This window comes from Prolixibacter sp. NT017 (assembly GCF_009617875.1).
Classification (GTDB): domain Bacteria; phylum Bacteroidota; class Bacteroidia; order Bacteroidales; family Prolixibacteraceae; genus Prolixibacter.
In genome coordinates this window covers 4959750-5075092 of record NZ_BLAV01000001.1, presented here as the reverse complement: position 1 = coordinate 5075092, position 115343 = coordinate 4959750, and the positions used below count along the sequence as shown (strand labels likewise).

Annotated in this window: 95 protein-coding genes and 3 tRNA genes (1 of these 98 only partly in view); 45 read left to right on the top strand and 53 right to left on the bottom strand. The window is 45.6% G+C overall.

Translation table 11 applies throughout. From position 1 onward, the window contains the following. Positions 1–77: 77 nt before the first annotated feature. On the top strand, positions 78–1616 hold the full coding sequence (locus tag GJU87_RS21040; protein ID WP_153641262.1) for a peptide MFS transporter: 1539 nt from the start codon (positions 78–80) through the stop codon (positions 1614–1616). Positions 1617–1735: 119 nt separating this feature from the next. Here GJU87_RS21040 and GJU87_RS21035 read toward each other — a convergent pair whose 3' ends face one another. From GJU87_RS21035 to GJU87_RS21010, 6 genes are all read right to left on the bottom strand, one after another. Further along, positions 1736–1918, bottom strand: a complete 183-nt coding sequence (locus GJU87_RS21035; RefSeq protein WP_153641261.1) for a hypothetical protein — start codon at positions 1916–1918, stop codon at positions 1736–1738. A 25-nt stretch (positions 1919–1943) separates the two neighbouring features. Further along, the gene (locus GJU87_RS21030; protein WP_153641260.1) at positions 1944–2087 is read right to left on the bottom strand and encodes a hypothetical protein; all 144 of its coding nucleotides are present in this window, start codon (positions 2085–2087) and stop codon (positions 1944–1946) included. 69 nt (positions 2088–2156) lie between these two features. Beyond that, complete coding sequence (locus GJU87_RS21025; RefSeq protein WP_153641259.1) at positions 2157–2495, bottom strand: hypothetical protein; 339 nt, start codon at positions 2493–2495, stop codon at positions 2157–2159. An 11-nt stretch (positions 2496–2506) separates the two neighbouring features. Continuing rightward, positions 2507–4675: a peptidase domain-containing ABC transporter gene (locus GJU87_RS21020; protein ID WP_153641258.1), complete on the bottom strand. Its 2169-nt coding sequence runs from the start codon at positions 4673–4675 to the stop codon at positions 2507–2509. A gap of 8 nt (positions 4676–4683) precedes the next feature. Beyond that, complete coding sequence (locus tag GJU87_RS21015; RefSeq protein WP_153641257.1) at positions 4684–5844, bottom strand: HlyD family secretion protein; 1161 nt, start codon at positions 5842–5844, stop codon at positions 4684–4686. A 1329-nt stretch (positions 5845–7173) separates the two neighbouring features. Beyond that, complete coding sequence (locus GJU87_RS21010) at positions 7174–7656, bottom strand: hypothetical protein (protein ID WP_153641256.1); 483 nt, start codon at positions 7654–7656, stop codon at positions 7174–7176. A 512-nt stretch (positions 7657–8168) separates the two neighbouring features. Between GJU87_RS21010 and GJU87_RS21005 the strand changes: the two genes are divergently transcribed. Further along, a complete protein-coding gene (locus GJU87_RS21005; RefSeq protein WP_153641255.1) occupies positions 8169–9014 on the top strand; it encodes an SEC-C metal-binding domain-containing protein in 846 nt (281 codons plus the stop codon). A 283-nt stretch (positions 9015–9297) separates the two neighbouring features. Here the strand turns inward: GJU87_RS21005 and GJU87_RS21000 are convergent, their stop codons facing one another. The 4 genes from GJU87_RS21000 to alaS all read right to left on the bottom strand — a co-directional run bounded on the left by GJU87_RS21000 (position 9298) and on the right by alaS (position 16945). Beyond that, complete coding sequence (locus GJU87_RS21000) at positions 9298–10179, bottom strand: SDR family oxidoreductase (RefSeq protein ID WP_153641254.1); 882 nt, start codon at positions 10177–10179, stop codon at positions 9298–9300. Between the two features lie 267 nt (positions 10180–10446). Continuing rightward, positions 10447–12228, bottom strand: coding sequence for a long-chain fatty acid--CoA ligase (locus GJU87_RS20995; protein ID WP_153641253.1), 1782 nt, complete (start codon positions 12226–12228; stop codon positions 10447–10449). A 28-nt stretch (positions 12229–12256) separates the two neighbouring features. Continuing rightward, positions 12257–14047 carry a long-chain fatty acid--CoA ligase gene (locus GJU87_RS20990; RefSeq protein WP_153641252.1) on the bottom strand — a complete coding sequence of 597 codons (1791 nt, stop codon included), beginning with the start codon at positions 14045–14047 and terminating at the stop codon, positions 12257–12259. 276 nt (positions 14048–14323) lie between these two features. Beyond that, entirely contained in the window at positions 14324–16945 is a 2622-nt protein-coding gene (gene alaS, locus GJU87_RS20985) for an alanine--tRNA ligase (protein WP_153641251.1), read from the bottom strand. Between the two features lie 179 nt (positions 16946–17124). Here alaS and GJU87_RS21705 point away from each other — a divergent pair, with 179 nt between their 5' ends. The 4 genes from GJU87_RS21705 to GJU87_RS20965 are packed head-to-tail and all read left to right on the top strand — an operon-like array spanning position 17125 to position 20422. Then, positions 17125–18096, top strand: coding sequence for a M23 family metallopeptidase (locus GJU87_RS21705; protein ID WP_153641250.1), 972 nt, complete (start codon positions 17125–17127; stop codon positions 18094–18096). A gap of 11 nt (positions 18097–18107) precedes the next feature. Continuing rightward, a complete protein-coding gene (locus GJU87_RS20975) occupies positions 18108–18443 on the top strand; it encodes a MerR family transcriptional regulator (RefSeq protein WP_106543126.1) in 336 nt (111 codons plus the stop codon). A gap of 49 nt (positions 18444–18492) precedes the next feature. Next, positions 18493–19593: a Nif3-like dinuclear metal center hexameric protein gene (locus GJU87_RS20970; RefSeq protein ID WP_153641249.1), complete on the top strand. Its 1101-nt coding sequence runs from the start codon at positions 18493–18495 to the stop codon at positions 19591–19593. 34 nt (positions 19594–19627) lie between these two features. Continuing rightward, positions 19628–20422 (top strand): zinc ribbon domain-containing protein, encoded by a 795-nt coding sequence (locus tag GJU87_RS20965; protein ID WP_153641248.1) that lies wholly within the window; start codon positions 19628–19630, stop codon positions 20420–20422. An 82-nt stretch (positions 20423–20504) separates the two neighbouring features. On the opposite strand, the gene GJU87_RS20960 is transcribed toward GJU87_RS20965, so the two are convergent. The 3 genes from GJU87_RS20960 to GJU87_RS20950 are packed head-to-tail and all read right to left on the bottom strand — an operon-like array spanning position 20505 to position 22402. Next, on the bottom strand, positions 20505–21359 hold the full coding sequence (locus GJU87_RS20960) for a YgcG family protein (RefSeq protein ID WP_228492070.1): 855 nt from the start codon (positions 21357–21359) through the stop codon (positions 20505–20507). Then, positions 21359–21796: a TPM domain-containing protein gene (locus GJU87_RS20955; protein WP_153641247.1), complete on the bottom strand. Its 438-nt coding sequence runs from the start codon at positions 21794–21796 to the stop codon at positions 21359–21361. The genes GJU87_RS20960 and GJU87_RS20955 overlap by 1 nt, the downstream gene beginning before the upstream one ends. Positions 21797–21808: 12 nt before the next feature. Further along, entirely contained in the window at positions 21809–22402 is a 594-nt protein-coding gene (locus tag GJU87_RS20950; RefSeq protein WP_153641246.1) for a LemA family protein, read from the bottom strand. 341 nt (positions 22403–22743) lie between these two features. On the opposite strand from GJU87_RS20950, the gene GJU87_RS20945 reads away from it, so the two are divergent. Continuing rightward, a complete protein-coding gene (locus tag GJU87_RS20945) occupies positions 22744–24750 on the top strand; it encodes a urocanate hydratase (protein WP_153641245.1) in 2007 nt (668 codons plus the stop codon). 58 nt (positions 24751–24808) lie between these two features. Here GJU87_RS20945 and GJU87_RS20940 read toward each other — a convergent pair whose 3' ends face one another. From GJU87_RS20940 to porU, 5 genes are all read right to left on the bottom strand, one after another. Then, the gene (locus GJU87_RS20940) at positions 24809–26980 is read right to left on the bottom strand and encodes a tetratricopeptide repeat protein (RefSeq protein ID WP_153641244.1); all 2172 of its coding nucleotides are present in this window, start codon (positions 26978–26980) and stop codon (positions 24809–24811) included. 193 nt (positions 26981–27173) lie between these two features. Continuing rightward, positions 27174–27482: a co-chaperone YbbN gene (locus GJU87_RS20935; protein WP_106543133.1), complete on the bottom strand. Its 309-nt coding sequence runs from the start codon at positions 27480–27482 to the stop codon at positions 27174–27176. A gap of 46 nt (positions 27483–27528) precedes the next feature. Beyond that, complete coding sequence (ispF, locus tag GJU87_RS20930; RefSeq protein WP_153641243.1) at positions 27529–28011, bottom strand: 2-C-methyl-D-erythritol 2,4-cyclodiphosphate synthase; 483 nt, start codon at positions 28009–28011, stop codon at positions 27529–27531. 6 nt (positions 28012–28017) lie between these two features. Continuing rightward, positions 28018–29205, bottom strand: coding sequence for a type IX secretion system outer membrane channel protein PorV (gene porV / locus GJU87_RS20925; protein WP_106543209.1), 1188 nt, complete (start codon positions 29203–29205; stop codon positions 28018–28020). 114 nt (positions 29206–29319) lie between these two features. Further along, positions 29320–32961, bottom strand: coding sequence for a type IX secretion system sortase PorU (gene porU / locus GJU87_RS20920; RefSeq protein WP_194831605.1), 3642 nt, complete (start codon positions 32959–32961; stop codon positions 29320–29322). Between the two features lie 352 nt (positions 32962–33313). Between porU and GJU87_RS20915 the strand changes: the two genes are divergently transcribed. Together GJU87_RS20915 and murF are read left to right on the top strand one after the other, a co-directional pair. Next, a complete protein-coding gene (locus tag GJU87_RS20915; RefSeq protein WP_153641241.1) occupies positions 33314–34768 on the top strand; it encodes an SUMF1/EgtB/PvdO family nonheme iron enzyme in 1455 nt (484 codons plus the stop codon). A gap of 63 nt (positions 34769–34831) precedes the next feature. Beyond that, on the top strand, positions 34832–36124 hold the full coding sequence (murF, locus tag GJU87_RS20910) for a UDP-N-acetylmuramoyl-tripeptide--D-alanyl-D-alanine ligase (protein ID WP_153641240.1): 1293 nt from the start codon (positions 34832–34834) through the stop codon (positions 36122–36124). A 54-nt stretch (positions 36125–36178) separates the two neighbouring features. Here the strand turns inward: murF and trxA are convergent, their stop codons facing one another. Continuing rightward, positions 36179–36538, bottom strand: a complete 360-nt coding sequence (gene trxA / locus GJU87_RS20905; RefSeq protein ID WP_106543137.1) for a thioredoxin — start codon at positions 36536–36538, stop codon at positions 36179–36181. A 150-nt stretch (positions 36539–36688) separates the two neighbouring features. Between trxA and GJU87_RS20900 the strand changes: the two genes are divergently transcribed. Further along, on the top strand, positions 36689–38122 hold the full coding sequence (locus tag GJU87_RS20900) for a CCA tRNA nucleotidyltransferase (protein ID WP_153641239.1): 1434 nt from the start codon (positions 36689–36691) through the stop codon (positions 38120–38122). 1 nt (position 38123) lies between these two features. Here GJU87_RS20900 and GJU87_RS20895 read toward each other — a convergent pair whose 3' ends face one another. From GJU87_RS20895 to GJU87_RS20880, 4 genes are all read right to left on the bottom strand, one after another. Continuing rightward, a complete protein-coding gene (locus tag GJU87_RS20895) occupies positions 38124–39146 on the bottom strand; it encodes an endonuclease/exonuclease/phosphatase family protein (RefSeq protein WP_153641238.1) in 1023 nt (340 codons plus the stop codon). A 6-nt stretch (positions 39147–39152) separates the two neighbouring features. After that, positions 39153–40598, bottom strand: a complete 1446-nt coding sequence (locus tag GJU87_RS20890; protein ID WP_153641237.1) for a hypothetical protein — start codon at positions 40596–40598, stop codon at positions 39153–39155. A gap of 93 nt (positions 40599–40691) precedes the next feature. Then, positions 40692–42140 carry a sodium:solute symporter gene (locus GJU87_RS20885; RefSeq protein WP_153641236.1) on the bottom strand — a complete coding sequence of 483 codons (1449 nt, stop codon included), beginning with the start codon at positions 42138–42140 and terminating at the stop codon, positions 40692–40694. A gap of 3 nt (positions 42141–42143) precedes the next feature. After that, positions 42144–43319, bottom strand: coding sequence for an exo-beta-N-acetylmuramidase NamZ domain-containing protein (locus GJU87_RS20880; protein WP_153641235.1), 1176 nt, complete (start codon positions 43317–43319; stop codon positions 42144–42146). A gap of 214 nt (positions 43320–43533) precedes the next feature. Between GJU87_RS20880 and GJU87_RS20875 the strand changes: the two genes are divergently transcribed. The 6 genes from GJU87_RS20875 (at position 43534) to GJU87_RS20850 (ending at position 48365) form a co-directional block, all read left to right on the top strand. Then, entirely contained in the window at positions 43534–46590 is a 3057-nt protein-coding gene (locus GJU87_RS20875; protein WP_153641234.1) for a glycoside hydrolase family 3 N-terminal domain-containing protein, read from the top strand. Between the two features lie 180 nt (positions 46591–46770). Next, complete coding sequence (locus GJU87_RS20870; RefSeq protein WP_106543144.1) at positions 46771–47025, top strand: DNA-binding protein; 255 nt, start codon at positions 46771–46773, stop codon at positions 47023–47025. An 89-nt stretch (positions 47026–47114) separates the two neighbouring features. After that, positions 47115–47909 carry a DUF1080 domain-containing protein gene (locus GJU87_RS20865; RefSeq protein WP_153641233.1) on the top strand — a complete coding sequence of 265 codons (795 nt, stop codon included), beginning with the start codon at positions 47115–47117 and terminating at the stop codon, positions 47907–47909. A 174-nt stretch (positions 47910–48083) separates the two neighbouring features. Next, positions 48084–48158: transfer RNA gene (locus tag GJU87_RS20860), tRNA-Val, on the top strand. Positions 48159–48186: 28 nt separating this feature from the next. Further along, a tRNA-Val gene (locus GJU87_RS20855) sits at positions 48187–48261 on the top strand. 29 nt (positions 48262–48290) lie between these two features. Continuing rightward, positions 48291–48365, top strand: a tRNA-Val gene (locus GJU87_RS20850). A gap of 57 nt (positions 48366–48422) precedes the next feature. Here the strand turns inward: GJU87_RS20850 and GJU87_RS20845 are convergent. Next, on the bottom strand, positions 48423–49721 hold the full coding sequence (locus GJU87_RS20845; RefSeq protein ID WP_153641232.1) for a folylpolyglutamate synthase/dihydrofolate synthase family protein: 1299 nt from the start codon (positions 49719–49721) through the stop codon (positions 48423–48425). 112 nt (positions 49722–49833) lie between these two features. Here GJU87_RS20845 and GJU87_RS20840 point away from each other — a divergent pair, with 112 nt between their 5' ends. The 11 genes from GJU87_RS20840 (at position 49834) to cls (ending at position 60356) form a co-directional block, all read left to right on the top strand. Continuing rightward, on the top strand, positions 49834–51156 hold the full coding sequence (locus tag GJU87_RS20840) for a PhoH family protein (protein ID WP_153641231.1): 1323 nt from the start codon (positions 49834–49836) through the stop codon (positions 51154–51156). 617 nt (positions 51157–51773) lie between these two features. Further along, positions 51774–53075, top strand: a complete 1302-nt coding sequence (gene mtaB, locus GJU87_RS20835; RefSeq protein ID WP_153641230.1) for a tRNA (N(6)-L-threonylcarbamoyladenosine(37)-C(2))-methylthiotransferase MtaB — start codon at positions 51774–51776, stop codon at positions 53073–53075. A 147-nt stretch (positions 53076–53222) separates the two neighbouring features. Beyond that, positions 53223–54017, top strand: a complete 795-nt coding sequence (locus GJU87_RS20830; protein ID WP_194831604.1) for an inositol monophosphatase family protein — start codon at positions 53223–53225, stop codon at positions 54015–54017. Between the two features lie 9 nt (positions 54018–54026). Next, on the top strand, positions 54027–54497 hold the full coding sequence (locus GJU87_RS20825; protein WP_153641228.1) for a hypothetical protein: 471 nt from the start codon (positions 54027–54029) through the stop codon (positions 54495–54497). 18 nt (positions 54498–54515) lie between these two features. Further along, on the top strand, positions 54516–55415 hold the full coding sequence (locus tag GJU87_RS20820; RefSeq protein WP_153641227.1) for a lysophospholipid acyltransferase family protein: 900 nt from the start codon (positions 54516–54518) through the stop codon (positions 55413–55415). After that, a complete protein-coding gene (locus GJU87_RS20815) occupies positions 55412–56437 on the top strand; it encodes a glycosyltransferase family 2 protein (protein ID WP_153641226.1) in 1026 nt (341 codons plus the stop codon). Before GJU87_RS20820 ends, GJU87_RS20815 begins: the two co-directional genes overlap by 4 nt. 121 nt (positions 56438–56558) lie before the next feature. Further along, positions 56559–56867, top strand: a complete 309-nt coding sequence (locus GJU87_RS20810) for a hypothetical protein (protein WP_153641225.1) — start codon at positions 56559–56561, stop codon at positions 56865–56867. Between the two features lie 19 nt (positions 56868–56886). Then, a complete protein-coding gene (locus tag GJU87_RS20805) occupies positions 56887–57339 on the top strand; it encodes a CPBP family intramembrane glutamic endopeptidase (protein WP_194831603.1) in 453 nt (150 codons plus the stop codon). Positions 57340–57536: 197 nt separating this feature from the next. Further along, positions 57537–58169, top strand: a complete 633-nt coding sequence (locus GJU87_RS20800; RefSeq protein ID WP_153641223.1) for an SIS domain-containing protein — start codon at positions 57537–57539, stop codon at positions 58167–58169. Between the two features lie 12 nt (positions 58170–58181). Continuing rightward, positions 58182–58724, top strand: coding sequence for an isochorismatase family protein (locus GJU87_RS20795; protein WP_153641222.1), 543 nt, complete (start codon positions 58182–58184; stop codon positions 58722–58724). A gap of 174 nt (positions 58725–58898) precedes the next feature. Then, entirely contained in the window at positions 58899–60356 is a 1458-nt protein-coding gene (gene cls, locus GJU87_RS20790) for a cardiolipin synthase (RefSeq protein WP_153641221.1), read from the top strand. Between the two features lie 11 nt (positions 60357–60367). Here the strand turns inward: cls and GJU87_RS20785 are convergent, their stop codons facing one another. Next, a complete protein-coding gene (locus GJU87_RS20785; protein WP_153641220.1) occupies positions 60368–61918 on the bottom strand; it encodes a glycosyltransferase family 39 protein in 1551 nt (516 codons plus the stop codon). A 489-nt stretch (positions 61919–62407) separates the two neighbouring features. Between GJU87_RS20785 and GJU87_RS20780 the strand changes: the two genes are divergently transcribed. Next, positions 62408–63019 carry a MarC family protein gene (locus GJU87_RS20780; RefSeq protein ID WP_153641219.1) on the top strand — a complete coding sequence of 204 codons (612 nt, stop codon included), beginning with the start codon at positions 62408–62410 and terminating at the stop codon, positions 63017–63019. 79 nt (positions 63020–63098) lie between these two features. Next, positions 63099–63590: a Dps family protein gene (locus GJU87_RS20775; RefSeq protein WP_228492069.1), complete on the top strand. Its 492-nt coding sequence runs from the start codon at positions 63099–63101 to the stop codon at positions 63588–63590. 71 nt (positions 63591–63661) lie between these two features. Here the strand turns inward: GJU87_RS20775 and lysA are convergent, their stop codons facing one another. The 7 genes from lysA to purE all read right to left on the bottom strand — a co-directional run bounded on the left by lysA (position 63662) and on the right by purE (position 71736). Then, complete coding sequence (lysA, locus tag GJU87_RS20770) at positions 63662–64822, bottom strand: diaminopimelate decarboxylase (protein WP_153641218.1); 1161 nt, start codon at positions 64820–64822, stop codon at positions 63662–63664. 6 nt (positions 64823–64828) lie between these two features. Continuing rightward, positions 64829–66145 (bottom strand): aspartate kinase, encoded by a 1317-nt coding sequence (locus tag GJU87_RS20765; RefSeq protein ID WP_153641217.1) that lies wholly within the window; start codon positions 66143–66145, stop codon positions 64829–64831. A 191-nt stretch (positions 66146–66336) separates the two neighbouring features. Continuing rightward, positions 66337–66975, bottom strand: coding sequence for an HAD family hydrolase (locus GJU87_RS20760; protein WP_153641216.1), 639 nt, complete (start codon positions 66973–66975; stop codon positions 66337–66339). Continuing rightward, positions 66976–68130 (bottom strand): 1-acyl-sn-glycerol-3-phosphate acyltransferase, encoded by a 1155-nt coding sequence (locus GJU87_RS20755; protein ID WP_153641215.1) that lies wholly within the window; start codon positions 68128–68130, stop codon positions 66976–66978. 105 nt (positions 68131–68235) lie between these two features. After that, positions 68236–70278: a helix-hairpin-helix domain-containing protein gene (locus GJU87_RS20750; RefSeq protein WP_153641214.1), complete on the bottom strand. Its 2043-nt coding sequence runs from the start codon at positions 70276–70278 to the stop codon at positions 68236–68238. Between the two features lie 3 nt (positions 70279–70281). After that, the gene (locus GJU87_RS20745; RefSeq protein WP_153641213.1) at positions 70282–71115 is read right to left on the bottom strand and encodes a hypothetical protein; all 834 of its coding nucleotides are present in this window, start codon (positions 71113–71115) and stop codon (positions 70282–70284) included. 114 nt (positions 71116–71229) lie between these two features. Beyond that, positions 71230–71736: a 5-(carboxyamino)imidazole ribonucleotide mutase gene (gene purE / locus GJU87_RS20740; protein WP_106543165.1), complete on the bottom strand. Its 507-nt coding sequence runs from the start codon at positions 71734–71736 to the stop codon at positions 71230–71232. 353 nt (positions 71737–72089) lie between these two features. Between purE and hpt the strand changes: the two genes are divergently transcribed. The 5 genes from hpt to GJU87_RS20715 all read left to right on the top strand — a co-directional run bounded on the left by hpt (position 72090) and on the right by GJU87_RS20715 (position 77027). Then, positions 72090–72632, top strand: coding sequence for a hypoxanthine phosphoribosyltransferase (gene hpt / locus GJU87_RS20735; RefSeq protein WP_153641212.1), 543 nt, complete (start codon positions 72090–72092; stop codon positions 72630–72632). A gap of 67 nt (positions 72633–72699) precedes the next feature. Next, a complete protein-coding gene (locus GJU87_RS20730) occupies positions 72700–73272 on the top strand; it encodes an adenylate kinase (RefSeq protein ID WP_153641211.1) in 573 nt (190 codons plus the stop codon). A 161-nt stretch (positions 73273–73433) separates the two neighbouring features. Then, positions 73434–74426 carry a GTPase ObgE gene (gene obgE / locus GJU87_RS20725; RefSeq protein ID WP_153641210.1) on the top strand — a complete coding sequence of 331 codons (993 nt, stop codon included), beginning with the start codon at positions 73434–73436 and terminating at the stop codon, positions 74424–74426. Positions 74427–74526: 100 nt separating this feature from the next. After that, complete coding sequence (locus GJU87_RS20720) at positions 74527–75216, top strand: phosphatase PAP2 family protein (protein WP_106543169.1); 690 nt, start codon at positions 74527–74529, stop codon at positions 75214–75216. Then, the gene (locus tag GJU87_RS20715; protein ID WP_153641209.1) at positions 75216–77027 is read left to right on the top strand and encodes a hypothetical protein; all 1812 of its coding nucleotides are present in this window, start codon (positions 75216–75218) and stop codon (positions 77025–77027) included. The genes GJU87_RS20720 and GJU87_RS20715 overlap by 1 nt, the downstream gene beginning before the upstream one ends. Positions 77028–77038: 11 nt before the next feature. Here the strand turns inward: GJU87_RS20715 and GJU87_RS20710 are convergent, their stop codons facing one another. From GJU87_RS20710 to GJU87_RS20695, 4 genes are all read right to left on the bottom strand, one after another. Beyond that, a complete protein-coding gene (locus GJU87_RS20710) occupies positions 77039–77398 on the bottom strand; it encodes a helix-turn-helix transcriptional regulator (protein WP_153641208.1) in 360 nt (119 codons plus the stop codon). Positions 77399–77781: 383 nt separating this feature from the next. After that, positions 77782–78267 carry a hypothetical protein gene (locus tag GJU87_RS20705; RefSeq protein WP_153641207.1) on the bottom strand — a complete coding sequence of 162 codons (486 nt, stop codon included), beginning with the start codon at positions 78265–78267 and terminating at the stop codon, positions 77782–77784. Between the two features lie 571 nt (positions 78268–78838). Continuing rightward, on the bottom strand, positions 78839–79693 hold the full coding sequence (locus GJU87_RS20700; protein WP_194831602.1) for a metallophosphoesterase: 855 nt from the start codon (positions 79691–79693) through the stop codon (positions 78839–78841). Positions 79694–80177: 484 nt separating this feature from the next. Beyond that, on the bottom strand, positions 80178–80504 hold the full coding sequence (locus GJU87_RS20695) for a TfoX/Sxy family protein (protein WP_153641205.1): 327 nt from the start codon (positions 80502–80504) through the stop codon (positions 80178–80180). Between the two features lie 506 nt (positions 80505–81010). Here GJU87_RS20695 and GJU87_RS20690 point away from each other — a divergent pair. The 4 genes from GJU87_RS20690 (at position 81011) to GJU87_RS20675 (ending at position 86776) form a co-directional block, all read left to right on the top strand. Continuing rightward, positions 81011–82855, top strand: coding sequence for a DNA topoisomerase IV subunit B (locus GJU87_RS20690; protein ID WP_153641204.1), 1845 nt, complete (start codon positions 81011–81013; stop codon positions 82853–82855). A gap of 51 nt (positions 82856–82906) precedes the next feature. Further along, on the top strand, positions 82907–85546 hold the full coding sequence (locus GJU87_RS20685) for a DNA gyrase/topoisomerase IV subunit A (RefSeq protein WP_153641203.1): 2640 nt from the start codon (positions 82907–82909) through the stop codon (positions 85544–85546). Positions 85547–85567: 21 nt separating this feature from the next. Further along, positions 85568–86074, top strand: a complete 507-nt coding sequence (locus tag GJU87_RS20680; protein ID WP_153641202.1) for a shikimate kinase — start codon at positions 85568–85570, stop codon at positions 86072–86074. Positions 86075–86320: 246 nt separating this feature from the next. Next, positions 86321–86776: a hypothetical protein gene (locus GJU87_RS20675; protein ID WP_153641201.1), complete on the top strand. Its 456-nt coding sequence runs from the start codon at positions 86321–86323 to the stop codon at positions 86774–86776. Between the two features lie 123 nt (positions 86777–86899). Here GJU87_RS20675 and GJU87_RS20670 read toward each other — a convergent pair whose 3' ends face one another. Then, the gene (locus tag GJU87_RS20670; protein WP_153641200.1) at positions 86900–88174 is read right to left on the bottom strand and encodes a uracil-xanthine permease family protein; all 1275 of its coding nucleotides are present in this window, start codon (positions 88172–88174) and stop codon (positions 86900–86902) included. A gap of 31 nt (positions 88175–88205) precedes the next feature. Next, a complete protein-coding gene (gene recJ / locus GJU87_RS20665) occupies positions 88206–89942 on the bottom strand; it encodes a single-stranded-DNA-specific exonuclease RecJ (protein WP_153641199.1) in 1737 nt (578 codons plus the stop codon). Positions 89943–90257: 315 nt separating this feature from the next. Between recJ and lysS the strand changes: the two genes are divergently transcribed. The 3 genes from lysS to GJU87_RS20650 are packed head-to-tail and all read left to right on the top strand — an operon-like array spanning position 90258 to position 94361. Then, positions 90258–91979, top strand: a complete 1722-nt coding sequence (gene lysS / locus GJU87_RS20660) for a lysine--tRNA ligase (RefSeq protein WP_153641198.1) — start codon at positions 90258–90260, stop codon at positions 91977–91979. A gap of 11 nt (positions 91980–91990) precedes the next feature. Then, positions 91991–92995 (top strand): NAD(P)H-dependent glycerol-3-phosphate dehydrogenase, encoded by a 1005-nt coding sequence (locus GJU87_RS20655; RefSeq protein WP_153641197.1) that lies wholly within the window; start codon positions 91991–91993, stop codon positions 92993–92995. Between the two features lie 22 nt (positions 92996–93017). After that, positions 93018–94361, top strand: coding sequence for a glucose-6-phosphate isomerase (locus GJU87_RS20650; RefSeq protein WP_153641196.1), 1344 nt, complete (start codon positions 93018–93020; stop codon positions 94359–94361). 867 nt (positions 94362–95228) lie between these two features. Here GJU87_RS20650 and GJU87_RS20645 read toward each other — a convergent pair. From GJU87_RS20645 to GJU87_RS20625, 5 genes are all read right to left on the bottom strand, one after another. Continuing rightward, complete coding sequence (locus tag GJU87_RS20645) at positions 95229–95804, bottom strand: superoxide dismutase family protein (protein WP_153641195.1); 576 nt, start codon at positions 95802–95804, stop codon at positions 95229–95231. Positions 95805–96277: 473 nt separating this feature from the next. Then, the gene (locus GJU87_RS20640) at positions 96278–96826 is read right to left on the bottom strand and encodes a DUF1697 domain-containing protein (protein ID WP_153641194.1); all 549 of its coding nucleotides are present in this window, start codon (positions 96824–96826) and stop codon (positions 96278–96280) included. A gap of 137 nt (positions 96827–96963) precedes the next feature. After that, positions 96964–97167 carry a hypothetical protein gene (locus GJU87_RS20635; protein ID WP_153641193.1) on the bottom strand — a complete coding sequence of 68 codons (204 nt, stop codon included), beginning with the start codon at positions 97165–97167 and terminating at the stop codon, positions 96964–96966. 35 nt (positions 97168–97202) lie between these two features. Beyond that, positions 97203–98225, bottom strand: a complete 1023-nt coding sequence (locus GJU87_RS20630) for a serine protease (protein WP_153641192.1) — start codon at positions 98223–98225, stop codon at positions 97203–97205. 434 nt (positions 98226–98659) lie between these two features. Then, on the bottom strand, positions 98660–99301 hold the full coding sequence (locus tag GJU87_RS20625) for a hypothetical protein (protein WP_153641191.1): 642 nt from the start codon (positions 99299–99301) through the stop codon (positions 98660–98662). 563 nt (positions 99302–99864) lie between these two features. On the opposite strand from GJU87_RS20625, the gene GJU87_RS20620 reads away from it, so the two are divergent. After that, entirely contained in the window at positions 99865–100821 is a 957-nt protein-coding gene (locus GJU87_RS20620) for a DMT family transporter (protein WP_153641190.1), read from the top strand. A 15-nt stretch (positions 100822–100836) separates the two neighbouring features. On the opposite strand, the gene GJU87_RS20615 is transcribed toward GJU87_RS20620, so the two are convergent. Together GJU87_RS20615 and GJU87_RS20610 are read right to left on the bottom strand one after the other, a co-directional pair. Next, the gene (locus GJU87_RS20615) at positions 100837–101739 is read right to left on the bottom strand and encodes a carbohydrate kinase (RefSeq protein ID WP_153641189.1); all 903 of its coding nucleotides are present in this window, start codon (positions 101737–101739) and stop codon (positions 100837–100839) included. Between the two features lie 107 nt (positions 101740–101846). Next, positions 101847–103196, bottom strand: a complete 1350-nt coding sequence (locus GJU87_RS20610) for a cyclic 2,3-diphosphoglycerate synthase (RefSeq protein WP_153641188.1) — start codon at positions 103194–103196, stop codon at positions 101847–101849. A gap of 162 nt (positions 103197–103358) precedes the next feature. Here GJU87_RS20610 and GJU87_RS20605 point away from each other — a divergent pair, with 162 nt between their 5' ends. After that, positions 103359–103970: an ACP phosphodiesterase gene (locus tag GJU87_RS20605; protein ID WP_153641187.1), complete on the top strand. Its 612-nt coding sequence runs from the start codon at positions 103359–103361 to the stop codon at positions 103968–103970. A 6-nt stretch (positions 103971–103976) separates the two neighbouring features. Here the strand turns inward: GJU87_RS20605 and GJU87_RS20600 are convergent, their stop codons facing one another. The 7 genes from GJU87_RS20600 to purH form a co-directional block, all read right to left on the bottom strand. Continuing rightward, positions 103977–105275 carry a KamA family radical SAM protein gene (locus GJU87_RS20600; protein ID WP_194831601.1) on the bottom strand — a complete coding sequence of 433 codons (1299 nt, stop codon included), beginning with the start codon at positions 105273–105275 and terminating at the stop codon, positions 103977–103979. Between the two features lie 181 nt (positions 105276–105456). Then, positions 105457–106881, bottom strand: a complete 1425-nt coding sequence (gene rodA / locus GJU87_RS20595; protein WP_153641186.1) for a rod shape-determining protein RodA — start codon at positions 106879–106881, stop codon at positions 105457–105459. Beyond that, positions 106878–108839 carry a penicillin-binding protein 2 gene (gene mrdA, locus GJU87_RS20590; protein WP_228492067.1) on the bottom strand — a complete coding sequence of 654 codons (1962 nt, stop codon included), beginning with the start codon at positions 108837–108839 and terminating at the stop codon, positions 106878–106880. The genes rodA and mrdA overlap by 4 nt, the downstream gene beginning before the upstream one ends. 21 nt (positions 108840–108860) lie before the next feature. Continuing rightward, positions 108861–109367, bottom strand: coding sequence for a rod shape-determining protein MreD (gene mreD / locus GJU87_RS20585; RefSeq protein WP_153641184.1), 507 nt, complete (start codon positions 109365–109367; stop codon positions 108861–108863). After that, positions 109357–110190: a rod shape-determining protein MreC gene (gene mreC, locus GJU87_RS20580; protein ID WP_153641183.1), complete on the bottom strand. Its 834-nt coding sequence runs from the start codon at positions 110188–110190 to the stop codon at positions 109357–109359. Before mreC ends, mreD begins: the two co-directional genes overlap by 11 nt. A gap of 55 nt (positions 110191–110245) precedes the next feature. After that, positions 110246–111268: a rod shape-determining protein gene (locus GJU87_RS20575; protein ID WP_106543198.1), complete on the bottom strand. Its 1023-nt coding sequence runs from the start codon at positions 111266–111268 to the stop codon at positions 110246–110248. Positions 111269–111306: 38 nt separating this feature from the next. Beyond that, on the bottom strand, positions 111307–112830 hold the full coding sequence (gene purH, locus GJU87_RS20570; protein ID WP_153641182.1) for a bifunctional phosphoribosylaminoimidazolecarboxamide formyltransferase/IMP cyclohydrolase: 1524 nt from the start codon (positions 112828–112830) through the stop codon (positions 111307–111309). Between the two features lie 158 nt (positions 112831–112988). Here purH and GJU87_RS20565 point away from each other — a divergent pair, with 158 nt between their 5' ends. Next, positions 112989–114239 (top strand): ABC transporter permease, encoded by a 1251-nt coding sequence (locus GJU87_RS20565; RefSeq protein ID WP_153641181.1) that lies wholly within the window; start codon positions 112989–112991, stop codon positions 114237–114239. Here the strand turns inward: GJU87_RS20565 and rsmA are convergent. After that, entirely contained in the window at positions 114236–115021 is a 786-nt protein-coding gene (rsmA, locus tag GJU87_RS20560) for a 16S rRNA (adenine(1518)-N(6)/adenine(1519)-N(6))-dimethyltransferase RsmA (RefSeq protein WP_153641180.1), read from the bottom strand. The two genes, GJU87_RS20565 and rsmA, sit on opposite strands and share 4 nt — an antisense overlap. Positions 115022–115183: 162 nt before the next feature. Here rsmA and GJU87_RS20555 point away from each other — a divergent pair, with 162 nt between their 5' ends. After that, positions 115184–115343, top strand: the 5' end (the start) of a protein-coding gene (locus GJU87_RS20555) for a lysylphosphatidylglycerol synthase transmembrane domain-containing protein (RefSeq protein ID WP_194831600.1). 827 nt of this gene lie beyond the right edge of the window; 160 of the gene's 987 nt are visible here — the first part of the coding sequence; its start codon is at positions 115184–115186; its stop codon lies off the right edge, out of view.

Genomic DNA, 115343 nt, shown 5'->3' with positions numbered 1-115343 from the left:
CTCCTTTATGGAAGAAAAAGTTAATTATATTTGTCCGATTGCTAATTTTCGAACTAATCTATCAAAATCATACGTTTATGTTAAAAGGACATCCGAAAGGACTTATTGCCGCTTCATTAGCTAACATGGGAGAGCGTTTCGGCTTTTACACAATGATGGCTATTCTTGTACTATTTTTACAAGCAAAATACGGTTTAAATGGTAAAGATGCAGGACTGATCTATTCTGTATTTTATGCCCTAATTTATATTCTTTCACTATTGGGAGGATTCATTGCTGACAGAATAAGAAATTACAAAGGAACCATACTATCCGGTATTGTGATTATGGCTGCAGGTTACGCCATGATTGCTTATCCTACTCCGACTCCTGTTCCAAACCGAACGTTCTACCTAATCATGACTTGTCTTGCATTATTTACTATCGCGTTTGGCAATGGCTTATTCAAAGGAAATCTACAAGCTCTAGTTGGCCAGATGTATGATAACCCAAAGTATCATGAGATGCGAGACTCCGGGTTCTCTTTGTTTTATATGTTCATCAATGTAGGCGCAGCATTTGCCCCGTTAATTGCAATTATGATTAGAAATGGGTGGTTAAATCTCCATCATTTTAAATATAATGCAGATTTGCCAGCCCTTTGTCATCAGCAATTAGATGGAACGATTACAAATGAAGCGATGCAGAGGTTTCAGATGTTGGCTGGCGAAGTTGGTGGACAGGTCAATGATTTAACGGCCTTTTCAAAAGAGTACCTGGACGTGTTTAACCGGGGATTCCATTATGCATTCGCATCTGCTATTGTTGCCATGCTCATTTCTTTGATCATTTACGTTGTAAATAAAAAGAAATTCCCTGCTGTACAGAAACATGAATTAAACGTTGCAGAATCGAACAACAATTCTGAAATGGTACAAATGGGTGCGAAAGAAATTAAACAACGCATGTATGCGCTTTTTGCTGTATTTGGAGTTGTTATTTTCTTTTGGTTTTCATTCCATCAAAATGGACTTACACTAACCTACTTTGCCAGAGACTACACGAACCTAAGCAATCTTTCCATCAATCTTGGATTCACTGTGATTGAAGGTGCTGAAATCTTCCAATCATTCAACCCTGTTTTCATCATTCTATTAACGCCAATAATATTGGGCATATTTGGTTGGTTACGAGCAAAAGGGAAAGAGCCCTCAACTCCTAGAAAAATTGCAATTGGAATGCTTGTAGCTGCTCTCGCTTATGTACTGATGACAGTAGGCTCACTAGGCTTGCCATTATTTAGTGATGTACAGAAAATGGGCGGCCTAAGTGACGCTCGACGAGTAACTCCAATGTTATTAATTGGCACATATTTAATTTTAACAGTTGCGGAGTTGTTTATTAGCCCGCTTGGAATCTCATTTGTATCAAAAGTATCACCTCCCAAATACCAGGGGATAATGCAAGGTGGATGGCTCGGTGCGACAGCATTGGGAAATCAACTACTTTTCATCGGTGCCGTTTTATATGAAAGCGTTCCGCTTTGGATGACCTGGAGTGTGTTCGTTGTTGCCTGTTTGATCTCAATGACGGCAATGCTGCTTATGCTGCGTTGGTTGGAGAGAGTTGCTAAATAAACACAAATGTACTAATAAACAGGGCTGTCTTGGTTAGTTTGCCCTTTATCAATTTATGACATAACGAAAATTCATTGTCAATAAAAAAGCCGTCTTTAAGGACGGCTTTTCTTTTTTCTTTATACAAAAAGCAGAATAATTCCGATCCACATTGCTGCTTTTCCAATTACTTTTTCAGCAGCATCTCCTGCTGCATGACCTGCATCATATGCTTCCTGAGCAGTTGTTCCTCCATTCACTTCTCTTACTTCTGCCATATTCAATTCCCTTAACTGATATGACTGGTGATTTTCATTTTTCATCTGTTATCTTTCTTCTAAATATTAATCAATCAAAAAGTCCTACAAAAAATCCAAACACAGCACTAGCAGCCAGAATGCCACCGTGTACTGCACCTGGAGTCTGCCACTCCTCGCCATATCCTACTCCCCCATCAATATTTTTCAATTCTTCAGACTTCAATTCTTTCATAACATAAAAGGTTTAATTACAATTCCTACTCTATACAGGCTTTTCGGATTCCGCCTGAGTTTTGTGCACTTAACTCATGAAGCAAGTTAGCCGTGTAGAGTGCACAAAAAAAGCACTGTAAAAATTTAGTTTCCGGAACCCACCTTCTACTTTACGAACATCCTCTCTCGACAACACTTTCACCGAATAATCCAGCTCCAGCTCGTGCCCGTTGCTGAAATAATAACTCCTTTTTATTTTTGAATAACCTACTTCAACACCCAATGACTTGATTTCATCAAGGTAGTTGAACAATTGCCTGCGACTGATCCGCAAGGAGCGGGCAAACTCTTCCGGTGCCCCTGTCCGTTCACGCTTGATCAATTGATTCATTCGCTTCAATCTTTCCATCTGTTCAAATGCTTTCATAGTATATGGTTTTATATTTTCAATTGTTCTACCTGAGGCATTTGCCGTTTCCACATGTGATAGTAATACCCCTGCTGTTCGTAAAGAGTCGTATGATTTCCTTTTTCGATGACCTGTCCCTCTCTCAATACAACAATTTCATCGGCATCCACCACCGTACTTAACCGGTGTGCAATCAAAATAACGGTCTTGCCTTCGCCTATTAACTCATGAATTGTTTCCTGCACGACTTGTTCCGACTCCGAATCGAGGTTGGAAGTAGCCTCATCCATGATCAGAATATGTGGCTGGCGATATAGTGCACGAGCAATCGCCAGTCGTTGCTTTTGTCCGCCTGACAAGGTCGCTCCGTTCTCTCCCAGGTAGGTTTGGAATCCGTTAGGTAACTTTTCAATAAAATCGATAATCCCTAATTGTTTACATACCTTTACCAGCCTCTCCATATCAGGAGCTACTTCGCCAACAGCAATATTCTCGACCACATTCCCGGCAAAAAGTTGAAGATTTTGCGGAACGATACCGACCCTATTCCGGAGGCTTTCGGAACTGGCGTAACGAATATTTATATCTCCTAAAAATATCTGTCCGCTGTTTAACGGATACAGTCCCTGAATTAAGGAAGCAATCGTGCTCTTCCCCGAACCACTCTCGCCAATGATGGCAGTTAACTGCCCCTGCCTTAATCTCAAGTTAAATTCCTCGAAAACATCAGTACGGGTACCATAGCTGAATGAGACATTCTGAAAAACAATATCGCCACGCATTTCTTCTGTTAGCTCAATGGCATTCTCCATCTCCTCGTCCCGTTCCAGATCCATAATCTCGAACAGACGGTCAGCCGCAATCCGGGCATTCTGTATTGTCTTGTTCATCCCAATCAAGGAACTTACCGGGCCGGTAAAATATCCGATAATAGCATAAAACGACATCAGTTCCCCCGGCGTAATGGTATGGTCAATTACCAGGTAACTGCCGGCCCATAACAGGACAATGGTAAAAGTACGGGTCAATAATTGTGACGCATTGCCCGTGAATATACTGTTCAAACCAGATTTGTACGTACTATCGAGTAACCGGATAAAACGGGTTTCCGTTTTCAGGTTGTTAAACTCTTCCAGGTTCAACTGCTTTATCGTCTTAACGGAATTGAGCGATTCAACCAGTTGTGTTTCCAGTTCCGCGGCGTTTTCCATGATTTTCCGCTCCCGCTTTTTGTTAAGCACATTGGTACCCCAGTAAACCAATGCATAAAGCGGAATAACAATGGCCATAATCAACGCCAGCTTCATACTGTATATGAACATCAGGGTAAAGGAAAAAACGATGATGAAGATATTCACCAACATGGAAATCATACTGTCGTTGATGAATGCCCGAATCTTCACCGCATCGTTGATACGTGAAATGATCTCGCCAGTCCGCATGGTGTCGAAAAAGCGTTGCGGAAGCTTTAACAAGTGTTTATAATACCCCAGGATTAAACGGGCATCGATCAACTGCCCGGTCTTTAGTACAAATACGGTTTGAATGGAACCGATGACAATTTGCAACAGTAGAATGATGACCATTCCCACACTCAACAGGTTGAGTAAATTTCGATTCCCATCCGGAAGAACAAAGTCGGTTATCTTCTGAATGTAAATGGATGTGGATAATCCTAAAACCGTGTAAACGATGGCTCCGATCAGCGCCTGGACCAAAACTTTCCGGTGCGGATGGAGTAAAAAACGAAAACGGGTGAAAACCGGAACCTTTTCATTCCGGGCCATAAATTCCTGGTTGGGTGACAAAAGGATAAGTACACCGGTCCACATTTCCCGGAATTCCTCATGTGATTTACGATGAATTTGCCCGTCTCCCGGATCCATATATTCTACATAATCCTTTGTGAATTTGTATATCACTACATAATGCTGGAGCACTTTTTTAACAATAACATGTGCTATAGCAGGCAAAGGCACTTCACTCAATGCTTCGACTTCACCTTTCACCCCCTTGGCCGAAAATCCCAGTTTCTCTGCCGCTTTAATTAACCCCCAGGCATTTGTTCCCTTTTTATCGGTTCCGGCCCATTGCCGGATTCGTGCAATAGGTATTTTCAGCTTATAATGAGACGAAACGGATGCCAGGCAGGCAGCGCCGCAGTCGGTAATATCGTGTTGTTTAATCTTCACACTCATATCTCTCTTCAGTTTTGGTTGTTAGCAGTAAGGATTTTAGGGTTCAACCAGTCATCGGCTTTGTCAAATAGCATGTCGTATAAACTCCGGCGAGTTACTTTAAAACGGGAGGTCAATGTCAGGCCATTTTTCAATTCTCCCCGGTAGCCGGATTTCAACGAAAGATATTCCTGATTCAACAGGCACCTTACTTTGAAATAAACAGCATTGTCTTTCTGATAAGGTTGGTTAGAGATATCGATGATTCGGCCATGAGCCAATCCCCACTGGTTGTAGTTGTATGCATCTACCTGAAAAGCAGCAACCATACCATTATTTAAATAGCCAATATCTTCGGGCCCTACATAACATTCCGCAATCAGACTATCGGTTGGTGTGATACTGGCAATGGTTTGATTGGTGAGAATAAAACTCCCGGTCTGAATCCCCTGGAAATTGGAAATATATCCGTTTGCCGGGGCAAGAACCACATAAAACCGTTTTTCAAAAGCCAGCTGATCGCGATTATTGGTGAGATTCTTTCTTTCAATTTTATATTGAAAAAGCTTTTGCTGCCAGTCAGCTTTCTTCTGACTGATATAGAAATCACGTTCTTTCAGGAGTTGATTCAACTCCAGCTCCTTTTTCTCGAACTCAGCGGCAGCTATCAATTCCTTTTTATACAGCAACTGCGTCCGCTGAAAATCTTTCCGGGTCGTTTCCAGTCTCAGCTCATATCCCATTAACTTCTGCCGGTATTCCAGGTAACTACTGCGCATCAGATCCGTCTGAAGTTGTGGCTTTTTGCTATGCAAGAGACCTTCAATATCTGTCATGTAACCGGAATACAATTTTATCTTGTCATCGATCACCTGTAACTGGTCGGAGATTTTTTCAGGCGCCAGCCGGAGTATGGTGTCCCCTACTGACACTTTCATATTCTCTCTAATATATACCTTCTCGATCTGCCCGGTTATGGGTGATTGTATGGTGGTAACTTCCTCGCGCGAACGAATCACGCCTCTCGATTGAACGGTTATATCCACCATAACAAAAGGAAGCAAAGCTAAACTGACCAGTACTATCCCGACCAGTAGAATATAAATTGCTTTTGAGTGCCTGGAAAACCGAAAATAATGGTTCTCCAGTGAGAATCGGATAATCTCCTTTGGAAAAATATTTTGTTTCATAGTAGGTTAATTCATTTCTGTCTTTGGTTACTATTGTGTCCCTTTCATCCATGCAAAGTTTTTCTAATACGAAATCACTTCCGGATTAATGGCTAGATATGATTACACCAATTATTTTGGGTGAAGGCAATTAATTTCTTGAACATCACCCATGGAACAAAAGAGTATAAGCAATTGGATACAAATCAAAAAGACTAGCGGATGTAAATCTTAGAATTGCTTAATCTCGTCCTGATAGGTTGTTACAATTAGGATCCATATCATAAGAATCGAGCGGAAAGAAGTTTCTTTTCCTGATCAAAATGGTCGGTTAGGACAGCAACCAACATCAACGAATCACTGTAATTGAATTTCCGGTTCATAATAAGTCAGTATTTTGAGGTTAAACGTCATTTTGCTATCGGAAAAAGAATCATGACTGACACACATCTAAACCGATGCGTTGAGCTGTCAGTCTGCTTCAAATCCCAAAGTTTTTCCCTTTCCCTTAAAATACACTTGCTATGTTAAAACAATCCCGGAGTGGAGAACTCCTCATATTCGTCTTGCTTCACGTGTTAATACATTTCCTCACAAAAAGGTAACCCCCTTTTTTCGAAAAGATCTTAACAATTATTCTCCCACACGAGCAATCATCACCCTATCCAATTGCTAATGAGGAATTTTTATTGCGATAACATTAATGTTACTTTTTAAGAATTGAAGTACAACCAACACCTCTTTTCCTAAAAACCCATCTACTACATTACTAATATCCAGACTGGGCATCACTTTGTCAATCCCTATTTAACGTAATCCATTAGGTCATTTAACCAAGCGATTAGCTTCACGAGCCAATATTTCCCAATCATTCTAAACATCTCACCCCGTCGGCGCTCCAACTTTCATCCACGCCGTTCTACAATACATCGTTGTGGTATCAAAATTACAGCGTCAGCATAATAAATTACATAGTCCACTATGTAATTTACAGCCCTATACACTCTATCTTACTCCTTCGCCCCACTATGGTACATAGCTGGCCATCAAAACTACCGCGTTGGCATAGTAAATTACTCCGCGTATGGGTGTAACTTATCGCTTCCACGCTCTAACTTATTCCTTTGCCGATCTAAATTACCCCGTTGCATAGGCTAAATTACTGCATCAGCGCTGTAAATTACTCCATGCATGGGCTGAACTAACCGCTTCGTCGTAGTCTACCCACCCCGTCGAAGGGGTACCCGAACGGGGTAAACAGGGTAATGTACCCCCTCCAAATTTGGAATTGTAGTTGCAACAAAAAACCTGTCAGGATTTGAAACCCTGACAGGTTAAAATGATCAGCTTTTATTCAGCTTCTTCCTCGCTTTCTTCCGGACTCGAATGCGTGAAATATTGCTTCAAGTCATCGTAGATAGGGATGGCGCTGGCCACCTTTTCCTGAGCATGATACCGCACCGAGCGGTAAAACATCAGGGCTGCCTGGTAGTTGTCGTGGTCGAGCAGAATCTTGATGTCGGTTAGCTTCCGCTGGATGTCGGCCATACTCATCAAAACCGATTCACTGAAAGTTCGGCTTTCATAATCGTTGGCAAATTCCGTTTCATCTAATTTGATCGGTGTGAATTGCGGAAATTGCGCCATGTAGGACTTCGCCTTGTTTATGACCAGTTTGTTGTGCTCAGCGACCGAACCGTACTTGCGGCGCTCTTCGTTAGACAATACTGGCGCTTTGGGGTTAATGATTGACAGAATAGCATCCAGTCCCTGGTTGATAGTATCCGCCTCCTCGGGCGAAAAAACCACCTTCAATAAGTCTTCACTAGGCATGTCGATTTGATTTTTAATTTAGTTATTATATTGCATGGACTTTCCATGTCTTTTTTTCCGGTCGATGTGCAGCACTTTTCTTTCCCCGCGAAGTTTGCTCGATTCTATCTGCTTGTTTTGTTAAATTAAATGATGTTAAGCAAAACGCCAAATTAGCATGCCTGCAAACCGCTCAAATTGAGCTCTAAAGAAAAATTGAAAGTGACGTTCACGGAAAAGATCGCATCATTCACGGAAGAATTTGAACCGTTCATCAAAAAATCGGACCATAAACATGTTATCCAGCAGAATTGCAACTTTCAATTTAACAGTCTGCCAACACTTTGTCGATAATTAGAAACCAACATAGGCTCTTTTGAAACATAAAGTATGGTTGGAAGTCGTTTTTAGTGAGCGGGAGAAAAGGTGACGGGATGAAATGGAGATAAGGTGAGAATATAGAGTTGCAAGAATGGCAAAACTGGCATACTCTGTTTATTCCTTTATCTTTGCCCCCATCAAACCATATCGACATGACAACCCAAGAGGCGCTGGCCATTCTGCATAAAACACAAGACGGAATTCCGTTCGAAGCACTGGATTTTCTGTACCATCAACCAACCGACAAAGAGCTGGAAGAGAAGATTATTTTCCACCTGGAACATGCCTACGACGAAGCGTTGATGCTGAAAAAGAATGGTCAGTTTTCCAATCTGCCCCTTTGGTATGCGATTCTGGCGGAAGCCCATGCCACCCCAAAAACGGCCGATGCGGTTGTCAAACTCTTCACGACACCCGATGCGCCCGACTGGGACATTTTGAACGAGCAGGGACTTTACCTGGTGGGATTACTGGCGGAAAAGTTCCCGGAAGTGATTGATACCTTCCTGGATGCCGTTGCGAAAGAGGTAAAAGAAGAACACGAAACGCCCTATCTTTTTCTGTACGAATGCCTGGCTTTCGCCGATAACACACATGCTGAGAAGGTTTCAGCTTTGCTGAAAAATAAGAAAACCAAATGGCGGGAACTGCTCGCCGTTCAGGCAGCTGAGGCCGGGATGACTGAATGTGAACCGGCCTTACAGGACTTCTACAAAGAGTACGAACAGCACACACAGACCGGAACCGAAGAGAACCGAATCCGGGTGGAAATAGCTTACGCGCTGGATGTATTGAAAAAAGGGGAAAAGCAACCAAACAGCTATTATCTGCAGCGCGGTGAGTGGAAAAACCATTACCGACAGCTGGCTCCTCTTTTCGAAACCGAGAAACCCATGCTGGCCGGTATTACCAGCAACGTGGGTCGAAACGATTTGTGTCCCTGCGGTTCAGGGAAAAAATACAAGCATTGCTGTATGAAGAAGATTCAGGGAAATTGAAATAGAAAAGCCAGAGGATATCTCAGAAAGAATTCCGGAGGAGTCATATATTGTTAGAGCTGCAAAACGAAAAACGCGATACGACTCCGGCCGGAGTCGCATGGATAAATCAAACGCCACCTTGCTAACAACATGTCATCCCTGCCGGGATGAAGAGAATTCTACCACGAGGTCTTAGAGTTATTTAAAAATATGCTGTAAACAACTTTTCCAAAGTTCGAAACTTTGGAAAAGTTGTAGCACAAAAAAGCCGGTTCACTGACCGGCTTCGATTTATCTGATTTTATTTCTTTTCCTGCTTTATCCACTTTTGCTTGTATTCGTTGGCAAAAGTTTTGAAATCAATGGGGTAACGACCCGTCAGCCGTTGAAAATCTTCGGTTACCAGATTCATCTTTCCATTTCGCGCGCCACTGTACAACAGGCTCATTACCTTCACAAATGACAGCGGCTTTTTCTCCCGAATTTTCTGCCGCATAAACATCAGCGTACTGGGGCGGGGATAACGAATTTCCCGGTCGAGAACCGAAGACAGAATTCCCACCAGTTCATAGTAAGTCATGGTTTGCGAGCCGGTAATCTCATACGTCATATTTTCGTGGCCCGGCTCGGTGAGCACCCGTCCCATCACTTCGGCCACGTCGCGCACATCGATGTAGTTGACCGGCGTATTTCCGGCGGGGATATACACCTTGTTATTTTCCAGAATCTCTCTTCGGTGAATGGTCGTGAGATTTTGCATAAAGAAGCAGGGCCGCACAAATGTGTAACTAACTCCCAGGTTCAGCAGGTAGTTCTCAATCTTGTAATGAGGAAGCAATTTATTCCGCTCCGCACCAATGACCGATAAGAAAACGATTTGCTTCACCCCGCGGCGGGCCGCTTCATCTAAAAACGGGTAAATATATTTCGACACATCCGAAAGTTGATGTGGCCTGACCAGCAAAATCTTTGTTACGCCCTCGAGTGCAGCTGCATAGGTCGAAGGTTCGTCAAACTCGAACGGGATGAAATGGCAATTCCCTGCCCCAATATCATGATGTGCACGTTCCTCATCCCGAACGGCAGCAAGCAATTCTACTCCGGGCAGATTTTTTTCGCCTAAATACTTCAGCGTTGCCAACCCTACATTCCCCGTGGCACCGGTTATTAAAATTTTCTCCATTGCATACTGGATTATTCGGTAAAGCAAGTACTATGAAAGCAACTCTCTTTAACCTGACAAAAGTAATGGATTAGCTGTAAAACCCGATCGTTAATAAAGATTGATTTTTACATAATCAGAAAAAAAGATGCTGTTTTTCTGAAAACTACCACTCCTATACTATTCAACTCCAACCGTCGCTAAAAGTTTTACACATACAGAAGGGAAGATCCGGATAATGAATCTTCCCTTCAGAATAAATGATAGGTTGGATTTAGTCACCGGCTACTACACCGGGTTATTGTAAATATCGTCAATCAACTTCTTGTACTTCTGCGCCACAAACTTACGTCGCAGCTTCAATGTTTGTGACAACTCGCCCGACTGTGGCGACCAGGCTTCACAAACCAACCGGAAACGTTTGATTTCCTCGTGCTGTCCCAAAACCTTATTGATTTCGCGAACCACTTTCCGGTATTGATTCATCACTTCCGGTGTCCGAACCAACTCTTTATTATCATGAAAGTGAATCTTCCGTTCGGCACACCAGTCGTGCAGAAAATCAAAATTAGGAGAAATCAGCGCACTGGCAAATTTCTGGTTTTCACCAATCACCATCATCTGCTCGATGAAGAGAGATTCCTTGAATTTATTCTCGATCATCTGCGGCGCGATGTATTTTCCGCCCGACAATTTAAAAATTTCCTTCTTTCGATCGGTAATTTTCAGATATTTTCCTTCAACTAATGTTCCCACATCGCCGGTATGGAACCATCCTTCGTCGTCAATCACCTCCCGGGTCATCTCCGGTTCTTTGTAATATCCCTGCATGACGTTCGGCCCTTTCACAAGGATTTCTCCGTCGTCGGCAATCCGAACTTCCACTCCCGGAAGAACCGGACCATTGGTGCCAATTTTCAGTTCGCCGGTAGCCGGGTTCGCTACCGCGATGACCGGTGAGGTTTCTGTTAAACCGTAACCTTCGAGCGTGCAGATTTTCGCTGCGCCAAATACACGGGCAATTCGTTCCTGCAAGGCTGCCCCGCCCGAAACAATGTAATGCACATTTCCGCCAAGTGCCGCTCTCCATTTCGAGAAAACCAGTTTGTCGGCAATAGCCAGCTTCAGACGATATCCCGGGCCAAATTTCACCTGGTAATCGAACCGTTCAGTCAGGCCAAGCGCCCAGAAAAATATTTTGCGTTTGATTCCGGTCAGTTGTTCCCCTTTTCCAATAATACCGTCGTAAATACGCTCCAGCAAACGAGGCACCGTGTTGAAGAGATGAGGCTTCACCTCTTTTACCGCCGGCATAATCTGAGCAATGCTTTCGACGTAATAAACTCCCATCCCTTTGTACTGGAAATGGTAGTTCATCGACCGCTCGTACACATGGCAAAGGGGTAAAAATGAAATGACCCGGTGCTGCTCTCCCAGTTCGTGATTCTGCGCATGCGCCTTAAAATTGGACACTAAATTTTTGTGCGACAGCATCACCCCTTTGGGTTTCCCGGTTGTACCCGAAGTATAAATGAGTGTTGCGATTTCATCCTCGCTCATGCTGTTTTTCAGCTCGCCGACTACTCCTCGGAAATGGCTCTCATTGGTTTCGCCCAGCGAATAAATTTCACTGATGTGCCGCGCTCCTTCCACTTCGTTAAACGAGAATATCTCTTCGATTGACTCCAGCTCATCAGCCAGTGGCTTCAATTTTTCATACATCTTCGCATCGGAGACAAACAGGAAACGGGCCCCGGAGTGAGCCAGAATATACCGGTACTCCTCTTCGCTGATGGTTGGGTAAATGGGAACATGCACGCCGCCAGACAACGACAGTCCCATGTCGAGAAAACTCCACTCGGGACGGTTACTGCTTACGGTTGCCACCTTGTCGCCTCGTCTCAGGCCCAAAGCCATTAAGCCGTAAGCAAGCAGGTAGGCATGACGGGCATATTCTTCTGTACTGTACTTTTTCCATTCGTTTCCCTCTTTCCGGCAAAGAGCATCTTCGCGCGGAAAATTCTTCAAACAGTGATCGAGGAGATCGAATGTACGTGTTACTGCACTCATTTATTGTAGTTCTGAAATCGTTATCGAATTATTGGCGGGCGTTGTGCGGATGACCGAATATTTCTTCCAGCTCAGCCTGGTATTTTTCAATCAACACATCCCTCTTCACTTTCAGCGTTTGCGACAACTCTCCTGTTGCCGGGGTCCACTCATCGGCCACCACTTTTATTTTTTTGATTTGCTCGTGAGGAGCTAAGGTTTGATTTATCAAAGTCACCTCTTTTTGAATCCGGTCAATCGTCGCCGGATTCTGTATCAGCTCTTCGTTATCACGATAGTTTATCTTGTGCTTAGCAGCCCAGAAATGCAGGTAATCGAAGGCTGGCGAAACCAATGCCGCCGCGAACTTCTCGTTCATCCCAACCACCAAGGCCTGCTCGATAAAACCGGAAGCTTTGAGTTTGTTCTCAATCACCTGCGGTGCAATATATTTTCCGGCCGAAAGCTTGAAAATTGATTTCTTCCGGTCAGTAATCTTCAGAAACTTGCCATCAATCAACGTCCCGATATCACCGGTGTGGAACCAACCATCTTTATCGACCACCTCTGCGGTATATTCCGGATCTTTGTAATAACCCAACATCACATTAGGGCCTTTACACAAAATCTCCCCATCTTCAGCAATCCGGCAATCTACACCTTCCAGAACAGGACCAACAGTACCTATCATCTTCTCTTCTTTTTCCCAGCCATTAACTGCAATCACCGGTCCGGTTTCGGTCAGTCCGTAACCTTCCTGGATGCTGATTCCCGTTGCCGAGAAAATTCTTCCCAATCGTTCCTGCATAGCCGCTCCGCCGGTAATAATGACCCGAATTTTCCCGCCAAGTGCTGCACGCCACTTGTCGAAAATCAGTTTGTGGGCCATCTTCAGTTTGAAACGGTAAAAGGGTCCGTAGTTCTTCGATGGATCGAATTTCTCACCGAGCCGGACCGCCCAGAAAAAGATCGATTTTTTGATGCCTGTCAAATCTTTCCCTTTGGCGATGATATTATCATATACCTTTTCCAGGAAACGAGGTACCGTAGTGAACGTATCGGCTTTCACCTCACGCAAATCATTTACCACCGTCCCCAGGTTTTGCGCATAATAAATGCTGACGCCTTTGTACTGGTAATGGTAATTGATCATGCGCTCGTAGATGTGGCAAAGCGGAAGAAAACTGATGGCTTTATCGTTCTCATCCACTTTATTCCTCGATGAAGTGGCAACAGCATTTGTCACCACACTCCGGTGAGCCAGCATAACGCCTTTGGCGGTTCCGGTCGTTCCGGAAGTATAAATAATGGAAAGTAAATCCTCCTCTGTAATGCCACTCTTAATGCGTTCAACCTCTTCTTTGTATTCGTCCTGATGCTTCTCTCCCAACACGCAGATTTCTGACAGGCTACGCTCACTGTCGATATCATCGATCGTGAAAAAGAATTCCACATTTTCAGATGCATCGGCTACTTTCTTCAGGCGGTTGTACATAGTACGGTTTCCGACCACCACAGCACGACAATCGGAATGAGCAAGCAGGTAAGTATATTCTTCTTCTGTCAGGTTCGGATAAAGGGCGACATGAACGGCTCCAACCTGCGCCATCCCCATATCCATGATATTCCATTCGGGACGACTATTGGAAACTGTGACAATTTTGTCGCCGGGTTTTATTCCCAAAGCCAACAAACCATAACTAAAATGATTGACCTTTTCGATGTATTGCCGGGTGCTGTATGTTTTCCACGTCCCATCCTGTTTGCCGGCAATGATTACCTCTTTATCAAAGTTGGCGGCCATCCGATCGAGCAGATCAAATGTTCTTGTCACTTTCATTATCCTTACTGGTTTAGTTCAATTTACAAAAGGCAGGTCTCTGCACCCGACAAAAATAGTATCTGCGCGGCTTTATCTCAGTATGAAATATGAGATTCTGCGGCATGCTCCAAATTTAAAACATATATAAATAACTAAAAGTACCTGTATTTAAGACGATAAGTGAGATACCGCTTCGGCTGAAATAATTTTCTTTTTCTTAAAACTTCCCCCCTTCATACAGAAAAAGCTGCCCGTAACAGGCAGCCTTTCATCTAATATCTTTACTAATCTTGCTTACTGATTCACCAAATTGGATGCTTCCTCCAATACAGTTGGAATTCCTGCAGGTTCTTTTCCGCCGGCCGTTGCGTAGAATGGCTGTCCGCCACCGCCGCCTTTCACATGCTTCGCCAAATCGCGAATTAGTTTGCCGGCGTTGAAACCACGTTCCTTCACCAAAGCATCGGAAATCATGATATGTAGATTGGCTTTACCATCAATCTCAGCCGCCAGTACGAGGAACAAATTGTCGATTTCCCCTTTCAGCTGGAAAGCCAAATCCTTCAGCATTGCCGAGTTGTTTACTTCCAGTTGACGGGCGATAAAGCTCACACCATTAATGTCTTGCACTTCCCGCAACAGGTCGCGCTTCATGATACCAACCGCTTCCTTCTCGAACGCTTCGATTTGCTTCGTCAGCTCGTTGTTGCGCTTCAGGAATTCGTCGACCGAAACTTTCAGATTCTTCGGATTATTCAGCATACCCGAAACTTCTTTCAGCACTTTGTGGTTTTGTACCATCATCTGTTCTGCACGGTCAGCCGTAATGGCTTCAATCCGTCGAACGCCTGCCGAAACGGAACCTTCAGAAACGATGGTAAACAAACCGATTTCACCGGTAGCCTCCACGTGAGTTCCTCCACATAGCTCGGTTGAATCGCCGAAACGAATGACACGAACCAAATCGCCATATTTTTCACCGAACAAGGCAATCGCTCCCATGTCCATCGCTTCCTGCATCGGCACAGCCCGGAACTCTTCGCGCTTTATGTTCATTCGAATCATATGGTTCACCTTACGCTGAATTTCATCCAACTCTTCTTCGGTTACCTTCTGAAAATGCGAAAAGTCAAAACGCAGGTAATCTTCATTCACCAATGAACCTTTCTGCTCCACATGCTCACCCAGCACTTCTCTCAGAACGTGGTCCAGCAAGTGTGTTGCCGAGTGGTTATTGGCTGTCAACTGCCGTTTGCGGCTATCGACATGCGCGACAAACGTTGCCGATGGATCGGCTGGCAACTCTTTCGCGTAATGAATGATGAGGTTATTTTCCTTCTGGGTATCCAGAATACTTATTTTCTTGCCGTCTGCTTCGATGTAGCCGGTATCGCCAACCTGACCACCCGATTCGGCGTAGAAAGGTGTGAAGTTGAAGACCAGTTGATACGATTCTTTATTCTTCACTTTCACCTTGCGATACCTCGTAATTTTCACCTTCGCCTCCAGATGCTCGTAACCGATGAACTCCTCTTCATCATCGGCCTGCAGTTGAATCCAGTCGCCGGTTTCCTGGTGAGTAGCATTCCGCGAACGATTCTTCTGAGCTTCCATCGCCTCGTTGAACTCCTTCCGGTTAACGACCAAATCGTTTTCGCGGAGAATCAACTCGGTCAGGTCGAGCGGGAAGCCAAAGGTATCGTACAATTCAAAAGCCAGCTTACCGCTAACTACTTTATATTCGTTCTTTTTAGTCTCTTCGACGATGTTGTCCAGCATGCGAATTCCGGTTTCCAACGTGCGTAGGAATGATTCTTCCTCTTCATGAATCACCTTGGTCACCAGCTCCTCTTGCTTCTTCAATTCCGGGAATGCTTCTCCCATATTCTGAATGAGAACCGGGACCAACTGGAAAATAAACGGCTTCCGGAAATTCAGGAAGGTGTAACCATAACGCACTGCACGGCGAAGAATCCGGCGGATAACGTAACCCGCTTTGTTATTCGATGGCAGCTGACCATCGGTGATGGAGAAAGCAATCGCACGCAAGTGGTCGGCCACTACACGCATGGCAATGTCCGTCTTATCGTCATCGCCATATTTTACACCGGCCAGGTTCCCCAACTCTTTAATAATCGGTTGGAAAACGTCGGTATCGTAATTCGACTGCTTGCCCTGCAATACCATACAAAGGCGTTCGAAGCCCATTCCGGTGTCGACATGCTTGGCGGGCAACTCTTCCAGTTTACCTGAAGCTTTCCGGTTATACTGAATGAACACCAGGTTCCAGATTTCAATCACCTGTGGATGATCTTTGTTGACCAGCAAACGTCCATCTTTCTTCGCACGTTCGTGCTCGTCACGCAAGTCAACATGAACCTCGGAGCAGGGGCCACACGGTCCGGTATCACCCATTTCCCAGAAGTTGTCCTTCTTGTTTCCATTCAGAATATGATCGTCCGGCAAGTACTGTTTCCAGTAACCACGTGCTTCTTCATCAGCTGCAACACCGTCTGTTTCATCGCCTTCAAATACGGTCGCATACAAACGTTCGGGAGAAATCCTGAATTCGCCAACGAGCAATTCCCATGCCCAGTTGACCGCTTCTTTTTTGAAGTAATCGCCAAAAGACCAGTTACCCAACATCTCAAACATTGTGTGGTGGTACGTATCGTGTCCCACCTCTTCCAGGTCGTTATGCTTACCCGAAACACGCAAACATTTCTGTGTATCCGCTACCCTCGGCGATTTTACCGGCGAATTCCCCAGGAAGATATCCTTGAACTGGTTCATCCCCGCATTGGTAAACATCAGCGTTGGATCATTTTTCACCACCATCGGTGCTGAGGACACAATCTGATGTTGTTTCGATGCAAAAAAGTCGAGAAATGTTTGACGTATCTCTTTTGAATTCATAATCAAGAAGCTTAATTCGAATAAATGTTAAAATTGGCCCGCTTCATCGGGTTTTCTCCTGCGAAACTCGAAAAAAATTTTAGATTTGCAACCGTTTGAAGGGTCTGTTTTATTGATCCTTGCAAATTTAGATTATTTCGTTAAATTTGTTAACACATATTGTAAAATAAAGGACCAGCATGGGTAAAACCAACTACAGATTTAACCCTGAAACGCTCAGTTACGACAAGATTGAACGAAATGTTAAGTCTCTTGTCAAGAGATTGCTTGGCTACCTTTCCACGAGTATAGTACTGGCGGTTATCATTTCGATGGTTTTTCTCCAGTTTTTTGATTCCCCCAAACTTCGTCGGGTAAAACGTGAGAACGAAAGGTTGCTCACGCAATATACCTTAATGAACAAGGATCTGGACAACATGAGTAAGGTATTGAAGGATATTCAGTACCGTGACGACAATATTTACCGGGTTATTTTTGAAGCTGAACCCATTCCGGCATCCGTTCGGAAGGCGGGCTTCGGTGGAATAAACCGTTATTCACAACTGGAAAGCATGGATAATGCTGATTTGGTTATCTCGACGGCTCGCAAGCTGGACGTTTTAACCAAGCAGATTTACATCCAGTCCAAATCGTACGATGATGTGATGAAGATGGCTCTGAACAAGGAAAAGATGTTAGCCAGCCTGCCATCCATCATGCCTGTTTCGAACAAAGATTTAAAACGAACCGCATCCGGATGGGGATACCGCATCCACCCGATATACAAAATTCGTAAGTTTCACTACGGAATGGATTTCTCTGCACCCACCGGGACAGAGGTATTCGCGACGGGTAGTGGCGTAGTCGAATGGATTCGCCGTTCCAAGATTGGTTTTGGAAACCACATCTTGATCAATCATGGTTATGGCTTCGAGACATTGTATGCTCACCTGAGCGCTTTCAACGTAAAACCGGGACAAAAAGTGAAGCGGGGAGATGTAATTGGTTTCGTGGGAAGCACCGGAACCTCAACGGCACCGCACCTTCACTACGAAGTACATAAGAATGGTAAAAAGGTGAACCCCCAGAACTACTACTTCCTCGATTTGTCGCCGCAGGAGTATGAAAAGATGATTGAAATTTCGTCCAACATGGGACAAAGCTTTGACTAAAAAACAACACTGTGCCATTTAAACAGCCCAAAGCGGAAAAACTATATTACTCGATTGGCGAGGTAGCCGAGATGTTCGATCTCCGGCCGTCAACCATTCGTTTCTGGGAGAAAGAATTCGATTCTCTCAAACCGCACAAAAACAAAAAGGGCAACCGTTTTTTTACCAAAGAAGATATCGACCACCTCGGTCTGATTTACCACCTGGTGAAGGAACGGGGAATGACACTTAAAGGTGCGCACAAAAAGATAAAAGAAAACCGGCAGGGAACTCAGGATACTTACGAAGTGGTGAAGAAACTGCAGGACATAAAGAACTTTTTACTGGAGATTAAAGAAGAGCTGTAACAGGTTCTTCTTTTTTTATCCTGATTACCCCGCCTAAAAAACCGCGAGCATGAAACTCAAGATACATGACATTACCAGCAAACTGGAAGCGTTGGCTCCCCCCTCATTTCAGGAATCGTACGACAATGCCGGCTTGATTGTCGGTCACCCAAACGATGAAGTGGACGCCGTTTTGCTGACATTGGATGTAACCGAAGAGGTGATTGACGAAGCCATCTCTAAGGGAGCCGGTTTAATAATCGCTCATCACCCCATCGTTTTCAAAGGACTAAAGCAGTTTAACAGGAAAAACTACGTAGAGCGTTGCGTGATCAAAGCCATCAAGAATGATGTGGCCATTTATGCCTCGCACACCAATCTCGACAGCGTTCCGGGCGGGGTAAACACCAAGATGTGTGAGAAACTGGGCTTACAGGATTGTCAAATCCTCTCACCGATGAAAGGACAGCTGTTGAAGCTGGTAACTTTCGTCCCTGTTGAGCATGCTGAAAACGTCCGCGAAGCCATTTTCGCTGCCGGCGCAGGTCACATTGGCAATTACGATCAGTGCAGCTTTAACCTTCCGGGAGAAGGTACTTTCCGCGGAAGCGAAAATACCAATCCATTCGTCGGCGAGCGCGGCAAGCAACATACTGAAAAAGAGGTCCGGGTGGAAACCGTTCTGCCCCGGTACCGGAAAAGTAAGGTTCTGCGGGCACTCCTGGAAAGTCATCCGTACGAAGAAGTGGCGTACGATTTTTATCCGTTGGAAAACGACTGGTTCGAAACCGGTATGGGAATGGTTGGCCATCTCCCGCAACCAATGGACGAAAAAGCCTTCCTGCTAAAGGTAAAAGAAACGTTCGCCTGTGGAGCTGTTCGCCATACCCGTCTACTCAACAAACCAGTTGAAAAAGTAGCCCTTTGCGGTGGTTCAGGCAGTTTTCTGTTGAACGATGCAAAAGCCTCTGCCGCCGATGTTTTTATCACCGGCGATTTCAAATACCACCAGTTTTTCGATGCCGAAGATAAACTGGTGATTGCCGATATTGGACACTATGAAAGCGAACAGTTTACTAAAGAGGTTTTTTATGAAATACTTACCAAAAATTTCCCTAACTTTGCCATTCGCTTATCGGAGGTGAAAACCAACCCGGTAAATTACCTGTAAATACTTAAGAAACACAATAAATAACAAACAGGATATGACGACAGAATTCAACAAGCCGGCTGGTGGGAATGAAGTTCCTGCAGAAGAGAAGCTGAGAATGCTTTATGAGCTTCAAACAGTTGTTTCCGAAATCGATAAAATCCACACGTTGCGGGGAGAGTTACCGCTGGAGGTTCAGGATTTGGAAGATGAAATCGCCGGTTTGAAAACCCGCATCGAGAAATACGACGATGAGGTAAAAAGCTTGAATACTGCGGTTACAAACAAGAAGGCCGAAATAAAAGAAAGCAAGTCGCTGATTGAAAAATACACCGAGCAGCAGAATAATGTACGCAACAACCGTGAGTACGATTCACTGTCGAAGGAAATTGAATTTCAGACACTGGAGATCGAGCTGGCTGAAAAGCGTATCAAAGAGTTTACCGCTGAAGCCAAGCAGAAGAAAGAGGAAATCGACAAAGCTCAGGTTGACCTGAAAGATCACGAAGAAGACCTGGTACGCAAGCGCAAAGAGCTGGAAGAAATTACTTCTGAAACTTCCGTTGAAGAGCAAAAGCTCATCGATAAATCGGAAGCAATTGAAACCAACATCGAAGACCGTCTGCTGACAGCTTTCAAACGTATCCGCAAAAATGCCCGCAACGGACTGGCTGTGGTAACGGTACAGCGTGATGCCTGTGGAGGTTGCTTCAACAAAATTCCGCCGCAGCGTCAACTGGACATTGCTTCACGCAAGAAAGTAATCGTTTGTGAATATTGTGGCCGTATCCTCGTTGACCAGGATATCATGACACCTCTTTCAGAAGAGACAGAAAGCAAGAGCAAGTAAGCAAAACAATTGCTACCACATAAAAAACCCGGTCCGGAAAAGGATCGGGTTTCTTTTTATATCATATCGTTCGTCTGTCTTGTTACCAGGTTCCACCGGCTCCACCGCCGCCGAAACTTCCGCCGCCAAAACCGCCAAAGTCGGAGAATCCTCCTCCTCCACCGCCGCCGAAGCTTCCGCCTCCGCCGGAGAAATCATCCCATGAACCCCGGTGGCTTCCGCCGAAAAGGTTCATCAGCAACAAAGCCTCAAGGAATGACGGTCCACGACCAACGGCGCCAAAGCGTCTGCGCCGGCGTCCAAAGATGAAGAACAGGATAATGAAGAAGATGACCACGCCAACACCTCCGGTTCCTCTACCTCTTTTACTTTGTTCGCGTGTAGCCTGAATATATTGGTCGGCCGTAAATTCCTTTTTGGTCAACCCCATCAATACATTGGTCGCCCGATCGATGCCAATAAAATAATCGCCTTTCTTGAACCAGGGAATCATCTCATTCTCGACAATGGTTTGTTTCGCCACCACATCGGGAACGACACCTTCCAGGCCGTAACCAACGGCAATGAATACTTTACCCACCGATTCGCTGGTTTTCGGTTTCACCAGAATCAGGATACCGTTATCACTTCCTTTCTGTCCGATTCCCCATTTTTGAGCCAACCGAACAGCATAATCGGCTTTGTCGTACCCATGCAAATTATTCACGGTTACAACAGCAATCTGCGTAGAGGTTTGCCGGGCAAATTCTGCCAGTTTTTCGTTGAGCATCATGGCTTTCTGCTGTGGCAATACATGGGCTAAATCGTTGACTAGTCTGGCTGGTTTTGGACGAGTCGGAAAATCACTGTTTTCTGCGAAAGCATTGACACTAACCATCAATGCCAGCAACAGCAACATCCCTTTCATCCGCATAGAAATATGTTTTATTTGCTTCATTATTTTCCGAATGAGATTTCGTCCGACAATTCGTTTACGTCATCCTCCTGATAAGGGAAATGTTCGCTGAGCTGGTGACCGGCCATCGAAATTCCTTCCGCGAGGCCAATGGCAAAATCACCTTCCTTGAAATACTCCAGCATTTTATTCTTGATCTCATCCCAGAAGTTTTCCGGGACAACCTTATTAATTCCGGCATCTCCCAGAATGGCAAATTTGCGGTTCCCCACAGCCAAGTAAAACAAAACGCCGTTCCGCTCTTTGGTTTTGTGCATATCCAGCACTTTGAAAACATGAGCAGCGCGGTCCAGCACTTCACCGGGGCACTTGTCATCGATGTGCACGCGGATTTCGCCACTGGTATTGTGCTCAGCTTCCTGAATGGCTTCTAAAATATTAGCCTGTTCTTCCTTGCTGAAAAACTCTTCAATTTTCATGAAACTCCTTTTTTAAAATTGGACTTTCGGCGCTTGATCGGCTCCTTTGTCAGCCTGGAAATAAGCTTTTTTCTCAAATCCCTGGAAATTAGCAATGATGCTTTGCGGGAATTTGCGAATGTAGGTATTGTAATCGCGGGCAACCTCGTTAAACCGGCGGCGTTCCACAGCAATCCGGTTTTCGGTTCCCTCCAGTTGTGCCTGCAACCCAAGGAAGTTCTGATCGGCCTTCAAATTGGGATACCGCTCAACGGTAACCATCAGTCGGCTCAGGGCAGAAGAAAGTCCCTGTTGCGCTTCCTGGAACTTTTGCAGCGAAGCCTGGTCGAGATTATCTGCATTCACACTGACCGATGTAGCCTTGGCACGCGCTTCAATTACCGAAGTAAGCGTCTCCTTTTCATGTTCGGCATATCCTTTTACGGTATTCACCAGGTTAGGAATCAGGTCAGCCCTGCGCTGGTAAACATTTTCAACTTGTGACCATTGAGACGAAACAGCTTCCTGTTTCTCTACCATCCGGTTATTGACACTTACTCCCCATTTAAAAACTCCAAAGAAGATGACGACAATAACAACCAGAACAATAATTCCAACTCTTTTCATGCGTATAATTTCTTATGTTTATCAATTACTACCGACAGGTGCCGGAATGACCACAAGTGAGCATCATTCAGGTTAAGAAGTTCTCTCATTCTGTGTGGATCAAATATTAGTTGAATAATTTCCTACAAGTTAACACAAAATCCAGTCCGTACTAATGGATGTCAGACGCAATCCACAAACAACATAATAATGAACACCTTCCGAGCAAACCAACACCTGCCGAATTGGCACACCTGAGAAAAAATAGCCCTCTAACGGGGCGTTTATTAAACATGCCCTTCCTCATTTTTTAATGTTCCCCCACATTGTAATTTTATTGTCAGAAAATTAAAACGAAAACTATGACCAACGATACGTTTGTGAAATCCATAACCGAAGGAATTCCGGATATCCTGCCGGAACCCAAAACGCACGATCCAAATATCAACCATGCTCCAAGACGGAAACAAATCTTAAACAACGAGGAAAAACAGCTGGCTCTTCGCAATGCATTGCGATATTTTCCACAAAAACATCATGAGGTACTGGCCCCGGAATTTGCGCAGGAGCTGGAAACCCACGGACGGATCTACATGCACCGTTTTCGTCCGGATATAAAAATGCATGCACATTCTATCAACGACTACCCTGCCAAATCGAAACAGGCTGCTGCCATCATGCTGATGATTCAGAATAACCTGGATAAAGCTGTGGCACAACATCCGCACGAGTTGATCACCTACGGAGGAAACGGTGCCGTATTCCAAAACTGGGCACAGTACCGTCTGACGATGAAATATCTCTCGGAAATGACGGATGAACAAACGCTGGTGCTCTATTCCGGTCACCCGATGGGCTTATTCCCATCACACAAAGAAGCACCGAGAGTCGTTGTGACAAACGGAATGGTCATTCCTAACTATTCGTCGAAAGATGATTACGAGCGAATGAATGCGCTTGGCGTTACCCAATACGGACAGATGACAGCTGGTTCGTTCATGTACATTGGTCCGCAGGGAATTGTCCACGGAACGACGATTACCTTAATGAATGCGGCCCGCATTCATTCCGAAGGAGGAATTGCCGGCAAAATATTTATATCGTCCGGGCTGGGCGGTATGTCGGGAGCACAACCCAAAGCTGCCGTTATTGCCGGATGCGTTGGTGTTGTCGCCGAAATCAATCCCAAAGCGGTACAGGTGCGGCACGAACAAGGCTGGGTCGACGAAGTATATACTGACCTAGATGATTTGATTCCCCGCATGCTTCAGGCCAGCCGTAACAAGGAGGCTGTCTCCATCGCTTACCAGGGAAACGTTGTTGATTTATGGGAACGCCTGGCCAAAGATGGAGTTCCGGTTGAACTAGGCTCCGACCAGACTTCTCTGCACAATCCATACGCCGGAGGTTATTATCCGGTAGGAATGACACTGGAAGAGTCAAACAAAATGATGGCCGAAAATCCGGACAAATTCAAGGATGAAGTTCAAAATACACTGCGCCGTCATGTGGCAGCCATCAATCAAATGACTGCCAACGGAATGTATTTCTGGGACTACGGGAATGCCTTCCTGCTGGAAGCTTCACGTGCCGGAGCCGATGTGATGCAAGGCAACGGGCGTTTCCGCTATCCGTCCTACGTGGAAGACATCATGGGCCCGCTTTTCTTCGACTATGGATTTGGTCCCTTCCGGTGGATTTGCACTTCCGGTAAACCAGAAGATTTGGAAAAATCGGATGCCATTGCTGCCAAAGTACTGGAGCGTCTTTCTGCGGAAGCGCCAAAAGAAATCAAATCGCAGATGGAAGACAACCTTCATTGGATTCGCGAAGCAGGGGAGAACAAGCTGGTAGTCGGTTCGCAGGCGCGTATTCTTTACGCCGACTGTGATGGCCGCACACAAATCGCAGCCGCCTTTAACGAGGCCATCCGTAACGGTGAAATTTCCACTCCGATTGTGCTGGGCCGCGATCATCACGATGTGTCGGGAACAGATTCACCTTTCCGCGAAACATCAAATATTTATGACGGTTCCAGCTTTACAGCTGACATGGCCGTTCAAAATGTCATCGGCGATGCATTCCGCGGTGCAACCTGGGTTTCATTGCACAATGGCGGTGGCGTTGGTTGGGGCGAAGTAATTAATGGTGGATTCGGTATGTTACTCGATGGTTCGGAAGAGTGCGATCGCAGGCTAACTCAGATGCTTCACTGGGATGTGAATAACGGAATTTCGCGCCGTTCGTGGGCCCGAAATGAGCCGGCTATTTTTGCTATTAAACGCGCCATGGAGCAAAATCCCAACCTGAAAGTAACACTGCCCAATGTTGCTGACGACAACCTTATCGAAAAGCAATTCAAAAAATAAATAAGAGTAACAGGAATTTTGAAAGAGAGCTGTCCGGATGAATGTTCGGGCAGTTTTTTTATCCGATTGAGGGATTTCCGCGGCCCGGTTTACCGTTTTCCGGGGTTATTTCCACTGAGGAACTATTGACGCCGGTAGCTACAACCAATGTAAATGAGAAGGTAGTACCACGTCCTAAATCGGATTCTACGCTGATTTCGCCGCCATTCTTCTCGACAAATTCTTTACAGAGAATCAATCCAAGGCCGGAACCTTTTTCACTGTTGGTACCATAAGTAGTGAAGAACTCACGCGAATCAAAAATACGGGAGATATTTTCGGCCGGAATACCCACACCATTATCTTTAATGGAGACGCGATAGTTGTTTCCCGCACGATGCCCGAATATGGTGATTTTCCCTTTTTCAGGAGTAAACTTAACGGCGTTCGACAACAAATTCCGGATGACCATATTGATCATGTTCCGGTCACAGTAGACCATACAGTCTTCGGTCAGTTGGGAAGTCAGCTCGATATTCTTCTTATCCGCAAAGAAACGCTGTTGTTCGAGATTAGAATCAACCAGTCGACGAATAGAATTGGCATCCTTGAAGATTTTCAAGCCGCGCTGGCTTTTCGCCCAGGAAAGAAGATTTTCGAGTAACTCGTAAGTATTCTCCGAAAGCCGGTACAATTCCTCTTTGATTTGCTCCTGCTCTTCCGGCGGAAAAACATCGGGTTCTTTGATCAGCTGATGGAGCATACTTTTCGATGCCCCAATCGACCCGCGAAGGTCGTGCCCAATAATTGACAACAGTTTATCCTTCGTGACATTAAGCTTCTCCAGCTCATCCTTTTGCTGCATAATTTGTTCGTTACTTAATTCAAGTAACAAGTTGGATTTCCGTTTAGTAGTATACAACGTTGCAACTAACGCCGAGAAAACTGCCAGAACCAAGATGATTCCAAGCATGATATTGAAACGTATGCGCTTTCGCCCCAACTCCAAATCCTTAATGGCATTATCGCGGGTGAGAATCTCAATCTCGCTCTGTTTCTGATCCAGTTCGTAACGGCTCTGTATCTCCGTTATTAACTTGGCTTTGCTCTCATTGAAAGCCGAATCTCGAATCGTTGAATAGGTATTGTAGAGTTCAAAAGCACGACGATAATCTCCGGACAATGCAACCAGCCGTGACAGTGCCGCATAATTTTTCTCCAATAGGTCAATAATATGCAGCTTCTGGGCGTAATCGATACTTTGTTGAAAATCAGCTCTGGCCTGGTCTGCTTGATTTCGGGCATCGGCAATCAATCCCATATTATAATAAACATGTGCCAAACCTTCCACGTAATTCATGCTCTCGAATTTGGCTTTCGCTTCCAGTATTTTTTGCTCACCTTCATCAATCCGGTTGAGCTTAATCAAAGCCTCGCCCATTCCTAGAATACCGATACTTTCAAATTGCTTATTATCAAGCATTATACCAATACCATAACACTGCCGGTAATAATCAATCGCCTTCTCGTAATCACCCCGATCCTTGTAAATCTCACCAATGTTGTTCAATGGAATGGCCTCGTTGGAGAGTTGGTTTAAGTCGCGATACACGTCCAGCGCTTCATTGTAGTACTTGAGAGCTTTATCCAGATTTCCCCAATCGTGGTATGCAACTGCAATGTTGTTCTTGATCCGCGCGACCTGCTCTTTTGTCCCCTTGGTTTCAAAGATTTTCAGAGCCTTCATGAACAGCTCCATCCCCTTTACATAATTTCCGGAAGTGGAATACAAACCAGCGAGGTTTGAGTCGATTGTTGCGATTTCCAAATCGTCTTTAGGCGATTTCAAATACGTTAGAGCCTCGTCATACGTATCCATCGCCTTCTTAAAATCGCCAATTTTGTTGTAGTAGGAGCCGAGTGAATTGAGGGAGTTCGTAATTAGTTTTTTATCGTTCAGGTCCTTTCCAATCATCAACCCTTGCTTCAAAAGCGGCAGACATGCTTCGAATTCTCCTTTCAGAAAGTAATTACTTCCCATTGCCACATAAGCAGTACCTTCCTCTTTCCGGTCCTTTCGTTTAATGGCCAGTTGAAGAGCTTGTTCTGCGTAATCCTGGGCTTTCTTGGAGTCAATATAGAGGTAGGCAAAAGAAATTTTGTTGAGCAGCTCTGCTTTGTTTTTCTCCGAAACGGAAGAAAGCTTTTGCACAAGACTGTCAACTTCTTCGACACTGGGTTTGGCGCTCAAAATTAGGGGTATACAGACCAATCCCAATAATAGGGTTATATAAACTAACTTACCTCTGGGCACGGTTGGTTAAGCGGGTTTTAAAATTGGTATCACAACTTTGGGTTTAGATAAACAAATTAAAAAAAATTACTGAGATAAAAAAACATTAATTAAAATATGAACCACAATACGAAACGATATTTACCGGTTATTAATCCTCAAAGAACCGGTAAATTCTGGCCATATCACCTTTTAGTTCATCGAGAGAAAAAGCACGAACTTTTCTGAAAGTTTCTTTTCCCTCGGCAAAGAAGACTACTGTCGGAACGGTGAAAACTGAAAAAGCCGCAGCTAATTCAGGTTCCTGATCCAAACTCACTACCCGAAAAGCTACTTTCGGGAACTCACTCTGTACCATGGCTTCAACTTTCGGCCTTAGTACATGACAAACCGAACAGTTGGGGCCGGTAAAATACAATAATACCAGTGCTTCGGTTTCTACCAATTCTTCAAAATGCATAAGATCGTAATAATGCTAAACGGAAACACCCTTGTTCCCGTGTTTATTAAATTTGTTTTTGTAACAACACAACAGCCTGCACCGAGATGCTTTCTTCGCGTCCCTCAGGTCCAAGACCTTCCGTGGTTGTCGCTTTCACAGCGACATTGTCTTCATCGATTCCAAGCACTTCCGCAATTTTCTTTTCCATCGAAGGAATGAAAGGCATCAACTTCGGTTTTTGTGCGGCAATAGTCGAATCGATATTGACAATCTGGTATCCTTTTTCCCTGACCAACCGGTAGGCTTCCGCCATCAGCACTTTGCTGTCAGCATTCTTATACTTTTCCGATGTATCGGGAAAATGAAAACCAATATCACGCAAACGGGCGGCTCCTAACATGGCATCGCTAATGGCGTGTAACAAAACGTCGCCATCAGAGTGAGCCACTGTTCCTTTGTGATGAGGAATCCGCACTCCGCCAAGCCACAGCTCCTCTCCTTCAGCTAGCCGATGAACATCGTAGCCGAGTCCAACACGATAATCCATAAACAACTACCGTTGAGTTTTTTGGAACGCATCCAAATCAAATGACAATGTGAAACGTAACGTATTTTGTAACGGATTGTTTCGTTCAGTCGGAAGAAGGTAAGAGAAATCCAAGGCAAACACATTCATTTTCAATCCTGCACCTGCCGTGAAATATTTTCGGTTACCTTTATTCTGGTTCTCGTAAAAATACCCGGCGCGCAAAGCAAACTGCTTATTGTACCAGTATTCTGCTCCCAGCGATACCATGACCTCCTGCAACTCTTCTTTAAAACCTCCGGGTGCATCACCAAATGAGGAAAATACAGCACTGATAACGGATTTATCCGAACCATACCCCGGTGTAACGATAATTGTTCCGTTTCCGGAATCAGTTGCCGAAACCGTATCGGCAGGAGTCGGAACCAGCAACTTATTGATATCAGCTGTCAGCGTCAATGAGTTGTACTCATCCAGATCCATAGAGAAAGCGGTACCTAAACGAAGATTGGCCGGAAGAAACTCTTTCGTCTCCCCCTGATCATATGAAATCTTCGACCCGACGTTGGAAATATCGATACCTGCAGAAATTTCTCTTCTCTGACGACTGTCTTTCCAGGCTGTGTGGTAATAAAACGACACATCCGTTGCAAATGCATTACCAGGAGAATAAGTTTCATCGCCCACTCCACCTGATAGGTCGGAACGGATGTACCTCAACACAACAGCACCCGACCAGTTATCGGAAAGCTTTCTTGAGTAACCGGCATCGAAAGCAAATTCATTTGGATTTTGGCTGCCCATAGGTTGTCCCTGAGCATCGGTGAGCTGAATGCTACCTAATGAGAAATACCGCAGTGAAGCACTAACAGTCTGCAAATTATCCAAACGATAGTAACCAGCCACATAAGCCAGGTTGATGTCGTCAGCCAAATCCCGTAACCATGGCGTATAAGAAACCCCGATTCCGAATGAGCTTTCCATGAATGCATACTGCGAAGCGTTCCAGTGCTGGGCATTTACATCCGGAGATGTAGCAACACCTGCATCCCCCATGGCACCATGCCTGGAATCGGGAGCAATTGTCAGAAAGGGTACGGCCGTTGTAATCGGATTTGCCTTAACATCCTGACCGGTTATGGTTTCCTGCGCTGATACTTTCGCTGTTTCCAGCAACGCGACAATAACAATTAGGCTAACAAGCAGTTTTCTCATAGAAAATGGTAAAGTAAAAACATTAATGTCCACAAAAATAAGCTTTTGTTTTCAAAATGCATTCCTATACTGGAACGCTTTTCATAATAAAAAATTATCTTAAAACTTATGTTTCTAATGCAAAATCAACATTTTTCCACTCCGGGAAGCTGAAAATCCTTCTGCAGAAGTAGCTGAAATCTGATAGATGTAGATCCCTTTAGGCAGGGAAATACCACGCGAAGAAGGATTCCATGTAATTGGATTACTAGCCAATCCGTCGGATAGAACCGATTTATCCATTCGGTCAACCAAACGTCCCTGCAAATCGTAAATAGAAACGGTAACATCAAACAAATCACCATATTGGTTATGTTCAAAAACGAAATGCGTTTCATTCTTCACCGGGTTCGGATAATTATATACGTGACTTATCTTTAATCCGGTGTTCACCTTAAATTCCACTTCCTTCTCCGACGAATTATTTAGAACATCCCAGGCCTTTATTTTCAAAGTATGAACACCATTTGACAAGTCGCTGAACTGGTAATTGACGGTTCCGCTGTTATATGAATTCAGGTCGGCCTGAAATAAGTCGTTGAGTACGATCAGGTTCTGCTCATCACCATCGAGCGTAGCAGTTAAGTCGTGTCCGATACCTGTTCCCGATGTGTTGATTCCCGTTTCATCCCCTAGCTTGACAATCAGCAACGGATTCTTTCCCGTTTCATCACCCGAACGGAATTGTTCATTATCGAGATAAACCTGGATATCGGGGCCGGCAGCGTCAGTTATCGTTCCGGTGGAAGCGCCACCTATATCAAACTGGTTGTAATATCCGTGACCGTCGATGGTTCCGTCGGTGGCATAATAGCGTATCATTCCTTTATCGATACGATAATTGATATCCTTTGGCACAACAAACGAAAAAGTAAAAGCGCCATCAGTCACTGAGACTTTCCCTTTGTATAACACGTTATTCTGAACAACATAATCGAAGGGTGTCTGTCCCGCATTGCCCAATGTCTGCTCGGTTGTTTGTTTATCATAAACTATCGGATATAGATCGCCGTTAAAGTTAGATAGCCGGTTTCCTTTTATGTCTCCCACCTGACCAGTTACTTTAATGACATCCAGCGCATGGATTGTATCGGTTAACTCACTTGCCGGCTGCCCATTTATCTCGGTAGTTGCAACATGATATTGCGGATAGGTAAGCCGTAACGCAGGATCACCGAGCAATGCAAACTTTCGCGAATTGATAGTTCCGCCATTATCGATTTTCGACAACCGGATAACATCTCCCATTCGCAGATTTTTCCCGTTTTGATCTTGCTCGAATACGTGATTGAAAAAGCTTTTATTGATTTGATAATTGGCTGAAGAATAAACCAGACGCGTGGTCGAGAACAATGCTACGCCACCACCATTCGGATTAAAGAGAACATGTTCTCCTGCCGACTGCTTATTTGTATAATCCCAGCGACTGAATTCACAGGTCGCGGTAACAAAAACCGGAAGTTTATCGTAATTGGTCCAGGCATCGATATCCGGTTTCATCAATACTTTTTCGTGAGCCAACCCCTCCTCATTCGCATGTCCCGTATAGTTCATAATTAAAACACCACGCTTGACGCGATCATTAATCGCAGCGGTAACTCCGGGGTAACGTTCGTCAGGTGTTGTTTCCTGAGGATATGCATCAAAATAGATCTTATCAGTGTAAAACGAAGGATAATCCGTGTTCACTTGATCGGCCAAACGCTCGGCATCGCGCATATGTAGATTTCCATTTTCATCATCAGCAATAAAACACAAAACGTTGCGCCATTCACCCAAACCTGCTGTCGATGCATAATGGAGGATCTTATCAACCGCCGCCGTTGCCTCAGCTTGCGAGATACAAGGAATCCGACCAACGCCTACGTCAACCGCACCATTATATTCTCCTTCACCATCATCGAGCAATCCAAAATAGTCATCCGACACAAACGACAAGGCAGGATTGATTGAATTTTCAGACTGCCAGGTGGGAATATAATCCGGATTTTCATCCGACACATCGTGTATATTATCATACGTCCCTTTTCCGAAAAGCAGCACATACTTCAAAGGAGTGCCGGAGCTTTTCCTGTAACACGCCCGGATAAAATTCCGGATGGCAGTAACATCTTTTATTCCGGCGGAAAACTCGTCGTAAATTTTTTCTACCGGAACAACCGAAACATTCATTCCATCCTGTTGCCGATGAAAGTTGGCCAGCTCATTGGCTTGCGACAGGAATACCTCCGGAGTAATGATAAGCATTTCGCCTGCGTCCATTCCATGTAAATCCTGATTGGCAACGTCTTCAACGAACTCAACTCCCGGATAATCAGCAGAAGGATTGAAAGCAACAAATTCGCGCAAACTATCGGTCGAAGTCAGAAAATTCAGATGACTTCCATCAAAGGTTGTTTGCATTGCTTTAGGAGTCAACGGGGAACTCACATCCCATACCTTGGTTTGAGAATCGGCTCCCGATAGGCTGAATTCGGCAGTACGATCTGCTTTTACCGAACGACTGTCCCGGAAAATCAGCTCACTTCCCGAAAGGACCAAATTCGCCCGCCCCTGCATACGGACGTAGTCCAGCCAGGTTTGGTCGGTTCCTCCCGCAGAAGATTGCACTGCCACATTCAACTGTGTAACGGTGCCATTGTATGTGAATTGTTTTTCCTGCAAATCAGCATAGTCAGCGCTTTCGTATGTCTGATAGGCACTAAATTGAAAATCGGCGAGCGTTGTGCCATTAACCTGTACGGATAAGGAAGACCCGTCCTTTGTCCTGGCTGCAGCAACCATTTGGAAAGAAACAGGCTCCGAAGCCACCCGGTTAGGGATGTCAAAACTCAGGCTTTGAGAAGCCGTTCCGGTCATGGCCGAACCAAACCACTCACGTCCCGATTCAATCAGGTTATTTTCTTCTTTTTCCGAGAAATCGTGAAAATCATATTGCGTAACGACAGTGTCGGCAGTTGTGCCAGCAACTGTTTCGCTTGGTATTTGAGGAGCAGCTTGCGTGTTTTCCGTTAGGTAAAAGAAAGAATAATCGGGGGCGAAAGAATTCAGCTGATGCTGATACAAGCCGGTGGATGCGTCGTAGGTCCATTTCACCGAGCCCGGTGCATAAAAAAACAGACAATCATCCCCGGCCGTGTTTTTTCCCGTGTAAAACGGAACCGGAACCAAATCATCGGGTGAGTCAGGCCGATTGACACGGTCCAGCATGTACGATAAATTTCCGTATATCTTCACATCGGCCGGCGTTTGAAATCCCATGGTTCTCAGAGCAGCATAAGTGATACTATGTATTCCCTGCCTCTTCGCTTTCACCTTTTTCCACGTACCCGAAGCCAATACCGAATGAGCTGCTGTACTTCCCGACAAACCGATTGCTTTTAATTCCGGCAAGGCCGAATATTTTACACGAAATTGAGAAGCATACTGAATGTTTCCTGATTTCCTGACGAAAGGCGACAATCGCAACTGAAGAAATTTCGTTCCGGAAGCAATCACAACTTTACTTGAAAAAGACAAGGTATCAGGGAAAGCGTATTTTTTTATTGCTCCCGTATCCGGAATAGATTTCCATTGTTCAACCACTATCTCAGCATTCACATTCGCGGCATTCACCGGTATCATTTCCGACCAAAATGGAATATCCGGCTGCACATCATCAAATCTTGCTCCTGAGAATGTTGGTAAAACAGCGTCACTCTTTTTGTACCATGCCAATGTTACATCAAGCTGTTCACCATAAATATGACAGCTGATTAGAAAAATTGATATGAAAAGGAATATTTTATACATTGTGGTCGGGCAAAAACAAGTATTTAATTAGGCTCTCTGAATTCCAAAACTGACTGAAAAACAGAAATCAATTACAATATCAACGTTTTTTTGGAAAATCAAATATTTAGAACAAGACAAAAGAACGCAATTTTCTTCAATCGTAACATTTTACATATATATTTGTCGCAATATCATACGACTAGTAAAAAAGTTATTCCCGACAGACAATAAGTGAGGCGGGTTTTCAGTTATATTTGTGTTCACCAAGGAAAAATCATTAACGATTATACACATCATGAGATTGAAATTAATTCCGTTATTGGCGATTAGTCTTCTATTACTTGGCTCCTGTAGTCTCATAAAAAGCAAGGACAAAGGAGTTTCTTCCACTACCGGCTGGGCATATAACGACCCGGATAACGGTGGTTTTGAATACCAAGCGGGATACCATCAAGCAACAGGTCCGGGATTGGTCTTCATAAAAGGAGGAACCTTCACCATGGGGCGTGTTGAGCAGGATGTTATGTATGATTGGAATAACTCACCAAGAAGAGTAACAGTTGCTTCGTTTTACATGGACGAAACAGAAGTTCGGAATATTGACTGGCGCGAATATTTATACTGGATAAAAAGGGTATATCCCGATGACAAAAAGAAATATGCAGAAGCTCTTCCCGATTCATTGGTATGGAGAAACGAGCTGGCTTATAATGAGCCTTATCTGGAGAACTATTTCCGTCATCCGGCTTACAGCAACTACCCGGTAGTAGGCGTCAGCTGGGTTCAGGCAACTGAATATTGTAAGTGGAGAACTGACCGCGTTAATGAGCGTATTCTTATTAACGAAGGAGTATTGACAGATGATTTGTCTCAAAAAGGTCAGAACGTATTTACCACTGAATCTTATTTAAATGGTCTGTACCAGGGAGTAGAAGGTGACAATCCGATGAAAGATTATTCAAAGGATGGAGCCACTCGCCGCGTAAACAAGTCAGACGGCTTGCTTCTGCCAAACTATCGCCTTCCCACCGAAGCTGAGTGGGAATACGCAGCGCTTGGTTTGATTGGAAATACAGATGGAGAACTGTTAACCGATCGTCGGATTTATCCGTGGAATGGAGATCAAATTAGAAATACCCAGAAAAAACACCGTGGCGAAATGATGGCCAATAGTGTGCGAGGCCGGGGAGATATGATGGGTATGGCCGGAGCACTAAATGATGCTTATGACATCACTGCACCTGTAACAGCCTTCTGGCCTAATGATTACGGACTTTATTGTATGGCCGGAAACGTAAACGAATGGGTGCAGGATGTATATCGGCCTTATGGAACAGAGGACGAAGCAGAATTCCAACCCTTTCGTGGAAACGTATATACAAAATATAAAAGGGATGCCGATGGCAATCTAATGCGAGATGATTATGGCCGACTCATAGTCGATACGGTAGCAGATGTCAGAAATTTCAGAGACGGTGATTACCAATCAAGAATTGAAGATTCAGAAGATTGGAACTCCGAAACGAATAAGACTGACAGCACTTCGAAAGACATGTATGAAGCTAATGCCGGACAATTTGCACCGCGCATTACCGACAAAGTCCGGGTATATAAAGGAGGTAGCTGGAAAGACCGTCCTTACTGGTTAAGCCCGGGTGCACGCCGCTATATGGATCAGAATAAATCGACTGATGATATTGGTTTCCGATGTGCTATGACACATGTAGGTAATCCTAGCAACGGAGATTAACCATAAAAATATTACCAATTGAAAACCTCAGCATTTTTGGCTGAGGTTTTTTATTTTTAGACCATGACTACAGAAGAACTTTATCAGCTGTTTTTATCGCATCCGAGCGTTTCGACGGATAGCCGGAATATCAAAGAGGGATGCCTTTTTTTTGCTTTAAAAGGAGACAACTTCAATGGCAACCAATTTGCAGCCAATGCAATTGATCAAGGTGCGGCCTATGCCATCGTTGACGAAACAAAATACGCAACAGATTCGCGCATCATTTACGTAGAGAATGTCTTGGAGAGCCTTCAGGAGTTAGCGCGTTATCATCGTCAGCAATTGAATCTGCCAATTTTGGCCATTACCGGCTCGAACGGTAAAACCACAACCAAGGAATTAACCGCTGCAGTGCTCTCAAAGAAATTTAACCTCGTATTCACGCAAGGCAACCTGAATAACCACATCGGTGTACCTTTGACTCTGCTATCAATGACTCCTGAAACAGAACTTGGGATTGTGGAAATGGGAGCCAATCATCCCGGAGAAATTGCTACACTTTGTGAAATTGCTCTTCCCAACTACGGCCTGGTCACGAACGTGGGGAAAGCGCACATTGAAGGATTCGGCTCTTTCGAAGGAGTAAAAAGAACCAAAGCTGAGTTATATCGCTTCATAGAGCGAACCGGAGGAAAGATATTCATCAATCAGGCCAATTCTCATCTAAAAGAAATGGCAGGAGAGACACCGAACTTACCGTATACTACAGACAAAAACATAGACGGTTTCCAAGGCGAATTAATCGAGGCCAATCCATTTATGGTTTGCAAATTAAAATTCCCGAAAGGATGGCTCTATATCAAAACCAAGCTCATCGGTGGTTACAATCTGGAGAATGCGCTGGCAGCTGCAACTGTTGGTAGCTTCTTTGGAATTGACCCGCTGAAAATTAAGGAAGCGCTGGAGAATTATGTTCCGGCCAACAATCGCTCACAGTTCATCGAAAGCAATAGCAACAAGCTTCAACTCGACGCATACAACGCCAACCCATCGAGCATGCAGGTGGCCCTCGATACTTTTCAGCATATTAACAATAGTCCGAAGGGAGTAATTTTGGGCGACATGCTGGAACTGGGAACAACTTCGGCAGAAGAGCATCAAAAGGTGGTCGACCGGATAGCCGCGAATGAACCCGATTTTGTTCTTTTGGTCGGCCCGGAATTTTCCAAATGCCAAATGCCCGACTCTTTCAAGTCTTTTCGAACAACTGAAGAAGCCAAAAACTATTTGGGAAATTTAAAACCTTCGGGTTTTTACCTCCTGATAAAAGGCTCCAGAGGAATGAAACTGGAATCGTTGGTAGAAAAATTATAGGCGGGCCGAATCAAATTCAACCCGCCTTCAATAAAATTGTCAATATCAGGAATATTAATTCTCCACCTTCAACACATCCGAAATGGCCTGTTTGAAAGTATCTTTTGGCAATGCTCCCATCGCCATTTGTGGTTGTTCGTTTACGGGGACGAAAAGTAGGGACGGAATACTCTGAATACCAAACATACCGGCCAATTCCTGCTCGGCCTCGGTGTCAATTTTGTAAATCACCAGTTTGTCGCCATACTCTTCCTGAAGCTCTTCCAGGATAGGCGCAACAATCTTACATGGCTGACACCAGTCTGCGTAAAAGTCTATAATACAGGGAGTATCGCCTTCATATTTCCATTCTTGATTTTCTTCAAAGTTGAATACTTTCGCTTTGAATGTGTCCTTTGTTAAATGTTCAAGCATAGATTACAATTTTCATGATAAGTTATTCAAAAGGTCAACAAATGAATATCTGTCATTGTTCCCTTCCGGGACAAAGAAAGGCAAGTTCGGCGAAAACTACTATTTTTGTCAACAATTTGAGAATTAGCAATTAATCATAAATAGCTCCATATGCCTGATCGGCAGAATTTTAAATCAAAACTAACGCACAGAGTATTTAGTAGCATTGCCGAAATTTCGGACGAGCAAAACCTGGAAACCTACGTCATCGGAGGTTTCGTGAGAGACTTGTTGCTCGACCGGAAACGGGAAAACTACGATATAGATATTGTCACGGTAGGCAGTGGTATTTCGCTGGCACGCGACGTGGCGAAAGCGATCAACCCCAAGCTCAATGTTTCGGTTTTCAAGAATTTCGGAACGGCGATGTTCAAATTCGATAATATCGATTTTGAATTTGTCGGTGCCCGGAAAGAGTCATACCGAAGCGACAGCCGCAAACCCATAGTGGAAGACGGCTCGCTGGAAGATGACCAGAAACGACGCGATTTTACCATTAACGCGCTGGCGCTTTCGCTGAATAAGGAACGCTTCGGAGAACTACTCGATCCGTTTGGCGGATTGGATGACCTCGACAACAAAATCATCCGTACACCGCTGGAGCCGGGAATCACTTTTTCCGACGATCCGCTTCGCATGATGCGGGCTATTCGTTTCGCCACCCAGTTGGGTTTCCATATCGAGGAAAAAACACTGGAGGCGATTACCGAGCAGGCCGACCGGATTGAAATCGTGTCGATGGAGCGAATTGTGGACGAGCTGAACAAAATCATTCTGTCAGCCAAACCATCCGTCGGTTTCAAATTATTGGATAAAACCGGCTTGTTACCCATCATTTTTCCGGAATTTGTCAAACTGAAAGGCCGCGAGATAAAGAAAGGTATTAGCCACAAAGACAACTTCTACCACACCCTTGAAGTGCTCGACCGTATTTGTCCCAACACCGACAATTTATGGTTACGCTGGTCGGCCATTCTGCACGACATTGCCAAGCCTGCTACCAAACGCTTTGTCGATGGTCAGGGCTGGACATTTCATGCGCACAACTTCATTGGCTCGAAAATGATCCCGTCGTTATTCAAAAGGCTAAAGCTTCCGCTGAATGAGAAGATGAAGTATGTGCAAAAAATGGTTTTGCTGCACATGCGTCCCATTGTTCTGTCTGAAGAAGAGGTAACCGACTCGGCTGTCCGCCGCCTGCTATTCGATGCCGGCGACGATATTGAAGACCTGATGACTCTGTGTGAAGCTGATATTACCTCGAAAAATGCTGACAAGGTTAAGCGGTACATGCACAACTTCCGGATCGTTCGACAAAAATTGCGGGATCTGGAAGAGCGTGATGCCATTCGTAATTTCCAGCCTCCGGTTTCGGGGGAAGTCATTATGGATACTTTCGGCCTAAGCCCTAGCCGGGAAGTAGGCGAACTGAAAGCCGCTATTAAAGAAGCCATCCTGGACGGAATTATTCACAACAATTACGAGGAAGCTTTTCAGTTCATGATTGAAAAGGCCAAAGAAATGGGATTAAAGCCGGTCAAATAAGCTATTCAGAGCCGAGCACTGTAACAATCGGAAGATGATCGCTAAAACCTCCGTGATAAGCAGGACCGAGGTAAGTTCGGTTTGGTTTACTACCCAGGTATTTTTCATCTGCCTCCAGCAAAAAAGCTTCGCGGCAAATGTAGGTGCGTGAAATATCGAGTTTGAGCCGGGCTCCGTTGAGTAACGAAGGCGTACAAATAAACTGGTCGAAGACTGCCCATTCTCCCCTATTCCATAACGTTCCGGTCGCTTCATCTCTCCATATACCAGTAAGATTTATCAACGAATCATATCCCCCGACAGTGCTATACTGAGCCGCGTGCAAAACATCCCGTAAACAACCTTCATTCATGGTCGCGTTGAAGTCGCCCATCATTAAAATATGTGCAGCCGGTTCATCCGCCAGAATTGAATCAATACGTTGTCGCAAAATGCGGGCTGCGAAGTTACGCTTCTTCTTTGTAGCCATGTAGCCTCCGTACCTGCTGGGCCAGTGATTAACGAAGAAATGAGCCGTGTCGCCATTTAAGCTTCCTGAAAAGTAAAGAATATCACGCGACTCGAACTGCCGCTTTCCTTCTTTCACCACACGTAAAAAATCAAAATCGACCGGTTTTACCCGGTCTTTCCTATAGAGCAGCGCCACGTCAATGCCGCGGGGATCAGGCGAGTCCTTGTGAATAATACCGTAGGGAACGCGACTTAGAGGTGTACTATCGATTAGTCGCCGAACCACCCACCTATTTTCAATTTCAGCCAATCCGATCACATCCGGGAATTCTCCTTTCCCGGCAGCAATCAAAGCTTTGTAGATGTGTTGTATTTTGGCGTCCAAACGGTGATAACTCCAGTGGTTCTGTCCGGCAGGAGTGAAATCATCATCCTTCGTTTCCGGATTATTCTTTACATCAAACAGGTTCTCCACATTGTAGAAAACAATGGTGAAATCATTTTTCGATTTGGATTGAGATTCCGGAGAGAGAAGATTAACCATGAATAAAATAGCCAGTAGCGGCAATGACATATGCAATTATTTCGATTCAGCCGTTTTTTCCGGATCCTTTTCAATCCGCTCATAGGCACCTAAATCAGGCCCGGCGTCGTCTAAACGGCTTTCCCCCAGGAAATCATTAGGAAACATCTTAGCATAGCTCAGCTTTCCGACATCCTTCACTGCGGAAAGTGTGTCAAGCTGGAAATTGCCCTTATACGGATCGATAAAACGAGGATCGACATTACGAAGAATGCCCAGGTAATGCGGGTTATTGTCAATATCAATTGTATCACCAAGTTGCAGCATACAATTATCAAACAAGTAGTTGCTCTCCCCCTTCTTGTCCATCCGTACCAAAACTTCATTTGAGCGGTTACCCGTTACAATACAGTTCCCAAATGTAGCCTCAGTCATATCGCCCACATAACGCATATCGGTTTTGCTGTCGACAAGGTAATTCGAAACAATCAGTGTTTCCGTATTTCGGATACCTGTTGAAAGTGCATTGTAATAATTGGCAAAAGTGGAGTGATAAAACTGATAATCACCGCCCAGCAATAACGCCGTATTATAGTAACGTACATTGGAAATTACACAGTTACTGGCAAGAATTTTCGACTTCATAGCCCATATTCCGGCCCAGCTCATGTTTTCAATCCGGGTATCGGCAAGTTCAACTGATGCGAATCCTTCGTGTTCGATGGTTCCCACCTGAAGTCCAATGTTCGCATTTTTAATTACGGCATGCTCAAACCGATTGTTGTGACTTCCGGAAAAGAGAATGATACCGTTCCACTGGTCGGGCAAATCACTATACATCGATTCAAGTCGATCGCCCTGAAAGACGACCGGCTCGCTTTCCGTTCCCTGAACATCAAGTGTCCCTTTCACATAAAAACCGGCACCATCATGAAAATAAATAACAGTTCCCGGCTCAATCGTTAAAACGGCACCGGAATCGACATAGGCATAATTGTAAACGAGGTACGGCTTCTCATTTGTCCAGGTATTCGTTCCAATTACTTTGGAATTGATTCGCTTAAAATCCTGTCCCCAGGCAATTAAGTTTACATCCTGTACGACGCCGTTTACACTAAAAACAATTGAATCTTCGGCGACCATGGGAATATTTCCCCCGTTCTCGCCGAGCGTTACTTCCACGAAGATAAAGATGCTGTCATTGGGAGGGATTTCCACATCGTAAACATCATTGGCCACCTCTCCATTCACATTCAAACGGAAACCACTTTTATTGCCGCCTGCCAACTTAATTGAGGAGATGATGAGGGTACTGTTCGTCGGGTTAACGACACGGACGTTGTGGGTAGGCGACCCAATGGAGGTAAAAATGGTATCGAAGGCAACTGTGTCAGTAGAAAAACGCAGAAGGGCATCGTTCGATGAATTGATATTTTCCTTTTCACAGGAAGCAAAAAGGTATACCAACAACATCACAATCAGTATTTTAAAAAATCCCCTCATAGTTTTTATTAAGCGCTCTCAATATCATGGTCAGGAAGGAGCGACCTTCCCCATTCAAATATAGTAATAATTATTAATTTCCTTTAACATTTTTTAACTTTCGAAATATTTTTTACGAAAAAGGAGAAGCCCCAAAAACATTAGTCCACCGTTTAGTATCAAAATCTCAAATCCGAACCGGTAACCAAAAAGAAGTTGTTCCGACCATGTATCAATCGCCCAACTAATAAGCGGAGCTACTACGGCTAAGTAGGGAACGGCGCGGTCGTTTACCTTGTACTTTGTAAGCATACCGAAAGCAAACAATCCAAGCAGCGGACCGTAAGTATATCCAGCCACCTTGAAGAGCGCCACAACCACACTTTCATCGTTGATAACCCGGAAAATGACGATAACAAAAAACAGAATCACCGAAAACCCCATATGCACCAATTTCCGCTCCTTCTCTTTCTTCGCATCCGTTCGTTTTTGGAATTTCAGGAAGTCGACACAGAATGCCGTGGTTAATGATGCCAGGGCTGAGTCGGCACTTGAATAAGCCGCCGCCGTAATCCCCAACAGAAAAGCAATGCCGATGGACAAATTCATTTTTGTCAAAGCCAGCAACGGATACAAATCATCAGTTCTCGCAGGAACAGGCGTTCCTGTCTTCGCAGCAAAAATGTAGAGTAACACACCCAATCCCAGAAACAGCGCAACAGCGATGACAAAGCTGGCACTAAACCAAATCATATTTTTCCGGGCTTCCCCGACATTCCGGCAGGTCAGATTTTTCTGCATCATATCCTGATCAAGACCAACCATCACTACCGTGACAAACATGCCGGCAAAAAACTGTTTAAAGAAATTGTTGCCTGATCGCCATCCCCAATGAAAGATTTTGGAATCGGGATGATCGGTAATATGTTGAAAAGCTTCTCCAATCGACCAGCCAAAGTGGTTCAGAATATAGTGGATTGTCAGAACTACCGCTGAAATCAGGAAAGTAGTCTGCAGCGTATCCGTCCAAACAATCGTTTTAATGCCTCCGCGATAGGTGTACACCCAAATCAGCAAAATACTTATCATCACCGTAATCCAGAAGGGGACTCCGAACGCATCGAAAAAGGCAAGCTGCAAAACGCCCGCCACCAGGTAAAGACGAAATGCCGCTCCGATAGTCCGGGAAAGAAGGAAAAAGAAGGAACCGGTTTTATAGGCTGACGGTCCGAACCGCTCTTCAAGGTAACCGTAGATCGAAACCAGGTTCATACGATAATACATGGGCAAAAGCACTCCGGCAACAATCCAGTATCCCACCAAATTCCCAAGAACAAATTGGAAATAGGAAAAGGCCGAATTCCCGACTTCTCCGGGTACGGAAATAAAAGTAACCCCCGAAAGCGTGGCTCCAATCATCCCGAATGCCACCACATACCAGGGAGATTTCCGGTTAGCCGTAAAAAAAGTATCAGAGTTCGCCCCTTTCGCCGTAAGCCGCGAAATAAGTATCAGTAGGAGAAAATAACCGCCGATGACGGCCAGCACAATAAATGGATTCATAATTTAGTTTTGGTCGTTATCGGGATAAAGAAGATATTTTTTGCGAATCTGTCGATAGTTATTTAGCTCAGGCTGCCATGAGGCACGAATCTCCTGCTCGGTCTTTCCTTCGCGAATTTGCTTGATCACCGTGTCGGTTCCCATCAGCAAATTAAACCAACGCTCACGGGTCAGGAAATCTTTTTCGTTGGGAAAACGGTGATACCAATCCAGGAAATATTTCAGCGTAAAGCGAGGAACGTTTTTCGTCCCTCTAAAATCCTCGCCATAACATTTCTCATCCATATGCAGCGGCGATTTGGCCATTCCAACAATGCTTTCGGGCGTAAAAGAAAAGGAGCCAAATTTCGGGTCGGGATAACCCAGTACCTGAAAGGGAAAATGCGTTCCACGCCCGACACTCACGCTGGTAGACTCGAAGAAACAAAGCGACGGGTACAAACGGATAGACAAGTCGTTTGGCAGGTTGGGCGATGGTTTTACAGGTAAAGAATACCGGTCTTGATGATTATAGTTTTTCACGGGAATCACCGTCAAATCCACTTTTTCGTGGTTCGTCAGCCAACCTTCACCATTAATCATCCGCGCCAATTCACCAATTGTACATCCATGAACGACCGGAATTGGATCCATTCCTACAAACGAGCGAAACTCCGGTTTCAAAATGGGTCCTGCGACATAATCACCGTTAGGATTCGGACGATCGAGAATCATCATCTTCACCCCGTTTTCGGCGCAAGCCTCCATTACATAATGCATCGTGCTAATAAAGGTGTAAAAACGGCAACCTACATCCTGTATATCGAAGACCACCCAATCGATTCCTTTTAGCTGCTCCTGGCTCGGCTTTTTCGTTTTTCCGTATATTGATATGACCGGCAAACCGGTTTGTTTATCAATCGTATTCTCCAATTCCTCTCCAGCATCGGCCTTTCCCCTAAAGCCATGCTCCGGAGCAAAAACCTCTTTCACCGGAATATGTTTTTCAAGCAGGAAATCGACCAAATGCTGACCATCAACGATGGAAGTCTGATTTACGACCAGCGCCACATTCTTACCTTTCAGCAGAGGCAGATATTTTCCAGGTTGTTCAGCACCCGGCAGGATAGGTTTTTCTTTCGCATTTCCGCAAGAGAATAAAAGAAAAACGACAAAGAAGAGCACGATATGATTTTTCACAGTCCCAGTTTTTATGATTGATTCAGAAAATTGTTAGGATTAATCGATTAAGATTTTAAATTTGTCATACATATTACTTCCGACTAAAATACAAATTTAACATGAACCTTGAAGTAAAAATAACTATTTCTGATACCGGATAAGCTGATACAGTACAATCCATTTACTAATTTTACGAAAATCGAAATTGTCCATTACAACAACTGATGACATCATGAAGTGCCAAAGAAACCTGCTTGGATTAATCACCCTCATTATTATCCTCATCCATCCTGTTATGAATCAAGCCGCCAATCCAGTCCGACCGCCATTCTACGCATACGAAAACGATGCGTGGGTCGACTCGGTCTTCAACTCTCTCAGCTTCGAAGAGAAGATTGGTCAGCTGATAACTGTTGCGGCCTATTCGAACAAAGATGAGGCACACACCCAGGAGATTTTGCAACAAATTGCCGAGAATAAAATTGGAGGGCTGGTCTTTTTCCAGGGAGGGCCCATTCGACAGGCAGAACTAACAAATAAATACCAACAGGCATCAAAGGTTCCCTTATTAATCGGCATCGACGCTGAAAACGGGCTGGGAATGCGGCTCGACAGTTGCATTAGCTACCCGGTAGCGATGGCCGTTGGAGCCGTTCAGGATGATTCATTGGTTTATCAAATGGGAAAAGACATTGGTCAGCAATGTAAACAAATGGGCATGCAGGTGAACTTTGCCCCCGTAGCCGACGTGAACAACAATCCGGAAAATCCCATCATTGGTTACCGTTCGTACGGACAGAACGTGGAGAACGTCACCCGCAAAGCGATGATGTATGCGCTGGGCATGCAAGAGGAAAACATTCTTCCGACCGCCAAACATTTTCCAGGTCATGGAGATACCGAAAAAGATTCACACAAAACACTTCCGGTTATTCCTTTCGGCAAAGAACGTCTTGACACATTGGAAATAATGCCTTTTCACCGGCTGATTTATGCAGGTGTTGGCGGCATCATGGTAGGACACCTTGATGTGCCGGCATTGGATTCAACAGGAACTCCGGCGTCACTTTCGAATCCTATCACCGGCAAGCTGCTTCACGACGAACTGGAATTTCAGGGCCTCACCGTGACCGATGCGATGAACATGAAAGGCGCCAGCGTAAAAGGTCCTCCCGGAACTGCGGATGTGATGGCTTTGGCTGCGGGCAATGATGTGCTGGAATTTGTCACCGATCCGAAAGCTGCCATAAAAGCCATTAAAAAGGCAGTGAGAAAAGGGATACTCACCAAAGAAGAAATTGACCAAAAGTGCCGGAAGGTATTGATGGTGAAACGCTGGACCGGACTGAACAACTGGCACCCCGTACAAACGGACAGTTTATATGAGGATTTAACAAATCCGCTTTACCGACTGACGTCACGTGAACTGACCAAAGAAAGCCTCACGCTATTACAAAACAAAGGCAATCTCCTTCCGCTTCAGAACCTCGACACATTGCATATTGCAACTGTGAGCATCGGCCGCGATTACGGCACGGCTTTTCAAAAAGCGGTGGGGCAATACCTTCAGGTCGACAATTTTCACATCGACAAAAATGCCCCGCTGAAATCACTTCAAAAACTCTTGCCTCAGCTAAAAAACTACAACCTGGTGATTGCGGCAGTCAATAATTTCTGGATGACTCCGGAAAACAACTTCCATCTCACCCAGGTTCAGCTCGATGTGACGAACATCATCAGCAAAATGGACAATTCTGTCGTGGTATTGTTTGGGAATGCATACGCTGCCAACGCATTCCGAGACCTCAACGACGCCCGTTCCGTCATCATGGCTTACCAGGAAACAGATGATGCAGAGAGTCTGGCCGCTCAACTGATTTTCGGAGGAATTCCTGCCAAAGGAAAACTGCCGGTTACGCTGAACAAGTTTTTCCCGGTAGGAACCGGGATTCAGACCAAAGCACTTGGGCGTTTCTCTTATACTATTCCCGAAGCAGTTGGCATCGATTCGCATTACCTCGACCAGCGAATTGATTCGCTGGTGAACATCGGGCTTACGCAGAAAGCATATCCCGGCTGTCAGATTTTACTGGCGAAAAACGGAAAAGTTTTCTTCCATAAATGCTACGGTTACAGAACATACAAAAATCAGGTTCCGGTAAAACCGACCGACATATACGATTTTGCTTCTTTGACCAAAATAACAGGCCCTTTACCGGCACTGATGAAACTGGCTGACGAAGGAAAATTCAATGTCGACGATAAATTCTCGAAATACTGGCCTGAGTGGAATAATACCAACAAAGCCAATATCGGAATACGAGATATTCTGGCTCACCAAGGACAACTGGAAGCGTGGATTCCTTACTGGAGAAGTATTGTTAAGCCCAATGGCCGCTTCAAACACGGCTACATCCGGCATCGTCCCACGCGGAAATACTCGCTTCGCATAAGCGACAACATGTACCTGAATCACAGCTTTATCGACACCATTTATTCCGATATCGATAAATCGCCACTATTACCTAAGAAGGCGTATGTATACTCCGGCTTGACCTTTTATCTCTACCCGAAAATCATCTCGAATCTGACCGGAGAAAATTACCAGAAGTACATACATGAAAACTTCTACGGACCGCTGGGTGCCTCAACGGTTACGTACAATCCATACCTGAAATACCCCATCAACCGGATGATACCAACCGAAGACGACACGTTCTTCCGGCACCGTCAGATTCAAGGATTTGTACACGACGAAGGTGCAGCCATGATGGGCGGCGTATCGGGTAATGCAGGGCTTTTTGGCGACATCAACGATGCGGCCAAAATCATTCAGTTGTACCTGAACTATGGCGAATACGGCGGGAAGCGTTATATCAGCGAAGCAACGATGAAGGAATGGACCCGTTGCCAGTTTCCCGACAACGACAACCGGCGAGGCCTTGGATTTGACAAACCGCTGATTGACAACAGCGAAAAAACGATTGACGAAGCTTACCCGGCGCCGTCATCTAGTGCGGCAAGTTTTGGACATAGCGGCTTTACCGGAACATTTGCATGGGCCGACCCGGAAAATGGTCTTCTATTCATGTTCTTTTCCAACCGGGTTTACCCGACACGTAACGACCGGAAGCTCTACGAGCTGAACTTACGCCCACGTCTTCATCAGGCTGTCTATGATGCGCTTAAGCGAGGATTAAAAAACGAATACAACGAAGAGAAACATGTTTTAAAACATTCGCAGGAAGAAGAGGGTGGCTATCCACCTGTGCAAAACCCACCATTCTGATTTTCTGCAATTTGCTTATGGAAGGACACGATTTTTCTTTGTTAATAAATGTAAATTTCACTTAAAAGTAGAATAGGTTTTGACGTTACCATTGGGTTATTAAATATTTAATTTTATTTTTAAGGTGATACATATTTTACTTCCAAAATCTTATTATTAACAAGATAAAATCCTACCGCTATGACAAAGAAAATAACCTTCAACGAGCTGAGAAAAATTAAAGACAGTTTGCCTGACGGTGCCATCCACCACATTGCCGAAGAATTAGGCATTGAGGTTGAGACCGTCAGGAACTATTTCGGCGGAGCAAATTACGAAAAAGGAAAAGCAGTTGGAATTCACCTTGAACAAGGCCCCAATGGCGGTGTCGTACTTTTAGATGATACAACCATTCTCGAAAAAGCGGAAGAAATTCTTCATCAGCACGAAGTATAGAAACATTAAGAAGAAAAAAATCCATTAACTGCCTCAAAACTGAGGCAGTTTTTTTTTGTACCTTCCCAGACAGACTAACCTTGATCATCATGACAAAAATATTTCTGATTTTCGTTCTAATCGCCGGGTGTTTCACGCAGGCTGAAGCACAATCGAATGCCGGCTGGCGCTCACTGTTCAATGGCAAAAACCTGAAAGGTTGGGAAACCTACGTAGGTCCCCTGGAAAAAGGAGGAACTCCGTTAGGTATTAAAAAAGACCCGATGAAGATTTTCTCGGTCGTAAAAGAAGACGGGCAACCGGCCATCAGGATATCGGGGGAGGTTAACGCCTCACTGGCCACCCGAAATTCATATGAAAATTATCACCTTCATCTCGAGTTTAAATGGGGAAAGCTTGTTTTCTCTCAACGTAACTCCGGATTGCTTTATCACAGTTACGGTCCGTTTGGCACAGCCCTCGATGTATGGATGAACTCACATGAATTGCAAATGAAACATGGCGATTTGGGCGATCTGTATTGCATGGGCGACACCTACAATAAAATTCCTGCAGTAAAAAATGGAGACCAATACATCTACCAGGCGGGAGAAGCCCGGGTCGCTTTTGGCAATGACGAAGTGGCCAAAATTTGTTCGAAAAGTGCTGACTACGAAAAACCGCTGGGCGAATGGAACACCATCGATCTGTATTGCTTCGGCAGCACTTCGGTTCATGTTATCAACGGCAAAGTGAACATGGTGAGTTACGACTCGCGTAAATGGGTGAACAAGGAATTACTTCCCCTGGTACAAGGCAAAATCCAGTTACAATCGGAAGGTGGCGAGTTGTTCATCCGCAACATCAGGTTAAAACACATCAAGGAATTACCTTCGGATTTTTAGAAAGAAATTATCATCTGTAGTTTCCAATTTATTACTTGTGAGAATCTTGCGAAAAAAGTAGGCAGAATAAGGCGTTTCGGAAATCGGGTATAGCAATAAATCGGCTAAAAAGTTTGTCTTCTGTTTTTGCAGGAAACAAAAAAAATCTATATTTGCAACGCTTTTAACGAAAGCGGGAGCTTAGCTCAGTTGGTTCAGAGCATCTGCCTTACAAGCAGAGGGTCGCTGGTTCGAATCCAGCAGTTCCCACACGTTCATATTAGGATTTTATTTTTTCGGGAGCTTAGCTCAGTTGGTTCAGAGCATCTGCCTTACAAGCAGAGGGTCGCTGGTTCGAATCCAGCAGTTCCCACACGTTCATATTAGGATTTTATTTCTTTCGGGAGCTTAGCTCAGTTGGTTCAGAGCATCTGCCTTACAAGCAGAGGGTCGCTGGTTCGAATCCAGCAGTTCCCACTTAAAGGATTTCACGTTTGTGGAATCCTTTTTTTATACCCTTCCGGAAAGAATAAATCAGATCACTTCGGCTACCACGAAAGTACTTCCGCCAACGAAAATCATATCATCTGGTCCGGCATTTTCTTTGGCTGCCATTAACGCCTCAATAACAGTCGGATATTTTTGTCCTTTCAGTCCTGCATCAGCCGCTTTCAGTTCCAGCATATTTTCCGACATCGCTCTTGGAATAGAGGCTTTCGTAAAATAGTAATCGGCGTCCTTCGGCAAGAGCCGCAAAACACTTATCACATCCTTATCATTCACCATTCCCAGCACAAAATGAAGCTTTTTGTAAGGCGTTTGATGAATCTGGTGTACCACTTCACGAATTCCGGCCTCGTTATGTCCCGTATCGCAAACAATGCGCGGATTAGCACCCAAAATCTGCCAGCGGCCTAACAAGCCAGTGTTTTTAACCAACTGTTCCATTCCCCGGTACAGCGCTTCATCGGAAATGCTCCAGCCCCGTTCTTTCAATACGTCGACAGCTGCCAGTGCAGTACAGAGGTTGCGCCCCTGGTACTGCCCCAGTAAATCGAGCGGAAGCTGCTCGTAACGAATAGTGTTATTGTAGCGCACATTGAACAGTTGCTTCCCTTCGGGCGAAGCCATCGAATAACCTGTCTGGTAAAGTTGATCGGCGAATTGAAGCGGAACATCTAACTTTTCGGCCCTTTCGGTGAAAACCGGAGCCGTTTCATTCATAGTCTCGCCCACCACTGTCGGAATCCCACTCTTCATAATACCGGCCTTCTCACCGGCAATTTCGGTTAATGAATTTCCAAGCAATGCCACATGGTCAAGACTGATATTCGTGATAACGGACACTTCCGGGGTGATGATGTTTGTTGAATCGAGACGACCGCCCAAACCAACTTCCACCACTGCAATATCGATCCGTTCGCGGGCAAAATAGTCAAACGCCATAGCCACCGTCAACTCAAAAAACGACGGCTCCATCTTGTTCAACTGGTTTCGGGCCATGAAATCGTCGACAAAGCGCACCACCTCCTCTTTCGGAATTTTCACACCATTCACGCGAATGCGTTCCCTGAAATCCTTCAGATGCGGCGAAGTGTATAAACCGACCCGGTAACCGGCTTCCTGGAGCACACTTGCCAGCATATGAGAAACCGAACCCTTTCCGTTCGTTCCTGCCACATGAACACTTCGAAATAATCGGTGCGGATGACCGTAAAGTTCGTCCAGCGCCAGCGTATTATCCAGGTTATTTTTATACGCAGCTGGGCCTTTCCTTTGATAAAAAGGCAATTGCTCGTATAAATATCTCAGTGTCGCTTCAAATCTGTCCATAATGTGAAAAGAATTTATCAACGGGTTAAAGTTCGTAAAATCATTCCGACCTGCCGTACACCGGATACAAAAAATACTACCTTTAAAAGCAAACCCTTGAAACCCTACGAATATGACTCAAGCAAAAGTATTCGTCCTCGACACTAACGTCATCTTGCATGATCACAAGTGTATTTACAATTTCGAAGACAACGATGTAGTCATCCCGATCACGGTATTGGAAGAGCTGGACAAGTTCAAGCGAGGCAGTGATCAGATTAACTTCCAGGCCCGTCAGTTTGTGCGCATCCTGGACGAAATTGTCGGCGACGATTTATTCAATGGAGGATTATCTCTCGGCCCCAAGAAAGGCAAACTGATTATCGAAACCGGAAAGCCTTTTTCCAAACAGATGAGAGAATCCTTCCGCGATGACATTCCCGACCACCGTATTCTGGCGATAGCCGAAGCCATCCGGGATAAATACCCCGAAAGGAAAACCATCTTTGTGACCAAGGATGTCAATCTGCGGATGAAAGCCAAATCGCTGCACATTGAGTCGGAAGATTACAAAAACGATAAGATTTCCGATGTCAACGTACTTTACGAAGGCATCCGCGAAATGAGTGAATATGACGACGAACTGATCGCCAAATTATACGACAACAAATCGCTTACACTGGAAGAAGCCGGGATAGGAGACTCACCTTTCGCCAACGAATACCTGATTTTGAAAGGCAACCGTTCCAGTGCCCTGGCTCATTTCGATCCATTTACCAGAACCATCAAACGAGTCGACAAACACTCCGCTTACGGCATTAAACCGCGCAATGCAGAGCAAACCTTTTCACTGGACGCCCTGTTAAATCCGGAAATCAAACTGATTGCCCTTACGGGGAAAGCGGGAACCGGAAAAACCCTGCTGGCCCTGGCCGCTGCCATCGCACAGCACAAAGTGTATGACACAACACTGCTGGCACGTCCCATTGTAGCGCTAAGTAACCGCGATTTGGGTTTCCTTCCGGGAGACGCCGAAGAAAAGGTCTCGCCTTACATGCAACCACTTTTCGATAATCTGGCGGTGATTAAGAAAAGCTTTAACCCACGCAGCACAGAGGTTCAGCTCATTGAAGAGCTGCAGAAGGATGAACGTTTGGTGATTTCGGCACTTGCCTTCATCAGGGGACGGAGTCTCTCCAACTGCTTCTTCATCATCGATGAAGCGCAGAACCTTACGCCGCATGAAGTGAAGACGATCATCACCCGTGCCGGCGAAGGAACCAAGATGGTGTTCACCGGCGACATCATGCAAATCGACTCGCCTTACCTCGACATGCAGTCGAACGGGCTGGCTTTCCTCACCGACAAGATGAAAGGCCAGGACCTGTTTGCACACATCAACCTGGTGAAAGGCGAACGCAGCTACCTTGCCGAGTTGGCCAGCGATTTACTTTGATTTCTTCGAACTCCTTTTACCTATAATTTGACTAGCAAAGACCAGAGCATCAACTCTGGTCTTTGCATTTCTATGAAAGCTTATTCGGGAAGAAGCTTATTTCCTGGTCATTTCAGGTTGTTAAAATTTTCAATTCGGAAATTCTTGACTGATTCTTGCTGCTGAAATTTTCAATCGGTCCATTTGTCGTGATTTCTTGGCGTTGAAATTTTCAATTCATCTACTTTTGACAAATTCAGGTTGCTGAAATTTTCAATTGGTCCATTTCTGAATATTTCAGGCTGCTGAAATTTTTAATTCGGAAATTCTTGACTGATTCTTGCTGTTGAAATTTTCAACTGGTCCACTTTTCGTGATTTCTCGTCGTTGAAATTTTCAATCAGCCCGCTCCTGACGAATTATTGTCGTTGAAATTATGCAAAAACTCCCTCCTTCTGATATTTTATCGCCATTGAAATAAATGAACCCCACCCCATTCCACCTCCTTCAAAATTATTTTTGTAGTTTTGCGCCGTCAATAAAAGACGATTTTATCCTGAAAACCTTTTCACTGTTTTTCAGGTATAAAGTATGAGAAAACGTTGACTGTCTCCGGGCAGATTTGAAGCGAGAGAGGAATGAATTACAACGGAAAAAAAGTAGCTTTTACCACACTGGGATGTAAACTGAACTTCTCGGAAACGTCCACCATTGCCCGCTCTTTCCAGGAGATGGGCTTCAACCGGACCGGTTTCAGGGACAAGGCCGATGTTTACGTTATCAACACCTGCTCGGTAACCGATACCGCCGATAAGAAAAGCCGCGCCATCATTCGTCAGGCTGTTAGGCAGAACCCCGCTGCATTTATTGTAGTGGTGGGATGTTATGCCCAGCTAAAGCCCGACGAAGTGGCATCGATCGAAGGGGTTGACCTGGTGTTGGGAGCCAACGACAAATTCAACATCACCAAATACCTCGATGGACTTGAGAAACACAAGGGAGGCGAGGTGCACAACTGCTCCTTCACCCGCATCAACAAGTTCGACCATGCGTATTCATATGGCGATCGCACCCGCAGTTTCCTGAAGGTACAGGACGGTTGTAATTATTTTTGCTCCTACTGTACCATCCCCATGGCGCGCGGGAAAAGTAGGAATCCAAGCATTGCCAGCCTGGTGGAAGAAGCAACACGGGCCGGCGAACAGGGAATCCGCGAGATTATTCTCACAGGAGTGAATATTGGCGATTTTGGTCAAAGCACCGGCGATACATTTTTCGATTTGGTTCAGGCGTTGGATGAAGTCGAGAGTGTCGACCGCATCCGCATTTCGTCCATTGAGCCGAATTTGCTGAACGACGATATTATCGAATTTGTGGCCCGCTCGAAGCGGATTGCTCCGCATTTTCATATACCGTTGCAGGCCGGCACCAACGAAGTGCTGGAACTCATGGGACGTAAGTACAACCGCGAACTGTTTGCCCACCGCGTGGAGAAGATCAAGGAATTGCTGCCCCATGCTTTCATCGGGGTTGACGTAATTGCCGGCATGAACGGCGAATCGGATGAACTGTTTGAAGAGTCGTACCGGTTCATCGAAAGTCTGGATATTTCGCAATTGCACGTGTTCCCTTATTCCGAACGTTCGAAAACCAGTGCCCTGAAGATTGAAGGCGTGGTCCCGATGTCGGAACGCAAACGAAGAGTGGAAAGATTGAAAGAACTGTCGGACAAAAAACTGAAAGACTTCTACCGGAAACACGATGGACAAAACCACCGGGTGCTGTTCGAGAAAAGTCGCTCGAAGACACGAATTACCGGATGGACCGAAAACTACATCAAGGTAGAAACCGACTTCCACGATGATCTGGTCAATCAAATCAGGGAAGTGAAACTGTCAGGCATCAATCCAACCGGCAACATGGCCGTACTGGTTGATTAAGCAAAACTGAAAAACATATCAACATACATCCCGTCAGGAGTTTCCGGCGGGATATTTTATTTTTATGAAAACAACAGATTTTTCATCCTGGTAAGGAAAATGACAACCAAGGCGATTAATCGTTACTTTTGAAGAAATTTTTTTGTGATGAACCTGGAAAAACTCTGTACCGAAGTTATCGGGATTGTAAAAGATGCCGGTCAATTCATTGCCGGCGAGCGCCAGAAGTTTCGGCTCGACGCTGTTGAAAAGAAAGGAAAATCGGATTTTGTTTCATACGTCGATAAAGGCGCCGAAAAACAACTGGTAGAAAAACTACACCAGCTTTTACCGGAAGCCGGATTTATCACCGAAGAGAATACGGCAGGCAACGACGGAGAAGAGTTTAAATGGATCATCGATCCGCTCGACGGGACCACCAATTTCATTCACGGTATTCCTCCGTTCGCGGTAAGCGTCGCCCTGCTGCAAGGCAACGAACTCGTCGTGGGGGTAGTGTACGAGATTACGCAGGACGAATGTTTTTATGCCTGGAAAGACAGTGCAGCCTACCTCAACGGTAACGTTATTCGCGTTAGCGATGCGGCCACCACGCAGGATTCGCTCATTGCCACCGGCTTTCCTTACTACAATTTCGATCGGCTCGATGGATATATCGATGCCATGAGCCACTTCATGCGACATTCGCATGGCCTGCGCCGGTTAGGTTCGGCGGCCACCGATCTGGCCTACGTGGCAGCCGGCCGTTTCGAAGCCTTTTGGGAACATGCTCTTCATGCCTGGGATGTGGCGGCCGGTGTGTTAATCATAAAGCAAGCAGGCGGACGGGTAACCGACTTCAACGGCGGCGACAATTTCCTGTTCGGTGGAGAAATCGTAGCGGCAAACGGTGCATATTTCGAGGAATTTTACGACATTGTACATCAACATCTCGGCAACTGAATATTGACCATGAGAGAAATAGACATTCTAAAAGAACAGATTGCCCGCCTCGAAGAGAAGCGTTTCGATCTCGAAGCCTGGAAAGCACATACGCTGATTTACATCTCCCGTATTTTCGGCGAAGGCAGCGAGCATGCCCGGCTTATTAACAACCTCAAGTACGATTATTCCAGCTGGAACCTGCGGGACACATCCGGCGGTATCAAATTAACTGACCCAATTCGCGTTCAGGCTCACGAGATATTGAATGCAGCCATTCACGAACTGGAAATCTTCGGGTTACCGGAGAAAACCAGTGAAACACATGAACCGTTGCTGAACGCATTTAGCAACGAACTGACTGGCCGAGAACAAAAAGAGTTGGAGAAGATTCTGGAAATGAACGCCAAAGAACGCGACAAGGCGCTGGAAACATTTATCGACAGCAAAAACAAAGAAACGTTGGTTGCCATTCTGTTGCAGCTATTCCGACAATCTTAACCGAATGTTTATTTCTCTATGACTTATTTTTTGTATTACCTGCTAAGAAGTTTTACCTGGCTGACTCATTTTTTGCCGCTTCGAGTTCAGTATGCTTTTTCCGATTTCCTTTTCATCCTTGTTTTTCATGTTTTTGGCTACCGCAGAAAAGTAGTACAAACCAACCTGGTAAATGCTTTTCCAGAGAAGACCATTGAAGAACGTCACAAAATCGAGAGGGAATTTTACCGCCACTTCTGCGACAGCTTTATTGAGACTTTATATTTTACTTTCATCTCCGTTCATCGTATCCAGAGAAGGATGAAATTTCTCAATCCTGAACTTCCCAACCAATATTTGAAAGATGGACGCCACGTACTGGTTTCACTAGGTCATCACAACAACTGGGAATGGATGTGCAGCTGGGGATTGCAATCGTTGGCTAAGTTTTACGTGGTGTACAAACCGTTGCACAACAAAAGCATCGATCGGTTTTACCACAAGCTGAGAAGTAGGTTCGGTGCTATTCCGTTAGACAAGAATAAAACCTTCAGGCAGCTGGTTGCCGACAGTTCTAAAGACACCCCCACCATTTCAGGCTTTTTGAATGACCAAACGCCGAAGAAAAACGAAATCCAGTACTGGACCACTTTTCTCAACCAGGAAACACCTATTTTGCTGGGGACCGAAAAGATTGCCAAGAAGCTGGATGCCGTGGTGCTGGGAGCGCACATGCAAAAGCAAAAACGCGGTCATTATAACCTGACTTTTCATTTAATTACCGATAAACCCAACGAGACGGCGCAATACGAGATTACAGAAAAACATACCCGTTTCCTGGAGCAAATCATAAGAGACGAACCAGCCTACTGGCTGTGGTCGCATCGTCGCTGGAAACACAAACGCGAACCTGAAAATACGGAGAGCACTGGCAAATGAAAGTATCAGTTGTCATATTGAATTGGAACGGACAGGATTTTTTGCGCCAATACCTGCCGCTATTGGTAAAATACAGCAACTTACCCGAAGTGGAAGTGGTGGTTGCCGACAACGGTTCCACCGACAACAGTCGCGAAGTCGTAGAGCAAGAGTTTCCATCTGTTCGTTATTTGCAACTGGACGAGAACTATGGATTTGCAGAAGGTTACAACCAGGCTCTCAAGCAAATTGAAGCGGAATATTATCTGCTGCTGAATTCAGATGTCGAAGTAACCGAAAACTGGCTTGAGCCGCTCATCGAAATGATGGATGCCGATTCGTCGATTGGCGCTTGTCAACCAAAAATTCTGCAAACAGAAAAGCCGGAATATTTCGAATACGCCGGAGCTGCCGGTGGTTTTATCGACCGGTTTGGTTACCCGTTTTGCCGCGGTCGCCTGCTCGATGTGGTCGAAAAAGATGAAGGACAGTACAACGAAAGTGGAGAAATTTTCTGGGGAACCGGCGCCTGCCTGATGGTTCGCTCATCCGTTTGGAAAGAACTGGAAGGACTGGATGCACATTTCTGGGCGCACATGGAAGAGATTGACCTGTGCTGGCGCATGAAAAACCGCGGCTATAAAATATTCTATAACCATCAATCAACCGTACACCATGTGGGCGGCGGAAGTCTTTCGTACGGAAATCCACGAAAAATTTACCTCAACTTCCGTAACAACCTGTTTCTTCTGTACAAAAACTTACCACCAGTTTTATTAGCTCCGGTACTAGTCAGCCGGATGTTGCTAGACGGAGTCGCTGCAGTTCAGTTTTTAGTCACCGGTCAGGTGGCAGCTTTCCGGAAGGTATTCATGGCACATATCGCATTTTACCGTCACCTTTCCCATCTCAGGAAACAACGGAAGCAATTGCTCAGTCAGGCCGTCACCCAAAAACACCCGCAGATCTATCGCGGAAGTCTGGTCTGGAATTACTACGCCAGGGGAAGGAAAAAATTCAGCGAGCTCAACTGGAAACCGTAACCGGAAAAACACTTTTTGGCCACCATTTTCATTCAGTCACAATAAATAAAGTTCAGGTTTGAGATCTGAACTCCAAAGGAATATGCTAAATTTAAAAAGCATGTGTTTCCATTTTAGCTGAATGAAAAAATCCGGTCCTTCAGTATTTAAGGTCCTCCTTGGATTTGGTATTCTTTTCGTAGCCTATCAGGTTCCCGTGGCAGTCTTGCATTACCTTCGCAGGACCGAACTCTTTTTGTTGCTACTGGTTGTTTTTCTGGTTGTAGCCTGGCTGGTTGCCCGTTGGCAGGGCTTCAGCGGACTAAAAGCCTATGGCTTGACCAACCTGTTGAAAAGTCGCAGCCACTTACTGGCCGGATTAGTATTCGGCCTGCTCTTTTTTTTCAGCGGCATTGCTCCTTTCAGTTCAATACAATATCGTCCGGATTAACCATCTGCCCGAGCCAAAAGTGTTCTGGAAACAAGCCTTGCTTTTTGCTTTAGTGACGATTCCTCCTGTAATTGCTTCAGATATTCTGTCGATGGGCTATTTGTATCGGTTTTTGCACCGACGTACATCACCCGAAACCTTCATCATCTTCTCGGCCATTGTCAGTACAGGCAACCAGATATACCACTTCGAAAGCGGCCTCACAACGCTCATCTATCTTTTCCTGCTGGGTATCATGCTGGTTTCGCCGCTCGTGATAACTGGAAATCTATGGTATTCGATTGGTGTACATTGGGGCGTAAGCATCGTTTCCAGGTTAACCAATGATGTGCTGGTTATCGAAAACGGAACCAACCCGATTCCATCGCAGTGGATTGTCATTGCCATTATTATCATTCTCATCCCGGTAAATCACCTTTTCATCAATCAAACCCGGATGAGAAAACACCGAATTTCATCAAACATGTCGTAAGGCCTCTTCATCCGGGTCCGTAAACAAGCGGAAATACGCTCGTTTTCAGGTTTCGAGAGGAATCATTGTTATGAAATAAAAATAAATGTAGTTTTGCGGCTTTGTTTTGAGGGGGAAATAAAACGACAGCAATAAGCTTTCTACTCATTGTCCGGAACAGGCAAATAATTTCCCCGAAGGTATTCAATTAATCGAAAATGAACGAACTAATTAACGGTCTTTTACAGCGCGAAGCCGACGCTATTTCAACAATTCCGGTCAACGAAGGATACGAAGCTGCTGTTGAAATTCTTTACGAAAGAATTCATCAGCAGCATGGCAAGTTGGTGACCAGCGGTATGGGTAAAGCCGGGCAAATTGCGCTGAACATCGCCACCACCTTTAGCTCAACCGGAACTCCGGCCATCTTCCTTCATCCAAGTGAAGCTCAGCACGGAGACTTGGGAGTATTGCAACCGAACGATGTATTGCTGCTCATTTCCAACTCTGGAAAAACCCGTGAAATACTGGAGTTGATTGATTTAGCAGAAAATTTGTATCCCAATCTTCCGCTCATCGTAATAACAAGTAACGAAGAGAGTCACCTGGCTTTGACAGCTGATGTGGTTCTTCCTACCGGGAATCCCAAAGAACTCTGTCCGCTGGGCTTGACTCCATCGACATCTACAACTGTTATGACTGTTATTGGAGACATATTGGTCAACCTGATGATGCGCCGAATCGAGTTTTCGAGCGAAGAATATGCCAAGCGTCATCACGGTGGTTATCTGGGGCACAAATCGCGCCGGCTGGCCAAAGGAATGGAACGGCTGGCAAAAGAAAAATCATAAACCAAAAGAATCATGCGTATCACAAGAGAAAACACAACCGGATTAATCATTGACATTCAGGAACGTTTGTTCCCCGCAATGAGCAACAAGGAGACCTTACTTAAAAATGCTCAGATACTGGTAAAAGGCTTGCAGGTTCTGGGAATTTCCACTGTTTTTACGCAGCAATACACCCGTGGCCTGGGAAAAACGCTGGATGAGATTTCCAGTCTGGTTCCCGGTTTTTCGTACTTCGAAAAGTCGGATTTCAGCAGCTATCGTGTACCTGAATACCAGCTTTTCCTGGAACAGAAAAATTTTGAAAATGTCATCATTGCCGGAATCGAATCGCATGTTTGCGTTCTCCAAACCGCTATCGACCTGAAACATTCGGGTTACCACCCTATTGTGGTGATGGATTGCACTGATTCGCGTACCGAAGCTAACAAACAACTGGCTATGGAACGCTTCCGCCACGAGGGCATTATGATGACTTCGTACGAATCCATCTTGTTCGAGCTGACAACTACCGCTAAAGCTCCCGAGTTTAAGACCATTTCAAATCTGGTTAAATAAAAGATAATCAAATACCCTATGGTTCATGCCGTGTCATTCGATGCGGCATTTTCATTTCCGAGAACACATTTTTATCCACAGGTCATTTTTTACATCGATTTCTTTAACAGAAACGAACCTATCCTGAACCAATTCCTGTTATCTTTATGGAGACGACCAACATCAAACACGTGAATGACGGGAGTATTACCATATCTAACGATTCTGTACTATTTAATCGTTATCGTCTTTTTCTTTTCGATTCTGCTGAGAAATAAGCATCCGCTGAAGACTCAGTCGTACTTACTTGTGCTGGTTTTGCTACCCGTTTTAGGCATTATCATTTATCTGTTTTTCGGTGTCGATACACGAAAAAGAAAACTCTTTTCGCGCAAAGCAATTGCCGACCAAAAACTGTTGCAGGCATGGAGTCGATATTACGCCGATTTCCTGTCGAAAAGCAAATCCGACCTGGTTGAATTGCTCCAGGACAAGTGGCGGATTCCTTTCCTATCATGGCGAAACAGTTTTGCTCCGCTCTTCTTACAGAATACCATCACCATTCTGAATAACGGCGAAGAAAAATATCCTGTGCTGTTTGAAAAGTTGCAGACGGCAAAGCACCATATTCACATTGAATACTATATCATTACCGAGGGAAAAATATTTAATCGCGTTTGCGAGATTCTGGAACAGAAAGCCCGCGAAGGGGTGGAAGTCCGTTTGATTTACGATGGTTACGGCAGCCGGAAGCTAAAAAACAAAACCCTCAGACGCCTTGCAAAAGCGGGCGTTCAAACCGGCGAATACAACTCGGTACTGTTTCCGCGCTTTGCCAACCGACTAAATTTCCGTACTCACCGGAAAATTGTCGTCATCGATGGGAAAACCGCCTTCACCGGTGGCATCAACCTCGCAGACAATTATGTAAATGGTAAGCGAAAATGGCCGAAACGCCCAAAGATGTGGCGTGATGTTCATTGCATGATTGAAGGCGATGCCTGCTACTCTCTGCAGCTTCTATTCTTCCTTGACTGGTACTTTGTTCGCAACATTGCGCTGAATATCGGTCCTCCATACTTCCCACCCGAAAATAACGAAGGCACGTCTCCAACCCTGATTGTGGGCAGCGAACCGGATTCGGATAGTCCAAACATCATGGAGACTTACTTCCAGCTCATCTCGCTTGCGCAGAAAGAATTATTCATTGCGACGCCATATTTCATTCCGAATGAAAGCATTATTACCGCGCTGAAAACAACTGCCAAATCGGGAATACGGGTTGTACTTATGCTACCTCAGGAAAGTGATTCATTTATTGTTTCGGCGGCAAGTTACACCTACCTGGGCGAGCTTATTGAAAGCGATGTAGAAATCCATCTGTACCAGAAAGGTATGCTTCATGCCAAGACCATTATCGTCGATGGAGAAGTGGCCTCCGTTGGAACCGCCAACATGGATTACCGCAGTTTCGACTCCAATGCCGAAGTCAACGCCATCATTATAGACGAAGAAGTAGCTGGAAAAATAAAAGCCGACTTTGAGAAGGATTTAGAAGACTCCTATCGGTTATCGCTTACCGAATGGGAAGACCGGCCTATTGCTCAAAAGCTGATTGGCTCGATGGCCCGCCTGATTGCTCCGTTATTGTAACACAAATTCACTCAACGACGATACATACTTTTTAATTCATCAGCTTTAGCGGCATAAAATGATTGGGCTCCCGGTTTCGGATCGGCACATAAAAAAACCTTCAGGCCGTTTTCACGGAAGTTGACATCATGAATTTCTCCAATTTCCCGATAAGAGTTGAATAACTTATCAATATCACCCACTTCGTCATTGATATAAATAAACGCTCCGTTTCCGAGAGAATCAGGAGCCCACAACAAGTAACTATCATCGAAACTAATCGGTTCGGGGAGGTCATAAGCATGTCCGTAAAAATGAACAGCACCCGCCTCGCCATAATTTTCCGCAAAAATATGGCAATTAGCTTGTTGCTCCGGAGTCAGTTCATGATAAGCCTTAGCAGTCAGCCTGGCCAGCTCGCTCCAGCCAGTCATATCGGCATAGTCTTGCGGAATATTATGCACTTTGCCATCCTCCCAGGTGATAATACCCGGGCCTGCCACCTTAATTGCGGATTGGCAATAAGCCGCCATTTTATTAATCGGAAGAACGGGAAGCGCCAGCGGCAGAATCGGAATCAGTATCAAAACCGATAGAACAGGCAATGCAAAATTTATCCATCTCCATTTTCCCGTCAGGTATTTTTCCATTACATAACCACCGGCAGCAAACAGCATCGGGTAAGCTCCCAGCGTATAATAAGACTTTCCTCGTGACAGAATCAGGATAAGCAATACCAATAAAAAGGTAACAGCTACCGGGCGGAACTTCCTCTCTTTCCGGGCAAATAGCAAAACCAGGAATCCAACTATCCATACCCAGAATGACGTGAAATGAAACAACAGCTGCGACGATAAAAATCCCGACAACGTCACATTCACCAACTGCGTGCGCTGCAGTTCGACCATATGATGGACAACCGGCCAGTCGTGCTCGTATTGCCAGATAAGGTTGGGAAGTATCATCACAAAGCCAATTAGAATTCCCAATATCAGCTGTTTACTCCAGAGCAGTTTTCGATATGGACTCAACAAAAGGGAAATTCCCCAGGCAAGTACCAGAAACGAGATGGAGTATTTAGCCAGAAAACCAATTCCTACAACAAAACCAATCCAGGGCCACAACTGCTCTTCGTTTCGATTGATTAACCGAATGAAGAGATAAGAAGTCAGCAGCCAGAAATATTCGTCGAAAGAAACCGGCTGAAACAGCGCGTTCGAACGAAGAAATACCAATGACGTGAGGTAAGTCATTTCGGCAATAAAAACGGCCAGCAATCGTCCCCCCATTTCCCGCACCAAAAATCCGATAGTCACCAGTGAAGCAGCCCCCAAAAGAGCAGGCACCAGCTTAATCGCGAAAACAGAATACCCCGCTGTGTATCGTATTATGAAAGAAATTATACCTATAAGTGGCGGCGTTGATATGTATCCTGTTGCCGGATGATCTCCCATGGCAAAGTACAGCATCCCATCGCGATGCAACTCATAACTATAAGCGGTCAACAAATGGATAACAACAGTTGTCAGGGCAAAAACGGCAATCATCCACCCGAAAAGAATATTCTCTTTTTTACTGCTCATGATACTACAGTGAACTGATTTATGAAAGGGTAATTTACGCAATCCTCCTGTTTCCGTTCGAAAAAGGGCACAAAAAAAGCCCTCTGGCGAAGGGCTTTTTGACTTACGATTATTAGACTAATGTCATCTCTTGTGGCGAAACTACTCTCTCCAAAACCAGTCTGTTAAACAACTAGCTACGACAACTACCCGCTTAATCAGCTCGGGAGAGATATAGAGATTCATTACCTCATCATGTTATCGACGGACAAAATTAAAGCTTATTATTAATTAGACAAATTTAAAATAAGAAAGAGTGAAGTATAAATCCCCAATTAACAATTTCTTAGCATTACTACCATCCTGAACTTTGCCTTCAATTAAACAAAACAATTATGAGATGAGATTGTATGTTTAAATAGAGACTACATATTTAGCCGGCCGGGGCACCAAAATCCCCAATCTCTTGTCGGTTGTTCATCAGTAAATTTTAAAAGATTCACTATTCCAATGACTGAGATTCTTAAGTACTCAACATTTCTGCTCATCCTGCTGAACCCTTTTCTGGTAATTGTCTATTTAATAGACATCATGCGAAAACTATCAATGGCTCGTTTCCGGAATGTATTGATTCGGGCAGGTATCATCAGCACATTTGTTTTCATCGTATTTGCACTGCTTGGAGACGTCATTTTCTCGGATGTCATTCATGCCAACTTCGCATCATTCCAGATATTTGGCGGGATCGTCTTTCTGCTCATTGGACTGCAGTTTGTGTTCAAAGGTGGAACAGCCATTGAAGGTCTGCGGGGAGAGTCGAAATATGTAGCCGGTGCTATCGCGATGCCCATCCTGATTGGACCGGGAACCATCAGTTACAGTGTCGTTATTGGTGAACATTTGGACAGGATCGACTCAGTTTTGTCCATCGCCATTGCTATTGCCGTTTCGGTTTCCATCATGATTTTGCTAAAGAGACTGCACGATTACATTCAACCCAAGAACGAGGAACTGATCGAACGGTATTTTGATATTTCCGGTAGAATAACTGCATTGGTCATCGGAACAATTTCAATCGATATGATTATGCAGGGCCTCAATGCCTGGATGCATCATACATAAGAGAAATAAACTTTTCCTACACCTCCATGACTAACCAGAGGAGAAAACTCATTATTAATCATTTTAAATCGAAAACGTTATGAATATGAACCTAAATGCAATTGGATTAGACGTAGAGAAAGCCGAAAATCTTTCAGCAAAACTGAATCAACTTCTGGCCAACTACCAGGTATTTTATATCAATGTCAGAGGGTTTCACTGGAACATCAAAGGCGACAAATTCTTCGAACTTCACATTAAGTTTGAAGAATTGTACAATGATTTACAACTGAAGAACGATGAAATCGCAGAGCGAATTCTGACACTCGGGAATACTCCGTTTCATAGCTACACTGACTTCCTGAAAAACAGCACGGTAAAAGAGGTAACCGATATTTCTGATGGAAACCAAAGCGTTGCCGAAATCCTGAACGCTTTTAAAGTAATTATCGAATTGCAACGGGAAATTCTCGCTGACTCGGACGAAGCCGGCGATGAAGGTACCAACGCTTTGATGAGCGATTACATCCGCGAGCAGGAAAAACTGGTTTGGATGTACTCATCATTTCTTGGCGACAAAATTCTGAGTTAAAAATATCAATGCTCAAAATAAAAAAGCCGGCCTTGTTAACAAAGCCGGCTTTTCTTATTCATGTTAGTTTCTTATTTCGACAATTCGTCTGAATTATAGCTTTTCACCATGTCACGCATGTTGTAGGTCGAAGCCATCGATTCTCCGTATGCTCCGGCAGAATGCAATGCTACTAAATCGCCTCTTTTTGCCACCGGCATGAGCGTTCCGCGCGAAAATGTATCAGACGATTCACAAATCGGGCCCACCACATCGTATTTCACCAACTCTCCATTCGAAGTCAGGTTCGTGGCTTTATGGTTTGCTTTATACAAAGCCGGACGAATCAACTCTGTCATTCCGGCATCCAGAATCATAAACTGGGTTTCGAGCCCTTTCTTCACGTAAAGTACCCTGGAAATTAAATGTCCGCATTGTGCTACCAGCGAGCGCCCCAACTCGAAATGAAGTTGTTGGCCCGGTTGCAACTCCAGGTTGTCGTGGAAAGCCTTGAAGTAGGATTTGAAATCCGGAATCGGCTCTTTTTCGGGATTTTCATAATTGATGCCTAAGCCACCCCCCACATTAATATGTTCCAGGTGAAATCCGTTTTCTACGAACCACTCCTGAATTTTATTCACTTTCAGCGAAAGCTGCTCGAACACCGAGATATCGGTAATTTGTGAACCAATGTGGAAATGTATTCCCGTTAACCGGATATTTTTTAACGAACGAAGCCGGCGCCCCACTTCATCAAAATCCCAGTGGTTAATTCCGAATTTATTGTCTTTCAATCCGGTTGTGATGTATTCATGCGTTTGCGGGTCCACATCGGGGTTGATGCGGATGGCCACCGGCGCTACTTTGCCGGCTTCTCCAGCCAACTCATCAATCACCTCAATTTCCGGAATTGACTCGCAGTTGAAGCTGAAAATATCGTTTTCGAGCGCAGTACGAATCTCCTTGTCGCTCTTCCCAACACCGGCAAAAGCCACTTTTTCGCGGGGAATACCAATTTCAATTGCTTTGGCAACCTCGTTGCCACTCACACAATCGGCTCCCATGCCTGCATCGCGGATTACTTTCAGTAAAGCATCGTTTGCATTCGCTTTCACTGCATAATGCACGATGTATCCATACTTACTGCTCTCCTGTTTTACTTCGTCGAGGGTCCGGCGCAACAAATCAAAATCATAAAAATAGAAAGGCGTTTCAAGTGCCTTGAATTTCTCAATAAACCGGTTATCTATCATCGAATATTATGCGTTTAATACTTTATAACTAAGTGCTTCCAGGGTCGCTTGTTTGTCGCGGGTGTTGACAAGCACCGAAATATTATGGCGGCTTCCGCCGTAAGAAATCATCCTAACGGGAATTCCCTCCAGCGCGTTAAACAAGCGTGCAGCATATCCCTTTTCGCCAGCCACAATGTCTCCAACAATACAAACTATGGTTTGTTTCTCGTCGACAATCACTTCGCCGTATTCCCTCAACTCTCTCAGAATTTCCGGCAGATGGTGATCGTTATCGATGGTCAGTGAAACAGCTACCTCCGAAGTAGTAATCATATCGATCGGCGTCTTGAAGAACTCAAAGATCTCAAAAACGTTCTTCAGGAAACCGTAGGCATTCAGCATTCGTCCCGAGCGAATTTTAATCGCGGTGATTCCATCCTTGGCAGCCACCGCTTTAATTCCGGGACCGCTCGACTCTGCCGTAATTAAAGTTCCCTGGCTATCGGGCGCCATGGTGTTTTTCAGGCGAACCGGAATGTTGTTAATCTTCGCCGGATGAATGGTCTGCGGATGCAAAATCTTAGCTCCAAAATAAGCCAACTCAGCAGCCTCGTTAAACGATAAAAAATCAACGCGGTGCGTTTTATCGACAACACGTGGATCATTATTATGGAATCCGTCAATATCTGTCCAAATCTGAACCTCTTCACTTTTAATAGCAGCGCCAATCAAAGTGGCCGAGTAATCGGAACCACCTCGTTGCAGATTGTCAATTTCTCCTTCCGGATTTTGGCAAATGAACCCTTGGGTAATGTAATAATCAGCCTTGGGAGAATTCTCCATCAGCTCGGCCAGATGCGTTCGGATATAGGCACTATCCGGAGATTTGTCCTTGTCAATCTTCATGAAATCGAGTGCCTGCAGGCAGTAGGCATTGTAACCATTCTCCTGCATCAGCACGGTGAACAAATTGGTAGAAAGCAGCTCACCCTGAGCCAGAATAGTCCGCTCACCGACTTCGCTAAAATCACCAACTGCAAACGATTTTAAGGTCTCGAAATGCGTCTCAAGTATCTTTTTCCCTTTCTCCTTATTCTCATTTTTTTCGAACAGGTCATACACTACGTTGTAATACTTTTTTTCCAGTCCACTGATTACACCCAATGCAGCCTCTTTATTCCGTTTATATAAATAATCCGAAATTTCTACCAGGCTGTTGGTTGTTCCCGACATGGCTGACAAGACAACGACTTTGCGCTCACCGTCGGCAATAATCTTCATTACCGCGCGCATGTTTTCAACGGAACCGACCGAGGTTCCTCCAAATTTCAAGACTTTCATTGGTCAATCTCCTTTAACGGTTTAACCTGTTGCAATTTTTCAAAAGCAAAACTACAAATTAATCAAAGGAAAAAAGGATTCGAAAAAGGAGGTAACGAAAAATTCACTTACAAATCGTAAGTAAAAAATGTTTTTTACTGAAAAGATTCAATTTCGGGAGCGAGTATATCAGAAATACAAAGGGAATAAAGTCAGGAAAAACGGGATGGTACATGGCTCAGAGAATCGATGACCTCACAACCGGTTTCGGCAAGTCTTTCGTGCGACTGGTGACCATTGGCAACCAGAAGGCAATGACATCCGATGGCTTCCGCTACTTCGAAGTCGTGAATCGTGTCGCCAATCAGCAGAACCTTCTCCGGAGAAACCGCCACATCTTCAAGTAATTGCTTTCCATTGTCAATTTTCGATGCAGCATAGTGATTGTCCAACCCGCGAATCATTTCGAAGAAGGGAAAGATGTCGTTTTGCTTCACATTTTCGATAAGCGGCTCCTGCTCCATTGCCGAAAGAATCAACTGCCGTACGTTCTTTGATTGAAGTATTTGGAGAACATCCGTTGCGCCATTCTGTAATCCGCAATCCGGAACGTCCCGGTTGTAGATATCGATAAACTCCCGGGCCGGAATTTCAAAAGGCTCGCTTTCAAAATCAAACCCGATTCTGCGGTAATAATCTTTTACAGGAAAGGTGAATACTTCGCGGTAGCGATCCGTTGAAAGTGCAGGCAGTGCCCGCTTCGCCAATAGCTGATTGATGATTCGGACCGACAAATGCAGATCGTCAAGCAAAGTCCCATTCCAATCCCAGATGATGGTCGAAAACTTCATCTATTTCCGTTGGCATTTACAGTTTTCGAGGTTGAAAACAGGCACGGCATACATCCCCAGCCAAAGTTGCATGGCATCATCGCGATCCTCGTTCACCAGTTTGAGTCGCTGGTGCGTCAAATCGAGAAATTTCTCCTTTTCCTCTGCAGTGTACTGGTCAGAATATTTCTGTGTCTTGTAGAAAATATCGTAGGCAATATAATTATTCGGCCAAAGCTTGAAGTTCCGGTAAATTTCCACATCAATGTATTCCGAAAGCGCCTTAAGTGCCTTGTTGGTATTGCCAATCTTAGCAATATCAGCCAGCGGTTCCACAACGGGTTTACCAAACTCGAAATGTACGTGACCCTTCTGATTTTTCAAACCACTCACCATGCTCCACAAATCATCTTTCTCCGTTTTCGAGAAATCGGGATCATTCTGTCTCTTCAGCAACTCGGCCACCTTTTCATTCCCGCAAGGTTCAATCTCATAAGAAATTGAAAGCGGCACCAGGTTCAGTTCCCTGAAACCCGTTTCGAAATCAGTCCCATTGGACATGTTCATCATCTTCAGGACCGAAACCTGCGTCTGGTCATTTCCATCTTTGGTACGTCCTTCACGCTGCGCAATCCAGACTGAATCGCCGCGGTTTTGTATCGAATGCCGAATATATTCCGACAATGTTTTAGAAGCCATCAACATCTGCTTCACGGGAATATTCCGTTTCACCACAAAAGCCCGGTTCAGCTTTACCATATCGGTAATCCACTGATAGATCAGTAGGTTGCTGCCAATCGCAATTTCCGTGGTATTCAGGCCGGCTTTTTTAATCTCCACATTCATCAAAGCCGCATCGAGAATGATGTCGCGGTGATTGGAAATAAAAACATAGCTTTTGTTCGGGTCGATATTTTCCAGCCCCCCAATGCTAATTCCTTCGGTACTGTTTTCAATGATTTTATCCAGATACGGCAACATAAAGCGTGTCTGAAAATCGTCAACGTTATCCGTCAACAGGAGGGCACCTTTGATCTCCTCTACACGCTCGCGGGTTTGATAGAGCGTCATCAGCACCTCATCAAAAATGGGATCAGCGACCAGTCGCTTCATCACTTCCGCAACTTCGTCGTCTCTGTAAGGCCTGATTTCATCAAATTTTTTTTCGGATTGCATTGTATTGCAAGAATAGTTTAAATTTCCGAGCAGTCTTGCAAAGGTATAAAATTACCCGAATGCGCCATGAACAGATTGCTCTGCAACATCTGACTCCAGCAGGATTTACCATCTCAGGCGCAGAAGTGCCCGAATATCAACACGTGAGTCGCCTTCTGTTTCATCATTTCCCGAGCCCCAGGTTTCCATACCGGGACGCAAACTATATCCACCTTTCAAATAAACGGTTAACCATCGGTCGGGAGCCCACTTCAAATTGAGATACATCCGGTGTCCTTTGCCATAAAAGGCAGGAATGGAAAAATGATACAAAACATCATTTTCATAGGCGTAAATCCGGGAATTGTACCCATCGGTATTGTACCAAGCATAACGAATCCAACACTCTGTCTTCGCTTTCTCCAAATGAAAAACCAGGTCCTGAAAAGCGAGCCAACCGCTTTCCGTATCATCAGCTTTTTTATATCCCGCATACTCAACCCGGTTCCGCAACGTGACAGTTTCCGATAAATCCCAATCAGTATCCAGCCGAACACGGGTAGTTGTTTCATCCACGTCTGTTGAAACGGTACCACCATCCGAAATTTTGTCCGGCCGCGTTTCTGTCTTTCCGCGCAAATAAGATTCAAACGTAGATAACGGCGACCAGGTCAGTTGAGAAAACAATTCGGTGCCCGAACCGGGTGACGACGCATACGAGCGTACCCATGGGAAATGATAGGCATCTGCATAAAAATCCATTCTTAGTTTCGGAGCCAAAAGTATTTCGCTCCCCAAATAAAATCCACTTTCATTCCTGACACCCGAACTTTCGCCAAATGCATTTCCATAGAACGAATGAAATGAACGGGAGTAATTCCGGTATACCGCCGAAATTCCGATTTGCGGATGGGGATGCCAGACAATTCCCTGAATTCCGGCCACCGCCTCGTTCTCGCTGGTAGCCACCTCGCCGAAAAGTTGGACAGAAGGAAATGCCAGCTGGTAGTCAATTCCCGCCTGTTCGTTGGTGTTGCCTCGAAAATAATACTGCTTATACAAATCGTCTCCCGGCTGTATTTCACCGTCGAACATTTGCCGGCTGTAAGTGATGCCCATCCGAAAATGGTTGGTTTTTAACTGCGCGTATCCGCCAAACACTCTTTCATTCAACGACAATTTATCCACCTGTTCTCCTTCGGTCCGGTGCAGTCCGGAAGTTTGGAGAGAAGTAAAAACAAGTGGTTCCTCCGACACTTTATTGGCATCCCGGTTTTTATCCGAAAAGAACAAAAACATCTCAAACGGTCCACGCCCCAGGGTTAATGCACCACCGCGAAAAAAGCGATTTTCATCGGTTGATGTGTAAGCGCGAATACCTTGTCCGGACTTCATGGTATTCAGCACATCAGCAGACTTGCCCGCACCCATGCCCGACCAATAATTGAGGCCCTGTCCGGTTCGGATATAGAAATCCCCGATATTGACCTGCTTAATGACGCCTTTCCCCTGAACTGAAACAAAGGCCGAATAAAAATCAAATCCGTTGGAATTGTCACCGGCAAAGAATTCCTCGCCGGCATCTTTCTCTGCGGTAAATCCCGCCGACCAACTTTCGGCTTTTTCATAATGGTAGCGGGTATAAAACCGTTCCGGCGTTCCCGGATATTTTGGAGGTTCCGAAGCGGATGCACTTTCATATCCCCGGCTTTCGGGAAACAGTCGTTGCCCTTTTAAAAGCAGGTAACTTCTTCCCCGTCTTCGATATTTTCCGGCTTCAGCTGATGGCTGCGCGAAAGAGATAAACGGCCTGATTCGCGCCACAATGTCGGGAGTAAATCCGGGTAAGGTATTTAACTCGTACGATGACAAAATCTCGCCATGTTTTTCACGGTAGTTAATAATCGTGGCAATCTGTGAGAAGTTCAGAAAATGCAGTTTCTCCAAATCCGTTGCTGTTGCCGAATTGACATTCAGCGGTTGCTCCGCCAGGTGAGTCAGATCGTCCAGAATCAAAGCGGATTCAGTTTCATCTTCAGCCGATTCCCGAATCGATTCGATGACCTGCTCAATCTCCTGTTCCCGCGAACGCTCCTGCCCAACCGAATCGATTGGAAACAGCGGAATAAAAAGTATCAGCAAGACAATATGCCATTTCTCCTTGATCATCAGCTACAGATTAAACGTGAGTGACACAGACGGTGAATATCCTAACAGAGCATGGTGTGACACGGCCAGATCGGTTTGCAGAAAATTCCACCGGTAACCGAACCCGGCAGCATAACGCACCGGTTTGCCGGAAAGTCCTCCCCGCAGCGAGAAATGCTCGTGAGGTTGATAATCGAAACCACCGTGTAGTTTGTAATTCCCTTCCATATCGCCGGAAATTCCCAGGTAAGTTTTCAGCTTATCACCCAACGGAAATCCAGCTCCAACTTTGAGTGCAACAGGTATGGAACGTTGATTGAAGTTGGACTGTATGCCGGCACCAAACGGATTGAACAAATGAATGCCCAGCGTTTGCTTGCCCGGAAATTCATAACGAGCCCCCATCTCGAAAAGGAAGGTTCCTCTGGCTGTTCCGTTTTCCGGAAAATCCATCATGTAGTAACTGAATTGCAACCCGCTCGATAACCGTGGTCCCAATCTTTTAGCAAATGCCAAACCAAACCGGCTTTCGTGGTAACCGGTCATTCCTGTCTGCCAAACGCTCAATGCGAACGTACTTGTTTTGAGAGGCAAACAAACCGCACCCGACATTTCGGTAAAATCGTTCGTCAAATAAAGTTGCTGGTAATGCACCGCTGCCGATACGCTTTCCAATTCCGCTAATCCGGCCTGGTTGTAAAATGCTGCAAAGGGAGTTTCTAAAGTGACAGAGGCGCCACCAACTGAAATGGAATAACTGTCTGAGTCCAAAAGATCGGTCTGAGCGAACAATGGTGTGGTCGAGAGAAGAAAGAAGCAGACAAAAAGGTTAAATGTCAGGTTAGTGGTTTGATGCATTCCAATTTCGTCAACTAAAAACGGGTGAAAAAAGGCCGGTGGTTGCATAACAACCATCGGCCCCCTGAAAAACTATGAATAAGTTACGAAAAAATGAGGAATGAAACCTAATGTTTAATTCGTTTTATACTGGTACTTCACGGTAGCCAGTTCCTCATTTGCTTTCACAATTTTCTTTTTCAAATCGTTTTTAAACGCTTTGAAACTTTCCGCCAGTTCAGCATCGCCGGTAGCCATTATCTGAACAGCCAAAATCGCAGCATTGCGGGCTCCGTTCACAGCCACGGTTGCCACAGGAATACCCGGAGGCATTTGCACGATAGACAGAATGGAATCCCAACCGTCGAGGCTGGCTTTAATCGGTACTCCGATAACCGGCAGCGTGGTCATCGCAGCGATAACACCCGGCAAATGGGCAGCCATTCCGGCAGCAGCAATAATTACTTTAATTCCCCGGTCGGCGGCATTGGTAGCAAATTTTTCCACTTCTTCCGGTGTACGGTGAGCCGAAAGCGCGTTCATTTCGAAAGGAATTCCGAATTCATCCAGAATCTTGGCAGCCCCTTCCATTACTGGTAAATCGGAGGTGCTACCCATAATGATACTAACCTTTGGTTCCATCATTTTACTATTTATTGGTTGATTAATACAATTCATAAATTGACCGGATAAAAATAACACCAAAAAATAGAAATGCATTAAAAATCTCTCACTTACTCACCGCAAATATCCGTTACTAACGAAAAGATTTGATTATCTTTGTCCGGAAATTTCAAGCTTGTATTAAGGAGTTCTGAGGTTTGTTTATCCGGCCCTGGCGATTTGCCCGGGTTCTGTTTTTTCCGGCCGGTTTTTGGAAGAATGACTTGTCATATTTTTTTCAAATTCAACTCAATAACTGTCCAATCAAAAAGAACTCACCGGATGAAGCAATGGGGAAATCCTGATACCTAAAAAGGTTAACTGTAAGAAGAATGAAACGGATTAAGCTCTGGGACAAAGAATTTGAAATTTCCATACCTGAGGGGAAAATTCAAGAGGCCATCCAAAAAATGGCCGACCAAATGAAAAGCGAACTGGAAGGGAAAGAAGTAATTTTCCTCTGTATTCTGAACGGCTCCTTTATTTTCTCAGCTGACCTGATGAAGAAACTGGAGTTGTTGGACGCTCAAATCACGTTCCTCAAGCTGGCCTCTTATTCAGGCACCCAATCAACGGGCAATTTGAAAGAATTGATTGGACTGAATGAAGATTTGCAAGGCCGCAACGTAGTGATACTTGAGGACATTGTTGACAGTGGTTTTACCATTACCGATGTAGTGCGCCAGGTAAAAGAAAAAGGAGCTGCTGATGTAAAAGTGGCTACATTGCTCTTTAAACCCGACGCGCTGAAAACCGAAGCAAAGTTGGATTACGTTGGGCTGGAAATCCCCAACGACTTCATCGTAGGTTATGGTCTTGATTACGACGGGCGAGGCCGTAACCTGAAGGACATTTACACATTAGTACCTGACTAAAAATAGTAACTTGTAAGCCGATGGGCCTGACTTCCGGAAACCAAAACATCAATTAGATAAAAAGGATATGCTTAACTTAGTTCTTTTTGGACCCCCCGGAGCGGGAAAAGGTACGCAGGCTGAATTTCTGGAAAAAAACTTCAACCTGATTCACATTTCCACGGGAGATCTGTTGCGCTCTGAAATTGCTGCCAAAACCGAACTCGGCATCGAAGCAAAGAAAAACATTGACAAGGGAGAATTGGTGCCCGATTCTGTGGTTGTCGACATGATTAAAGCAAAGCTGAATGCCCATCCTGCGGCACACGGATTTATATTCGATGGCTTTCCCCGGACAGTAGCCCAGGCAAAGGCGCTCGACCGGCTGCTGGAAGAGCATGGCACCGATTTGTCTGCCATGCTTTGTCTGAAAGTAGAAACCCAGGAACTGATTGACCGGCTGCTGAACAGAGGCTTGACCTCCGGTCGTTCTGATGATCAGGATCGGTCGATCATCGAAAACCGGATTTCTGTGTATGAACACAAAACGGCACCGCTGATTGAATACTACAAAGCACAGGACAAATATGTTCCGGTGGAAGGCATGGGAACGATTGAGCAAATTGCCGACCGGCTGGTAAAGTCAGTTGAAGCGCTTTAACGAGAAACGAAAAACACCAAAAGGAAGGCCGCTTTCGAAAAGGAAGGCGGCCTTCTTTAGTTTTCAGGAAAACATTTTTCCTTTCTCGTGATACAAAGCGTAAATGCTTTTCGCATTGTCAAATTAAGGGTGTAATTTTGTGCCCTCAACAGAGATTGAATATGGCAGGATCGAACTTCGTAGATTACGTTAAAATATTTTGCCGCTCAGGAAAAGGCGGTGCAGGTTCCAGTCACATGCGGCGGGAAAAATTTGTGCCCAAAGGCGGGCCCGATGGTGGCGATGGAGGCCGTGGCGGTCACGTGATTGTGCGTGGAAATGCACAGATGTGGACCTTGCTGCACCTGAAGTTTCAGAAACATATTTTTGCCGGCCACGGCGAATCGGGTGGCAGACAAACCAGTACGGGCAAAGACGGAGATGATGTCATCGTCGAAGTGCCGCTGGGAACGGTTGCCAAAGATGCCGAAACCGGTGAAGTGTTGTTTGAAATTACCAAAAACGGCGAAACGGGCTTCCTGGCTAAAGGTGGTCGCGGCGGATTGGGAAACGTGCATTTCAAATCGTCGACCAACCAAACGCCGAGGTATTCACAACCCGGAGAAGATTACGAAGAACACTGGCGTATCCTGGAATTGAAAGTGCTGGCCGACGTTGGGTTGGTAGGTTTCCCCAGCGCCGGAAAATCGACCTTGTTATCTGTCGTTTCGGCTGCCAAGCCAGAAATTGCCGAGTACCCGTTTACCACGCTGGTTCCCAATCTCGGCATTGTCGGCTACCGCGATAACCAATCGTTTGTGATGGCTGATATTCCCGGAATCATCGAAGGCGCCCACGAAGGGAAAGGCCTCGGACTTCGGTTCCTGCGCCATATCGAACGGAACTCCATGCTGTTGTTCATGGTTCCGGCCGACAGCGATGATCACCGGAAGGAATATGGCATCCTGATGAACGAGCTGGAAAAATACAATCCCGAATTACTGGATAAGGAGCGCTTCCTGGTCATTTCCAAGAGCGACATGCTCGACGAACAGTTGATGGAAGAGATTGGTCATGAACTGGAGGGAATCCCACACCTGTTTATCTCTTCGGTTACCGGAATGGGTATTATGGAACTGAAAGACCAGATCTGGAAAACACTGAACGACTATTAAGTCGGAATACAAGCATTGCAAAAACCGCGATTCTTCGTATTTTGGAGCAGATTCAAGATAACAAGTCCCCCTTTATAACGAATGTTACAAAGAAATTCACATGGGTATTATTGAAACGCTTAACCAATGGGACACGGAGTTATTCCTCTACCTCAACAGCTTTCACAACAGCTTTTGGGATTACACCATGACCCTTTTTACCCGGACGGAAATGTGGCTGCTTTTTTACCTGGTCATATTTATCACCATCATCCGGAAATACAAAAGAAAGTCACTGCTGGTATTTTTGGTCATCACGCTGTTGATTATTCTGGCCGACCAGGGGTCCGGGATTTTGAAGCACGGCATCGAGCGACTAAGGCCCTCGCATGATCCCTATGTGGCTCCACTGGCTCACAACTTCTTTAAAAAGGGAGGTTTGTACGGATTTGTATCGGCGCATGCCGCCAATTCCTTTGGCTTCGCTATCTTCTCTGTCCTGTTGTTCCGTAACCGGCTCTTCTCCTTTTTTATGATTACATGGTCACTCCTCATTGCTTCCACCCGCATTTACCTGGGCGTTCATTATCCCGGCGATATTTTGGGCGGGATGATCCTGGGCAGCCTCATCGGCTGGGGAATGTACCGATTGCTGTTATTTTTGGAAGTATTTATGCGGCCGCGCAAGCCGGAATTCATTATTCCGTTGGAGAATAAACGGGTGTACAACATCATCCTGGCGGCCTTCGTGGTGATTGGGTTCTCGATGCTGGTTGTTAACTTTTTCCTCAAACACCACATGTTCGCCTAATGAGTCAATCCGCCGAAAAGATTTACCAGGAGAGACAACAGAAGTTTGAACAGGAACTGACCGTAACCAACAAATGGTTGCGGTTGCTGTCGTTTCTTCGTTTGATTGTTTTTATGGGCGGTTTGATTCTGCTCTACCAACTCCGGATGGCGTCGCCTTTGCTCATCGTCGGGCTGGCCATTGTGCTCATCGGCGCCTTTCTTTTCCTGATGAAACGATACTCCGAACTTTCGGAGGTTAAGCAAATGCAGGAGAATTACATCGAAGTCAACCGCAACGAATTGAAAGCGCTTGGTTTTGATTTTTCGCCGTTCGGGCCGGGCAACGAGTACAAACAATCCGAGCATCCCTATTCTTTTGATCTGGACCTCTTCGGTGAATTTTCCCTCTTCCGCATGTTGAACCGGACGACCACTTCGGTGGGAAGCCGGCGACTGGCCAGCTGGCTCCAGAACATGATGCTTTCGCCGGAAAAAATCAAAGCGCGGCAGGAAGCGGTCAAGGAGCTGACCGAGAAACTATCGTGGCGACAGACCTTTTCGGCCAGTGCCATGCTCTATCACGAAGATGATGCGCACATCGAGACCATCAAAAACTGGAAGGATATCGAGGTGAAGTTCCCGGGCGAAACGTTTTTCCGGATAGCCGGCATCGTTGTTCCCTTGCTCACCCTGGTTGCCATCGGGCTGCTCATTGCCGGCGAAATTACCTTCGGCCAGTACATGATTACCTTTTATGTGCAATGGATCCTGTTTGGAATTCGCAGTAAAGTGCTAGCGTTTTTCTTCGACAACTTTGGGAAAAACTCAGCACTCCTAAATAAGTACCGGAAACTCTTCGATTTAATCGAGAACGAAACATTCGCGGCAGAAGAAACACAGGCCATCCGCCAGATGCTCATCACACCGCGAAAGGCAAGCACTGAAATAAAAAGCCTGAACAAGACTATCAAGCTTTTCGAAGCGCGGCTCAACATGATCACGGTGTTTCTGTTTAACTCCATTCTGATGTGGGACATCAACTGCAGCCTGGCGTTGTTGAAATGGCACCGGAAAAATGCCACGTTGCTGCCGCAATGGTTGAAGGCCGCTGAGCAGTTCGATGCGCTGAATAGTCTGGCCAACTTTGCGTACAACCGACCGTCAACGACTTTCCCCGTCCCGGAGAATGACGGCCATGCATTAAATGCCACATTGGTCGGCCACCCGTTGATTCGGGAAACCGAGCGAATAGACAATGATTTTCTGATTGACGGAAACGGTGAGTTCGTCATCATTACCGGGGCCAACATGGCCGGGAAGAGCACCTTCCTGCGCACCGTGGGGGTGAACCTGGTGCTGGCGATGGCCGGAGCGCCCGTCTGCGCGAAAGAGTTCCGCTTTACGCCGATGCCGCTTTACAGCCACATGCGCACCGACGACGACCTGGGACGGCACGAGTCGTACTTTTTTGCCGAGCTGAAAAAACTGAAAGTTATCCTGGAAGCCCTGAAAGAGAAAGGAAAAATCTTCATCATCCTGGATGAAATCCTGCGGGGAACCAACTCCGAAGACAAACTCAGCGGCTCCATACAATACCTTGAACAGTTGATCCTCAACGGAGGAATGGGCATCATCGCCACGCACGATTTGAAGCTGACCGAGTTGCACGAGAAGCACCCCAAAACGTTGCGCAACCAATGCTTCGAGGTGAACCTTTCTTCCGAAGGACTCACCTTCGACTACAAGCTGTACGAGGGTGTGACCCGCACCATGAACGCGACCTTCCTGATGCGGCAGATGGGCATTATTCCCGGAAACGGCCAGTCATAAAAGCGAGACCACTACGCCTCGCCTTTCTCTATTTTCTCTTTGATCAGTTGCTCCACCTCGTCGAGTTGTTCGAGCGGGATGGAATTGAGCATCCGGGTGAGGTCGATGACTTTATCGGAGCGTTTTATTTTGTTGAGCGGATGCTCCGAATCGACCTGCGTGTTTTTGTCGGGCGTCCACTCGTAGAAATCGTTGGGTGTGCAGCGCAGGAGCACGCAGAGCCGTTCGATTTCGCGAAGGTTGAGCCGGGCCACCTTGTTCTTTTTAACCCGTGTGGCAAAATTATCGGAGAAGCCCGCATTTTTCAGATAAGTGAACGGCCGGACGATACCTCTTGCCTTAAAAATCCGTTCGAAGTTGTAGATTAGCATGGGTTCGGTTTTGAATGACCTATACAAGTTAGGCGATTTACTCCTTATTTGAAAAATAAAACACTTTTTTCTGTCCTGCTATTCGTTTCCACAACTTTACTTACCGTGGATATTATATTTTTCTTCGTGCTTCTATGATTTCAATACGTGCTTATTGTATTGCTACCCGTCCTTATTATTCCTCTGATCGTTCTTATTAGTTAACTTACTCTCTTTATTACATAGTTTGTCGTGTTTTCTCAGTTGCAGATGGTTGGATGGCAAGGTTTGTGGCTAGGATGTGAACTGGGGATGCGGGTGAGAGTGACGGTAAATTAAACTTTGCTGCGGATTACGTATAATACTAAAACCTTAATGAAAAATATACGCGATCCTTCTAGTCTTTATAAGTCAAGATATTTGTTTTCTTTCTTTGCTCTTTGAATACTCCTGGAATTCCGAATTACTGCTGTTATTGTGAATACTGGCACATAATAATAATATTTTGCAACTCCAGTAATTATCAAAATCAGATCTAATGCAAGGTTAAAAGCTCCTGCCCAAAACCGATCATCTTTTTCTTTAAATCCATGATCCCTCTTTAAAACAATAATTAGAGAGTTCAGATAAATACGATTTAATTCAACGATGTCCTTTTTCTGCAAAGTATCGTCTTGCGCTAAAACCTCAACAAATTTCAAAATTTGTTTTTTATACTCTCTGTATCTTGATTTCGGTTTCAGGTTGTTAATGTAATTTCCGGCATCAACAAGAGTGTCAATATTTATAAAATTCAGGTACATTTCAGGAGCAGATTTTTTGTATATGCTAATGCTATCCTGAAGTTCATTCAAAAAGTTATTATCAATATTTTCCTTATCTGTTTTCAATTATTGTTCAAATCAATTTCTGTATTAACCTTTCAGATTATTCTCATTAAATAACCGCTAACTTGAGTTTATATGTTCCCTTCGGAAGTAATAGTTTTTTAAGGATTCATCCCGTGTCCATCCATCCCGTACTTCACGCGATTGAAATTAGCGTTTTTTATCGTTAATCAAAAGGTGGGAATATTAGCCCCACTCCCGGCCTCTCCCCAAATTGGGGAGAGGAGTCAGGCCGGAGCGTTGAATTTCTTCGCTTGACAACTTCAGCATTTTAGGGTAGTGGGGGACAAATTGTACCCCTGTTGGACTTGGGAATTTTCCCCGAGAGGCCGGAGCTTGAACAGAACTTAAATTTTCATTGAAATATTCCTTTGGGCAGAAGGACACCAGTGCACAGTTCCAACGATAAAGCGTCATGCAGAATTAGGCTAAAGCCACTCTCTCTTCGATCATCAACCCACCGACGAATCCCAATTTATATCGTGGAGGCGGCAATTAAATCCAATTTCAGTGGTGCGCCCGGGCTGTTCGGATACGGCAAATGGGGAATTATTGCCGGAAAGGGGATTTGAGTTTACGCCAGCTCTATCACGGTAATTTCGGGGGGCATGCCAATACGGCCCGGGAAGCCGTGGTAGCCAAATCCGCGGTTAACGTACAGGTATTGCTTATTGTGGCGGTACAGTCCGCCCCAGCGCGGGTACTTGTATTGTATGGGGCTCCATTTGATGCCGGCCCGTTCGATGCCAAACTGCATTCCATGGGTATGTCCCGCAAAAGTGATGTCGATATCGGTACCGGTCAGCACTTCTTCATCCCAGTGTGACGGGTCATGGCTCAATAGGATTTTAAACTGTTCCGGAGCGACGTTCGCCAGCGCCTTGTTCAGATCGCCATGTTGGGGAAACGGAGGCTTGCCCCAGTTTTCGACACCAACCAACGCAATTTCTTCGCCATCGATGGTCAGCTTTTCGGATTCGTTCATCAATAACCGGAAACCTATCTTTTTGTGAAAATTCTTAATGGCTTTCAGGTTCTTCTCTTTGGCTGCGGGGGTTTCCCATTCGGAGTAGTCGCCGTAATCGTGGTTCCCCAGAATGGAGTATTTGCCGTATTTGGCTTTCATTTTAGACAATACCGGCGCCCAGCCATCGGTTTCTTCGGCAAAGTTATTCACCAAATCGCCGGTAAAGAAAATCAGATCGGGCTCCTGCTCATTGATCATCTCCACCGCTTTGGCAATTTGTTCGTATTTCCGCCTAAAACTCCCCAGGTGCATATCCGATATCTGAACAATCTTCAATCCGCGAAACGATTCCGGAAGATTTTTAAAACGAATTTTTTCGTGCATCACCCGGTACTTGAATTTTCCCTTGGTTACTCCGTACAGAACGGACGCCACCGGAATGGCGGCTACAAAAAAGCTCATTTGGTATAACAAAACTGAACCCAGCATTCTTCTCCTCTTCTCACTTCATTACATGGCGGTACGCGCTTCTTCTCTCTGCATGAACATCGTACGACGCAAAATCTGCCTGCGAAAATAGATGTTTCCGACAAGTTAACGTGTTAAAATCCAATAAAAACTAAAAAAAATACGATTCGGAGTTGTCTGCTGCATTGTATTGCTCATCAGCAAACGGATTGGAACATAATTCTGAGTGTGCATGATAGCTTACTCTTTCATGTTCAACTTTTTCTTTTGTTCATGTTTCATGAACACGGACAGATAATGAACAAATAACCTATTTATGTCCAGGTAAAAGAGGAAAAGCGGTAGAATGAATGGTAAACTTTCTGAAAAGGAGACCTCTGACATTATTGCACTTACAACCATCAAAAGAAATTAAATGATGGTATCCCCACCGCTTTTACAACATACTTTGAGATGAATTTTCTTCTATAATCTACCGTTATTTCTTCTTCTTTTTTGGTTTGGGCATCGGCAGTTCTTTTACTGTAATCCGAACCAATTCGCTCAACCACGCCCGGTCCTCAAGTTTGTCTTCAATCAGGAAACTCGGCTTTGCCCCCTCGTATGGAGGAGCCTCCACCACATTGCCAATAAATTCGCGTCCTGCGTTGGTCGGCTTAATGAATAGCTTATTATCGCAAATTACTCCAAAGAATTTTCCATCGGCGTAAATGCCATATTCGCCAAACATTTTCCGGGCCGTTATTTCTCCGGCCTTTTCAATCTGTTCGATGACGAAGTCCACAAATTCCTGCTTGGATGCCATGGTGTTTAATTGTTAGGTGTTCACTTCTGATTTCCTGCCTTCCGGCCACTGAAATTAGTGCTTTTTATCGTTAATTAAAAAATGGGTTTGAAACCCCACACCCAGCCTCTCCCCAATTGGGCAGAGGAGTTTAGCCGGAGCACTAAACAAAGCTGACAGCCTCAAACTGAGCGGATCGAACCCACAATGTGTATGGGAGCTTTAACGTGACTTTAAGCCGCCTCTCTGAAGTAGTAAAAACATATCGGGTTACACTGGTATCGTTCTAAATCTCACAGAGCAGCTTTGGGGAGCGCCTCTCTCCAACGAACCGGAGAAGAATCCTCTTAAAACATAATATTAACAGTCCTGTCAATCGATTCCTATCGGGCTGAATATCTGTTTGAAATCATCGTCAAAAAAGGCGGATATAAACCGTTTATTAACCGCAGATTGTTTATTTCAAGCGAATCGGAGTTTCTTAATCGCACCTTAATTTCGTTATATTTGTCCAAAATCGATCGAAAATGACACCAACGTATTCAGAAGATTCCATCCGTACACTGGACTGGAAAGAGCACATCCGGAAACGACCAGGGATGTATATCGGGAAGCTGGGCGACGGCTCGTCTCCCGATGACGGGATTTATGTGCTTTTGAAGGAAGTCATCGATAACTCCATCGATGAGTTCATGATGGGTTTTGGAAAGAAAATCGACGTGGAAGTGAGCGACGAGCTTGTTTCTGTGCGTGACTTCGGACGCGGGATTCCGCTGGGAAAACTGGTGGAAGTGGCTTCCAAAATGAACACAGGTGCCAAGTACGACTCCAAGGTATTCAAGAAATCGGTCGGATTGAATGGAGTCGGTATCAAGGCTGTAAATGCGCTGGCGACCAACTTTACCATCAGCGCTTTCCGCGACGGAAAAGGGAAACAGGTTATTTTTGAAAAGGGAGAGTTAGTGGAAGAGATTGATATCGCTTCGACCAACGAGCCCAATGGTACGCTAACGAGCTTTGTGCCGGACGGAGACATCTTTAAGGAATTCCATTTCATTGAAGACTTCGTTGTAAGCATGCTCAAGAACTACGTGTTCCTGAATGCCGGCCTGACCATTAACTTCAATGGCGAGAAATACCTTTCCAAAAACGGTTTGCTCGACCTGTTGGAAGAGAACCTCGACCAGCCATCGCTTTATCCCATCATCCACCTGAAGGATGAAGACATCGAACTGGCGATCACGCACGGAAACCAGTACGGCGAAGATTATTACTCTTTTGTGAACGGACAGCATACCACGCAGGGCGGAACGCACCTGGCTGCCTTCCGGGAATCCATCGTGAAGACCGTCCGTGATTTTTACAAGAAAGATTTTGACGCCTCCGATATACGCGCCTCTATTGTGGCAGCGATCAGCATCAAGGTAGAGGAACCGGTTTTCGAATCGCAAACGAAAACCAAACTGGGGTCAAAAGACATTGGCCCGAACGGACCTTCGGTGCGGAACTTCATCATTAATTTCGTACAGAAAGAGCTGGACAATTACCTTCATAAAAATTCGGAAACAGCCGAGGTATTACTTCGCCGCATCCAGGAATCGGAACGGGAGCGGAAAGCCATTTCGGGCGTTAAAAAGCTGGCCAAGCAACGGGCAAAGAAAGCGAGCCTGCACAACAAAAAACTGCGCGACTGCCGCGTTCATTACAACTCGAACGACGAGCGGAAGAACGATACCAGCATATTCATCACCGAGGGTGATTCGGCCAGTGGTTCCATCACCAAATCGCGCGATGTGAATACGCAGGCGGTCTTCAGCTTACGCGGAAAACCTCTCAACTCATTCGGGTTAACCAAAAAAGTGGTATACGAAAACGAGGAGTTCAACCTACTGCAGGCAGCACTGAATATTGAAGAGGGAATTGATGAACTGCGTTACAACAAGGTCATCATCGCAACAGATGCCGACGTGGACGGAATGCACATCCGGCTGTTGCTGATTACCTTCTTCCTGCAATTCTTCCCGGAGTTGATTAAGAAAGGACACTTGTATATTCTGCAAACACCCCTTTTCCGGGTACGGAATAAAAAAGTTACGTATTATTGCTACTCGGACCAGGAAAGAGAAGCTGCGATTAAGAAGCTAAAAAATACAGCGGAAATCACCCGCTTCAAAGGTTTAGGTGAGATTTCGCCGGATGAGTTCAAGAACTTTATCGGCGACGACATTCGCCTGGAACCGGTGATACTAAACAAACACGAATCGATTTCCGACATGCTTTCTTTCTACATGGGGAAAAACACGCCCGAACGACAGGAGTTCATTATCGACAACCTCTATGTTGAAAAGGACGAGATAGAAGTAGAAGTTTAACGTAGAAGCAAAACGGACAATTAATTCAACCCTAAACGATTTAGACCATAGATGAGTATAGAGGAAGACAAGTTGCCAACCGGTGAGCCGGAAGATGACAGCGCAAAAGATTCCAAAAAAGATATGCACCATGTCAAGTATTTGTCGGGGATGTACGAAAACTGGTTCCTCGATTATGCTTCGTATGTGATTTTGGAAAGGGCTGTGCCGTACGTCGACGACGGGCTGAAACCCGTACAGCGCCGTATTTTGCATGCCATGCGCCAGATGGATGACGGCCGTTACAATAAGGTAGCGAACATCATCGGGCAAACCATGATGTACCACCCGCACGGTGATGCATCGATTGGTGATGCGCTGGTACAGCTTGGACAAAAGGATTTGCTGATTGACACCCAGGGAAACTGGGGAAACACGCTCACGGGCGACGGTGCCGCTGCCCCGCGTTACATCGAGGCGCGCCTGTCGAAATTCGCCCTCGAGGTACTTTTCAATCCCAAAACCACGAACTGGCAACTTTCGTACGACGGTCGTAACCGCGAACCCGTTACCCTTCCGGTGAAATTCCCGCTATTGCTGGCACAGGGCGTAGAAGGAATTGCCGTTGGACTGGCCTCGAAAATATTACCCCACAACTTTGTGGAACTGATCGATGCTTCCATCGCTTACCTGCGCGGCAAGGAGTTTGAACTGTATCCCGATTTCCCATCGGGCGGTTACATGGACACATCGCGTTACAACGATGGTTTGCGTGGCGGTGCTGTCCGGATTCGGGCGAAGATTGAAAAACAGGATAACCGGACACTGGTCATTACCGAAATACCTTACGGGAAAACGACCACATCGGTCATCGAATCCATCATCAAGGCCAACGACAAGGGCAAGATTAAAATCAAGAAGATTGACGACAACACCGCCGACCGCGTGGAGATTCTCGTCCATCTGGCTTCCGGAATCAGTTCCGATAAAACCATCGATGCCCTCTATGCCTTTACCGATTGTGAGATTTCCATCTCGCCGAATGCCTGCATCATTCACGATGACAAGCCGGAATTCCTGACCGTTACCGACATTCTACAACGTTCGGCCAACTCAACCCTCGAGTTGCTGAAACGGGAACTGGAAATAAAGAAGAGTGAGTTGGAAGAGCAGTGGCATTTTGCCTCGCTGGAAAAGATTTTCATCGAAGAACGAATATACAAGGACAAAGAGTTCGAGGAAGCTTCGTCGATGGATGTAGCCGTGAAGCACATCGATAAACGGTTGGATCCGTGGAAGCCCAAACTCAAACGGGACATTACCCGCGACGATATCCTCAAGCTGATGGAAATCCGTATGGCCCGGATTCTGAAGTTCAATTCCGACAAGGCCAACGATCACCTGCTTTCCATCGAGGAAGAAATTGCCAAAGTAGTTGACAACATCGAACACATCGTCGATTATACCGTCGACTGGTTTAAGCGACTGAAGACCAAGTACGGAAAAGGACGGGAGCGCCGGACCGAAATCCGCAGCTTCGAAAATATTGAAGCCTCGAAGGTGGTTGTTGCCAATGAGAAACTGTACATCGACCGCGAAGAAGGTTTCCTGGGAACCGGGCTGAAAAAAGCAGAATATGTTTGCGACTGCTCCGACCTCGATGATGTCATTATCTTCCGTCGCGACGGTAGCTATTATATTACCCACGTTTCGGAAAAAGCATTCATCGGGAAAGATATTCTGCACCTGGCCGTTTTCAAGAAAAACGACAAACGGACCATTTACAACCTGGTATACCGCGATGGCCGGGCCGGCAACACCTACATGAAACGTTTCTTCGTTACCGGGGTGACCCGCGACAAAGAATACAACATGACCAAAGGAACAGCCGGCACCCGAATCCTGTATTTCAGCGCCAATCCAAACGGCGAAGCGGAGGTATTGAAAGTAATGCTCAAGCCAAGGCCCCGTCTGAAGAAGCTGACGCTGGAAATCGACATGGGTGAACTGGCTATCAAAGGGCGGAGCGCCATGGGTAACCTCGTCACCAAGCACGACATTCACAAGGTCAGCCTGAAGGAAAAAGGCACTTCAACGCTGGGCGGACGGAAAATCTGGTTCGATAGCGATGTACTTCGTTTGAATGCTGACGGACGCGGAAAATACCTGGGTGAATTCAGCGGAGAGGACAAGATTCTGGTAATTTCCAAAGAAGGTTATTTCCAGCTCTACTCCTACGATTTAACCAATCACTTCGAGAACAATATCCTGTCCATCGAAAAATACCACGAAGGCAAAGTAGCCTCGGTAGTTTATTGGGACGCCGACCAGAATTACTACTATGTGAAACGGTTTGAAATCGATGACAGCAGCAACAAGCAATGCCGCTTTATTGGCGACAACCTGGATAACAAGCTGGTCAGTATCACCTGGGTCACGTACCCACGGCTGGAGCTAAAATTTGGTGGCGACAGCAAAGAACGGGATGATGAAATCATCGAAGTAGCCGAATTCATCGGCGTGAAATCGTTCAAGGCTAAAGGAAAACGTCTGACCAATTTCACGGTATCGAATATCAAAGAGATTGAACCGGTCATCAAGGATGAGGATGAACACGAGGCGGAAGATGACGATGATGTTCCGATGGAAATCAACCAGCCGGATGACGATGAAGACGACGAAAACCAATTAGATATATCATTCGACAAATAATACGGAAAAACGGAGTTGCCTGTGAAAATTTACCTGATCGGATATATGGGATGCGGAAAATCGACGCTAGGCCGAAAACTGGCCCAGCGTCTGAATCTCTGTTTTATCGATCTGGATAAATACATTGAAGAGCGGAATTTCCGGACGATTCCCACCATATTTGCCGAGGAAGGGGAAGAAGGTTTTCGTTTGTGTGAGAAAAAGGCCCTGGAGGAGATTGCCGATTTTGAAAACCTGGTGGTAGCCACTGGTGGTGGAGCTCCCTGCTTTTTCGAAAACATGGAATTGATGAACCGGACAGGTGCCACGATCTACATCGCTCCACCGACAGAAATTCTGGTTGAACGATTGCTGAAATCAAAAAATGAACGCCCGTTGATTAAAGGAAAATCGCGGGAGGAGCTCACCCGGTTCATCGACGAGAACCTGCAAAAAAGAGCGCCATTTTACGAAAAAGCCTCCCTCATCATCCGGGACAAACACAACCTGGAAGTAGACGATGTGCTTCGGCTCCTCGAGAAACAATAACAAGCTTGACATCAAGAATCCCAAAATAAAAGGTTGCCTTAAACGGGGCAGCCTTTTTTATTGTCCGAAATCGAACACATGTTGTTCTTTAGCGTTCATTTTTTTGACCCTCCCCCTCCTCACAAAAAACACAAAACACATCACAACTCACTACATTACAAACAAATGCATTTTTTGGCACATTTCCTGTTTAAAGCTGGTCAAACGGACAAAAAACAAAAACATTAAAGAATAGGAGATAACGTCATGAAAACACAAGCAAACAACTCAGCAAAAAAGGTCATCGTAACCTTCATGATGGTTCTGACAGTAAGTGTAATGAACATCGCCAACGCTCAGGGAATCTCTGGCTTTGTAGCCATGCTTTCACCGGTAAATGCAATGAACAGTACAAACGTTGAAAAGATGGCGGTCTTACTCAACGAAGAACTGAACGACAACGAATTGAAAGTAGAAGACTGGATGAGCAACGATAACTACTGGAGAGCAAGTGAGCAAGATGAACAACTCGAGGTAGAAGATTGGATGAGCAGTGAAAATTACTGGGGCGTAAAAGAACAAGCTAATTTCTCAGACAGTCCACTAACCGTCGAAAACTGGATGTCATCTGATAACTACTGGACCGGTGGACAACAGGAAAAAGACAACAAGCTGGCTATCGAAAGCTGGATGACTTCCAACGAATACTGGGGAGCGAAATAACAAGAAATTTCCAACGCAAATAATTCATAGTTAGGTTTAGTTAAATTACATTACGCAAAGTTTTTTCATAAGAAAGGCTGCACCGATGGTGCAGCCTTTTATTTGTTTGCCTTTCAGCGAAAGCTATATAACAATATCATCTTCTTTGCTCTCCTGAACAAGAAGTGAGTGCCCGGGCAAAATCAAATTCAGCACAACACCCACCACAGATGCCAGGCCAATTCCGGCCAGCGAGAAGCTACCCCACTGCAGGGTCGCACCGCCCACGCCCAATGTAAGCACCACCGAAACAATCACCTGGTTACGGGTAATGTTCATGTTGGTTTTCGAATCGATTAAGGTTTTAATACCCACTGATGCAATCATTCCGAACAAGAGCAGCATGATGCCCCCCAAAACCGGCTCGGGAATGGTTTTCAGGAATCCGGAAATTTTACCTACAAGTGAGAAAACTATGGCGGTAATAGCGGCAATACGCAGCACCTTAGGATCACCCACTTTGGTTAACGAAACCGCACCCGTTACCTCTGAGTAAGTTGTGTTGGGCGGTCCTCCCATAACGCCGGCGAAGAAAGTGGCGATACCATCTCCCAGCAATGTCCGGTGCAAGCCGGGTTTCTCGATGAAGTTTTTGTTTACGACTCCGCCAATGGCGTACATATCGCCCACATGTTCGATGATAGGTGCAACGGCCACCGGAATCATGAACAATATGGCTCCCCAGCTAAACTCGGGCCGGGTAAATTCGGGCAACGAAAACCAATCGGCTGCCAGTACGGCGGAGTAATCGACAATCCCCAGCATAACAGAGAGAAAATAACCAACTGCCATTCCGATAAAAATCGGAATCAGTTTCATCATTCCCTTGCCAAAGGTAACAATCAGGATGGCCGTTCCCAGGACCACTGCTGCGACCAGCCAGCGTAAGCCAAAAGACGTGGTTTGCAGAATTTCAGCACTTGGCGATTGTATCATATTGATAGCCGTTGGCGCAAGAGAAAGCCCGATAACAATGATTACCGGGCCGACAACTACCGAAGGAAACAGACGCTCGATGAAGCGAACTCCCCTCAGTTTTATCAGCGCGGACATACCGGCATAAACCAATCCGACAGCCATTAATCCTCCAAGTGTTCCGGCCATGCCGTACATTTCGGAAGAGGCAATAATCGGCGCGATAAAAGCGAAGCTACTCCCCAGAAAAACAGGAACGACTCCCCGGGTGATAAGATGAAAGATGAGGGTACCTACTCCGGCGGTAAAAAGCGCGACAGCCGGGTCAATTCCTACGAGAAGTGGAACCAGTACGGTGGCACCAAAAGCGACAAAAAGGAACTGAATCCCCAGTACAGTCCTTTTCCAGCCAGTTAATTGCTGGTGCAAATTGTTTGAAGTCATTGATCAGGTGTTTTGTGTTTAGAATATATGATTAAGCGTTGTCATTATTTTCCGACAATCGGGAGCGCATATCCCGCACATTCAACTGCATATACACCTTTCCCCTGTATTCATTTTCGGTAACCGAATAGCAAATATCGAACGGCAGCGACTGTTTGATCATCTCGTAATGATGCGCCTGTGAAAAGGCGATTCCCGAGAAAACAGAAGACGAACGATTCGCCTCAATCAAATCGAGTTTGATGTGCTCGCTTCCCCGCCCCACCAACCGGCTGGTTCCGTAATCCATCACATCCTCCGTAAGGAATACCGGCATCATGTTATGCGGACCGAACGGTTCGAACTGATTCAGTACACGAAGAAATTTTGGATTCAAATCCGAAAGGCTCACCTTCGCATCAATATCAATCATCGGGACCAGTTTCACTTTTTTCACCGATTCGGTCACAATCTCTTCGAAACGACGGCGAAATTCGGGTACATTTTCGATTTTCATCGACATACCGGCGGCATACATGTGCCCTCCGTACGATTCCAGCAAATCAGAGCAGGCGCCAATAGCTTCATAGAGATCGAATTCTCCTACCGAACGCGCCGAACCGGTCGCCATTCCGTTTGACTCGGTTAGAATAACCGTCGGACGGTAATAGTGCTCAGTCAACCTCGACGCGACAATTCCCACGACACCTTTGTGCCAGTCGCGGTTATAAAGCACCGTCGAATTTAGCTTTTCCCAGCCATCGTTTTGCTGAATCATCTCCAGCGCTTCCTGGGTAATATTTTGGTCGAGTGTTTTGCGTATTTCGTTGTAAGAATTGATTTCCGAGCCCAGTGCTTCCGCCTCTTCTTCGTCCTGTGCCATCAAAATGGCCACCGATTTCTTTCCATGCTCAATACGTCCCGAAGCATTCAATCGCGGGCCGATCCTGAAAACAATGTCATTCACGCGAATCTCGCCTTGCATTCCCGCATATTTGATGAGGGTCTTCAGGCCGACCGAAGGATTGGAATTCAATTTGCGCAGACCGTAGTAAGCCAGCACGCGGTTCTCACCGGTCAGCGGAACGATATCCGAGGCAATACTCACCACAACTAAATCAAGCAGCTCATAAATTACATCTTCGGGGATACCCTGATCACGACAAAAAGCCTGCAGAAATTTGAATCCAACACCACACCCGGATAGCTCTTTGTAAGGATAGTTGCAATCCGGTTGTTTCGGATCGAGTACCGCTACAGCATCCGGAATTTCGTCGTCGGGATTATGGTGATCGCAGATGATAAATTCAACTCCCATCTCCTTCGCCTGGGCAATCTTATCAATCGCCTTAATACCGCAGTCGAGTACCACGACCAGCGAGTACTCATTCTCGGCAGCATATTCAATTCCCCGCTTCGAAATACCGTACCCCTCCATGTACCTATCGGGAATGTAGTAATCCACATTCGTCAGCTTATTCTGCAGGAAGGAATACATGAGCGCAACGGAGGTGGTTCCGTCCACATCATAGTCGCCGTACACCAACACCTTTTCGTCGCTTTGAATGGCCTCAACCAGACGTTTCACCGCCTTGTCCATGTCCTTCATCAAAAACGGGTCGTGTAAATCGGTTAGCCGGGGACGAAAAAAAGAGCGCGCATCCTGGTAGGTTTTGATGTCACGCTGAACCAATAGGTTTGCAATCGCCATGTCGACATTCAAGGCTGCCGATAAGTGCTTCACCTCATTCATGTCGGCCGGCTGTTTTAAGTTCCAGATTTTCTGCATACCCTATGGTCTCCTAACTCGCTTTTCTGCTTAATTTATAAATCTTCCAAAGATACAAAATGCCGGGACGGAGCAAAAACAAAAATCTAACATTCGTCAGGTTTTGTTAACAAAACATTAAGGAGAAAATAAAGTTGCCGGCACAGCGTGGTTATTTCCCCGTCACTCTGACCATTGCCTCTTTTTTCAAGGCCACAGAAAGATAATCCTTTGGTTATAAAATGCTTTGTCGACCAAACATCGAAACACAAATAAGATTTCTTTGTTATCTTTGCAGGTAATTTTCTCGAACGTAGAACTGGATAACGTTTAAAAATGAGTAACATAGAGCTGAGTGAACAGGAAATTATCCGCCGTAATTCGCTGAATCGGTTACGGGAACTGGGCATCAACCCCTACCCTGCCGAAATGTACAACGTAAATGCTACCGCGAAAGAGATAAAGGAGCAGTTCGATTCCGAAAAAGGAAACTTTCAGAACGTAACTTTTGCCGGTCGCATCATGAGTCGGCGAATCATGGGTAAAGCCTCGTTTGCCGGATTACAGGATAGCACCGGACGCATCCAGATATATGTCAACCGCGACGAAATCTGTCCGGGTGAAGACAAGACCCTTTACAACGAAGTATTTAAGAAATTACTCGATATCGGCGACATCATCGGAGTGAAAGGCTTCGTGTTTGTCACCCAAATGGGCGAAATATCCATTCATGTGAAAGAGCTCACCGTGTTGAGCAAATCCATTCGCCCGCTGCCGGTGGTAAAAGAAAAAGACGGGAAAGTATTCGACGCTTTCACCGATCCCGAACAACGTTATCGCCAACGATATGTCGACCTGATTGTGAATCCGCAGGTGAAGGATGTTTTCGTGAACCGCACGAAGATTATCAACACCATGCGCGAACTGTTTAACGAACGCGGCTACCTCGAGGTTGAAACCCCGATTCTGCAACCCATTCCGGGTGGAGCAGCCGCCCGTCCGTTCACTACACATCACAACGCGTTGAACATTCCGCTGTATCTGCGTATCGCTAACGAGCTTTATCTGAAAAGACTGATCGTTGGCGGTTTTGATGGCGTGTACGAGTTTGCCAAAGACTTCCGTAACGAAGGAATGGACCGTACGCACAACCCCGAATTCACGGTGATGGAAATCTATGTAGCTTACAAAGACTACCACTGGATGATGGATTTCACCGAGGAAATGATCGAGCGCGTGGCTTTGGCATTGCACGGTACCACCAAAGTGAAGCTGGGCGACAAGGAAATTGATTTCAAACGCCCGTTCAAGCGGGTAACCATGTATGATGCCATCCAGGAATACACCGGCATCGATATTTCCGGCATGGATGAAGAACAACTTCGCGGAGTTTGCAAGGATCTCGATATCGAGGTGGACCCGACCATGGGAAAAGGCAAACTCATCGACGAGATTTTCGGCGAAAAGTGCGAAGGCAACTACATTCAGCCAACCTTCATCATCGACTATCCGAAAGAGATGTCACCGTTGTGTAAAAAGCACCGCGATAATCCCGATTTGACCGAGCGTTTTGAGCTCATGGTGAACGGCAAAGAGTTGTGTAACGCTTATTCCGAGCTGAACGATCCGATTGATCAGCTGGAGCGTTTCCAGGAACAGCTCAAGCTTTCGGAAAAAGGAGATGACGAAGCGATGTACATCGATATGGACTTTGTGCGCTCGCTCGAATACGCCATGCCTCCTACATCTGGAATGGGAATCGGTATCGACCGCCTCACCATGTTGATGACCGACAACCTGTCCATCCAGGATGTACTGCTCTTCCCGCAAATGAAACCGGAGAAGAAATCGGAAGGTGACAGTGACGGTAAATTCGAAGAGTTGGGCATCCCGACCGATTGGGTAGGTGTCATCCGCAAAATGGGCATCACCAAGGTAGAACAACTCAAAGAGATTAAACCCGGCAAGTTATTCAACGACCTCTGCGGGTATAATAAGAAAAACAAACTGGGTTTGACCAATCCGTCAGCTGACGAGGTCAAGCAGTGGGTAAACTAGACTTTCATTGAATGTCTGAAATAAGCGAGAAATTACGACTTGCCATCATCGGAAGCGGGAGCTGGGCTACAGCTCTTGCCAAGATGTTTATGAATAATGTGCCGGAACTCAACTGGTATTTCCGCAAGGAAGAAACCATTGATCTGTTCCGGAGATTTCACCATAATCCCAACTACTTGCAAGCGGTGGAATTTGATGTCAACCGGATTCATTTTTATTCCGACATCAACGAAATCGCCGAGCAGTCGGATATCCTGGTCTTTGCCATTCCTTCGGCCTTCCTGAAGGATGCGCTCAAGAACCTGACCGTGGATATCAGTCAGAAATTTGTGGTATCGGCAATCAAAGGGATTGTTCCGGACGATAACCTGGTGGTGGGACAATTTTTCCACGAATATTACAACGTGCCCTACGACCAGGTGGGCGTTATTGCCGGCCCGTGTCACGCCGAAGAGGTCGCACGGGAACTGTTGTCGTACCTCACCATTGCCAGCCCCGATGTAAAAAGAGCCCGGCAGTTTGCGTTTCTTCTCGAAAGTCCTTATATCCGGACCCATATTTCCGACGATATCTGGGGAACCGAGTATTCTTCCGTTCTCAAGAATATCATGGCGATTGCGGCCGGCATTTCGCATGGATTGCGCTACGGCGACAACTTCCAGGCCGTGCTGATGTCGAATGCCATCCAGGAAATCAAACGGTTTGTCGACACAGTGCATCCCATTACCCGCGACATCAAATCGAGCGCCTACCTGGGCGACCTGCTGGTAACCGGCTATTCGCAATATTCCCGTAACCGGACATTCGGAACCATGATTGGTAAAGGCTATACTGTACGCACTGCTATGCTCGAAATGCACATGATTGCAGAGGGTTACTTCGCTACGAAGTGTATTCGGGAAATAAATAGCCGTTACAATGTGAACATGCCCATCACCGACGCTGTTTACAATATACTTTACGAGAACATCTCACCGGCCATTGAACTGAGGATTTTAACAGAACATCTTCGATAAATCATATTTTAATCTCGCTATCATGAACAATATCAAGCTGGATATGGAGAAAGCCTTTTCCTTTGTTTCCCGCGACGAAGTATTCGCGTGGAAGGAAACGACGGAAAAGAACAATGTAGCTCTCCACGAAAAAACCGGAAAAGGAAACGATTTTTTGGGTTGGGTGAACCTTCCAACTGCTATCACCGAAGAGCACTTAAGTGATGTGGAAGAAACAGCAGCCCGCCTTAGAAGCAAGAAGCTCGACATTTTTGTGGTCATCGGAATCGGCGGTTCGTACCTCGGCGCCAAAGCCGTGGTGGATGCACTGTCTGATTCATTCGCTCACCTGAAAGGAAGCGATGCACCGCATATTCTCTTTGCCGGACAGAACATCGGTGAAGATTACCTGCACGAACTGCGCGAACTGCTGAAAGGCAAAGAGTACGCGATGGCAGTTATTTCCAAATCGGGAACGACTACCGAACCGGCGTTGGCTTTCCGTCTGCTTCGTCAGGATATTGAGGATAAATATGGCGTGGAAGAAGCCCGTCAACGCATTGTAGCCATTACCGACGAAAGCAAAGGTGCCCTCCGTACCCTCGCTGACGCGGAAGGTTACAAGACTTACGTGATTCCGGACGATGTCGGTGGACGTTACTCGGTACTGACTCCGGTGGGTCTGGTGCCGATTGCCGTTGCCGGATTTGATGTTCGTGCGCTTGTACAAGGTGCCCGCGACATGGAAAAAGCAAGCGATGTAAACGTACCGTTTGAAGATAACCTGGCAGCACAGTATGCAGCTGTTCGTAACAGCCTGTATAAATCAGGTAAGAAAATCGAAATCCTGGTCAATTTCACCCCGAAACTGCACTACTTCTCCGAATGGTGGAAACAGCTGTACGGTGAGAGTGAAGGAAAAGAGGGCAAAGGAATTTATCCGGCCAGCGTTGATTTCACTTCCGACCTCCACTCCATGGGACAGTACATCCAGGAAGGCGAGCGCATTCTGTTCGAAACCGTTATCTCCATTGCCAAGCCCGATTACGAAGTTCGTATTCCGGAAGACAAAGATAACCTGGACAAGCTGAATTACCTGGCCGGCAAACGTGTCGACGAGGTGAACAAAATGGCTGAACTGGGAACCGCCCTGGCCCACATGGACGGCGGCGTTCCGAACATCCGTGTAGAGGTTCCGAAAATCGACGAGTACAACATTGGACAGTTGATTTATTTCTTCGAGATTGCCTGCGGTATGAGTGGTTATGCCCTCGAGGTGAATCCATTCGACCAGCCCGGAGTAGAAGCGTACAAAAAGAACATGTTCGCCCTGCTCGAAAAACCCGGCTTCGAAGAAGAAACCAAGCAAATCAAATCGCGCCTGTAAGCAACAACAGGTTGCTACAACGATACAAAAGCTGCTCATTCGGGCAGCTTTTTTTGTTTGACCCCGACAGTGGTTGAAAACCCTGTCGGTGGTTTGATTCGCAACCTCGAGCCTAACAGGTTTTTGAAATCTGTCAGGATACATTCTTCTTATGCAAAGAATCTGCATTAACTAATAACCTCCCCATTAGAATTCTTCCCCTAAGCCTGGAAGGCTTTCATTCAAAAACTTGGGGCTTCGCCCAGGAGTGTTCGAAACCTTGTAGGAAGTTATCGGGAAAGCAGATTTGAAATATCAAGCCTTCAGCCTGTTTTCCCTCACCTGGCAACGGTACTCGTTGGTTGGATTTTTATCTACTCACCCCATCCGGACTGCGTCCGAATTGCCCCTCTCTACAAGTAAAGATGGGCGGGGGCCGGTGATAGCATCGAAGTTTGTATTTGCATTTTTCCCGACGGGATACCAGGTTGTTTTTGGAAATGATGCCTTTCGAATATGCAGCGGCGTGAGTCCTTCTCTATGATTAGAGAAGGGTTGGGATGAGTAGAAAACATTGTTTCGAACACTCGTAGGCTTCGCCCCAAGGGAAGCGGTCACATCATTATTACATCCAGCCTGAAAGGCTGGCACCTAATTCTTCTCAATTCCTATACAGGAAATCAAACCAATAACAGCTGAAGCCCTTCAGGCTTCCTCTCCATTCCTCCAACTTTCCGGGGGCGATACCCCCGGCTTTGGAATTCCAGGCTCCCAGCCTGTTGCCATGCTTTCTAAAGTCCGATGAAAGGGCATTGTTACAACAAAAAAGGGACTCCACCCTTCCGGTGAAATCCCCTTCGATATCTAATCAATCAAGTAGTAGTTCCATCAAGGCTTGGCGATACCAATCACCCCTTCGGCAATGCGTGAGCCGGCAGCCCCCGTTGGTTGCGAAGTCAAATCATCTTCACCGGAGTGCACAATGATGGCGCGACCAATCACCGAGTGCGGTCCGTTCAGCTTCACCATCTTGTCTATCCGCTGATAATGACCGGTACTGTCGGCCGCGACGACGATATTCCCAAGGTCACCCACATGACGAACATCCGCATCCGGGCCACCGTGATTCACATTTTCCGGGCTAAAGTGTCCGCCGGCCGATGTACCATCTGCTGCGGAAATATCACCATACTGATGCACGTGGAAACCATGTTTGCCCGGAGCCAGCCCTTTCAAGTCGGCTACTACCTGAACGCCGCCATCCACTTTAGTGAAGGTAACAGTCCCGGTGACGTGATTCCCTGCTGTTGGCTGAAGGACGCATACCGCTTTGGTTACTTCAGGTGTCGCCATCTTTTCCGTCCCCGTGTTGTTCTGTTGTCCTGATTTAGGAGCACAAGATTGCGTAACAATCAGTAAAATAATTGCCAGCATACCATTCCATGCAAAAATTCTCTTCCTCATAGCACTTTCATTTTTAAGTTAGTCATTCATCTCGTTTCATTCGTTCGGCGGATTAGCTGTCTGGTCATCCGGCCCGGCAGGATACCTCCGGCCCCTTAGCCTTTGACTATCTAAAACTAACCAGAGGCGTATCTTGTTCAAATTTCGATAAAGAAGTTCTCCCTCATAACTAAATATTAACATGAAAAATCAGTGGTAAGTTGCCCTTTCAGGGCGATAACAAATTTCTTGCTTTTCAACTGCAAGGCGTTGCCGTTGGGCTAAATTAAACCGGGCCGGCAGCCCGAAAATCATAGCATCGGAATCTCATCTCGAAATATTTCATGTGCTCTTCGTCTTGAAGAGACAGCTTACTTCAGCCCAACGACAACGCCTCGGGAATTCGGGTCCGGCACAAAAATACCTTCGCCCTGAAAGGGCAGTTTAATCCGAAAATGACACTCCCTATCGCCTATTCGCCATTTCTCCCCCTCTCATTTTCCCATAGAAAGGTCCACCAGCTTCAGCACCGTTTTCCAGTTTCGCGTAGTAGCGGGTACCTTCAGCTTCTTTTCAAAGAAAGCGTTGGTGAGTTTGGATTCGCTGTAGCGGCCCGAGCAATAAACAAATGCATGGTTACCGATGATATTGAATTTGTCAGGTGAGTGGTTGATTTGGTTAATGGCATCCAACTTGTCGGCTTCCGGTTCTGTTTTCAAAAACGTGAGGTGCAACCGTTCGATATCGGCGTCCGGCGAAGCGTAAAACGGGTTGACAGCAACAGCCTGCTGCAGTTCCTCAACGGTACGGACAATCACCGGCACATCGAAGCCAAATGTATCGGCGATGGCTTGCTCCAGCTGGTCACCCAATGCCATGGTATCCTCCGCTTTCGCGGAAGAGAACAACACGTTACCGCTTTGTATGTATGTTGAAATCTCCGTGAAGCCCAGACCGGTAAACAGCTCCTTCAGGTCGGCCATCTTAATTTTCCGGTTGCCACCCACATTGATGCCACGAAGAATTGCAATGTATTGGTTCATCTGTAAGGATGGGTTGGTTATGGTTCATGAAACCACTGACAGAGACGGAAGGTTCAAAGAAAAAAAGGATGTCATTCCTCGGAGGGATGACATCCTAAAAATCATAACTTTTATTAATCCTCTATTTTGAAGAAAAATTAAAATTTCATCTCATTATTGACCTCTTTCTCAGAAAAGTCTACCAAATGGTACTCCACAATCTGATTATTTTTAGAAACGTAGGCCAAGCTCGTTGGATCAACTGAATTATATTGACTGGCAGAGGCATAATCCGCGCTTGACTTTTCGGTTGAATAATTAACCAGATTATTGAACTCTGTATTTCTGATTACCTTTTTCATAGTTCTTTGTTTCTAGTTCAAAGTTAATAAAAAAATTAATCTTCATGTCTCCATCCTTCAAACGAACGGTGATCATCAATTATTGTTCGTTGCATCGGAGGTAATGGAGGCGGCTGAGGAATTTGTTGCTGTTGTCTGATAAACTGCCCCTCGCTTACAAATACGTCTGTACCACCATGAGAACTCTCAATCAATACTCTTCGACAAGAGTATTGAGCCGATTGATTTGCGCCTAATATTAAATTTGGATCAAATGGATTCAACAGCTCCAATTCTGTCCGAATATCATCAAAGGTTTGTTTTAATATAGAATAAAACTCGTCATCAGGTTTTTCAATATTTAGGCCCAACTCATGCTTAGCTTCATTTCGGTAGATCGTATAATCATGGCTTCCTGAATCACTCGTCAAAAATGAAATAATTTCCTCAATCCTATCTTTATTATCAATTTGTTTTGCAAGAAGTTTTCTTGCTAGCATTTGAATTTGAGTTCTCGATCTGTATACATCTCCTAGAACTAAAGGATGAACTTTCTCTGATAAGCTTAACAAAATCTGTGTTAACTCTTTCTCATTACCTATCTTCAAATCCTCCTCTGCGAGAGCAAAATATCCCTTGATTGATTCAACACTTACTGGAATTCTTGCCATTGGATTTTGTGGAATCTGTGGATTTTGTGGATTTAACGGACCATTTAGACTCGGATCTATTGGTCCCAAAGTTGCTTGCTTAGTCATAACAACTTTGTTGGCACCAATAGAGATCAATGTACCTGAACTTTGAGCCTTAGATGGAATTATTACTTCAAACTCTTTACAAAACTGCCTAATGAGGTTTACCAAACTCCAAGCGGCTAATGTATTACCTCCTCTCGTGTACAAGAGTAGAGATATTTTCTCCACTTTTCCTAGGGGATCTAAGTGATTTACAAAATACTCCAAAACTTCCGGATGAATCTGTGTTTCCATCCCAGGACGATCACCAGTAACATAAACGATTAACCTTGTTCCTCTTATTTCTTCTATTTTACGATAATTATCAATTCTTTCACTTCTCATAACACTTTATTTTTTATTGATATCCATTAGATTCTTAACCTATTTTTTAAAGTATGAGCAGCATTCTCTGCTCCCCTCCCCACTGCCATTGCGTCAGTTGTAACTGCCACTGCGTCGGTCGCGGAGTTGTTTTCTTTAGTCTAGGAGTTGTTTTCTTTGCTCGCCATGTTCATTTCTTTGTGGCTGGAGTAGTTTTCTTCACTCAGTGTATTCATTTCTTCACGACCCGGGTAGTTTTCTTCGATCATCGTGTTCATTTCTTTACAGCTGGAGTAGTTTTCGTGGCCCGGCGAGATGTTCTCTTTACCTGACGGGTACGTTTCTCCGCCAGTAAAGCGGTTTGCGCAGCTTTTCCAATCGAAAGCTCCGACACGCCTCTTGCCGGAAACAGGACAAAGGGAGCCGGAGCTTTCATCTAAACCATTAAAAGCAAATTAATCAACAATCACCCGTGCCCGGGTATATTCTTCGTAAAAATCGTTATCGGTTGCACGATAGCGCAGCATCAGTTTATCGAGCTGGCTGTTCAACAGGTCGTCGGTCTGGTCGAACAAATCGGCCAGCACCGTTTTGGCAGCAAACGCCTTATTCCGGATGGTACGCGGCTGCCCAATCAACGCCTTGAAGTTGTCGAGACTGGTCTCCACTTCCACAATCATATCTTCGGTAACCAGGTAATCGGTGAGCGCCTCGATACGATTGCGGGCTTCGGTAATTACCGGAACCACCATAGCCTCCAAATCAGTTTCACGACAATGGTTCAGAGCTGTTTTTGTGAGGCTCACCTTTTCGGCCAGCTCCAGGTCGTTATTCACCGCGGCAAAAGCCTGCATCGTCCCCGACAGGGATACCGCCTTTTCGGTCAGTCCGTGACGAACCAGGTCCTTGCTCTCGGTGATGCCTTTGCTGGCCGGGTTGGTCTTCTCGTTTTGGCTGATGATGCGCTGAATCAGTTCATCATATTCATTTTTCTTGGCTACCATAATCGGCAGCATGTTCCACTTATTGGTGTGGTTGTCCAGTGCAGCTTGCGTATTGAGGTACATACGCAGGTGTTTGTTTTGGTCAGTGTTCATTCGCTAAAATTTTAAACGTTTTATAGGTTGTCTGTAATGGTTTCAATTGCCGGGGTTGTTATAACCACCTTTTTGGGTCTTTTGCTAACGGGCAATGGTTCTGCCTCACATTCCTCAACCATCGCCAAACGAACTAACCTAAAATTAAGCGATTAGAAAGAAGAAACCTAAAGCGCCCCATCCGCTTATTGTTCATAACTGCGTCCATCCGGGTGTACTTTTTCGGACAGTGTGTCATTCACCACAGATTTTTGCACGTTCACCATCAGAAATCGAACGTTCGCCACTACTACACATAATATGAAATGGTTGATAAGTTTTTCAAAGAAGACTGTTAGATATCAGATGAGAGATATTAGATCCGAAAAAATGTCCTCCTTGGGAGGAGGTGGGCGACAGGCCGGAGGAGGATTTTCACGATAAAAACACCTGGTCATTCCTCAACCTCTTCGCCTTTGCCTGAGCCTACGCCTTACTTCATCTCCCTCTCATATCTAAAGTCTGATATCTGTTGTCTTTCCATATTCCCGAAACATCTATCTTTGCACCCAAATACCAACCGTATGACAACACAGGCTAACCGCCCGCGCGGCTACATATACACGGTGCTGGCCACCATTTCGTTCAGTAACGTGTACATCTTCAGTAAAGCTGCCATGAACCACATGAGCATGTCGCAGTTCTGGTTTTACTGGTTCCTGATTGCTTTCAGCCTGAACCTGGCGGTTGTGCTCTTTCGCGGCAAGTTGTCGGTGTTGCGGAATATCCCGAAAAGGTCGCGCTGGGTATTGCCCACGCTGGGCGCGATGGAAATAGCGACGACAACCCTGTTTTTCGCCTCCATCAAAGTCATCGAAAACCCGGCCGTGACCAGTTTCCTGGGCAACCTGTTTCCGCTCTTTGTAACATTAATGGGTGTCGTGCTGCTGAAAGAACGCTTTACCCGGCTCGAAACGGTGGGCATTGTGGTTGTTTTGGTGGGAGCTTTTGTCACCAGCTATTCAGGCTCGGCCAAACTCTCCGACTTCTTCATTCCGGGTACGGGAATCGTAGTGCTGAATGCCCTGTTTGCTGCAGCCACCACCATCCTGGTGAAAGTGAAGGTAAAAGATTTCCCTCCGGAATTGCTCAACTTCAACCGCACCTTCTGGCTCTTCCTGTTTGCCATCGGCTGGATTACTGTTTCGGGGAGTTCGTTTCATGTCCCCGGCAGGGCATTGCTCAATACCGGACTGGGCGCTTTCTTCGGGCCATTCCTGGCGGTCCTGCTGCTCTATAAGAGCTTCGAGCACATCGAAGCTTCGCGCTCTTCCATCATCCAGGCTTTGAAAGGATTGTTTGTGATGGGAGGTGTGTTGATTTACTTCGGACAACTGCCACAAGGCTACCAGATTTTTGGCGGGTTGCTCTCCATCGCCGGTGTGATTATAATCGCTGTAGCGAAGTTGCCGGAACAGTACCGGAATAAAAAAGCCCGGAAAAATAGTTCCGGGCAGAAGAATATATCGACGGTAAGGTGATTTCGTTTCGTTATATCAAACGTAATACTTTCGCATAAAGGCCATCACTTCCGATTCGCTGATAGGAACCGTCGCGCCGGCTGTTGTTGCCGCTAAAGCGCCCAATGCATTACCGAAGTTCAGCGCATGGTGCACATCTCCGGTTTTCAGTAAAATGTGGATAAATCCGGCCGAAAACGCATCTCCCGAGCCGACTGTATCTTTCACTTTCACTTCGTAACCGGAATCATAAAAGAATTCGCCATCCTGCGTGATGCACTGAGCTCCCCTGGGACCCATGGTCACCAACAGAATTCCCAGGTCGTATCGCATCATCAAATCCTCACCATAACTTCGCGGATCGGTCCCAATGAGCGTAAAAATCTTCCCAAGCTCCATGATCTCCTCATCGTTAATCTTGACCACATCGGCCCGTTGAAGCGATTCGTGCAGGGTTTCGGGTGTATAACAGTCTTTCCGTAAATTGATATCACAAAACTTCAACGCCTTGGGTGCCGCATCAAGCAATTTGAAAAGCGATTCACGGGATTTCTCTCCGCGCTGGACCAACGTTCCGTAATAAATGCAGTGCGCTTCGGAAGCCAGCTCCTTTATGTCGGAAGTAAATTCAATCTCGTCAAAGGCCACGCCGGCATTGATGGTAAAATCGGGAATTCCCTGTTTGTCCAGAAACACATCCACTGTTCCGGTCGGAGCGTTTTCATCCACCTGCACATATCCTGTCGGCAAGCCGATTTCCTTCACGCGTTCCATCGCTTCTTTACCCAGCTCGTCATTTCCCAGGCGGGTAATCAGCCGGCCGTTATTTCCAAAGTGGTTCACCCTAAATATGAAGTTCGCCGGAGCGCCTCCCAATGCCTTGCCTTCAGGCAACAAATCCCATAACAACTCCCCAAATGCGATGATATTATATGTCATGTACGAAGAAAAATTTTGGAGCAACCAACCGTTGCCATCAAGTTTCACGTGAAGGTAATGTTTATATAAATAAAATAAAAAAAGCGACCGAAGCCGCTTTCCTGTTCTTATACCCTTCCGGGAAGATGTTTTTTAACGAATTCATCCAGTATACCCGTCAGTTTGGGCTCCCCAATCTCTTCCAGATCGTAATATACCCGGGTCGATGGTTTTTTAATTTTTACCACACGGCGCAGATCGATCGGTGTTCCCACAATCACCGCGTCACAATCGACTTTGTTGATGGTTTTTTCCAGGTCTTTCACCTGTTCATCCCCATATCCCATCGCCGGCAACAACGTACCGATGTTCGGATAAATCCGGAAAGTCTCTTCAAGCTTGCCAGCCAGCCACGGGCGCGGATCGACAATTTCACTAGCTCCCAGTTTCTGTGCCGCCACAATGGCTGCCCCTATCTTCATTTCTCCGTGCGTCAGGGTCGGGCCATCTTCAACAGCCAAAATCCGCTTGCCGCGAATCAACTCCGGATCTTCCACCCTTACGGGAGAAGCGCCCTCCACAATCACCGCTTTCGGGTTAATGCGGGCAATGTTATCACGAACAGCCTGAATTTTCTCCGGCGCGGAGGTATCAATTTTATTGATGATAACCACATCGGCCAACCGTACATTTACTTCGCTGGGATAGTAAGCTCCTTCGGCTCCTGCTCGATGCGGATCGGCCACCACAATCGACAAATCGGAGTGGTAGAACGACATATCGTTGTTCCCGCCGTCCCAAAGAATAACATCGCATCCGTTGGGGTCATTTTCCGCGGCACCCAGAATCGCTTCGTAGTCCACGCCGGCGTAAATCACGTTTCCGCGAACAATGTGCGGTTCGTATTCTTCCATCTCCTCGATGGTACATTTGTGTTTCTTCAGGTCGGCAATTTCAGCAAATCGCTGCACTTTTTGTGCATTCAGGTCGCCATAAGGCATGGGGTGCCGTATAGCCACCACTTTCAATCCCATTTGGGTCAGCAGTTCCACTACCTTTCGGGAAGTCTGGCTTTTTCCACATCCGGTACGGGTAGCGGTCACCGAGATGAGTGGCTTGGTACTTCGCAGCATGGTTTCGCCGGGACCGAGCAACATAAAGTTGGCTCCGGCAGCCTGCACAACGGAAGCCAGGCTCATCACCTTATCATACGAAACGTCGCTGTAAGAGAAGAAGCAATCCTGGACTTCCAGTTCCCGAATCAGCTTCGCCAAATCGTTTTGCTCGTAAACCGGAATGCCATCCGGGTAGAGATTGGCTCCGGCAAGTTCCGGCGGATACTTTCTCCCGTCGATGTCGGGAATTTGAGTGGCAGTAAATGCAACCACCCGGTAATCGGGATTGTCCCTGAAAAAGGTGTTAAAGTTGTGAAAATCGCGGCCAGCAGCCCCGATGATAAGAACATTACGGCGTGCCATAGTTGAAATGATTTAGATGTGAGAGGTTTAAACGATTCTTTTAAATTAACCAAAACAATGCGTCCAGAACATGAATTTTCTCACCTGATCAGCGGATGAAAACGTCCGATTTGGATATTACCGGAATAAATAGCACTTTGCCGCCAGATTAGGAGGGATGGAATGAACTATCTTGCGCACATATACTTATCGGGAGAGTCGGAAGAATTGATGCTGGGAAATTTTATCGGTGATTACGTGAAAGGAAAGCAACACCGTGATTTTCCGGCCGAAGTGGAAAGAGGAATTTTGCTGCACCGCAAGATAGACGAATTCACCGACCGCCACGAAGCTGTGCGGGCCTGTAACCAACTGCTTCGTCCGGGTTACCGGAAATATGCAGGCGTAGTAACCGATATCTTTTTCGACCATTTTCTGGCTGCCAACTGGCAACGTTATTCGAATCACTCGTTGAAGAATGCCACCCGCCGTTTTCATGGCATCCTGATGTCCAATTACCGAATATTACCTGCACGCGTCAAGCTTTTCGCACCGTTTCTCATTCAGCATAAACGCCTGGAATCATACGCACAATTCAAAGGAATCGAGGAGTCGTTAAGCATCTTAAGTCGCCGTACCTCCCTGCCCGAAGAAACGCCTTTTGCCATGAAAACACTCAAGGAAGAATATGCGCAGTTCGACGAGGCTTTTGCCCGCTTCTTCCCGGAAATCATCCAGTTTGCGATAGAGGAGGCCGGGGTAGAAATAAAAATGCCCCGACTGAAGCGGGGCTGAATATTTTTAATCACTCATTGAAACCAACTCCTCTTCGAAGAAAAACTCCTCCTCGCCGAAAGCCGGTTTTAAATCGCTTATCCAGATAGCATCCGGATCGTATTTGGCAAAGAACGGCCGGTTCGTCCAATCGGGGTTTCGCCCCTGAATGAAGTTCAACACAAACACTTTCTCCCCATTAATTTCCGACACCCCCACAATGCGTATTTTACCCGGCTCGCTCGACATACTCGGACCGCGAACGGTACGACATACCCCACTCACCTGCTGATAAGCCTTGCGGAAAATCTTCCAGGCATTGTCCAGCGTTACCGCGAAATAATCCTGTGCCCCGGTATCGCGTGCAATAAACATGTAATAAGGGATAATGCCCAAATCAACCTGTTTGCGCCACATCTTCGACCACAAAAACGGATGATCATTGATGTGCTTCATCAACGGCGACTGCGAACGAATCTGTGCTCCGGTAGAATGAATATTCGCAATCGCATCCTGAACCGCATCTGTTTCCAACGCCCTTGGATGATTGAAATGGGCCATGATGCTCAGATTGATTCCACTCTTAATCACCTTGCGGAATAAGTCCATCAGCTCTTCCGCATCATCGTCCGTGGAGAAACGATAAGGCCAGTAGGTTAATGCTTTGGTTCCGATTCGAATAGTTTTAACACCGGGAAGATCTGCATCGATAATAGCTTCCAGGTAATGCCTGAAAAACTTGGTTTTCATCACTGCCGGATCGCCGCCGGTAAACAACACATCCGATATCTCGGGATGAGCCCTGAGATACCTCACCATCAAATCGGCTTCTTTCATGGCGAATTTTGTATCCTGCAAGGCGAACTGCGACCACCGGAAACAGAATGTGCAATAAGCATGGCAGGTTTGTCCCTGACTGGGGAAAAACAACATGGTTTCGCGGTACTTATGCTGAATACCGGCCAAACGTTCCCCATTAAAAACCGGCACGTTGTGTTCCTGTCCGGCAGGATTGGGATTCAACTGCAAACGAATGCGGTCGACCACCTGTTTGACTTTAGATTTTTCAGCATCTGATCGCAATAAATCAGCGACTTCATTAAAATGTTCGTCTGATAACATTCCCCTTTGCGGGAAGGTGAGAATAAAAAACGGATCATGCTCGAAATGGTCCCAGTCAATTAGCTCATCAATAACATAGTTACTGACCTTGAATGGCAAGACTGTACCTACCACTTCGATAGTAAATTTTTGTTCCTCAGAAAGTAGATCGATTTGCGGAATCGAACGAAAATTGGACAAAGAATAAGAACGATACTTCATCATACCCTAGAAAAATTAAAAATAACCCCAAAATAAAATTGATGCCAAACAAGGATAATGAAGCCGTTTTCAGGAAGGCATATATTTACCTATTAGACAGCACGTTAGGCGATAGCTTCATTTTATTGGCTCCTAAAGGTAGTAAAATAAAGGTTATTTATCAAATCAGAATACTATCGTGCTATTATCTAAGGATTTCCATGCGACTAGCATCGAGGCGCAAAAAGATAAACAACAGGAATGTGAACGACCACAGCGATGACCCGCCATAGCTGAAAAACGGAAGTGGAATACCGATAACCGGCACCAAACCGATAGTCATACCGATATTAATAGCGAAGTGAAAAAATAGAATTCCGGCCACACCATATCCATATACCCGACTAAACCGGGAACGCTGTCGTTCGGCAAGGAACAACAAGCGTATCAATAATATCATGAATAGGATAATCACCGTCGAGGTTCCCAGGAAGCCCCACTCTTCGCCTACCGTACAGAAGATAAAGTCGGTACTCTGCTCGGGCACAAAGTTGAATTTCGTCTGGGTTCCTTTCAGGAAACCTTTTCCCGTAACGCCGCCTGAACCAATGGCAATTTTCGATTGATTCACATTGTACCCTACGCCTAATGGATCGGAACGAATACCCAGTACTTCGTCAATCCGATCGCGTTGGTGAGCGACCAGCACATCTTGATACACGAAAGAAACCGACTTACTGAGTGCCAGCGAGCTGACAAAGAACAGCACAACCCACAACACCGGCTGAATTCTTTTCCGGATACCGTAAATGATGAAGACAAAAATCGAAATCCCGGTAGCAGCATATAATATTATAGCCGTCGACCATCCTGGACGAACCATGTGACTAAACAGGTAGACAACACCCAGGATAGCCGCAAAAATGACGACCATCTTAATTACTTCCTTCATTTTCTGGCGAACAATTCCATACGCCAGTATCGATGCAAAAATGAGGAAGCCAACCAGGCGAACTTCATTCCAAATGAGTGTAAGGACAAATAATACCGCTGCAGCAAATCCCCAGAACAGGAACATCCCTGACAAGCCTTCGCGGTAGAAAACCAGGATGAATACGGCATAAACCAACGCCGAACCGGTGTCGTTCTGTGCAATAATCAGCAAGGCGGGGATACCGATCAACATCCCCAACACCGCCAGCGATTTAATCCGGTGCATCTTGAAATTGTACTGACTAATGTATTTGGCTACCGCCAGGTTCGTAACAAACTTCCCAAGCTCAGCGGGCTGCAGCGCAAATCCGCCAATCTCAAACCAGGCGCGTGCACCATTCACTTCCTTTCCGAAGAATAGGACGGCAACGAGCAGAACAATGACCACAGCATAAAAAACATAGGCAAACGCCACATAAAATTTACTATCGATAATCAGCACGGTAATGGCAATAAACGAAGCCATTAGGATCCAAATCAGCTGCTTACCATAGCGTTGGGTCATGTCCATGATGCTCTGATGATCTTCGTTGTACACAGCGGCATAAATATTCAGCCACCCCATGAACACCAGAATCACGTAAAGTAGGACCGTGATCCAATCAAGATTATACCATATGTTATTCCTGCGTATCAATTGATTGTATCTTCTTGTATAACCAGTGAATCTCTTTTTACCGCTATCTCTTTAGGAGGCACCGTATCCCTTTCAGGAGTTTTATTTGTAGTGCTGCTGACGGTTGTTTCCGGTTTTGCCGGAGCCTTCTTTTTAGGCTTCTTCGGTTCCAGCAAATTGGCTTCCATCATACGTTTCTCCAGCCATTTCCTTCCGGAGGAAATCGAATCAGTCAGGTATTTCTCAATCATCAGGCTGGCAATCGGCGCGGCATACCGGGCGCCCCAGACTCCATTCTCTACATAAACAGAAATGGCAATCTTCGGATGGTCGGCTGGCGCAAATGCCATGAAAACCGAGTGATCGGCCCCATGCGGGTTTTGTGCTGTTCCCGTCTTTCCGCAAACCAGAATTCCAGGAATATGTGACATAGCAGCCGTACCACCTGGTTCCATCACTTCTTCCATTCCCTCAATGATTTTTGAGAATTGAGTCGTGTCAATATCGGTATAATGCCGCTCTGTAAACCGCGTGGGAATATTTTCATTCTGAATTTTCTTTACTATATGAGGAATATAATAATAGCCCCGGTTTGCCAATGTTGCCGCATAATTAGCCAGCTGCAAAGGAGTAATTCCCAGCTCGCCCTGCCCAATGGCCAGCGAGATAATCGGCAAAGCCCGCCAACGGGACCCTTTAAACACGTACTTCTCATAAAAATTGGAAGAAGGCACAAATCCTTTCAGCTCATTCGGAAAATCGGTTCCCAGCGTACGGCCAAAACCAAAACTCATCACGTATTTCCGCCATGTATCATAGGCCTGTCGAACATCCGGGTATTTAGGATTCTCCAGTATACTGCGAAACTCCTGGGCATAATATGCGTTACAGGATTCGGCAATAGAACCACTTAATGTAAAAACGGTATCGTGATGGCACCCCATATGATAATTACCAACTGTGTAGCCATAATGACATGCATAACGAGTATAGGGTGTTAGGACTCCTTCCTGTAGTCCAATCAGAGCGTTCACCATTTTAAAGGTCGACCCCGGAGGATATTGCGCCATAAATGCGCGATTGAATAAAGGATTCAGCGTATCACGCGCCAGCGCCAGGTAATGCTCCCCCCTGTCGCGCCCAACCAGCAAATTGGGATCGTATGTCGGCGAGCTAACCAATGTCAGAACCTCACCTGTCGAAGGTTCGATGGCTACAATACTTCCGGCTTTTCCCTGCATCAGCTTTTCGCCGTAACGTTGCAAATCGGCGTCCAGCGAAGTCACAACATTCTCCCCAATCACTGCGGTTGTGTCGTAACGACCGTTTTGAAAAGAGCCTTTTATCCGGTTGTGCACGTCCACCATCAGGTAGTTGACTCCCTTTTTACCTCGAAGCTCCTTCTCGTATGATTTTTCGAGTCCAGTAATACCAGCATAATCACCCGTTTCGTAATACGGATCCTTTTTAATCATCTGCTGGTTCACTTCGCCAACGTATCCCAGTACGTGCGATGCGATCTTCTGTGGATATTCCCGAAGCGTACGTGTTTGCACGAAGAAACCGGAAAATTTGTACAACTGTTCCTGCAGAATGGCATATCGCTGGGCCGACAACTGCTTGATGATTACGGAAGGTTTAAAGTAAGAGTAATCCTTTGCCTTTTGCAGTTGCTCCTCCAGTTCTTCTTTCGTTACACCGGTAATATTGCAGAAATTCAGGGTGTCGAAAGGCTGCAATTCGCGAGGTGTAACCAGCATATCGTAAGCAGCCTGATTGTACACCAGCAGTGTCCCCTTCCTATCGTAAACCAACCCTCTCGCAGGGTAGTTCACAATACGGCGCACCACGTTATTGGTAGCTGAAAGTTTGTACGATGTATCAACCACCTGCAGCGTAAACAGGCGAATTAAATACATCACAGCTACCACTAAAAATATGGCTGCAATAAGATATGTACGTTTTGCGTTGGAATCCACCACTATTAATTTCGAACCATGCTATTTCCGGAATACCAGATATTGGCTCAAAACTATTAAAATTATCGATAAAAAGGCGTTGATGATTGCTTTAAGCAACGTATGAAATAACCCGTGCAGGGTAAATGCTTCCACGAAAAAGAGAAACAGGTTGTGCGCCAACACCAGGATAACAGCGTACTTCAGGAACCACTCGAAACCGTATGTACTAATTCGCGGTGCGCTTCCCGGTTCATACGTGTCCCTGGAAGAGATCAACATCAAAACTCCGGGCCGTAAAAAAGCTGTGAATACCGTAGCTGAAGCATGAATTCCCGGCGTATTGGAGAAAATGTCGATTGTCAATCCCAGTAAAAATCCGAGCATCAGCAACAGATAACGGGGCGTATCGAACGGCAGCAATAGAATGAAAAGAATATAGATGAATGGAGAATACATTCCCCCCAATTGCACATTGTTGATGAGCAGGACCTGAACCAGGACCAGCACAACATACATAATGCCGTATTTCAGAATATCATTGATCATTTTCGTCCGTTGATTCGAGCTTCAGTATTTCGTCGCGTGTTTTGTTCTGAATAACATCCACATACACCAGGTTCTTGAAATCGACCGAAAGGTTAACCGTGATTTTGTAGAAATTACTACCTCCCTGGAGTGAATAATCAGAAACCGTCCCCAACATCAATCCTTCCGGGAAGATGGCCGAATAACCACTCGTCACAATGGTATCGCCTTTGGCTACATCCACATGAAAAGGAATCTCATCGAGTTCGGCTTTGCGGTAATCATCACCATTCCACGTAAGCGAACCAAAGTAATTGTTACGCTTGATCTTTGCACTAATCTTCAACCGGTTGTTCAGGAGCGAAATAACGGTACAGTAATTTTTCGACACGTTCGTTACCACACCGACCACACCATTGCTGGAAACCACTCCCATATCGGGTTTTATTCCATGCCGCGAACCTTTATTCAGCAAAATATAATTATGAACCCGGTTCACCGAATTGTTAATCACCTTGGCAGTGAGGAAGAAAAAGTTTTGCTGATACAGTGAATCTTGTTGCGGAGCATCGTTCCCTATCTTCGAAAGCTCCTCGCGCATCAACTCCGAGCGTAACTTGGCATTTTCTTCAGCCAATTCATCGTTGAGTTGTTTCAAGGAAAAATACTGCGCAATCCCCCAATAACCGTCATAAATGCTTCCGGTTAACTGGTTACTGGAACTCATAAATTTGACACGTTGATAATTATTGTACTTCACGATCATCATGATGGACAGCACTTCCAGAAATACGAATAAAAACACGACGTGGTACTTAGCCAGAAAACGTAGTAAACTCCTCATAGGCAAAAAAGGGAGGAATATACTCCTCCCTGGTCCGCGTTAATTTTATTTCATGTTAACGAAGAAGAAATGAGAATTTGTCCACATTCTTCAGTGCAATTCCGGTTCCTCTGGCCACAGCCCGCAACGGGTCTTCAGCAATATGGAACGGAATATTAATCTTATCGGACAGGCGTTTGTCGAGTCCGCGCAGCAATGCACCACCACCTGCCAGCCAAATACCGCGGTTCACGATATCGGCATACAACTCCGGCGGAGTTTGCTCCAATGCACTCAATATAGCTGTTTCAATCTTCGAAATCGATTTTTCCAGACAATGCGCAATTTCCTGGTAAGATACCGGAACTTCGATGGGCAATGCCGTCATTTGGTTCGGTCCCTGGATAATAAAATCCGATGGTGCATCCTCTAACTCAGACAATGCAGCGCCTACGTTGATTTTGATCTCCTCTGCCGTACGCTCGCCAATCTTAATGTTGTGCTGGTGACGCATGTACTCCATGATGTCGCCGGTCAGGTCGTCACCCGCAATACGGATGGACTTGTTCGTCACAATTCCGCCAAGCGAGATAACGGCAATCTCGGTAGTACCACCACCGATATCGACAATCATATTTCCCTCGGGTGCTTCTACATCGAGGCCGATACCAATAGCGGCCGCCATCGGTTCGTAAATCATGTAAACTTCGCGTCCGCCGGCATGTTCCGACGAGTCGCGTACCGCCCTGATCTCCACTTCGGTTGAGCCGGACGGGATACAAACTACCATTTTTAATGCCGGTGAAAACAAACGGCTTTTCGGATGAATCATTTTAATCATCCCTCTGATCATCTGTTCTGCCGCGTTAAAATCAGCAATCACCCCGTCGCGTAACGGACGGATTGTTTTCAGATTCGCGTGTGTTTTCCCCTGCATCTGCCTTGCCTTCTCCCCGATGGCGACCATTTTTTCGGTTTTCATATCGATGGTCACGATCGATGGTTCATCAACAACAATTTTATCATTATGAATAATGATGGTATTGGCCGTACCAAGGTCGATGGCAATTTCCTGGGTAAGAAACGAGAATAGGCCCATACGTATACGTGTCTTAGTTCATTTATTGTTAATACTTCTCAATGTTTAAAATGCCGGATTCCGGTTACAACCATCGCCATATCATGCGCGTCGCAGAATTCGATGGAGTCTTTATCCCGGATTGATCCCCCCGGCTGAATCACACAATCGATCCCCTCGTTATGTGCAATTTCTACCGAGTCGGCAAATGGAAAGAACGCATCAGATGACATCACAGCGCCCTTCAAATCAAAACCAAACGATTTTGCTTTTTCAATGGCATGCTTCAGTGCATCCACCCGGGAAGTTTCGCCAACACCACTCGCCAGCAGTTGTTTTCCCTTAGCTAGAACGATCGTATTCGATTTTGATTGTTTAACCAAGCGATTTGCAAACAATAAATCTTCCACCTGTTCTACTGTAGGTACTTTTTTCGTTACCGGCTGCAACTCTTCGGCTACTTCCCGTTTCCTGTCTTTTTCCTGCACAATCACTCCATTCAGCACACTCCGGAATTGTACATCCGACATCTTCGCCTCTTTCCTAATCAGGATGATACGGTTCTTCTTACTCTCCAAAATTTCGAGTGCTTCCGCTGAATATGCAGGAGCAATAATTACCTCAAAGAAAATCTTGTTCGCTTCGGCAGCGGTAGCCGCATCTACTTCCCGGTTGGTAATTAAAATTCCACCAAAAGCAGATACCGGATCACCGGCCAATGCGTCTTTCCATGCTTCTACAAGATTCTCGCGGCTGGCACATCCGCAGGCGTTGTTGTGTTTTAGGATAGCAAATGTCGTGTCGTCATACTCGTCAATCAAACTGACGGCTGCATCGATATCCAGCAAATTGTTGTATGAAATCTCCTTGCCGTGAAGCTGCTCGAACATTTCGTCAAACTTGCCGAAGAAAACACCTTTCTGATGAGGGTTTTCACCGTAGCGCAACGACTTCGACTCATTCTGGCTGGCACGGAAATTTTCCGGCCATTCGCCAGCAAAATAATTATAAATAGCAGTATCGTAATGCGAAGAAGTTGCAAAGGCTTCTCCGGCGAAAGCTTTCCGGTCATCCAGCGAAGTTTCGCCTCCTTTTTCATCGAGCAAAGCCTGCAACGCTTCGTACTGACCGCGGTGGGAAACAATCAGTACATCATTAAAATTCTTGGCGGCTCCCCTAATCAACGCTATTCCGCCGATATCGATCTTCTCAATAATATCAGCTTCCGAAGCTCCTGTGGCAACCGTTTCCTCAAAGGGGTAAAGGTCGACAATTACCAAATCAATTTCTGGAATCTCATACTGTTTAAGCTGTTCCTGATCTCCTTTGTTCTCCCTGCGAGCCAGGATTCCACCAAATACCTTCGGATGAAGCGTTTTCACTCTTCCTCCCAAAATGGAGGGGTAAGTAGTCAAATCTTCCACTGCACTTACCGGCACATTCAAGTCACTAATAAACTTTTGTGTGCCCCCGGTCGAATAGATCGTTACCCCCAGCTCATTCAGTTTTTGAACAATGAGATCCAGTTTATCTTTGTGATAAACAGAAATCAACGCTGATTTTATCTTCTTTAAGCCGCTCATTTATAATTATTTAACTTTTACCCGCAAAGTTAATAAAAAGCCGTAAGTTTTCAGGCCTTTTATAAATTGATTTATAATATTTTCAATAAACATAAAAACAAAAGCGAGCCAAGGTCTCTTTTTAAATTATTCCTACCTTTAAACAACCATTAAATGCTATGCTTTTACTCAAACTCATACTCGAAAGTTTCCGTTTTGCATACAATGCTTTAATCGTAAACAAATTGCGAACATTTCTTTCGCTTTTGGGAATTACGATCGGCATCTTCAGTATCATATCGGTTTTAACCGTGATTGACTCGCTGGAACGGGCCATTCGTAACAGTATGGAGTCGTTGGGTAGCAACGTAATTTATATTCAGAAATGGCCGTGGGCTCCGCCCGAAGGTGAAACAGAATATCCCTGGTGGAAATACATGAACCGCCCGGTTCCCAGCCTACAGGAGGCTGAAGATATTTTGCGGCGTTCGCAATTGTCGCAAGATGCGTCATTCAATGTCGGTTTTCAGCGCACCGTACAAGTGGGTAGAAACAGTGCCGAGAATGTGCAAATCATGGGAACCTCGCCCGGATTGATTCACATCTGGTCGCTGGATGTGGCACGGGGCAGGGCATTCTCCGAAATTGAGATGAACTCAGCACGGAACCTCGGTATGCTGGGAGCAGATGTGGCATCACAACTTTTCCCGAATGAAAATCCGGTTGGGAAAACCATCAAAATACAAGGCTATAAAATTTATATCATCGGTGTCTTTACCAAAATGGGCGAAGACATGTTCGGTACCAGTATGGACAAGCGGGTGCTGCTTCCCATCAAGTTTGCGGCCCGCATGGTCGACATACGCAGCGACATGGGGCAAAGCATCATTGTAAAAGGGAAAGAAGGCGTATCGGCACAGCGGCTCCACGACGATTTGGAAGGAGTAATGCGTTCCATCCGGCGACTTAAACCAAGCGAAGAAAACGACTTTGCACTGAACGAAGTAAGCCTCATTTCCGGCCAGCTCGATAATTTCTTCCGGATCTTCAATCTGGCTGGGTGGATCATCGGAGGATTTGCCATCCTTGTGGGAGGTTTCGGTATTGCGAACATCATGTTCGTTTCGGTTCGGGAGCGGACGCGAATCATCGGAATCCAAAAATCGCTGGGTGCGAAAAATTACTTCATTATGCTGGAGTTCCTTTTCGAATCGGTCGTTCTTTCCGTTATGGGAGGATTGATTGGATTACTGATTGTGTATGGCGGAGCCGTTTTTGTCAGTCAGGTTTCGTCCTTCCAGATCTCACTAACGCTGGGAAACATTCTCACCGGAATTTTCATTTCAGCCACTATCGGAATAGTAGCCGGAATGTTACCAGCCCGAAAGGCGTCCGGTCTCGACCCGGTAGAAGCGATCAATACGGTTTAATTTCCGAACGAACGTACCTTTTCTATTTCGCGGGTCAGTTCAATAAACTCCAGAACAGACAATTGCTCCGGCCGTTTCTTTAGCCAGGCAGGATCGAGCTGGTCGATTTCCGGAACAAGTCCTTTCAAACTGTTTCGCAGTGTTTTTCGCCGCTGATTAAAGGATTGCTTCACGATAGTGAATAGCAATTTCTCGTCGCATTCCAACGATTCCACCTTATTCCGGGTTAACCGGATAACAGCCGATTTTACTTTAGGTGGCGGTGAGAAAACGTGTTCGTGTACTGTAAATAGATACTCGATATCGTACCAGGTCTGCAGCAGTACACTCAGGATTCCGTAGGTTTTACTTCCCGGTCCTGCGGCGATGCGCTCAGCGACCTCTTTCTGGATCATTCCCACCACCGCGGGAATCTGATTGCGATATTCCAGTACCCTGAAAAAAATCTGGGAAGAAATATTATAGGGGAAGTTTCCAATCAAAGCAAAAGGTCCGGAAAGTTTCTCCGATAAATTCATTTTCAGAAAATCACCGGAAATCACATGGTCTCCAAGAGCAGGGAAATGCTCGTGCAAATAAGCAACCGACTCCCGGTCAATCTCAACCACATACGTTTGTAAATCTTTCTCTTCCAGCAGGAACTGCGTCAGTACGCCCATACCCGGCCCAACTTCCAGCACCTGTTTAATATCCTTCTTTAGCAGGCTCTCCACAATCTTGCGGGCAATATTTTTGTCCGTTAGAAAATGCTGTCCCAGGTTTTTCTTTGCCCTTACTGTCATATCCGAGTTATCAAGACTTAGACTAAATGTGTTGTGTTTCCCGAAAAAAGCTAAATTTGCTCAACTTAAAAGAAGTCCAAAAGTACAAAAATTCAGTGGCTTTCGCCCGAAGACGATAGTAGATTGCCCTGGTAATTTACCAATCCAAAAACCCGAATCGTTTTGAAGAAAAAGATACTCGATATAGCCAAGGCATTAATTTTTCTGGCATTAGGCATATTTCTCTTCTGGCTCGTTTACCGCGGTCAGGATATCGACCGCATTAAATCGGTGTTGAAAAATAGCGTAGATTACCGCTGGATTTGGTTTTCACTGTTTCTTG

Excerpts from the sequence above, each read along its gene's own strand:
- GJU87_RS21040 (WP_153641262.1), top strand. The coding sequence starts at position 78 with ATGTTAAAAGGACATCCGAAAGGACTTATTGCCGCTTCATTAGCTAAC.
- GJU87_RS21035 (WP_153641261.1), bottom strand. The coding sequence starts at position 1,918 with ATGAAAAATGAAAATCACCAGTCATATCAGTTAAGGGAATTGAATATG.
- GJU87_RS21030 (WP_153641260.1), bottom strand. The coding sequence starts at position 2,087 with ATGAAAGAATTGAAGTCTGAAGAATTGAAAAATATTGATGGGGGAGTA.
- GJU87_RS21025 (WP_153641259.1), bottom strand. The coding sequence starts at position 2,495 with ATGAAAGCATTTGAACAGATGGAAAGATTGAAGCGAATGAATCAATTG.
- GJU87_RS21020 (WP_153641258.1), bottom strand. The coding sequence starts at position 4,675 with ATGAGTGTGAAGATTAAACAACACGATATTACCGACTGCGGCGCTGCC.
- GJU87_RS21015 (WP_153641257.1), bottom strand. The coding sequence starts at position 5,844 with ATGAAACAAAATATTTTTCCAAAGGAGATTATCCGATTCTCACTGGAG.
- GJU87_RS21010 (WP_153641256.1), bottom strand. The coding sequence starts at position 7,656 with ATGCCTAGTGAAGACTTATTGAAGGTGGTTTTTTCGCCCGAGGAGGCG.
- GJU87_RS21005 (WP_153641255.1), top strand. The coding sequence starts at position 8,169 with ATGACAACCCAAGAGGCGCTGGCCATTCTGCATAAAACACAAGACGGA.
- GJU87_RS21000 (WP_153641254.1), bottom strand. The coding sequence starts at position 10,179 with ATGGAGAAAATTTTAATAACCGGTGCCACGGGGAATGTAGGGTTGGCA.
- GJU87_RS20995 (WP_153641253.1), bottom strand. The coding sequence starts at position 12,228 with ATGAGTGCAGTAACACGTACATTCGATCTCCTCGATCACTGTTTGAAG.
- GJU87_RS20990 (WP_153641252.1), bottom strand. The coding sequence starts at position 14,047 with ATGAAAGTGACAAGAACATTTGATCTGCTCGATCGGATGGCCGCCAAC.
- alaS (WP_153641251.1), bottom strand. The coding sequence starts at position 16,945 with ATGAATTCAAAAGAGATACGTCAAACATTTCTCGACTTTTTTGCATCG.
- GJU87_RS21705 (WP_153641250.1), top strand. The coding sequence starts at position 17,125 with ATGGGTAAAACCAACTACAGATTTAACCCTGAAACGCTCAGTTACGAC.
- GJU87_RS20970 (WP_153641249.1), top strand. The coding sequence starts at position 18,493 with ATGAAACTCAAGATACATGACATTACCAGCAAACTGGAAGCGTTGGCT.
- GJU87_RS20965 (WP_153641248.1), top strand. The coding sequence starts at position 19,628 with ATGACGACAGAATTCAACAAGCCGGCTGGTGGGAATGAAGTTCCTGCA.
- GJU87_RS20960 (WP_228492070.1), bottom strand. The coding sequence starts at position 21,359 with ATGAAGCAAATAAAACATATTTCTATGCGGATGAAAGGGATGTTGCTG.
- GJU87_RS20955 (WP_153641247.1), bottom strand. The coding sequence starts at position 21,796 with ATGAAAATTGAAGAGTTTTTCAGCAAGGAAGAACAGGCTAATATTTTA.
- GJU87_RS20950 (WP_153641246.1), bottom strand. The coding sequence starts at position 22,402 with ATGAAAAGAGTTGGAATTATTGTTCTGGTTGTTATTGTCGTCATCTTC.
- GJU87_RS20945 (WP_153641245.1), top strand. The coding sequence starts at position 22,744 with ATGACCAACGATACGTTTGTGAAATCCATAACCGAAGGAATTCCGGAT.
- GJU87_RS20935 (WP_106543133.1), bottom strand. The coding sequence starts at position 27,482 with ATGCATTTTGAAGAATTGGTAGAAACCGAAGCACTGGTATTATTGTAT.
- ispF (WP_153641243.1), bottom strand. The coding sequence starts at position 28,011 with ATGGATTATCGTGTTGGACTCGGCTACGATGTTCATCGGCTAGCTGAA.
- porV (WP_106543209.1), bottom strand. The coding sequence starts at position 29,205 with ATGAGAAAACTGCTTGTTAGCCTAATTGTTATTGTCGCGTTGCTGGAA.
- GJU87_RS20915 (WP_153641241.1), top strand. The coding sequence starts at position 33,314 with ATGAGATTGAAATTAATTCCGTTATTGGCGATTAGTCTTCTATTACTT.
- murF (WP_153641240.1), top strand. The coding sequence starts at position 34,832 with ATGACTACAGAAGAACTTTATCAGCTGTTTTTATCGCATCCGAGCGTT.
- trxA (WP_106543137.1), bottom strand. The coding sequence starts at position 36,538 with ATGCTTGAACATTTAACAAAGGACACATTCAAAGCGAAAGTATTCAAC.
- GJU87_RS20900 (WP_153641239.1), top strand. The coding sequence starts at position 36,689 with ATGCCTGATCGGCAGAATTTTAAATCAAAACTAACGCACAGAGTATTT.
- GJU87_RS20895 (WP_153641238.1), bottom strand. The coding sequence starts at position 39,146 with ATGTCATTGCCGCTACTGGCTATTTTATTCATGGTTAATCTTCTCTCT.
- GJU87_RS20890 (WP_153641237.1), bottom strand. The coding sequence starts at position 40,598 with ATGAGGGGATTTTTTAAAATACTGATTGTGATGTTGTTGGTATACCTT.
- GJU87_RS20885 (WP_153641236.1), bottom strand. The coding sequence starts at position 42,140 with ATGAATCCATTTATTGTGCTGGCCGTCATCGGCGGTTATTTTCTCCTA.
- GJU87_RS20875 (WP_153641234.1), top strand. The coding sequence starts at position 43,534 with ATGAAGTGCCAAAGAAACCTGCTTGGATTAATCACCCTCATTATTATC.
- GJU87_RS20870 (WP_106543144.1), top strand. The coding sequence starts at position 46,771 with ATGACAAAGAAAATAACCTTCAACGAGCTGAGAAAAATTAAAGACAGT.
- GJU87_RS20865 (WP_153641233.1), top strand. The coding sequence starts at position 47,115 with ATGACAAAAATATTTCTGATTTTCGTTCTAATCGCCGGGTGTTTCACG.
- GJU87_RS20845 (WP_153641232.1), bottom strand. The coding sequence starts at position 49,721 with ATGGACAGATTTGAAGCGACACTGAGATATTTATACGAGCAATTGCCT.
- GJU87_RS20840 (WP_153641231.1), top strand. The coding sequence starts at position 49,834 with ATGACTCAAGCAAAAGTATTCGTCCTCGACACTAACGTCATCTTGCAT.
- mtaB (WP_153641230.1), top strand. The coding sequence starts at position 51,774 with ATGAATTACAACGGAAAAAAAGTAGCTTTTACCACACTGGGATGTAAA.
- GJU87_RS20830 (WP_194831604.1), top strand. The coding sequence starts at position 53,223 with ATGAACCTGGAAAAACTCTGTACCGAAGTTATCGGGATTGTAAAAGAT.
- GJU87_RS20825 (WP_153641228.1), top strand. The coding sequence starts at position 54,027 with ATGAGAGAAATAGACATTCTAAAAGAACAGATTGCCCGCCTCGAAGAG.
- GJU87_RS20820 (WP_153641227.1), top strand. The coding sequence starts at position 54,516 with ATGACTTATTTTTTGTATTACCTGCTAAGAAGTTTTACCTGGCTGACT.
- GJU87_RS20815 (WP_153641226.1), top strand. The coding sequence starts at position 55,412 with ATGAAAGTATCAGTTGTCATATTGAATTGGAACGGACAGGATTTTTTG.
- GJU87_RS20810 (WP_153641225.1), top strand. The coding sequence starts at position 56,559 with ATGAAAAAATCCGGTCCTTCAGTATTTAAGGTCCTCCTTGGATTTGGT.
- GJU87_RS20800 (WP_153641223.1), top strand. The coding sequence starts at position 57,537 with ATGAACGAACTAATTAACGGTCTTTTACAGCGCGAAGCCGACGCTATT.
- GJU87_RS20795 (WP_153641222.1), top strand. The coding sequence starts at position 58,182 with ATGCGTATCACAAGAGAAAACACAACCGGATTAATCATTGACATTCAG.
- cls (WP_153641221.1), top strand. The coding sequence starts at position 58,899 with ATGACGGGAGTATTACCATATCTAACGATTCTGTACTATTTAATCGTT.
- GJU87_RS20785 (WP_153641220.1), bottom strand. The coding sequence starts at position 61,918 with ATGAGCAGTAAAAAAGAGAATATTCTTTTCGGGTGGATGATTGCCGTT.
- GJU87_RS20780 (WP_153641219.1), top strand. The coding sequence starts at position 62,408 with ATGACTGAGATTCTTAAGTACTCAACATTTCTGCTCATCCTGCTGAAC.
- GJU87_RS20775 (WP_228492069.1), top strand. The coding sequence starts at position 63,099 with ATGAATATGAACCTAAATGCAATTGGATTAGACGTAGAGAAAGCCGAA.
- lysA (WP_153641218.1), bottom strand. The coding sequence starts at position 64,822 with ATGATAGATAACCGGTTTATTGAGAAATTCAAGGCACTTGAAACGCCT.
- GJU87_RS20765 (WP_153641217.1), bottom strand. The coding sequence starts at position 66,145 with ATGAAAGTCTTGAAATTTGGAGGAACCTCGGTCGGTTCCGTTGAAAAC.
- GJU87_RS20760 (WP_153641216.1), bottom strand. The coding sequence starts at position 66,975 with ATGAAGTTTTCGACCATCATCTGGGATTGGAATGGGACTTTGCTTGAC.
- GJU87_RS20755 (WP_153641215.1), bottom strand. The coding sequence starts at position 68,130 with ATGCAATCCGAAAAAAAATTTGATGAAATCAGGCCTTACAGAGACGAC.
- GJU87_RS20750 (WP_153641214.1), bottom strand. The coding sequence starts at position 70,278 with ATGATCAAGGAGAAATGGCATATTGTCTTGCTGATACTTTTTATTCCG.
- GJU87_RS20745 (WP_153641213.1), bottom strand. The coding sequence starts at position 71,115 with ATGCATCAAACCACTAACCTGACATTTAACCTTTTTGTCTGCTTCTTT.
- purE (WP_106543165.1), bottom strand. The coding sequence starts at position 71,736 with ATGGAACCAAAGGTTAGTATCATTATGGGTAGCACCTCCGATTTACCA.
- hpt (WP_153641212.1), top strand. The coding sequence starts at position 72,090 with ATGAAACGGATTAAGCTCTGGGACAAAGAATTTGAAATTTCCATACCT.
- GJU87_RS20730 (WP_153641211.1), top strand. The coding sequence starts at position 72,700 with ATGCTTAACTTAGTTCTTTTTGGACCCCCCGGAGCGGGAAAAGGTACG.
- obgE (WP_153641210.1), top strand. The coding sequence starts at position 73,434 with ATGGCAGGATCGAACTTCGTAGATTACGTTAAAATATTTTGCCGCTCA.
- GJU87_RS20720 (WP_106543169.1), top strand. The coding sequence starts at position 74,527 with ATGGGTATTATTGAAACGCTTAACCAATGGGACACGGAGTTATTCCTC.
- GJU87_RS20715 (WP_153641209.1), top strand. The coding sequence starts at position 75,216 with ATGAGTCAATCCGCCGAAAAGATTTACCAGGAGAGACAACAGAAGTTT.
- GJU87_RS20710 (WP_153641208.1), bottom strand. The coding sequence starts at position 77,398 with ATGCTAATCTACAACTTCGAACGGATTTTTAAGGCAAGAGGTATCGTC.
- GJU87_RS20700 (WP_194831602.1), bottom strand. The coding sequence starts at position 79,693 with ATGAGCTTTTTTGTAGCCGCCATTCCGGTGGCGTCCGTTCTGTACGGA.
- GJU87_RS20695 (WP_153641205.1), bottom strand. The coding sequence starts at position 80,504 with ATGGCATCCAAGCAGGAATTTGTGGACTTCGTCATCGAACAGATTGAA.
- GJU87_RS20690 (WP_153641204.1), top strand. The coding sequence starts at position 81,011 with ATGACACCAACGTATTCAGAAGATTCCATCCGTACACTGGACTGGAAA.
- GJU87_RS20685 (WP_153641203.1), top strand. The coding sequence starts at position 82,907 with ATGAGTATAGAGGAAGACAAGTTGCCAACCGGTGAGCCGGAAGATGAC.
- GJU87_RS20675 (WP_153641201.1), top strand. The coding sequence starts at position 86,321 with ATGAAAACACAAGCAAACAACTCAGCAAAAAAGGTCATCGTAACCTTC.
- GJU87_RS20670 (WP_153641200.1), bottom strand. The coding sequence starts at position 88,174 with ATGACTTCAAACAATTTGCACCAGCAATTAACTGGCTGGAAAAGGACT.
- recJ (WP_153641199.1), bottom strand. The coding sequence starts at position 89,942 with ATGCAGAAAATCTGGAACTTAAAACAGCCGGCCGACATGAATGAGGTG.
- lysS (WP_153641198.1), top strand. The coding sequence starts at position 90,258 with ATGAGTAACATAGAGCTGAGTGAACAGGAAATTATCCGCCGTAATTCG.
- GJU87_RS20655 (WP_153641197.1), top strand. The coding sequence starts at position 91,991 with ATGTCTGAAATAAGCGAGAAATTACGACTTGCCATCATCGGAAGCGGG.
- GJU87_RS20650 (WP_153641196.1), top strand. The coding sequence starts at position 93,018 with ATGAACAATATCAAGCTGGATATGGAGAAAGCCTTTTCCTTTGTTTCC.
- GJU87_RS20645 (WP_153641195.1), bottom strand. The coding sequence starts at position 95,804 with ATGAGGAAGAGAATTTTTGCATGGAATGGTATGCTGGCAATTATTTTA.
- GJU87_RS20640 (WP_153641194.1), bottom strand. The coding sequence starts at position 96,826 with ATGAACCAATACATTGCAATTCTTCGTGGCATCAATGTGGGTGGCAAC.
- GJU87_RS20635 (WP_153641193.1), bottom strand. The coding sequence starts at position 97,167 with ATGAAAAAGGTAATCAGAAATACAGAGTTCAATAATCTGGTTAATTAT.
- GJU87_RS20630 (WP_153641192.1), bottom strand. The coding sequence starts at position 98,225 with ATGAGAAGTGAAAGAATTGATAATTATCGTAAAATAGAAGAAATAAGA.
- GJU87_RS20625 (WP_153641191.1), bottom strand. The coding sequence starts at position 99,301 with ATGAACACTGACCAAAACAAACACCTGCGTATGTACCTCAATACGCAA.
- GJU87_RS20620 (WP_153641190.1), top strand. The coding sequence starts at position 99,865 with ATGACAACACAGGCTAACCGCCCGCGCGGCTACATATACACGGTGCTG.
- GJU87_RS20615 (WP_153641189.1), bottom strand. The coding sequence starts at position 101,739 with ATGACATATAATATCATCGCATTTGGGGAGTTGTTATGGGATTTGTTG.
- GJU87_RS20610 (WP_153641188.1), bottom strand. The coding sequence starts at position 103,196 with ATGGCACGCCGTAATGTTCTTATCATCGGGGCTGCTGGCCGCGATTTT.
- GJU87_RS20605 (WP_153641187.1), top strand. The coding sequence starts at position 103,359 with ATGAACTATCTTGCGCACATATACTTATCGGGAGAGTCGGAAGAATTG.
- GJU87_RS20600 (WP_194831601.1), bottom strand. The coding sequence starts at position 105,275 with ATGATGAAGTATCGTTCTTATTCTTTGTCCAATTTTCGTTCGATTCCG.
- mreD (WP_153641184.1), bottom strand. The coding sequence starts at position 109,367 with ATGATCAATGATATTCTGAAATACGGCATTATGTATGTTGTGCTGGTC.
- mreC (WP_153641183.1), bottom strand. The coding sequence starts at position 110,190 with ATGAGGAGTTTACTACGTTTTCTGGCTAAGTACCACGTCGTGTTTTTA.
- GJU87_RS20575 (WP_106543198.1), bottom strand. The coding sequence starts at position 111,268 with ATGGGCCTATTCTCGTTTCTTACCCAGGAAATTGCCATCGACCTTGGT.
- purH (WP_153641182.1), bottom strand. The coding sequence starts at position 112,830 with ATGAGCGGCTTAAAGAAGATAAAATCAGCGTTGATTTCTGTTTATCAC.
- GJU87_RS20565 (WP_153641181.1), top strand. The coding sequence starts at position 112,989 with ATGCTTTTACTCAAACTCATACTCGAAAGTTTCCGTTTTGCATACAAT.
- rsmA (WP_153641180.1), bottom strand. The coding sequence starts at position 115,021 with ATGACAGTAAGGGCAAAGAAAAACCTGGGACAGCATTTTCTAACGGAC.